This is a genomic window from Virgibacillus sp. LDC1, from assembly GCF_025792345.1.
Classification (GTDB): domain Bacteria; phylum Bacillota; class Bacilli; order Paenibacillales; family Paenibacillaceae; genus Paenibacillus_AQ; species Paenibacillus_AQ lautus.
Genome location: NZ_JAOXLZ010000005.1, coordinates 173014 through 288356, shown reverse-complemented (window position 1 = coordinate 288356; position 115343 = coordinate 173014). Strand labels below are relative to the sequence as shown.

At 47.8% G+C, this 115343-nt stretch carries 108 protein-coding genes, 2 pseudogenes and 1 riboswitch (1 of these 111 running past the window's edge); of the genes and pseudogenes, 31 read left to right on the top strand and 79 right to left on the bottom strand.

What is annotated here, in order from left to right:
- Positions 1-211: 211 nt before the first annotated feature.
- The 9 genes from OHJ21_RS25960 to tenA all read right to left on the bottom strand — a co-directional run bounded on the left by OHJ21_RS25960 (position 212) and on the right by tenA (position 10395).
- Positions 212-382, bottom strand: coding sequence for a hypothetical protein (locus OHJ21_RS25960; RefSeq protein ID WP_165789753.1), 171 nt, complete (start codon positions 380-382; stop codon positions 212-214).
- Positions 383-406: 24 nt separating this feature from the next.
- A complete protein-coding gene (locus OHJ21_RS25955; protein WP_486021559.1) occupies positions 407-1036 on the bottom strand; it encodes a TetR/AcrR family transcriptional regulator in 630 nt (209 codons plus the stop codon).
- 146 nt (positions 1037-1182) lie between these two features.
- Positions 1183-2349 (bottom strand): dicarboxylate/amino acid:cation symporter, encoded by a 1167-nt coding sequence (locus OHJ21_RS25950; RefSeq protein ID WP_326116129.1) that lies wholly within the window; start codon positions 2347-2349, stop codon positions 1183-1185.
- A gap of 312 nt (positions 2350-2661) precedes the next feature.
- Positions 2662-4680: a fructose-specific PTS transporter subunit EIIC gene (locus OHJ21_RS25945; RefSeq protein WP_486021558.1), complete on the bottom strand. Its 2019-nt coding sequence runs from the start codon at positions 4678-4680 to the stop codon at positions 2662-2664.
- Positions 4681-4925: 245 nt separating this feature from the next.
- Positions 4926-6878 carry a BglG family transcription antiterminator gene (locus OHJ21_RS25940; RefSeq protein WP_486021557.1) on the bottom strand — a complete coding sequence of 651 codons (1953 nt, stop codon included), beginning with the start codon at positions 6876-6878 and terminating at the stop codon, positions 4926-4928.
- A 242-nt stretch (positions 6879-7120) separates the two neighbouring features.
- The gene (gene thiE, locus OHJ21_RS25935) at positions 7121-7801 is read right to left on the bottom strand and encodes a thiamine phosphate synthase (RefSeq protein ID WP_486021556.1); all 681 of its coding nucleotides are present in this window, start codon (positions 7799-7801) and stop codon (positions 7121-7123) included.
- Positions 7798-8814: a bifunctional hydroxymethylpyrimidine kinase/phosphomethylpyrimidine kinase gene (gene thiD, locus OHJ21_RS25930; RefSeq protein ID WP_486021555.1), complete on the bottom strand. Its 1017-nt coding sequence runs from the start codon at positions 8812-8814 to the stop codon at positions 7798-7800. Before thiD ends, thiE begins: the two co-directional genes overlap by 4 nt.
- Positions 8811-9653, bottom strand: coding sequence for a hydroxyethylthiazole kinase (gene thiM, locus OHJ21_RS25925; protein WP_486021554.1), 843 nt, complete (start codon positions 9651-9653; stop codon positions 8811-8813). The genes thiD and thiM overlap by 4 nt, the downstream gene beginning before the upstream one ends.
- Before the next feature lie 55 nt (positions 9654-9708).
- Positions 9709-10395 (bottom strand): thiaminase II, encoded by a 687-nt coding sequence (tenA, locus tag OHJ21_RS25920; RefSeq protein WP_486021553.1) that lies wholly within the window; start codon positions 10393-10395, stop codon positions 9709-9711.
- Positions 10396-10536: 141 nt separating this feature from the next.
- A riboswitch (TPP riboswitch) is annotated at positions 10537-10640 on the bottom strand.
- A gap of 261 nt (positions 10641-10901) precedes the next feature.
- On the opposite strand from tenA, the gene OHJ21_RS25915 reads away from it, so the two are divergent.
- From OHJ21_RS25915 to OHJ21_RS25900, 4 genes are all read left to right on the top strand, one after another.
- A complete protein-coding gene (locus OHJ21_RS25915) occupies positions 10902-11402 on the top strand; it encodes a VOC family protein (RefSeq protein WP_486021552.1) in 501 nt (166 codons plus the stop codon).
- Between the two features lie 298 nt (positions 11403-11700).
- Entirely contained in the window at positions 11701-11901 is a 201-nt protein-coding gene (locus tag OHJ21_RS25910) for a hypothetical protein (RefSeq protein WP_486021551.1), read from the top strand.
- Between the two features lie 459 nt (positions 11902-12360).
- Complete coding sequence (locus OHJ21_RS25905) at positions 12361-12615, top strand: hypothetical protein (RefSeq protein WP_133120360.1); 255 nt, start codon at positions 12361-12363, stop codon at positions 12613-12615.
- Between the two features lie 94 nt (positions 12616-12709).
- Positions 12710-13030 carry a hypothetical protein gene (locus tag OHJ21_RS25900; protein WP_486021550.1) on the top strand — a complete coding sequence of 107 codons (321 nt, stop codon included), beginning with the start codon at positions 12710-12712 and terminating at the stop codon, positions 13028-13030.
- A gap of 54 nt (positions 13031-13084) precedes the next feature.
- Here OHJ21_RS25900 and OHJ21_RS25895 read toward each other — a convergent pair whose 3' ends face one another.
- Positions 13085-14107 carry an ABC transporter substrate-binding protein gene (locus OHJ21_RS25895; protein WP_100540481.1) on the bottom strand — a complete coding sequence of 341 codons (1023 nt, stop codon included), beginning with the start codon at positions 14105-14107 and terminating at the stop codon, positions 13085-13087.
- Between the two features lie 197 nt (positions 14108-14304).
- Here OHJ21_RS25895 and OHJ21_RS25890 point away from each other — a divergent pair, with 197 nt between their 5' ends.
- From OHJ21_RS25890 to OHJ21_RS25880, 3 genes are read left to right on the top strand one after another with little or no spacing between them, the layout of a single operon-like run.
- Positions 14305-15288: a FecCD family ABC transporter permease gene (locus tag OHJ21_RS25890; RefSeq protein WP_326115854.1), complete on the top strand. Its 984-nt coding sequence runs from the start codon at positions 14305-14307 to the stop codon at positions 15286-15288.
- A complete protein-coding gene (locus OHJ21_RS25885; RefSeq protein ID WP_100540479.1) occupies positions 15285-16331 on the top strand; it encodes a FecCD family ABC transporter permease in 1047 nt (348 codons plus the stop codon). The genes OHJ21_RS25890 and OHJ21_RS25885 overlap by 4 nt, the downstream gene beginning before the upstream one ends.
- A 20-nt stretch (positions 16332-16351) precedes the next feature.
- Complete coding sequence (locus OHJ21_RS25880) at positions 16352-17227, top strand: ABC transporter ATP-binding protein (RefSeq protein ID WP_100540478.1); 876 nt, start codon at positions 16352-16354, stop codon at positions 17225-17227.
- A gap of 332 nt (positions 17228-17559) precedes the next feature.
- Here the strand turns inward: OHJ21_RS25880 and OHJ21_RS25875 are convergent, their stop codons facing one another.
- Entirely contained in the window at positions 17560-17742 is a 183-nt protein-coding gene (locus OHJ21_RS25875) for a hypothetical protein (protein ID WP_100540477.1), read from the bottom strand.
- A 177-nt stretch (positions 17743-17919) separates the two neighbouring features.
- Here OHJ21_RS25875 and OHJ21_RS25870 point away from each other — a divergent pair, with 177 nt between their 5' ends.
- Complete coding sequence (locus tag OHJ21_RS25870; protein ID WP_100540476.1) at positions 17920-18408, top strand: hypothetical protein; 489 nt, start codon at positions 17920-17922, stop codon at positions 18406-18408.
- 97 nt (positions 18409-18505) lie between these two features.
- Here the strand turns inward: OHJ21_RS25870 and OHJ21_RS25865 are convergent, their stop codons facing one another.
- The 15 genes from OHJ21_RS25865 to OHJ21_RS25795 form a co-directional block, all read right to left on the bottom strand.
- The gene (locus OHJ21_RS25865; RefSeq protein WP_100540475.1) at positions 18506-19084 is read right to left on the bottom strand and encodes a YecA family protein; all 579 of its coding nucleotides are present in this window, start codon (positions 19082-19084) and stop codon (positions 18506-18508) included.
- A gap of 333 nt (positions 19085-19417) precedes the next feature.
- Positions 19418-19966: an SGNH/GDSL hydrolase family protein gene (locus OHJ21_RS25860; RefSeq protein WP_486021549.1), complete on the bottom strand. Its 549-nt coding sequence runs from the start codon at positions 19964-19966 to the stop codon at positions 19418-19420.
- 117 nt (positions 19967-20083) lie between these two features.
- On the bottom strand, positions 20084-21400 hold the full coding sequence (locus OHJ21_RS25855) for an ABC transporter substrate-binding protein (RefSeq protein WP_486021548.1): 1317 nt from the start codon (positions 21398-21400) through the stop codon (positions 20084-20086).
- 294 nt (positions 21401-21694) lie between these two features.
- Entirely contained in the window at positions 21695-22651 is a 957-nt protein-coding gene (locus OHJ21_RS25850) for a glycoside hydrolase family 113 (RefSeq protein WP_100540472.1), read from the bottom strand.
- Between the two features lie 36 nt (positions 22652-22687).
- Positions 22688-23518: a carbohydrate ABC transporter permease gene (locus OHJ21_RS25845; protein ID WP_486021547.1), complete on the bottom strand. Its 831-nt coding sequence runs from the start codon at positions 23516-23518 to the stop codon at positions 22688-22690.
- Positions 23515-24399, bottom strand: coding sequence for a carbohydrate ABC transporter permease (locus OHJ21_RS25840; RefSeq protein WP_100540470.1), 885 nt, complete (start codon positions 24397-24399; stop codon positions 23515-23517). Before OHJ21_RS25840 ends, OHJ21_RS25845 begins: the two co-directional genes overlap by 4 nt.
- 114 nt (positions 24400-24513) lie before the next feature.
- A complete protein-coding gene (locus OHJ21_RS25835; protein WP_326117322.1) occupies positions 24514-26019 on the bottom strand; it encodes a response regulator transcription factor in 1506 nt (501 codons plus the stop codon).
- Complete coding sequence (locus tag OHJ21_RS25830; protein ID WP_486021691.1) at positions 25994-27883, bottom strand: sensor histidine kinase; 1890 nt, start codon at positions 27881-27883, stop codon at positions 25994-25996. The genes OHJ21_RS25835 and OHJ21_RS25830 overlap by 26 nt, the downstream gene beginning before the upstream one ends.
- A 7-nt stretch (positions 27884-27890) precedes the next feature.
- A complete protein-coding gene (locus tag OHJ21_RS25825; RefSeq protein WP_486021546.1) occupies positions 27891-28949 on the bottom strand; it encodes a LacI family DNA-binding transcriptional regulator in 1059 nt (352 codons plus the stop codon).
- A gap of 233 nt (positions 28950-29182) precedes the next feature.
- Positions 29183-30316 carry an SGNH/GDSL hydrolase family protein gene (locus OHJ21_RS25820; RefSeq protein ID WP_486021545.1) on the bottom strand — a complete coding sequence of 378 codons (1134 nt, stop codon included), beginning with the start codon at positions 30314-30316 and terminating at the stop codon, positions 29183-29185.
- Between the two features lie 124 nt (positions 30317-30440).
- On the bottom strand, positions 30441-31856 hold the full coding sequence (locus OHJ21_RS25815; RefSeq protein WP_076322754.1) for a radical SAM protein: 1416 nt from the start codon (positions 31854-31856) through the stop codon (positions 30441-30443).
- A 17-nt stretch (positions 31857-31873) separates the two neighbouring features.
- Positions 31874-32662, bottom strand: a complete 789-nt coding sequence (locus OHJ21_RS25810; protein WP_486021544.1) for a prolipoprotein diacylglyceryl transferase family protein — start codon at positions 32660-32662, stop codon at positions 31874-31876.
- Positions 32663-32727: 65 nt separating this feature from the next.
- Positions 32728-32991 (bottom strand): B-box zinc finger protein, encoded by a 264-nt coding sequence (locus OHJ21_RS25805; RefSeq protein ID WP_326117326.1) that lies wholly within the window; start codon positions 32989-32991, stop codon positions 32728-32730.
- Positions 32992-33584: 593 nt separating this feature from the next.
- Complete coding sequence (locus OHJ21_RS25800; RefSeq protein WP_486021543.1) at positions 33585-34721, bottom strand: alpha/beta hydrolase; 1137 nt, start codon at positions 34719-34721, stop codon at positions 33585-33587.
- Between the two features lie 112 nt (positions 34722-34833).
- Positions 34834-35493: a TetR/AcrR family transcriptional regulator gene (locus tag OHJ21_RS25795; protein WP_394058803.1), complete on the bottom strand. Its 660-nt coding sequence runs from the start codon at positions 35491-35493 to the stop codon at positions 34834-34836.
- Between the two features lie 166 nt (positions 35494-35659).
- On the opposite strand from OHJ21_RS25795, the pseudogene OHJ21_RS25790 reads away from it, so the two are divergent.
- Positions 35660-35898: pseudogene (locus tag OHJ21_RS25790) on the top strand (recombinase family protein); the annotation flags it as partial.
- Here the strand turns inward: OHJ21_RS25790 and OHJ21_RS25785 are convergent.
- The 7 genes from OHJ21_RS25785 to OHJ21_RS25755 form a co-directional block, all read right to left on the bottom strand.
- Positions 35850-36101, bottom strand: a complete 252-nt coding sequence (locus tag OHJ21_RS25785) for an RNA polymerase sigma factor (protein WP_394058805.1) — start codon at positions 36099-36101, stop codon at positions 35850-35852. The pseudogene OHJ21_RS25790 and the gene OHJ21_RS25785 overlap by 49 nt on opposite strands.
- A 35-nt stretch (positions 36102-36136) precedes the next feature.
- Positions 36137-36259 (bottom strand): hypothetical protein, encoded by a 123-nt coding sequence (locus OHJ21_RS25780; RefSeq protein ID WP_394058807.1) that lies wholly within the window; start codon positions 36257-36259, stop codon positions 36137-36139.
- Positions 36253-36432, bottom strand: a complete 180-nt coding sequence (locus tag OHJ21_RS25775) for a sigma factor (protein ID WP_394058809.1) — start codon at positions 36430-36432, stop codon at positions 36253-36255. Before OHJ21_RS25775 ends, OHJ21_RS25780 begins: the two co-directional genes overlap by 7 nt.
- On the bottom strand, positions 36433-37038 hold the full coding sequence (locus OHJ21_RS25770) for a DUF2087 domain-containing protein (RefSeq protein WP_326117329.1): 606 nt from the start codon (positions 37036-37038) through the stop codon (positions 36433-36435).
- Positions 37039-37243: 205 nt separating this feature from the next.
- Positions 37244-37432 carry a hypothetical protein gene (locus OHJ21_RS25765; protein WP_100540461.1) on the bottom strand — a complete coding sequence of 63 codons (189 nt, stop codon included), beginning with the start codon at positions 37430-37432 and terminating at the stop codon, positions 37244-37246.
- Between the two features lie 234 nt (positions 37433-37666).
- A complete protein-coding gene (locus OHJ21_RS25760; protein ID WP_326117330.1) occupies positions 37667-38113 on the bottom strand; it encodes an NUDIX hydrolase in 447 nt (148 codons plus the stop codon).
- Between the two features lie 45 nt (positions 38114-38158).
- Positions 38159-38590 carry an NUDIX hydrolase gene (locus OHJ21_RS25755; protein ID WP_100540460.1) on the bottom strand — a complete coding sequence of 144 codons (432 nt, stop codon included), beginning with the start codon at positions 38588-38590 and terminating at the stop codon, positions 38159-38161.
- A gap of 128 nt (positions 38591-38718) precedes the next feature.
- Between OHJ21_RS25755 and OHJ21_RS25750 the strand changes: the two genes are divergently transcribed.
- Positions 38719-39960 (top strand): MFS transporter, encoded by a 1242-nt coding sequence (locus OHJ21_RS25750; RefSeq protein ID WP_486021542.1) that lies wholly within the window; start codon positions 38719-38721, stop codon positions 39958-39960.
- Between the two features lie 81 nt (positions 39961-40041).
- Here OHJ21_RS25750 and OHJ21_RS25745 read toward each other — a convergent pair whose 3' ends face one another.
- On the bottom strand, positions 40042-40287 hold the full coding sequence (locus OHJ21_RS25745; RefSeq protein ID WP_100540458.1) for a PepSY domain-containing protein: 246 nt from the start codon (positions 40285-40287) through the stop codon (positions 40042-40044).
- A gap of 199 nt (positions 40288-40486) precedes the next feature.
- On the opposite strand from OHJ21_RS25745, the gene OHJ21_RS25740 reads away from it, so the two are divergent.
- Positions 40487-41218, top strand: coding sequence for a class I SAM-dependent DNA methyltransferase (locus tag OHJ21_RS25740; protein ID WP_486021541.1), 732 nt, complete (start codon positions 40487-40489; stop codon positions 41216-41218).
- An 84-nt stretch (positions 41219-41302) separates the two neighbouring features.
- On the opposite strand, the gene OHJ21_RS25735 is transcribed toward OHJ21_RS25740, so the two are convergent.
- From OHJ21_RS25735 to OHJ21_RS25715, 5 genes are all read right to left on the bottom strand, one after another.
- Positions 41303-42775 (bottom strand): DEAD/DEAH box helicase, encoded by a 1473-nt coding sequence (locus tag OHJ21_RS25735; protein WP_326115885.1) that lies wholly within the window; start codon positions 42773-42775, stop codon positions 41303-41305.
- Positions 42776-42930: 155 nt separating this feature from the next.
- Complete coding sequence (locus tag OHJ21_RS25730) at positions 42931-43806, bottom strand: radical SAM/SPASM domain-containing protein (protein ID WP_100540837.1); 876 nt, start codon at positions 43804-43806, stop codon at positions 42931-42933.
- 289 nt (positions 43807-44095) lie between these two features.
- Positions 44096-45541, bottom strand: a complete 1446-nt coding sequence (locus tag OHJ21_RS25725; RefSeq protein ID WP_486021540.1) for a M56 family metallopeptidase — start codon at positions 45539-45541, stop codon at positions 44096-44098.
- 8 nt (positions 45542-45549) lie between these two features.
- Positions 45550-45924: a BlaI/MecI/CopY family transcriptional regulator gene (locus OHJ21_RS25720; RefSeq protein ID WP_100540454.1), complete on the bottom strand. Its 375-nt coding sequence runs from the start codon at positions 45922-45924 to the stop codon at positions 45550-45552.
- A gap of 264 nt (positions 45925-46188) precedes the next feature.
- Positions 46189-46416 (bottom strand): hypothetical protein, encoded by a 228-nt coding sequence (locus tag OHJ21_RS25715; RefSeq protein ID WP_100540453.1) that lies wholly within the window; start codon positions 46414-46416, stop codon positions 46189-46191.
- A gap of 246 nt (positions 46417-46662) precedes the next feature.
- Here OHJ21_RS25715 and OHJ21_RS25710 point away from each other — a divergent pair, with 246 nt between their 5' ends.
- The 5 genes from OHJ21_RS25710 (at position 46663) to OHJ21_RS25690 (ending at position 53093) form a co-directional block, all read left to right on the top strand.
- A complete protein-coding gene (locus OHJ21_RS25710; RefSeq protein WP_486021539.1) occupies positions 46663-47685 on the top strand; it encodes an ABC transporter substrate-binding protein in 1023 nt (340 codons plus the stop codon).
- Between the two features lie 22 nt (positions 47686-47707).
- Positions 47708-48820 (top strand): ABC transporter ATP-binding protein, encoded by a 1113-nt coding sequence (locus OHJ21_RS25705; protein ID WP_486021538.1) that lies wholly within the window; start codon positions 47708-47710, stop codon positions 48818-48820.
- A complete protein-coding gene (locus tag OHJ21_RS25700) occupies positions 48817-50472 on the top strand; it encodes an ABC transporter permease (protein WP_486021537.1) in 1656 nt (551 codons plus the stop codon). Before OHJ21_RS25705 ends, OHJ21_RS25700 begins: the two co-directional genes overlap by 4 nt.
- A gap of 139 nt (positions 50473-50611) precedes the next feature.
- Positions 50612-52312, top strand: coding sequence for a sensor histidine kinase (locus tag OHJ21_RS25695; RefSeq protein ID WP_486021536.1), 1701 nt, complete (start codon positions 50612-50614; stop codon positions 52310-52312).
- The gene (locus OHJ21_RS25690; protein WP_326115894.1) at positions 52305-53093 is read left to right on the top strand and encodes a response regulator transcription factor; all 789 of its coding nucleotides are present in this window, start codon (positions 52305-52307) and stop codon (positions 53091-53093) included. The genes OHJ21_RS25695 and OHJ21_RS25690 overlap by 8 nt, the downstream gene beginning before the upstream one ends.
- Positions 53094-53185: 92 nt before the next feature.
- Here OHJ21_RS25690 and OHJ21_RS25685 read toward each other — a convergent pair whose 3' ends face one another.
- From OHJ21_RS25685 to OHJ21_RS25650, 8 genes are all read right to left on the bottom strand, one after another.
- On the bottom strand, positions 53186-53746 hold the full coding sequence (locus OHJ21_RS25685) for a delta-aminolevulinic acid dehydratase (protein ID WP_326117341.1): 561 nt from the start codon (positions 53744-53746) through the stop codon (positions 53186-53188).
- Between the two features lie 95 nt (positions 53747-53841).
- Positions 53842-54699 (bottom strand): hypothetical protein, encoded by an 858-nt coding sequence (locus tag OHJ21_RS25680; RefSeq protein ID WP_486021535.1) that lies wholly within the window; start codon positions 54697-54699, stop codon positions 53842-53844.
- A 201-nt stretch (positions 54700-54900) separates the two neighbouring features.
- Positions 54901-55851 carry a carbamate kinase gene (locus tag OHJ21_RS25675; protein WP_100540446.1) on the bottom strand — a complete coding sequence of 317 codons (951 nt, stop codon included), beginning with the start codon at positions 55849-55851 and terminating at the stop codon, positions 54901-54903.
- A gap of 163 nt (positions 55852-56014) precedes the next feature.
- Positions 56015-57382: an ankyrin repeat domain-containing protein gene (locus OHJ21_RS25670; RefSeq protein WP_486021534.1), complete on the bottom strand. Its 1368-nt coding sequence runs from the start codon at positions 57380-57382 to the stop codon at positions 56015-56017.
- 60 nt (positions 57383-57442) lie between these two features.
- Positions 57443-58984 (bottom strand): xanthine permease, encoded by a 1542-nt coding sequence (locus OHJ21_RS25665; protein ID WP_100540444.1) that lies wholly within the window; start codon positions 58982-58984, stop codon positions 57443-57445.
- A gap of 272 nt (positions 58985-59256) precedes the next feature.
- On the bottom strand, positions 59257-60687 hold the full coding sequence (locus OHJ21_RS25660; protein ID WP_394058839.1) for a YlbE family protein: 1431 nt from the start codon (positions 60685-60687) through the stop codon (positions 59257-59259).
- Between the two features lies 1 nt (position 60688).
- On the bottom strand, positions 60689-62233 hold the full coding sequence (fdrA, locus tag OHJ21_RS25655; protein ID WP_486021533.1) for an acyl-CoA synthetase FdrA: 1545 nt from the start codon (positions 62231-62233) through the stop codon (positions 60689-60691).
- Between the two features lie 3 nt (positions 62234-62236).
- Entirely contained in the window at positions 62237-63076 is an 840-nt protein-coding gene (locus OHJ21_RS25650; protein ID WP_486021532.1) for an oxamate carbamoyltransferase subunit AllH family protein, read from the bottom strand.
- Positions 63077-63522: 446 nt separating this feature from the next.
- Here OHJ21_RS25650 and OHJ21_RS25645 point away from each other — a divergent pair, with 446 nt between their 5' ends.
- A complete protein-coding gene (locus tag OHJ21_RS25645; protein ID WP_486021531.1) occupies positions 63523-65217 on the top strand; it encodes a PucR family transcriptional regulator in 1695 nt (564 codons plus the stop codon).
- A 202-nt stretch (positions 65218-65419) separates the two neighbouring features.
- On the opposite strand, the gene OHJ21_RS25640 is transcribed toward OHJ21_RS25645, so the two are convergent.
- The 12 genes from OHJ21_RS25640 to OHJ21_RS25585 form a co-directional block, all read right to left on the bottom strand.
- Positions 65420-65923, bottom strand: coding sequence for a DNA polymerase III (locus OHJ21_RS25640; protein ID WP_394058846.1), 504 nt, complete (start codon positions 65921-65923; stop codon positions 65420-65422).
- A gap of 24 nt (positions 65924-65947) precedes the next feature.
- Complete coding sequence (locus OHJ21_RS25635) at positions 65948-67003, bottom strand: WXG100 family type VII secretion target (RefSeq protein ID WP_486021530.1); 1056 nt, start codon at positions 67001-67003, stop codon at positions 65948-65950.
- 225 nt (positions 67004-67228) lie between these two features.
- Positions 67229-69307 (bottom strand): bacterio-opsin activator, encoded by a 2079-nt coding sequence (locus OHJ21_RS25630; protein ID WP_486021529.1) that lies wholly within the window; start codon positions 69305-69307, stop codon positions 67229-67231.
- A gap of 174 nt (positions 69308-69481) precedes the next feature.
- Positions 69482-72826 (bottom strand): S-layer homology domain-containing protein, encoded by a 3345-nt coding sequence (locus OHJ21_RS25625; RefSeq protein ID WP_486021528.1) that lies wholly within the window; start codon positions 72824-72826, stop codon positions 69482-69484.
- 284 nt (positions 72827-73110) lie between these two features.
- Positions 73111-74058 (bottom strand): hypothetical protein, encoded by a 948-nt coding sequence (locus OHJ21_RS25620; protein ID WP_486021527.1) that lies wholly within the window; start codon positions 74056-74058, stop codon positions 73111-73113.
- Positions 74059-74224: 166 nt separating this feature from the next.
- Positions 74225-74740 (bottom strand): DUF4241 domain-containing protein, encoded by a 516-nt coding sequence (locus tag OHJ21_RS25615; RefSeq protein ID WP_486021526.1) that lies wholly within the window; start codon positions 74738-74740, stop codon positions 74225-74227.
- 349 nt (positions 74741-75089) lie between these two features.
- Positions 75090-75842, bottom strand: coding sequence for a superoxide dismutase family protein (locus tag OHJ21_RS25610; RefSeq protein ID WP_486021525.1), 753 nt, complete (start codon positions 75840-75842; stop codon positions 75090-75092).
- Between the two features lie 171 nt (positions 75843-76013).
- Positions 76014-76454 (bottom strand): YhfM domain-containing protein, encoded by a 441-nt coding sequence (locus tag OHJ21_RS25605; protein WP_486021524.1) that lies wholly within the window; start codon positions 76452-76454, stop codon positions 76014-76016.
- Positions 76455-76485: 31 nt separating this feature from the next.
- Positions 76486-77337, bottom strand: coding sequence for a P-loop NTPase family protein (locus OHJ21_RS25600; RefSeq protein WP_100540433.1), 852 nt, complete (start codon positions 77335-77337; stop codon positions 76486-76488).
- Between the two features lie 237 nt (positions 77338-77574).
- Positions 77575-78066, bottom strand: a complete 492-nt coding sequence (locus tag OHJ21_RS25595) for a C40 family peptidase (RefSeq protein ID WP_100540432.1) — start codon at positions 78064-78066, stop codon at positions 77575-77577.
- Between the two features lie 47 nt (positions 78067-78113).
- Positions 78114-78560, bottom strand: a complete 447-nt coding sequence (locus tag OHJ21_RS25590) for a glycosyltransferase family protein (protein ID WP_486021523.1) — start codon at positions 78558-78560, stop codon at positions 78114-78116.
- 50 nt (positions 78561-78610) lie between these two features.
- On the bottom strand, positions 78611-78775 hold the full coding sequence (locus OHJ21_RS25585; RefSeq protein WP_486021522.1) for a polysaccharide deacetylase family protein: 165 nt from the start codon (positions 78773-78775) through the stop codon (positions 78611-78613).
- Between the two features lie 199 nt (positions 78776-78974).
- On the opposite strand from OHJ21_RS25585, the gene guaD reads away from it, so the two are divergent.
- The 3 genes from guaD (at position 78975) to OHJ21_RS25570 (ending at position 82098) form a co-directional block, all read left to right on the top strand.
- Positions 78975-80339, top strand: a complete 1365-nt coding sequence (gene guaD, locus OHJ21_RS25580; RefSeq protein ID WP_486021521.1) for a guanine deaminase — start codon at positions 78975-78977, stop codon at positions 80337-80339.
- Between the two features lie 57 nt (positions 80340-80396).
- Positions 80397-81749, top strand: coding sequence for a uracil-xanthine permease family protein (locus OHJ21_RS25575; RefSeq protein ID WP_486021520.1), 1353 nt, complete (start codon positions 80397-80399; stop codon positions 81747-81749).
- Positions 81750-81984: 235 nt separating this feature from the next.
- Positions 81985-82098 (top strand): putative holin-like toxin, encoded by a 114-nt coding sequence (locus OHJ21_RS25570; protein WP_237566302.1) that lies wholly within the window; start codon positions 81985-81987, stop codon positions 82096-82098.
- A 234-nt stretch (positions 82099-82332) separates the two neighbouring features.
- On the opposite strand, the gene OHJ21_RS25565 is transcribed toward OHJ21_RS25570, so the two are convergent.
- Positions 82333-83070 (bottom strand): SMI1/KNR4 family protein, encoded by a 738-nt coding sequence (locus OHJ21_RS25565; RefSeq protein ID WP_486021519.1) that lies wholly within the window; start codon positions 83068-83070, stop codon positions 82333-82335.
- A gap of 66 nt (positions 83071-83136) precedes the next feature.
- Complete coding sequence (locus tag OHJ21_RS25560) at positions 83137-83268, bottom strand: hypothetical protein (RefSeq protein WP_486021518.1); 132 nt, start codon at positions 83266-83268, stop codon at positions 83137-83139.
- A gap of 439 nt (positions 83269-83707) precedes the next feature.
- On the opposite strand from OHJ21_RS25560, the gene OHJ21_RS25555 reads away from it, so the two are divergent.
- The 7 genes from OHJ21_RS25555 (at position 83708) to OHJ21_RS25525 (ending at position 90117) form a co-directional block, all read left to right on the top strand.
- Positions 83708-84487, top strand: coding sequence for an ABC transporter permease subunit (locus OHJ21_RS25555; RefSeq protein WP_486021689.1), 780 nt, complete (start codon positions 83708-83710; stop codon positions 84485-84487).
- 13 nt (positions 84488-84500) lie between these two features.
- A complete protein-coding gene (locus tag OHJ21_RS25550; protein WP_486021517.1) occupies positions 84501-85298 on the top strand; it encodes an ATP-binding cassette domain-containing protein in 798 nt (265 codons plus the stop codon).
- Positions 85299-85412: 114 nt separating this feature from the next.
- Positions 85413-86429 (top strand): ABC transporter substrate-binding protein, encoded by a 1017-nt coding sequence (locus tag OHJ21_RS25545; RefSeq protein ID WP_486021516.1) that lies wholly within the window; start codon positions 85413-85415, stop codon positions 86427-86429.
- Positions 86426-87325 carry an ABC transporter substrate-binding protein gene (locus OHJ21_RS25540; protein WP_486021515.1) on the top strand — a complete coding sequence of 300 codons (900 nt, stop codon included), beginning with the start codon at positions 86426-86428 and terminating at the stop codon, positions 87323-87325. Before OHJ21_RS25545 ends, OHJ21_RS25540 begins: the two co-directional genes overlap by 4 nt.
- Position 87326: 1 nt before the next feature.
- On the top strand, positions 87327-88469 hold the full coding sequence (locus OHJ21_RS25535; protein WP_486021514.1) for an LLM class flavin-dependent oxidoreductase: 1143 nt from the start codon (positions 87327-87329) through the stop codon (positions 88467-88469).
- Between the two features lie 27 nt (positions 88470-88496).
- Positions 88497-89483, top strand: coding sequence for an ABC transporter substrate-binding protein (locus OHJ21_RS25530; RefSeq protein WP_486021513.1), 987 nt, complete (start codon positions 88497-88499; stop codon positions 89481-89483).
- A gap of 229 nt (positions 89484-89712) precedes the next feature.
- Positions 89713-90117, top strand: a complete 405-nt coding sequence (locus OHJ21_RS25525) for a hypothetical protein (RefSeq protein WP_486021512.1) — start codon at positions 89713-89715, stop codon at positions 90115-90117.
- A gap of 66 nt (positions 90118-90183) precedes the next feature.
- On the opposite strand, the gene OHJ21_RS25520 is transcribed toward OHJ21_RS25525, so the two are convergent.
- The 7 genes and pseudogenes from OHJ21_RS25520 to OHJ21_RS25490 all read right to left on the bottom strand — a co-directional run bounded on the left by OHJ21_RS25520 (position 90184) and on the right by OHJ21_RS25490 (position 97163).
- The gene (locus OHJ21_RS25520; protein WP_486021511.1) at positions 90184-90342 is read right to left on the bottom strand and encodes a hypothetical protein; all 159 of its coding nucleotides are present in this window, start codon (positions 90340-90342) and stop codon (positions 90184-90186) included.
- A gap of 805 nt (positions 90343-91147) precedes the next feature.
- On the bottom strand, positions 91148-92071 hold the full coding sequence (locus tag OHJ21_RS25515) for a DUF6973 domain-containing protein (RefSeq protein WP_486021510.1): 924 nt from the start codon (positions 92069-92071) through the stop codon (positions 91148-91150).
- Positions 92072-92563: 492 nt separating this feature from the next.
- Positions 92564-92737 carry a hypothetical protein gene (locus OHJ21_RS25510; protein WP_486021509.1) on the bottom strand — a complete coding sequence of 58 codons (174 nt, stop codon included), beginning with the start codon at positions 92735-92737 and terminating at the stop codon, positions 92564-92566.
- 457 nt (positions 92738-93194) lie between these two features.
- Positions 93195-93495, bottom strand: a pseudogene (locus OHJ21_RS25505) (type II toxin-antitoxin system PemK/MazF family toxin).
- A 286-nt stretch (positions 93496-93781) separates the two neighbouring features.
- Complete coding sequence (cdiI, locus tag OHJ21_RS25500; RefSeq protein ID WP_486021508.1) at positions 93782-94150, bottom strand: ribonuclease toxin immunity protein CdiI; 369 nt, start codon at positions 94148-94150, stop codon at positions 93782-93784.
- Positions 94151-94164: 14 nt separating this feature from the next.
- Entirely contained in the window at positions 94165-95592 is a 1428-nt protein-coding gene (locus OHJ21_RS25495) for a WXG100 family type VII secretion target (RefSeq protein WP_486021507.1), read from the bottom strand.
- Between the two features lie 1076 nt (positions 95593-96668).
- On the bottom strand, positions 96669-97163 hold the full coding sequence (locus OHJ21_RS25490; protein ID WP_486021506.1) for a hypothetical protein: 495 nt from the start codon (positions 97161-97163) through the stop codon (positions 96669-96671).
- 202 nt (positions 97164-97365) lie between these two features.
- On the opposite strand from OHJ21_RS25490, the gene OHJ21_RS25485 reads away from it, so the two are divergent.
- The gene (locus OHJ21_RS25485; RefSeq protein WP_077569634.1) at positions 97366-97707 is read left to right on the top strand and encodes a helix-turn-helix domain-containing protein; all 342 of its coding nucleotides are present in this window, start codon (positions 97366-97368) and stop codon (positions 97705-97707) included.
- 343 nt (positions 97708-98050) lie between these two features.
- Here OHJ21_RS25485 and OHJ21_RS25480 read toward each other — a convergent pair whose 3' ends face one another.
- The 11 genes from OHJ21_RS25480 to OHJ21_RS25430 form a co-directional block, all read right to left on the bottom strand.
- Positions 98051-98194: a hypothetical protein gene (locus tag OHJ21_RS25480; protein ID WP_486021505.1), complete on the bottom strand. Its 144-nt coding sequence runs from the start codon at positions 98192-98194 to the stop codon at positions 98051-98053.
- Positions 98195-98455: 261 nt separating this feature from the next.
- A complete protein-coding gene (locus OHJ21_RS25475) occupies positions 98456-101605 on the bottom strand; it encodes a type I restriction endonuclease subunit R (RefSeq protein WP_486021504.1) in 3150 nt (1049 codons plus the stop codon).
- Positions 101602-102822: a restriction endonuclease subunit S gene (locus tag OHJ21_RS25470; protein WP_486021503.1), complete on the bottom strand. Its 1221-nt coding sequence runs from the start codon at positions 102820-102822 to the stop codon at positions 101602-101604. Before OHJ21_RS25470 ends, OHJ21_RS25475 begins: the two co-directional genes overlap by 4 nt.
- On the bottom strand, positions 102806-104377 hold the full coding sequence (locus OHJ21_RS25465) for a type I restriction-modification system subunit M (RefSeq protein WP_486021502.1): 1572 nt from the start codon (positions 104375-104377) through the stop codon (positions 102806-102808). The genes OHJ21_RS25470 and OHJ21_RS25465 overlap by 17 nt, the downstream gene beginning before the upstream one ends.
- 730 nt (positions 104378-105107) lie before the next feature.
- Positions 105108-105245, bottom strand: a complete 138-nt coding sequence (locus OHJ21_RS25460; protein ID WP_486021501.1) for a helix-turn-helix domain-containing protein — start codon at positions 105243-105245, stop codon at positions 105108-105110.
- A gap of 397 nt (positions 105246-105642) precedes the next feature.
- Positions 105643-106128 (bottom strand): TIR domain-containing protein, encoded by a 486-nt coding sequence (locus OHJ21_RS25455; RefSeq protein WP_486021500.1) that lies wholly within the window; start codon positions 106126-106128, stop codon positions 105643-105645.
- Positions 106128-107606, bottom strand: a complete 1479-nt coding sequence (locus OHJ21_RS25450; protein WP_486021499.1) for an SIR2 family protein — start codon at positions 107604-107606, stop codon at positions 106128-106130. The genes OHJ21_RS25455 and OHJ21_RS25450 overlap by 1 nt, the downstream gene beginning before the upstream one ends.
- Positions 107607-107620: 14 nt before the next feature.
- Positions 107621-108175 carry a toll/interleukin-1 receptor domain-containing protein gene (locus tag OHJ21_RS25445; protein ID WP_486021498.1) on the bottom strand — a complete coding sequence of 185 codons (555 nt, stop codon included), beginning with the start codon at positions 108173-108175 and terminating at the stop codon, positions 107621-107623.
- A gap of 1047 nt (positions 108176-109222) precedes the next feature.
- Positions 109223-109621 (bottom strand): hypothetical protein, encoded by a 399-nt coding sequence (locus tag OHJ21_RS25440; protein ID WP_486021497.1) that lies wholly within the window; start codon positions 109619-109621, stop codon positions 109223-109225.
- Positions 109584-110966: a DEAD/DEAH box helicase family protein gene (locus OHJ21_RS25435; protein WP_486021496.1), complete on the bottom strand. Its 1383-nt coding sequence runs from the start codon at positions 110964-110966 to the stop codon at positions 109584-109586. Before OHJ21_RS25435 ends, OHJ21_RS25440 begins: the two co-directional genes overlap by 38 nt.
- The gene (locus OHJ21_RS25430) at positions 110947-111276 is read right to left on the bottom strand and encodes a nucleoside triphosphate pyrophosphohydrolase (RefSeq protein WP_486021495.1); all 330 of its coding nucleotides are present in this window, start codon (positions 111274-111276) and stop codon (positions 110947-110949) included. Before OHJ21_RS25430 ends, OHJ21_RS25435 begins: the two co-directional genes overlap by 20 nt.
- Before the next feature lie 225 nt (positions 111277-111501).
- Here OHJ21_RS25430 and OHJ21_RS25425 point away from each other — a divergent pair, with 225 nt between their 5' ends.
- The 3 genes from OHJ21_RS25425 to OHJ21_RS25415 all read left to right on the top strand — a co-directional run.
- Positions 111502-111900 carry a (deoxy)nucleoside triphosphate pyrophosphohydrolase gene (locus OHJ21_RS25425; RefSeq protein WP_486021494.1) on the top strand — a complete coding sequence of 133 codons (399 nt, stop codon included), beginning with the start codon at positions 111502-111504 and terminating at the stop codon, positions 111898-111900.
- Position 111901: 1 nt separating this feature from the next.
- Entirely contained in the window at positions 111902-114790 is a 2889-nt protein-coding gene (locus OHJ21_RS25420) for a DEAD/DEAH box helicase (RefSeq protein WP_486021493.1), read from the top strand.
- 518 nt (positions 114791-115308) lie between these two features.
- A protein-coding gene (locus tag OHJ21_RS25415) for a hypothetical protein (protein ID WP_486021492.1) crosses the window boundary here: on the top strand, positions 115309-115343 show its beginning. 91 nt of this gene lie beyond the right edge of the window; only the first 35 of its 126 coding nucleotides appear in the window; its start codon is at positions 115309-115311; its stop codon lies off the right edge, out of view.

Genomic DNA, 115343 nt, shown 5'->3' with positions numbered 1-115343 from the left:
AGGTTCCAAGGTCCTCTTTATGTGGAGTAACAACTCCGTCGAAAATTCCCTAACCCTGCATAGATCTGCAAAAGCATGCAAAAAAGAGTGCCGCTTCAGCCGACACTCGGTAGTCTTGCGCACTGTACGTTAACCTGTAGGTGTTCCCTAACTCTCCCATCAAAATCGTTCACGAGCCTATTCTATTATATTCTTCTGATTTTCCTCCTTCTTATTTCCGAAGCAGATTAAAAATCGCCTCCAGCCGTATGCTGTGATTGCATGACTCGCAGGAATAGTTCCCTTTCCGGTTTTCCTTGAAATTTTTATATCCTATGCTTCCTTCGTACAGCCGAAATGTCTTCTTGCAGCAAAAGCATTCCACCTCATAATAAATCAACATGCTCTCTCCTCCTTGGGAGCGTTCTTATTTGCGCGTGGCGTGATCAAAGATCGTAATCAGCTCCTGTACATAAGCCTTTACGTGAAGATCGGGGTTTCTCATCAATTCCAGGCTGAATCCATCGATGGCATGCCGGATAGAGAGAGCCATGACTCGGGAAGATAAGGGGGTGAATTCACGAAAGGTTCCTTCCTTCGCCCCTGCATGCAGAATCGCCTCAATCGGTTGAAACACACCTTCATCCGTATCCGCCGAAAACCGAGGCTTCCCCTCCTTCGTCCTCATGCCCGTCACGATCTCCACAACGGCAAAAACCATCTTCCGATGATCCGCGATAAACTCCACATTCGCTTCAATATACTTCTTGAGCCTGTTTTTCGGAGATGCTTCGTCACGCAGGATGGGCTGCACAAAGGACTCATAGGCGATATAATACTCCGTCACCACCTGCTCCAGGAGCTCATCCTTCCCGGCAAAATGATAGGAAATCACCCCTTTGCTAACGTTGGCACGCTTGGCGATTTGACCTATCGAAGCTTGGGCATAACCGACCTCGGCAATGGTTTCGATCGCACATGCCACGATCTGCGCACGGCGGGCCTTCTCAATAAACGACATTTCCTTCTGGTCATTCGTTTTATTTTTAGTATTCATGGTTACATTTTAGTACGATTGTACAGAAAAAATCAATAAGAAGCCTGCCCATCTTTTCGGAAATGGGCAGGCTTCTGCCTGAACTCATATAGATTGCTGGATCCTGACCGTCCGCGATGCAAAGTAGTAAGCCGCGCTTACATGATTTACGCAGGCTCAGATTTGCTCACGCGATCCGTGATCACGGCGATAGCTCCATCTCCGGTTACATTACAAGCCGTTCCGAAGCTGTCTTGCGCAATATAGAGGGCGATCATAAGCGACGTCAGTGTCGTATCGAAGCCCAGCATGGACTCCAGCAATCCGAGTGCTGCCATAACGGCGCCTCCGGGAACTCCGGGAGCAGCAACCATCGTAATGCCCAGCATCAGAATGAATGGGAACATCATGCCGATGGAAGTCGGCATCCCTGTCAGCAGCATGACGGCCATCGAGCAGCTTACCAGTGTAATCGTGCTGCCGGATAGATGTATGGTTGCGCACAGAGGGATGACAAAATCAGCGACCTTCCCACTAACTCCGTTCAGCTTGGTTTGGCGCAGCGTAACCGGAATGGCAGCGGCAGAAGACTGCGTGCCTATCGCCGTAAAATAAGCTGGCAGCATGTTCTTCAGCATGGCAAACGGATTCTTGTGTGCGACTTGACCCGCAACCAGGTATTGTATAATCAGGAACAGCACATGCAGGACAATGATCATAATGAATACTTTGGCGAATACCGACAGGATCATGGTCACTTGCCCGCCATAGGTTAAGTTGGCAAACACGCAGAGGATATGATACGGCAGCAGCGGAATGATGATCGAGGCGATCAGTTTCTCAACAATCTCCCGGAAATCCACCATGACCTTCTGCAAGGCTTGTCCCTGGATTACAGCCGCTCCCAGCCCCAGCGTAAAGGCAAGCAGCAGAGCAGTCATCACCCCGAATACAGGCGGCATGTCAACTTTAAAAAAGGGTTCCAGCAGCGCCTCTTCCGGATTGGTGTAGGAATTAACCAGACCACCAACCTCCAACATATATGGATACAATAGTGTCGCTGCCAAGAACGCCAACAGCCCCGCGATAATGGTGGAGAGATAAGCAAGGCCCGTGGTCACGCCTAGCAGGCGACCGGCTCCTCTCCCCAGCTCCCCGATGCCGGGAGCAATGAACCCAATGATAATTAAAGGTATGGCAAAACCAAGGAAGTTTCCAAACAACCCGCTAAAGGTAGCTAATCCGGCAACCAGCCATGCCGGTGAGAACGATCCGATCGCAATTCCTAGCGCAATGGCAATAAGGATTTTCGGCAGTAAGCCGAGTTTTTTCATGTTCATGCTGCTATCACCCACAGATGTTATTTTCGTTTAGTGTCCACTCCAAACGGACGAAATTCCATTGGACACGGAATGAACAAACTTTATCATATTTTGGATATCATTGTCATTATGCAAAATATGACAACGAAACTTCACCAGTAATAGATCAGATGAGAGGCATGGGCATCAAATAAATCATGGAAAAGCGATATGCCTACTCCGGTTCAAGCACGCGCAAAATTGAAGCCAGCCCCGCTCATTTCTGTGCGGGGCTGGCTTCATTGGAGTGGCTTCATATACAACCCTGTCACTCAGCGTCTAGAATTAATGCACCTGATCCAGCAATTGATAGGCTTCTTCCTTCGTTGTCACCGCCAAGAGCGCTTCTCTGAAATCATCATCCATCAGCTTGCGGGACAACATTTGCAGCACTTTCAAATGTGCATTCTGTTTACTATTACGCGGCACGGCAATCATGAAGATCAGTTTGGCATCGCTCCCGTCCAGACTCTTCCAGTCGACACCATCCTGCTGGATACCAAAGACCACGCTTGGTTTCAGGACAGCATCCGATTTACCGTGAGGAATCGCAATATTCATGCCGATGCCTGTGGAGCTTTCTTGTTCCCTAGCTAATATGGCCTGTTTAAAATCTCCGTCAGCTCTTACCGCACCATTCCGCTCCAATACACTGATCATTTCGTCGATAACAGCATCCTGTGTCGTTCCGACCAGATTCAGATTAATGAGATCCGGTGTTACAATATCAGTCAATTTCTCAACTCGGATAGCAGGTGTTTCCGTTGCTGTACCGTTATTGATCACGGTTGAAGCCACTTCGGTTAAGTCCGCAGCTATGGGTGCAGCTGCGTTAACTGCCAACTCTTCACCTGCTCCGGCAGGATTTTCTATCGCTTCGGCTCCTTCTCCAACAACTGCCGGAGTCTCAGCTGCAACCTCTTTCTTGAGCAGGCTCACCATGATAACCGATACGGCTGCGCCGACCATGACAGCGAGGAAGAACATCAACACATGATCCACGGCACCGAGCACGGCTACAATCGGACCGCCATGGGCTACGCTGTCACCGACACTGCCCAACATGGCAATCACTGAACCCGTCATGGAACCGACCATGATACTCGGAATGACGCGTAGAGGATCTTGTGCCGCGAATGGAATCGCTCCTTCGGTAATACCGAACAATCCCATCGTAAATGTTGCTTTTCCAGCTTCACGTTCCGCAGGTGTAAACTTCCTTTTGTTCATCATGGCCGCCAGTCCCATGGCAATCGGAGGAACACAGATGGCAACGGCAATTTGGCCCATAATCACATAATTCCCTTCACCGATCATGGCCGAGCCGAACAGGAACGCAACCTTATTCACGGGACCACCCATGTCAAAAGATATCATCGCGCCCAGAATAAGCGCCAACAGAATCGAACTTGTGCCCTGCATTCCCGCGAGCCAGACGGTTAACGCTTCAAACAGATCCGCAACCGGAGCACCAATCACAAAGACGAAGATTAACCCTACAACTAGTGACGCCAGTACCGGGATAACAATAATGGGCATAATCGGCTGCAGCGACCGAGGAACCTTGATCCTTTTAATAGCAAGTGCAACATAACCTGCCAGGAAACCGGCAATAATCCCCCCGATGAATCCAGCTCCCGCTTCACTTCCATAAAAGCTGCCGTTCGCAGCAATGAACCCACCGACCATACCTGGTGCAAGACCCGGCCTGTCCGCAATACTCATTGCGATAAATCCGGCAAGGATCGGAACCATGAAAGTAAACGCAGCCGCACCGATACTCTCAATCGTTTTCCAGATCGAACCCTCCGGAATAACCAGCCCACCCGGCGTTTTCACGCCGCCCATCGTCAGTGCGATTGCGATGAGCAGTCCACCGATCACGATAAACGGCACCATATAGGATACACCGTTCATCAAGTGACGGTAGATCGGATTTTGTTTAGGTTTGTTCTCTCCTGTCATATCTTCAGCCGACTTGGACTGTGCCTGATAGACGGGCACATCCCCTTTTATCATCCGTTGGATCAGCTCTTCCGGACGACGGATGCCATCCTGCACACCAACCACAAGCAGTTTTTTACCGACAAACCGGTCCTTCACCACCGTCTTATCCGCTGCGATAATAATGCCATCGGCTTCACGGATATCCTGCTCCGTGAATTGATTCTCCACGCCAATGGAGCCTTGGGTCTCGATCTTCAACTCAACGCCCAGCTTCGCGCCTGCCTTCTGCAGATTCTCAGCAGCCATATACGTATGTGCAATTCCGTTAGGACATGAAGTAATCGCTAATATTTTCATGATCGTCATTCTCCTTTGCTGTCATGTTCCCGCTTACATTTATAGTGTACACGCTGAAAACGCTGTTATCGGATGAACTTTTTACCGGAACTTCCGGAAAAACAGGTTTATTTCGCAATAAAATATCCCCACAAAGTGGACCTATGCTACGATGCTTATTCCAAATACTTTGCGGGAACCCCCAAAAAAATGTAAAAAGCAGGACGTATACGTCCTGCTTCATCATCAGGTTTCTACTACGAATTTTACCCTTTTAACGCATTCAGCAATCGCATCACGTCCGTCTCCTTAGACAACGCACGGACCAATGCCGGCTGCTCACTGATCCGTGACAATTCCCTGAACAGCTGCCTCATCTCTTCCCGCTCATCGTGCTTAACCGCGAGCAAGAACACAAGCTCTACCTTCTCGGCTCCCCAGGTAATCGGCTGCTTCAATGTAACAACAACGATACAGGACTGTTTAATCCACTCCGAGCTGCCATGAGGGATGGCAATGCCACCCCCAATCGTCGTAGCAGACATATTCTCACGAACCAGCACACTTTCCGTGTACCCAGCCTCGACATACCCCTTGTCCTCCAGCATTTGCGCAAACTTGGCGATTAACTGTTCTGGACGCTCTACCTCCTGCTGAGGAAAGACGAGAAAAGGTGTCGTATATTTCAAAAAGACCGATTCCTCAGTCGCCCTGCTGTCCGGCTCATCGAGCCCCCGGATCGCTTGCTCCAGCTTCCGCTCGTCACTGGCCTCGAGCAGAGGGGAAACGAGGATATAAGGTGATTTTAGCTCGGGCAGATCAACAGTTGTAATGACAAGATCCACCTCATGAGCTGCCAGATAATCATCAACTTCCGCTTTGGACATCGTTGTCTCTACATGCACGGACGGGAATCTCCGCTCCACCTTCGCGAGAAGCAATTGGGACATCCCGACGCCCATGTGACACACAATAATGACCTTTTGAGGATGGCTTTCATTCTGGTGAAGCCGTTCCACAGACGCCTGAAAGTGCAGCGTCAAATATGCGGCCTCTTCTTCGGGAAAGTGCAGATGGAGCGCTCCCCCTACCTCTTCCAATGCCATGATGACCCGATCGAACATATAGGGATACATCTTTTTGATCTCAGCCAGCATCGGATTGGACACAGCCAGACCATAATGAAGACGGTGCATGGTTGTGTACAAATGCACTTTCAACCCGTTCAATAATACCTGGTCCTTGGAGAAAGGGATCATATTCAGCTCCGACATCCGCCGAATCAATTGCTCAACCAATTGGGACAGCAGTGGATGACTGTCTGCTAGATCGCTCCGCCGGGCGCCTCCATCCTCCTGCGTGTATCGGAACTTCCCGCCAAGCAGGTGCAGGGTTAGATAAGCGGTTTCTTCCTTGGAAAAAGGGACAGCGAACAGTTTTTGCAGCTTCTTCAAAAAGTCTATCGCCCATGCAAATTCCGCTTTGTTCTCCAAAAAGGCTATGTCCTGCCCAGAGAGCGAAATCGGCTGTCCCAGCTTGGTCCGTTTGACCATGAGCAGAATATGCAGCATCAGGCTTTCAAAGGTTTCATCGGTGAAGCGAAGCTGATGCTGCTTTTGCAACGCCTTCAACTCATTGAATACGGTTGCAATCTCGTGCGGTTCATACTGGTTACGCATCATCTGTCCCGTCAACTCCGGACGGTTGATCAATTGGTTCAACCGCGCCAGCGCCATCCGTTTGTTCTTCTCCGAGCCCTCAATCATGAAGCCTACACGCTGCTTCGTCATTAAGCTCAGATCAAAGCTGCGCAGCCAGCCCTCAATCTTTTCCATATCCCGACGGATAATCGCCTTGTTCACGTAAAACGGTGAAGCCAGCTTCTGCAGGGTTACGGGCTTCGCGTTCATTAAGAGCCGATATGCCAGGTGCAGCACCCTTTCCTCATCAGATTCATCCTCGGTGGTACTCTCGTTGGAATACAAGCGGTGGAATAAATCAGCCTGATCCGCTTCTCCGATCTCCAGATAGATACCAAGTCCCGGCCTTTTCACCAAATGGCCACTGGAGTGCTTAACTATATATTCTTCAATCACCTTCAGATCGTTTCGGATCGTCTTCTCCGAGCACTCGGTCTGATCCGCCAGATCCTGAACGAGCCACAGCCGGTTCGGTTCCATTAACAAATTGCGAAATATCTCTTTTTGCCTATTATTCATTCCGATCTCCTATTCAACTTATTTGGAGAGCTCACTCATCGTGGAGCAGGTACATTGTCCTACGTATATCATATCCGGGTCTTTATGGCAATCTGATCTAGGATGTTACACGAGAATGGATGAAAAGAATGGCATGTTGACGGAAAAGCTGAGCCTATACAGTAATTTAAAATCTGACGTAAGCAAAACAAGAGTGCCGCAGAAGCTTCGGCACCCTTGTTCATAATCCGCATATAATCCTCCTACATCTCAAGTAATTCGTTGGTTGCACGGCGTATCTTTCCTATAAAAGCCTCCACAGCCTCCCGAGCCGACTCTGCTCCCGTCACGGCGGAGATCACCGCGACGCCATCTGCACCCGCTCCCATGACTTCCTCCACGCGCTCCACGGTAATCCCGCCAATCCCAACGATTGGCAGATCGATTCCAGCTTTGCGCAGTTCACGGAGAATCGCTGGGCCTTGCACAGCCTTAGCGTCATCCTTCGAGCGGGTCGGATAGATTGGTCCGATGCCAAGATAATCGGCACCGTGGAGAATGGCGCGTCTCGCCTCCTCCACGGTATGGGCGGAGACACCCAGAATCCGGTTGCCGATCCGCTCCCGTACGGAAGCCGCGCATTCGTCGTCCTGGCCGATGTGCACACCGTCGGCGTTCAGCTTCAGCGCCAGCTCCACATCGTCATTGACGATGAAGGGTACGCCCGCTTGGCGGCACTGATTCTGGATCCGGCGAGCCAGCTGGACCATCGGCTCCCCAACAAGCGCGCCATGTCCCTTCTCGCGGAACTGGACCATGGTCGCGCCGCCAGCCAGTGCCTTCTGCACAATTCGGCTTGGCTCTTCGATACAGTTCACGCTGCCGAGTACGAGGTACATCCGTAGATGCTGCCTCATCATTTCGGGTGTCACTCTCCCCGTCATCGCAGCACCTCCTGACGGCGGCGACGATACGCCCAATGATTCGTGGGGCCGTGTCCTTGCCCCAGGTTTAAGCCGTCTTCAATGGCCGCTTGGATGAAAGAGCGTCCGCTCTGAATGGCATCGAATGCGCTCAAGCCTTTGGCCAAGCCTGCGGTGATGGCGGCAGAGAAAGTGCACCCGGTACCATGCGTATGAACGGTATGAACTCGTTTGCCGTATAATTCCGTGAAGGCCATACCATCGTATACAAGGTCCATGACGGGAGGACTGCAGGGATTTCCGAATCTGTCGCCATTCTTGATAATTGGGGAGCGTCCCTCACTTAACTCCCCGTTATGGCTGGCAGTTCTCGTTTGGCCAGACGTTAATTCGGACCTAGGCAACTCTTCCTGCTGCGTATCCGCCATTATATCTGGTTCCCTGTCTCTTTGGTGATCCGCATCTTCATGACCGACAAGCATCCCCTCATCATGGCCGCCCTTGATCACAACGATCTTGGGCCCCAGAGCATGAATACGCCTCGCTGCTTCCTTCCGATCTTCCATTGTGCGGATACGCATCCCCGCCAATACTTCGGCCTCCGGTATGTTGGGGGTGACAATCAAGGCCAGCGGCAGCAAATCTTCTCTTAAAGCCTGCACCGCTTCGCTTTGCAGCAGCTCCGCTCCGCCTTTGGCAATCATTACAGGATCGACAACGACCTTCTCCCAGCCAAAAGCCCGAATCCGGTCAGCAACCAGGCGAATGATCTCGGCGTTGAACAGCATGCCCGTCTTCAATGCATCTACTCCAAGGTCCGAGCCTACCGCTTCCATCTGCTCGGCGGCTGCTTCGGGGGGCAGTGGATATACGCCGTGAACCCCCAAGGTATTCTGCACCGTGATCGCCGTAATCGCCGACATGCCGTATACGCCGAGCTCTTGGAAGGTTTTCAGATCGGCCTGAATGCCGGCGCCTCCGCCGCTATCGGACCCGGCAATCGTCAGTGCCCGGGGCACGCGAGTCTTGCTCATCGTGTGCCACCTGCAGCGGTCGCTTCTGCTTCCCGGACAGCCGCATATCCTTCCAGCGAGTCTGGATGGAGCTTTGCCAGCTCATCCAGGAAAGCGATCTGGAAGCTCCCCGGTCCCTGGTCTGCCGTGCGCTCTGCGGCTTTTGCCGCCGCGGCCCCGTAGAAGGCCAGTCCCGCCGTACCCGCAAGCAGCAGGTTTGCCTCCACTGCGGCAAAGGCACCCAGCACCGAGGTCAGCAGGCACCCTGCGCCGGTGGCCTTCGTGAGCAGCGGGTCACCGCCAGTAATGATACGCACTTCACTTCCATCGGTAATTACGTCCTCTTCACCGGTAATGGCCACGATCGTGCCTAATTCGCGTGCAGCCCGCACAGCCAGCTCGGCATGATTGCTGCCTGCGCTGATGCCAGCGTCTACGCCTTTGATCTCGCGGGCCTCCCCAACAAGGTGAGCGACTTCAGCCGCGTTTCCACGCACAAGCGAAACCTTCACCTCGCTCAGAATCCGCAAGGCCGACTCCGTCCGAAAACGGGTCGCGCCCGCACCGACCGGATCCAGCAGGACCGGGACGCCATGGGCATTGGCCGATTGCCCCGCTATTATCATCGCATCCACCAGCTCGCGGTTCAGCGTGCCGATGTTCAATACGAGTGCGCCCGCGATGGCGGCCATATCCGCCACTTCCTCGGGCGCGTAAGCCATGACCGGCGACGCGCCCAGCGCGTACAAGCCGTTCGCCGTAAAATTCGTAACCACCACGTTTGTCATATTGTGAACGAGGGGGCTCGTCTGCTGTACCTTCGTTAAAAGCGCCGAAACCTCTTTTTCCCATGCATGCATATGAATCAGCCTCTCTTATCTATAATGGAATTTATGTGCTTGATACAGTTTCTCCTTACAGCACCGCAGCCTGCAGCTGCACCGGCCATTCCTCCTGCTTATATGCCATATCCCAGAACATATACTCCAGTTGGCAGCTCAGCATGAAATGCTCCGTCATCCGTTCCCGCTCGGCTGCCGTCGCACGCTCTGCCCATTCATCGACACGGTTGCAGAACTTGGCTGTCGCGTCTTCCCCCCGGTTGCCGTAGAAATAAATCCAGTCATAGAATGGATGGGACGCATCCGGCTTCACTTCATCCAGCAGCCTGCGACCAATCTCCAGGTACGTCCACGGGCAAGGAAGGAGTACCGCCATAATCTCGCCCAGACTGCCCTCATGCGCCACCGTCAGCATATGACGGATATAATGATGCGCGGACGGAGCAAGCGGATACCCCTGAAGCTCTTCATAGGTCACCCCGGCTGCTGCGCAAAAATTCTGATGCGGGTGCACCTCGCTGTGCAGGATGAACGAAATCTGTTCGTTAAAGGTCGCGATCTCTTCCCTGCTGGTCGATTTAGATATGGCGATACCGTAAATCCGCATGTAGGCATTCAAATACTCAAAATCCTGTTTTACATAGTGAATCAACTGCTCCCGCTCCAGATTCCCCTGGGCAATGCCTTTTACGAAGGGATGATCGAAGATTGCTTGAAAAATACCTTCCGCCTGCTGACGGAGCTCTTGCGTGAAACTCATTTTTGTCCCCACCTCCAACATATTGAAGAGCAGGAAGTCCGTAAGTCACGAGTTTCCAGGCAACGCTAAAAAGCCGCCCCCGAAAACTGGAGCGGCTTCGTCAACAAGCCCGAGTGCGCCAAAAAACGCACCGAGACCTCATATACGAAGGCTCCACTTTCCTACGCTAGTACGAACTAGATCAGGTTCAAAGGGTCCAAGATACGCTCTTGTCTCAGCCGCTAACGGCTCCCCTAGTGGACTTCCTATTCTTTTGTCTAATACTGTACATAGGTTTGTGGGTCGTGTCAAACGTGAACCGTCCGCGGACGGAACTCCACGCTTGAAACCTTTTCATGACCGGGTGATCATAATGTTCTACGGTGGCGGTGGTTATTTTGCTAAATTAAATAGCCGTATGCCCAAAACTTGTTTTGGGAACACTGACGCTCGGTTGTCATATATGCCCCCGCATAATGAGTACATCAGAGCTCAAATAAATGAAGTTTAAGGGAGCGAGCGTATTTATGACGAACCCATCGAAAGCGGTTAAACCCATTCCGGATGGCTACACCTCCGTGACACCGTGGATCATCTCAAGAAACTCCGCAGCGCTGATCGAATTCCTGCAGCAGGCTTTTCAAGCCGAAGAGTTAGCCCGCGTCTATGTTGGCGATGGTATCATCGGCCATGCCGAGGTGCGAATCGGAGATGCCGTCGTGATGATGTTTGACGCGAAGCCGGAATGGCCGGATAGCCCGGCATACCTCCGTTTATATGTTGAGGATTGCGATGCCGTCTACCAACAAGCGCTGGCCGCAGGAGCCGTCTCGGTCACGGAGCCAACAAGCTTGTTCTTCGGTGACCGGGTGGGACGGGTACGGGACCCGTTCGGCAACTTATGGTGGATTCAGACGCGAATGGAGGACCTCACTTCTGAGGAAATGGAACGACGAGCCCAAGACCCGGAATACATCCAGGCGATGGCCTATGTTGCCGGAGCGGACATTGTGGTGAAGATTTCGTAAAAAGGTGGAAGCGAAGCAAAAGCGTCATTACAGGGAGGGCACGGATGGATTCGTGGATGGATTCGGTGTCCAGGGGATGCTTGGATGGCTACCAACCAAAACGATGTAGAACCGCATGATTTTAAGTAGCTATGGTTTAGTGGTAGAAAACGGGGGAACTCAGAGTAGATAGCTGAGGCCACTGCTGGTCGTGGTGCTACTGCTGGCCTTGGTGCTACTGCTGGTCTTGGTGCTACTGCTGATCTTGGTGCTACTGCTGATCTTGGTGCTAGTGCTGATCTTGGTGCTACTGCTGATCTTGGTGCTACTACTCATCTTGGTGCTAGTCCTGATCTTGGTGCTACTGCTGATCTTGGTGCTAGTGCTGATCTTGGTGCTAGTGCTGATCTTGGTGCTACTACTGATCTTGGTGCTAGTGCTGATCTTGTTGCTAGTGCTCGAGGGCAAGCGGACTGAGGATACGTTATTTAGCCAAATCGGGGTTATTTTCGAGAGCTAGCGGACACCAGATACGTTATTCATAGAATATGATGGCAAATAGGCACCTTATTGCGGTAATAAGGGATCCTGTGTCCGTTAGATTTAAGAGTTGGGAGCGAATTAAGAAAATAAGGGATCTGGAGTCCGTAAACAGGTGGTCTTTTTGCTACTACTCATCTTGGTGCGACTACTCATCTTGGTGCTAGTGCTGGTCTTTTTGCTACTGCTCATCTTGGTGCGACTACTCATCTTGGTGCGACTGCTGGCCTTGTTGGCTAGTGCTCGAGGGCAAGCGGACTGAGGATACGTTATTTAGCCGAATGGGTGTTATTTTTGAGAGCTAGCGGACACCAGATACGTTATTCATAGAATATGATGGCAAATAGGCACCTTATTGCGGTGATAAGGGATCCTGAGTCCGTTAGATTTAGAATTGGGTGCGAATTAAGAAAATAAGGGAACTGGAGTCCGTTAACAGGTGATCTTTTTGCTGCTGCTCATCTTGGTGCTGCTGCTCGTTTGCTACTACTATCTTGGTGCTAGTGCTGGCCTTGTTGCTACTAGTCATCTTGTTGCGACTGCTAATCTTGGTGCGACTACTCATCTTGGTTCTAGCGCTCGTTTGCTACTACTCATCTTGGTTCGACTGCTGGCCTTGTTGCTACTGCTCGAGGGCGGCAAGCGGACTGAGGATACGTTATTTAGCCGAATGGGTGTTATTTTCGAGAGCTAACGGACACCAGATACGTTATTTATAGAATATGATGGCAAATAGGCACCTTATTGCGGTAATAAGGGATCCTGAGTCCGTTAGATTTAACAATTGGGTGCGAATTAAGAAAATAAGGGAACTGGAGTCCGTTAACAGGTCAGGGGTAGCGGCAAGAAGCAGGGGGAGTTGGTTATGCTGTGCTGGCGTACAGTGTGGCATGCAGTTACATACCAGCGACACAGCGATGCTACCGTGCAGATATGCTGCCAACGCAGCCGTACCGGCGACGCAGCGATGCTACCGTGCAGCTATGCTGCCAACGCAGCCGTACCGGCTACACAGCGATGCTACCTTGCAGCTATGCTGGCGACGCGGCGGTACTGGCGACCCGGCGATGCACAAAAAAGGAGTCATCCCTCAAGATCTCAGATCTTGAGGGGTGACTCCTTTTTTAGCTTTTTCCTATGCAGCATTCGTTTTCATTCATTCATTACTGAATGCCGTAAAACTCCTGCAGCTGGTCAATCATCAGATTCGCTGCCAGGATGCCGCCTGCTGTATTCCAGATGGCATCATCCACTTTGTGGGCTTGGCCGTTCTTGACGACGTTCAGGTTTTTCCACAGCGGATCGTTGATCCATTCCTGCTCGGTTTGGTTGGCACCGCCATCCCCGGTTTCATAAGTGAAGTAGAACAGTCTGTCGGCATCTGCCTCAGGCAAACGTTCCTTCGTAATCTCGTCAACGAAATCGTCCTTGGCGTTCTTGGTCATGTCGTTGCGGGCGATACCGATTTTCTCGAAAATGACGCCCGAGAACGTATTGGTATGGTACACGCGCGTCTTGCCTGCCATGAAACGGACCACGGAGACGGTCTCATCCAGCTTGCTTCCGGCCTTTTCTTTGAAATCCTGAATCCGCTTGTCGTATGCAGCCAGGAGCTCTTCGCCTTCAGATGCCTTGTTCAGTGCCTTGGCATACAGCTCAAAATTGGTCTGCCACTCGCCGCGAAGATCCTCGGCAAAAACAGTCGGCGCGATCGCCTTCAATTGCTCATATACTTTCTCCTGACGCATTTTGTTGCCAATAATCAGATCCGGCTGCAGGCCGGCGATTAGCTCGATGTTCGGCTGGCTCTCTTCCCCTACAACGGTAACGCCTTCCATCTGGTCTTTAATATGCGGATACCATGGGTCGCCTGTCCAGGATCTAACGGCACCTACAGGCTTCACGCCCAATGCGAGAAGGGCCTCTGTTCCTTCGTTCGTGAGAACCACCACTTTTTGAGGCGTTCCCTTGATCGTTTCCGTACCCATCGCATGCGTAACTTCATACGATTCGCTTGCTGCGCTTTCATTGTTACCACCTGCAGCATTCGTTGTGTCGCCGCCGGTACTGTTTGCGTTTTCTTTCGCTGGGCTTGCTCCGCACCCGGCAAGGATCACGATCATGATGAGAGCCAGCAAGCTAAACTTGAGGCCTCTCGTTGATTTATTTGCCATTCCTTTTCCCATACCTATCTAAATCCCCCTTGTGTCATATCCCTCTACTTGAAAATCATTATCAATCACTGATTCAAAACTATAAAGGGTTTTATGAAAAATATCAAGATATTTATGAGAATGATTATCAAGATCATTGACAGATGGGGTCCCTTCACCTAAAATTCATATGAACTTAATTATTCATGGACTTAAGAAAGTGAGCATATATGCGCGTATTCGGACTATTCATATCGCTATTGGCGCTGGCTGCTGCCGTTATGTGCAGCATCGCATTCGGAGTAACAAACATACCTCTTCATCAGGTATGGGAATCGTTCACTCACTTCAACGGGAGCAACGAGCATCTGATCATTCTCACAGCAAGACTGCCCCGGGCGCTCATTGCGCTTGCCGTAGGAGCAAGCCTGGCTGTTGCGGGCGCGCTCATGCAGGTTATCACCCGCAATCCGATTGCATCCCCCAGCACGCTGGGCGTGAACTCCGGTGCGGCCTTCTTCATTATTATGTCGGCGGGTTGGCTGGGCATAAGCGGACTCCAATCCCTTACCTGGGTCGCGCTGATCGGGGCCGCGGTAAGCGGCGGTATCGTGTTTTTCCTGGGCAGCATCGGCAGGGACGGCATGACGCCGGTAAAAATCACCCTCGCGGGTGCCTCCATAGCCGCCTTCTTCCATTCCTTGACACAGGGATTAATGCTCTCCGACGGCAAAATGTTCGATCAGGTCCTGGTATGGCTGGTCGGCTCGGTAGCCGGACGCGATTTGAACCAACTTGCAGCCGTGTGGCCGTACATGACCGTTGGCATGCTGGCTGCACTCCTGCTGGGCCGTCATCTGAACGCCCTCTCCATGGGAGACGACATCGCCCAGAGCCTTGGGCAAAAAACAGCCCTCATTAAGCTGTTAGCGGCAGCGGCCGTTATTTTGCTGGCCGGAGGTTCCGTTGCCGCTGCGGGACCCATCGCATTTGTCGGAATCATCATCCCGCATATCGTTCGGTATTTAATAGGAAATGATTATCGCTGGATTCTGCCTTACAGCGCGGTGCTTGGCGCACTTCTGCTGGTGACGGCCGATCTCGGCTCCCGATACATTGCCATGCCGAAGGAAGTCCCGGTCGGCGTGATGACTGCAATCATCGGCGTGCCGTTCTTCGTGTACATAGCCAGGAAAGGAAGACGAGCACAATGAGTAAACACCGCATATTCCGCTCCAGGAACGCTAAAGTATCGTTTATGCTGGAGAGAAGAACACTATGGGTATGCCTGATCCTATTCGTGCTTTGCATCGCCGCCATGATTCTTAGCACAGGAACGGGAAGCCAGTTTGTTTCGCCGCTTCATGTCATTAAAGCATTGTTCGGCGATGCTCCGCCCATGGAGCAGGTCATCGTCATGCAGCTAAGGCTGCCCCGAATTATCATCGCCGTGCTGATCGGAGCCGCTCTCGCGGTGGCGGGGGCTATTCTGCAGGGCGTCATCCGCAACCCCCTGGCCTCCCCCGATGTCATTGGCATAACGGAGGGAGCATCGCTAGGAGCCGTTCTCTTCATCTTCATATTCACAGGCACCGTATCGATCCATTGGATGCCGCTATTCGCCATCCTTGGTGCTTTTTTCATTACCGGACTGCTGTATGTGCTTGCGTGGAAGAATGGCGTATCGCCGCTACGGCTCGTCTTGATCGGGATCGGGGTATCAGCCGCCATCAAATCGATCTCCTACATGCTGATCATATCCGGTCCGCTGCAGTTGGCCGACCGCTCCCTTACCTTCATGGCAGGCAGCATTTACGGCATGTCCTGGGATAAGGATGTATTGACCCTGCTGCCTTGGGTAGCTGTACTGCTACCGCTTACCTGGCTGCAGGCCCGGAATGTGAACATCCAAGCCTTGGGAGACGACGTTGCAAGCAGCACCGGCGCCCAGGTTCAGAAACAGCGGCTGATCCTGATCGGACTCAGCGTCGCCCTGGCCGGAGCAGCCATCTCGATCGGCGGCGCCATCGCCTTCATCGGTCTGATGGCACCGCATATGGCCCGCAGGCTGGTGGGTCCATCTTTCGGGAGCGTCCTGCCGGTCAGCGCACTGATCGGTGCGATTCTGCTCCTTGTCGCGGACTTGGTAGCTCGGACGGCATTTCTGCCGCGCGACGTTCCGGCAGGTGTATTCACCGCCGCGATCGGCGCGCCGTTCTTCCTCTACTTGCTGTATCGTAACCGCAATCGATTCTAGAACCGAAAGGAGCTGGCGTCATGAATACGCTGGAAGCAAAGGGATTGGGTCTGTCCTATGGGGGAGACTTTATATTCGAAAATCTGGATTTAACCGTGCCTATAGGTAAAATCACCGTGTTTATCGGCAGCAACGGCTGCGGCAAGTCCACTTTGCTGCGCTCCATGGCCAGGCTGCTGAAACCGCAGCGCGGCTCGGTTGTATTGAACGGAGCCGACATCGCAAGCTTGTCCACCAAAGACGTGGCGCGTAAGCTCGCCATTTTGCCTCAAGGACCAACTGCTCCGGAAGGGCTGACGGTGATGCAGCTGGTGAAGCAAGGGCGCTATCCCTACCAGAGCTGGCTGCGTCAATGGTCACGCGAGGATGAGGAAGCAGTCACGGCGGCCCTGACATCCACGGGTTTGACCGAACTGGCTGACCGTACGGTTGACTCGCTATCCGGCGGCCAGCGCCAGCGGGCTTGGATCGCGATGACGCTGGCACAAGAGACGCCGCTCATTCTGCTCGATGAACCGACCACCTATCTGGATTTGACGCACCAGATCGAAGTACTGGATCTGCTGTATGAATTAAATGTTCAAGAACAACGGACCATCGTCATGGTGCTGCATGATATCAATCTGGCCTGCCGTTATGCCGATCATATCGTCGCCATTCGCGACGGGAGCATCAAGGCAGAGGGCAAACCGGGAGATATTATCGATTCCGAGCTGATGCAGACCGTGTTCCAGCTGCCGTGTGAGATCATTCCGGACCCACTGTACGGGACCCCGATGTGCGTCCCGCGCGGGAAGGGCATGCGTCGGCCTTCAGCCGTCAAGCTGGAATCGGCGGAACCCAAACCCAAACAACCAACAACGCCGACTCCAGCCCCAGAACTGGCACCGGTGTAGTATAAAGCGCAATTAAGCCGACTCCCTTTCGCATTCAAGCGGCAGGAGCCGGCCTTTTTGATTTAGGCGTTTCTTAACAGTATGGAGCTATGATCTAAAACAGGTTTCACAAAAACATGATACGAGGGGCAGCCGGGATGGCAGAGACAAACGAGTAAGCGTATCTGCTTTAACCCGTCCATCATTTTTGAAAACAAATGCCGACGCGAATAGAAAGACATAAAAATATGCAAAAAAAAACGCCCCCATGGCGGAAGGCGGTCCCTGTATTCAAACGTAACGATCACCATGCTTCTACTGCTGTTGCTCACGACTGCTCCGCTATCGATTCATCATGACCATTTACCTAGGCGCAGGTCTCTTTTTCTCTGACGATGCGGGAGTCCTTTGAACAGCTTGGATTTTTCACGTTTCCGTTGTTCCAACAGGTTCTTTACCCCTCGCATCAATATCCGGTACCTCATCTCATCCTCATGGCCGAACTTGCGCATTTCGTCAAAATACTCGTCTGTCATCCTATCACTCCAGCTGTATAAGTCTATAGAACTAGAGTATAGGACCGAACTATACAATTTCTAAACAAAACCGGTAACAGGCTAGGCCGATGGCGTTCTATGGGTGTAAAGCGAGAATTTCGGTTTCCCATTGATTGACAAGTATCATACAATGAACAGCAAAGGAGGATATCGCTCATGTGGAGTACATGGAAGCTGAACCGGCCGGTCTGGGCAGGCATCGCCTCAGGCATTCTCCTCGGGCTGTTCCTTAAAATGATCGAGCACATCACCTCGGTGAAGGTCTATACGCTGCTGCTGAACGTTGATTACGTACCTGTCCTGAAGGAACTGAAGCTCTCCGAACCTATCGAGCTTGCGCTGCATCTCGTCATCTCCGTCCTGCTGAGTATCGCTCTGGCCGTCTTTCTGGAGCAGAAGAATTGGCCTCGCGGGCGAAGTTTATCCTGGGTCTCCCTGGTCTGTATGGTCGTAGGACTTGTCCTGTATCCGACTACGGTCTTGTCCGTTCGCACACCGGAGCTGTCCGACTTCGCTGCCCTTCTATTCTGGCTGGCAGGTCATCTGCTATACGGCATTGCATTAGGCTGGCTGCTGACAAGTTCACGTGGAATCTCTGCCAAGATCGGGAAAGCAGTCATGCGAAAACGCCGATTTATGGATTAACGCAAAATGACCGCTCCACTTGAATAGGAGCGGTCACAGCTATGAAACCGAATGCGCACATGCCGCACTCTGTTATGGATCCTTCACTTTGGCGATGTTAGCGTCCCAGGGACAGGTCCTGGTCCACCTCGCTATCGGATTCCTCATCCTCGACGTTCGCGTCGTCACCGGATGCCGCTACGCCATCCATGAAATCTTGGATCTGACCGCTGTTGCGGGTCAACGTAGCAACGGAAACCTCATGCTTCTTCGCGATATCGGACTTCGTTGTTGAAATGTTAAGCGATGAAGTTACTATATATTCTAACGCACTTGCATATCCGCCCTGTTTGCGGTACTTCGGATTGGCTTCTCTGGAGAAACTGTTCCAGACCATCAGGAGGCTGAACACTTGAAACAGCTGCTGATCATCCTGCAGCTCATAATCCCGGCAGATCTGAGGAAACACAGACTCCGCAAGCTCACGATGCTCATCAGCGTTCCAGTCCATCCATCCCAGCTTGTCGTTAATCATCTGCCGCAATTGATCGACCTGTAGCTTAGGCTCTGCTGCTCTCGCACCAGGGAACTGGATGACTTTACCGTATACCGTGCGTTCATCTCTTTCAAGACAACATCTTTTGTACTTTTTCCCGCTTCCGCAGTGACATAGATCGTTTCTTCCTAGCTTTTTCATTTCCTAGCTCCTATTTGAATGATTTCTTCTATTATACATGGAAAATATGAAAATGCGCACCTCAAGCCTGTAGACCCTTAAGGCATGCCGGCCTTCCGCGTCATAACACTCTCTTACAGGGGGGGCTTCCGATAAGAAGGTGTCCAGGCAAGCTAGATAGCAAAAAAGCGCGGGTCCCTTCTATGAAAGCCGCGCCCCTTCATATTATTCTATAATATCGTCATAACGCAAGTAGGATGTAACAAATTTGTTAGAACCTATAATAGACTTATGCCATTTTTGGTAAAGATTCCATAGATTCGCGCCTTAAGGCTCATTGGCCTGGCCCAAACGTCACAGATAGCGACCGAGCATCCCCACCACCGAGTCGGCGCACATCCGGTATCCTTCCTCGTTCAAGTGAAGGTGGTCATCCGACAAATAACCGCTCAGATCCTCTTTGACCCTGGCGTTCAGATCATGAATCGTAATGCCCATTGGCACAAGCGCCTCCATCGCTGCCTGATTGTAGGCATCAATCTCTTCATTGCTTCTGCCCTCGGATTCCGGATGCACCGGCGTCGTCGTGGCAAATACGATATGCGTATCTGTCCGCTGCAGCTCGTGGGCAATCCGCTTCAAATTGTTTACATAATCGGTGATCGGCGTCAGCGTTTCGACCATCGGAGCCTCGTGGTGCACATCCCACAGTCCATTGTTCCAATGGACGATATCAGGCGTCCCCAGCTCTTTCATCCAGAGATTGACGCCCCACAGCGTATAAAACGAAAAGCGCCCGTTCTCCCCCGGTGCCACAACTTCTGCAAGGCCAGCCAGCCTTTCCCTAACGTAAGGCTCATATCCCTCCCGGATGGAATCGCCCAGCAACAAAATCCTCTTCATGTATCCGCCTCCTCTTCAATCCATATTATAGAGTAATAAAGTAAAACAGTCTTACCCTGATCATCCAGAGTAAGACTGCAAGAACAGCACGAGACGGAGCCCGTTATATCCCCCGGACTAGTATCCCAGTGCGGTTTTGGCTTCTTTCCACTTTGCATTCAGCTTGTCGAACGCTGCCTGCAGGTCGTCAGCCACGATATATTCCTGAACATAATCGCCGGTGCCGATGCCGATTTGCGCTTTATTGGCGATTTCGTTAAACTTCGGATCGGTCGCTTCGCTCTCGATCAACGTAGGATTAAACGATTGGAATTCGGCAAGCTGCGGGATGGAGGACTCTGCCGACTTGATGATCGGCATGAAGCCGGAATCCTCCACATAGCCGGATTCCTTCACGAAGAAATCGACCCAAGCAGTGGCAAGCTCTTTATTCTTGCTGTCTTTGCTGACAGCGATGAAGTAATCCGAACCGAGCGGTGCGTTGTACTTGCCGCTGTTATCATACGGGAGCGGGAAGAAGCCGATATCCTCCGAAGCTGCTCCTGCACCGATCACCTGCGGGATTACCCAGTTGCCCAGAAAGTACATCGCCGCTTTGCCGGCAGCCACTTCGCCCTTCGAAATCTCCCAGTTGTTCGTGTACAGGTCTTTCTCTACCCATTCGTTCTGCACGAAGGTGCGTCCGATATTCGCAAGGATCCCCCAAGCATTATCCACCTGGAACGGCGCCTCCTCGGTTACCTGCTTCGAGGCGAACTGCGGATCCCCGTTCACGTACCATGCCGAATTATCCGCCCAGTTGCCCATGGTCCATTGGGCCCCGAAGTTCATGTACAGCGGAATGATGTCCGCCGCTTTCAGTTTCTCCGCAGCCGCGTAGAGCTCATCCAGCGTGGCTGGTACTTTATCGACGCCTGCGGCCTCGAATGCTTTCTTGTTATATACGATCCCTTGCGTATTCACACCCGTAGAGATTCCGTAGCGTTTCCCTTCGAATAGGGTATTGTCCGCAAAATAGACATCCTCGAACATCGCATCCGGCAGCGGCTCAAAATATTTACTGTACTCCGAGGTGGCAAGACCGGTCGGAATCATCAGCACGTCGCCGGCTTCACCCGTGGTCAGACGGACCTGAATATCCGTCGCATAGTTCGTCAATCCTTCGAATTCAATTTCGGCCTTCGAATATTTCGCTTTAAAGGCTTCCACGTATTTGTCCAGCGTGCCGTCATTCACCAGGTCGGTGCGGTGCGTCAGCACCTTCAGCTTGCCGCCAAGCTCCGCTTCGCCGGATGCCTCGGTTGGCTCGCTGCCTGCGTTATTGCTCGGCGGCGTCTCGGTACCTGCGTTATTTGTTTTATTCCCTCCGCAGGCGGCCAAAATGGATGATACGGTTAAGAGCAGAAGCAGTGCCATCGTGAATCTTTTTTTCATTTCGTCTTCCCCCTGTACGTTGAATGTGTTGCGCTTCCTGCATCCTCATGAAGCGTTTACTGATATCGCTTACATTTCAAATGATAATCGCTAACACGCCCAAAACAAATGAAGTGTTTTTGTTTTTATTGTCATAAATTATGCTAACACATCATTTTCTTGTTAGGCTCCAGAAAATCTCCCCTCTATAGCAAAATCGCACCGTGCGTTAAGCAGCATGCGGTGCGATGCTAAACCTCTATTCTAACTGTTCAGATACCGGGCTTAACCTGAGATAGCCCAACGGATTCCAATTTAAACCCGGATTCCGGCAGCATAATAATTCCTCACCGTCTCTCCGGCCTGCTTGCCGTACATACAATAATCATCATTCAGAGACGCTTCCTCCCCGCTGTACAGCCGTGCCGGCCAATCCCACAGCATATACCCCTGCATCCACTCTCGCTTGGCGCAGGCCGCGAACATCGCTTCATAATACCGCCGCTGTTCCTCCTCCGACGGGCCGCCGGGCAGCGACCAATCATTCGGGCGGGCTGCAGAGCCCTCGCGGCTTGGACAGCCGGCTTCCATGAAGAAGAACGGCTTGTTCCATCGGCGGACCGTGGCTTCGATCCGATCCAGCTGCTCCTCCCACTGGTCGATCGGATAATAGCCGCTGGAGGAGATGATATCTACCGCATCCCACCAGCGCACGCGCTCCTCCTGATATTTATCGCAGTTATACGTCACCAGCCCGCCATAGACGCTACGGACATCCGCAATGAGAGCTCGCCACTCCGCATCACGCTTGTCGGCCTGTACCATCTCGCAGCCCACGCACAGCATCTCGCAATGCTCTTCCTCTGCAATTTCAGCATAATGGCGAATGAATTCCCCATAGGAGCGAAACCATTCGGCCCAGCTCGGCTCACCCGGAACCTCCTCGTCGAAGAAGGTAATGTGGGCCCGCCACGTTCCGTTCCCTACATTAACAACTGGCTTCAAGCACACCTTGAGGCCCATGCTCTTCGCCTTGCGGATGGCCCATCGCACCTCATCATCCGTCACCGTCGGTTCCTCCCGGAACGGAATCTCCGTCGACTGCGGCGTTGACTGCACGGCAGACAGCGCAATGGCCACCCAATTCACGTTCATCTCTGCCATGCGTTCCATGGAGAACGCAGCTTCAGGCCCCGTCCAGGATCCCCGCACGCCGGTCCATCCCCATGTCATGCCGCATACTTTTTCCGTCCACGTGTTCGTCGAGTTCATATATCGAGTCTCCTCTTCTTCATCGTCTAGTGTTCGTTATTTGACTGCTCCGTTCGTAACGCCCGCAAAAATATACCGCTGCATAAACAGGAACAACACGACCGTCGGAATGAAGATAATCAGAATGCCTGCCGAGATCACATTCAGCTGCGCCGCGTTCGGACCGATGAAGGAATAGATTGCGGTAGATACCACCTTCAGGTCCTGGCTTGGCATATACAGATACGGCGTGTAAAAATCGTTGTAAATCGAGATGCTCTTCAGAATGACCAAGGTGGCCGTAGCCGGTGCAAGCAGCGGGAAGATGATGGAACGGTAGATTTTGAACAGGGACGCTCCTTCCAGCATGGCGCTCTCATCCAGATCCCGCGGGATGCTGTTCACGAATTGCAGATAGATGACGATCTGAAGCACATCGGCTCCCAGGTACAGCAGAATCGGCGCAAACATCGTGTTGTAGGCCCCCAGGCTCTGGATGACGCTGAAGGTAGCTACCTGCGTCGTGACCATCGGGATGACCTGGGCGACCAGGTACATGCCCATGATCGCTTTTTTCATCTTGAACTCAAACCGTCCGACCGCATAAGCGACCATGGTGCCAAACAGGATATTGCCGACCACCGAAATGACCAATACGATCAGGATATTGCGAAAGCCGAGCCCCAGATCCCCGATATCGATCACCCGCTTGAAGTTATCGAAGTTCAAGATATTGTCGGGCAAGTTAAGGCCGGATTGATAATACTCGACCTGGGTTTTGAACGCTCCCACGAAGATCGAGTAAATCGGAAAGAACACCACAAACAAAGCGACAACCAGCGTGAAATAGTTAAATATCGTAAAGCCGATCGAGCGTTCCCTTCTCATGATTGCTTCTCCTCCCTGAACAGCAGCTTCCGCTGGATGACAATGAACAGCAGCACGATAATCAGCAGCACAACCGCCATCGCCGAGGCCAGCCCGAAGTTCTGATACTTAAACGCCGTATCCACCGTCTTGATGACAAAGGTCGACGTATCGTTAGCCCCGAGCAGCATCACAAACGGAATATCAAACGCTTCGAGTGCGCCCGTCAAGGTAAGGATGAGCATTAACTCCAGCACGCCCCGTATGCTAGGCAAGGTGATATAACGGAACTTCTGCCAGCCCGATGCCCCGTCGATGGAGGCCGCTTCGTACAGGTCGCCCGGTATCGACTGCAGCGCCCCGATAAAGATGACCATGTTCAGCCCCATGTACTTCCACATCGAGATGAACGCCAGGGCAAAATTCACGATCCCCTTATCGCCCAGCCAGCTCTGCTGCCAGGACTCGAGTCCCAGCGCGCCGAGCAGCGTATTCAGTGAGCCGTATTCCATGTGGTATACGTTCTTGAACATGATGACCGTGGCTACGCTGTGCAGCACGTACGGCAGGAACAAAGCGACCCGGAAGCCGTTCCTCCCCTTCAGCTTGCTCGTCAGAATGACGGCAAAATAGAGGGCAAACACGACCTGGATGAGTCCCCCGATCAGATAATACAGATTGTTCTTCAGTGAACTGAACACTTCGGGCTTCGTAAAAATCTCAACGTAATTGTCAAAGCCGATAAAGTTCATATCCCAGCCGAGACCCGACCAGTCCGTCAAGCTGTAATACAACAGCGATAGCGCCGGATAATACGAGAAGGTCAGGGACAAGAGTACTGGAATGGCAAGGAAACCGAACAGAATAAGATAGCGCTGCGTTTTATAACTGAAATTGAACACGTTCCCTTCCTCGCTTTCTGGATGAAATGGTACCGTTTTCAATCATTATAAAAGACAGCGCCGCGAAAAATAATAGACTTTGTTTGGTTTTATTGTCCTCAATTTAGATAACAGTCACCTAACAAAATCGCGGTACTCCTTCGGCGTTTTCCCCGTCATTTTTTTGAACACTTTATTAAAATAAGCCGGGTCCGGGTAGCCCACGCGCTCGCCAACCATGTATGTTTTGAGCCCGTGATCCTCCTTCAGCAGCCGCTTGGCATGCTCGATTCGCACGGCGATGCAGTAGTCGGTAATCGTCTCGCCCGTTTCGGTCTTGAACAGCTTGCTCAAGTAGCTCGGGGTCAAATAGACCAGATCGGCGAGGTGCTGAAGCTCCAGTTCCTCGGTATAATGCTGCTGAATATAACCCTTGATCGTCTCCACGGCCCGATGCTCACCCTTCCCTTGATCCAGAAGCCCGGCGGCCTGCTCAACAGCGCGCTTCAGCCTCCCCGCGAACGAACGCCAATTCTCGCTGTTCCCCGGTTCCAGGTTCCAATCCACATCTCCTGCGTCAATGCCGCGCTGCTTCATCTCTTCCGCCACATGCGACTCCAGGGTCAGGCAGGCCTCTTTCAGCTCGGCCCAGCCGGGCCGCAGGGAAGCCAACTCATCCAGCCAGGAGTCCACCGCGGCCGACAAGCGTGTATACTCACCGGCACGCAGTGCCGGGAGCAGCTGTTTATCCAGCGAACGGACAAGCCGGTAGCGCTCTTCCTTCTGAACCGGCGGTCTGCCTTCGCCTCCTGAGCAGCGCCGTTCGTCGCTGTACCAAGCCTGCTCCAGCACGCTAGCGGCTTCCATATAGGCTTGCGGCAGCCATCGGCTTCCGCTGAACACGCCGCTGATGCCGAGTTTCGCCGAAGTCCCCGCGGGAAGCTGCTGCAGCAGCATGGCCGCCCATTCTCTCGCCATATTCGCATGGCTGGACTCCGCAATGGACACCAGGATCGCCTGCCTTCCTCCTTCCCAGCCGATAATTTTCCGCTCCGCCCCCCAAGCCGACGTCCACGCAAGCAGTCTCTCTTCCGCCATCTCCGGGAACGTGCGAAGGAGGAGCACGGCGTAATATCCGTGGAACAGCGCCTGCTGATCCAGCCGGTTGCAGACTTCCTCGAACAGATGCTCCGGCATGGTTCGCTGATCCGTGCCTAACAGGAAGCTGACCAGATCATCTGACTCCAGCTTGCGCTCGTTCTGCTCGCCCTTAACCAGCTCATCGACGTTCTCCAGCATGCGCAGCAGCTCTTTCATATTGACCGGTTTAAGCAAATATTCCAGGGCTCCCTGCCGCATGGCGGTCCGTGCATATTCGAAATCGTTGTAACCGCTGAGCACGGCGAATTTGGTATGGCTGGCCATCTGCTTGATATTCGCCATCAGTTGGAGCCCGCTCATTTGCGGCATTTTGATATCGGTAATGACCAGGTCAGGCTGGAGCTCATGCCATTGATCCAGCAGCTCCTGTCCGCTTGCAAACGTCCCCACGACGCGGTATTGCTCGCCTGCATCCCGTATCAGCTTGCCAAGTCCCAGCCTGATCCGTTCCTCATCATCCACCACGGCGATGTTCAGCATTCGCAAGTCCTCCTGTTCTCGGTTCTTCTACATGTTCCGCGGGAAAGGTAATCCGAACGGTAGTGCCCTGCCCTTCCTCGCTGTCTACGGAAAGGCCGTAAGGCCTGCCGTATCGGAGTTGAAGTCTCTCATGCACATTTCGCAGCCCGACTCCCCGGCCGTCCGTTCCTTGAGGCTGCGCCTGATCCAATATGCGGCGCAGCTTGGCAAGCGCTTCTGCCGACATGCCCAGCCCGTCATCCGTAACGGTAAAAACATGGTTCATGCCGTCCATGGCATAGGTAATGGTCAGATGCAGCAAGGGTTTGTTCTCGTCAAAGCCGTGATTGACGGCGTTCTCGATGATCGGCTGAAACAGCAGCTTCATCACCCGAATGGAATTAGCTGCCGAATCATTCGGCAATGTCAACACGAACCGCTCACCGTACCGGTAATTGAGCAGCTCGATGTAGGCTTTGACATGCTCCCACTCGTGCCTCACCTCTACGACCTCGCTGCCGGCATGAATGCTGTAACGGAGCTGCTGCCCTAACAGCTGAACCATATCCCCTACTTCATGATCGTTGTGAAGGACGGCCGTCATCCGAATCGTCTCCAGCGTATTGTAAATAAAATGCGGATTGATCTGGTGCTGAAGACGCTCCAGCTCCGCCTCCTTCTTCCGCTTCTCCATTGTGTAAATATCGTCGATGAGCTGTTTGATGCGTGCCATCATCCGGTTGAACGAGACCCCGATCAGCGAGGCTTCGTCACGCCTTCGGACCGGGAACACCACATCCAGCTTGCCGGTCTGCACCTGCTTCATCAGATGGACGATAGATCGCAGCGGTCTTGTCAGCGCATAGATCAGAATAAGAGAAATGATGAGCGCAAAGCTGGTAACGCCGACAGCCGCCGCAATCGTAATCTTGCGGGTCTTAAGCGCATCCTGCATCAGCTGCCGCTCCGGCACCGTAATCAGGATCAGCCAGCCGGTCTGCTCCGATTTCCAGTAAACAACAAGCTGCTGCTCGCCGTCGACCTCAAGACGAAAGCTTCCTTCGTGACCGGTGGCCTGGGCAAGCGCGGCATTGTCGGTCATGCTGCGGGACAAATATTTCTTCTCGCTGTCATAAATCACGGTGCCGTTGTCATCCAGGATGAAGGTGGTGCCGTGGGTGGTCTCCTCCAGATCGGTGACGATGTTCTCAATGACGCCGATGTTGGCATCCACCACAATGGTGCCGATGGAATGGTACGATTTATCGATAATGTCGCGGACAACCGTGAACATATACTGCTTGCTGCCGGCGGACACGGCGATCTCCTGCGTGCTGACCAGCACGGGTCGTCCGCCGGCCTCCGTGGCGAGCCTGCGCCAGTTGTCATAATACTGCTGCAGATTCGAGCGGTTGCCTCCGCTTTTGACCACGTAATACGGGTTGCCGTAAAGATCGAACAAGTACACGTTACTCGTGCCTTCCTTGATGTTGTTCATGAAATAGATGCTCCGCTCGACCTTGCGCGTAATCTGGAGCTTCAGCTCACTCTCGTTCAGGCTTGCCGGTTCCTTTGATTCCCCTTCGGCCTGGTAGTAGCGGTTCGACATCTCAAGCCCTGACTGAATTTCATTGAGGTACGAGGGAATGATCGAAATTTTCATCATATCGGTGACGTAATCGTCCAGCTTGCCCATCATTTTGCTCGACAGCTGGGACACGTAGGCGACCGTATTGTTCTCGATGGTGGCCGTATAGCGTTCTGCCGCAAAATACGTGATGAGTCCGATCGGCAGGATAATCAGAAACAGAAAGACCACAAACAGCTTCCGGTCCAAGCGTCCGGCCGGCCGCTCCTTCCATAGACGGGTGATGTAGACGCGCATATTCACATCACTCGACCTTCTTGGCATAAGCCGTGGATTCGCGAAGCATAAAGTCGCCGGCAAGCAGTATTTTTTCCAGCGGACTGTCCGGCTGCTCCACTCGTCTCATCAGCATCTCCACTGCCCTGCGTCCGAACGCCTCCTTGTTGACGTGAATGGTACTCAGAGACGGGGCCGCAAAAGCCGCATCCTCAATGTTGTCAAAGCCAGTAACCGAGCAGTCTGCGGGCACCTTGGTGCCCAGCTTGCCGAGCACCGTCATGACGCAGATGGCAATGGAGTCGTTCGCGCACACAAAGGCCGTCGGCAGCTCATCCATCCGGCTTATAATCATCTCCAGCGCATCCGTCATTTCGGAGCGGTTGTCCCCTTCAAAGCTAAGCAGCTCCTCATTCTGATCCAGCGGTAAGCCCTGCTCGCCGAGAACGGAGCGGTACCCTTGATAACGATCCGTGAAGCTGCGCGAGAACCGGATGTTGCCCACGAACTGGAGCCTTCGATGTCCGCACCCCGTCAGATAATTGGTTACCCGTCTCATGCACTCCACATTGTTCATGAACAGGGAGTCCGACGGAATCAGCGGATCTTCATGATCGATCAAGACGAAGGGGATATCCAGGCTGCGGATTTCGAGCAGCAGCTGTGACGAGATGAATCCGACGCCGATGATGCCTCTCACCCCGCTCGGATTAATCAGATTCGCAAAGCTGTCCTTAAATTGGTCGGTCACGATGACCATCCCCGTCTCCCTCAGCTCAAGCCCACTTGTGATGCCATCGATAATTCGCCCCCAATACAGGGAATCCCGCGTCTGGTAACGGACATTCGGCACAAGCACGATGACGGTCTCCTTTGCGGCTTGGCTGCCATCGGCGTTGGTTTCGCTCTTCTTGCCTCCGGCCTTCGGCGACTTGTTGGCAAAATAGCCGAGCTGGGTCGCGACGTTCACGATTTTCTCCCGGGTCTCCAAACTGACGCCGGATTTACCTGAAAGCGCTTTAGAAACTGCGAATTTTGAAAGGCCGAGATGATCGGCAATTTGCTGCATCGTGACTTTTCCAGCCATAACCTGCACACATCCTTTAGCGTAATCGGTTCGTTATTCGTTATAGTCATTAGCTATTTGTTATCATAACACCCCATTTATTAGGCAAACAATCAAAAGTTTTGAATTAGACGACGGCACAGACAAAAGCCCGTTCCAGCCAGGAACGGGCCCTTTAACGATTCAGCTTATGAACGTTTCATTGCGCTAATGTGACTTCCCCCATACGCTAACATTTGAACCTGTTAGCTGCCTTATCGCCCTGCTGCAGATGCACCATCGCCAATCACTTGCCTGAGCACAGGCTCAAGCCGGTCCGCCATCAGCTTGAAGCCGAGGTCCGTCGGATGAACCCCGTCAACCGTCGTTTCCCCGGGATCATCACCTAACCAATCCGATCCATCGACAAACGTTAGGTTATGATCTCCCGCCTCGGTCAGCTGCCGGATAAGATCCATCTGGAACTTCTTCCGCGCAAGCCGCCCTTCGAGAATCTCCGGCTTGAACGACTCGGCTCCATGGCGGATGCGGGATATCAGGATAATGGGAACCTCCGGATGAACCTTGCGGTAAGTCTCGATAAATAGAGGCAAGGTCTGTCGATAAGACTCAGTGCTCCCGGCGTTACCCTCGTAATCAATGACGAGACATGCGGGTTCCGGAATTTGAGCGGCCAGCACCGCAAGCTCCGACTCCCCTTTTCCGTTGCCGGAGAAACCCAAATTGATAAACTCCAGATGACACCTGCGGCTTAAGATGTTTGTATACGACATGCCGGGCCGTGACGCGCATCCGCCTTGCGTAATGGATGTTCCGTATACAATCACTTTTTTGGAAGAATCATAGGATTCCGGTGCCCAAACCTCGGCCCCTGGTTCAAGTCCAATCCATATCTCTTCGACGCCCTGGTACAAGGGCATATTCAGGAGGAACGACCGTGCCTCGCTTGTCCCGGAATCAAAGATGCTGCTCTCATACTCCACCTGGCCAGCCTGAAAACGAGCCGTTCCCGCATGCAGCCAATGGCCGGGGCCGCCGATATACGCATCCACGCCGCACTCCCCCGTTGGGGGCATGTGGTACATACCGGATCCAGCGGTCAGACGCACGCGGACCGACACGCTCCGCGAATTCGAGCGAAAGCGGATCTGACCGCCCGATGTGCAGTTCGCTAACGCATCCACCTCAGGTCGGATGTAAACATCCGATACCGAAGGCAGTCTGCGATATATGCGTTCTGTATGGAACCAGCCAAATCCGGATACCTGAAACGGCCCCCTCTGGGGGGAATACCATATCCGTTCGTCCGCTCCATGGTTCTCGATCTTCATGTTCTGATCCAACTGATAAGGGGATACCTTCTCAGGTTCAGGAACATTGTTCTGCACAATTCTCGCCTCCCTATGTAGTTAGGAATGAATAGGAATCCAAAGCGCTTATCTTCTTCTCAAGTGTTATATCGCCTCATCCGCTCCGGTTTCGGAGCCATTGAGCCATAATATCAGAGCCTTCCTACCGGTCCCATGCGGTGGCAACCTCTTCCTTCAGCTCCTTCAGCAGCTCTTCCTTGTCGTCTCGGTAGAACATGTTGTAGGTGTCAAACGGGATCATTCGTCCGTCGGGATGCATGATGTGGACGCAGGATTTCTTGACGGAACGGACGTCGAAGTTATGGGCGTCCAGGAACTGCATGATAATGACCCGGAAGACGTTGTCATAGGTAATCTGCTCCGGCACGGCCGCCAGCGGCAGACAGCAGAGCAGGCTCTTCAGGGAAAGCGCAGAGGATTGCGGCGAATGGCCGGTCGACAGCAGCTCAAACATTTTGCCTCGGATCACCGGATCCTGCTCAAACACAATCGTGTTGCTGTCGCCCTCGAGCAGGATTTCCGGGTCGATCATCCGTGTCAACGGCAGCACTTCCCCGCCCAGCTTCAAGGCGTAGCCCATGGCCAGGCAATCCGGGTGGCAAGGAACCGGCAGAATGTCCGCATCCGTAAATACCTCGGACTGGTCGATAATCATCCGCCGCACTTCGCTCACGGTCAACCGGTCGGTTGCCGGATCATACCCCTCCAGCCGGCCCGCAGCCTGTATCGGCTGAATGGTGACGCCGCGCACCGCTTTTTGCTGAAGTCCATACTGAATGATATCGCCGATTTCGCCGTCATTGAGGCCTTTCTTCAGCGTGACGACCAGTGTCGTGGAGATATTGAACTCATTCAGGTGATCGATGGCTTGCTGGCGGATGCGCCGCAGATCGGCCCCTCTCAGCTCCTTCAGCACATGAGCCTCAAAGCTGTCGAATTGCAGGTAAATTTCGAATCCTGGCATGTACTCGGCCAGCCTCCGCGCAAAATCGCGGTCCTGGGCAATGCGGATGCCGTTTGTGTTCACCATAATATGCTTGATCGGACGGCTCTTGCACATGTCCAGGATGTCAAAGAAATCCGGATGCGTCGTCGGCTCACCACCGCTGATCTGCACGATGTCAGGCTCCCCCTCGTTCTCCACGATCCGGTCGAGCATGAATTCGATCTGCGTTAGCGACCGGTACGAGGTACGATGCGGCGACGATTCCGCGAAGCAGATCGGACACTGCAGATTACAGTGGTCCGTGATCTCCAGCAGCGTGAGGCAGCTGTGCTGCTCATGGTCCGGACAGAGCCCGCAGTCATAAGGACAGCCGTAACGGATCGGCGTATTCCAGACAAGCGGCATTTCGGACGGCTTGATAAACTTTCGCGTCTGATGGTAATAATCGGCCTCTGTGGCGATCAGCACTTTTTCCGGACCGTGAACGAGGCATCTTTTGAGCATATAGATCATGCCATTCTCCTCGATGATCTTGGCTTCCACTTTGCGGTAACAGGTCGTGCATATGCTATTCGTCAGTTCATGATACAGATAAGGCCGGTTTTTTGGCATAATCAAGACTCCTTTGGTCAACTTGGAAGATGGGAACCCGGCATGAAGCGGCGAAGCCGGTTTCTGCCGCCGATCAGCCATGCATAATAGATGAGGCCCGCGATGCAGGCTAATTGGATATTGTTCAGTCCCAGGTAAGGATGCGGCGTCGGTTTGATCCAGTCGATCACCAGGCGGAACAGCAGATACCCGGCCATAAACCATTGAAACATCCGCCCGGACACGTAGCCCTCGCGAGTGGATCTGCCGCGGCTTTGGCGGTACAGCGGAAGCAGCAGCAAGGCCAGCACGATCAGGAACAGGATCTCATACAGCTGAGTCGGATGGCGATAAACCCCGTCGCCAAAATCCACGCCTGTGAACCAGGTCGTCGGCGTGCCATAGGTATGGTCATCCAGGCCGGTCAGAAAACAGCCAACCCGTCCGAGTCCCAGGCCCAGCATCAGCGGGTAAACAAAATCGTCACCCGTGGAATGCTTCCATCCCACCAAGCGCTTTGTCAGCTCGACGCCGATCAATCCGCCCAGAAGACCGCCGACAATCGTCTTGCCTCCCCATAGCAGGTGGAATTGGCGCAGCTGTTCCCAAGTGGCAGCCGGATCCTCCAGCCAAAATAGCAGCTTGGAGCCAATGGCCGCGCCGGCGATGATTCCAGCCAGAATCTGCAGGCTCATCAGCTTGGTCATGCCGCTCGGCCTGCGGGTCCATAAATACACGCGGAAGCCGATAAAGTAAGCCAGCGATTCAAACAACACATGTGGATGAATCCGCCAGGAACCCAGGTACAAATAAACAGGAAACTCCATCTGTCCACTCCTTGAAATAATAACTGAATTGAAAATTGCGCTTGTCGGAACTAGGAACACGTGCGTTAATAAGAAAACAGTATGGCTCCGCAGATCGTCAGCAGCAGCAGCGCAAGACCGCCCAAGATAGCCAGTATGGAGACGATTACGGTCACCCATACGTTCCTAGGCCGTCCCGGCATGCCGGGAACGGGGTTCATCTCACCGCAGCGATAGCGGCAGCGGCCCGTCTCCGGATTATGGCATTCCTCGCATACCGGCTTTCCGCAGCGCGTGCACTGAGCGACGGCCTCCCTCTCGGGATGGTTCATGCAGCGGTAGACTTCCATCCAATCACCTCACTTGGCATTTAACCCTTATATTCCCTATTGTAAACGTTGCCGGGGAATTAAACTACCAGATTCGTTATGACCGTTGTCCACTGATCATGTGGAGTTTCAGTCACCTCAACTGGAGCTGTCAAACTGCGAATTCGCGTTAACAACATAAAAAGGCAAGCCATCTGCCTCATTCGAGCCAGTGCTTGCCTATCCATTCCAGTGTTCTATCCGTCAGCTCGTGGGTGCATCCTGCCAAACATTAAACTTGTTGCCGTCGAGATCCTTGAATTTGAACTGCAATCCGCAGAAACCGTGATCAACCAGCGGCTCGACCATAAGCGACTTTTATTCTGTCAACGATTACAACCTATCCCCGCGCCGAGTAGTGGACTATATTGAACAGCACTGCAAGGACTCTGTACCGTGAGCAGTGGTATGTTAAAACTTTTATCGAACAGAAATTTTCATAATATTTCGGCTGACGGCAATCAGGTAGCGAAGTATGAAAAGACATAGTCATGGCAGGTTTCAATATGAATATTTTTAAAGTGTCTGTACGGCTAGCTCTTTGATATGCGTTTATCAGCAACCTCTCGGTTATGTCACTTGTTGCTGGTCTTCTTGATCAAGTCCACGCCATCGTATGCCAGACTTTCCACACTTACAGCCTTCTGCAGTAAGTAATGATCAAAAAAGTTCTTCGTATAGTCTGTAACAAGATTTCGCATCTCCATAGCATCCCGTTCGCCTCTGAGTTCCTCATTAACACTGGTAAACACGATGTCGCAGTAATCTAAATGCGCAGCACGATCAACAGAGAAATAATAGGTTTCCATGCTATTGTTAGCGCCAATTATCGCATTCATGTTATAGTTAGGTTCACAAAACAGCAGCAAGAAGGGTTTCTTAAGGTCGCTGCCCTGAAGGCCGAACGCACCGCTATCCAAGCCAATCCCGCAGGCGAACCGGTCGTCGTCCCGGCAAACAATCGCCGTCGTAGGCCCTCCATAAGAATGTCCGACTATGCCCATGCCGATGTCAAGCAGCAGTCTGCCCTTAAAGATGGAATTCAGCTCTCCAGAGTCCAGTTTGTAAAGATAATCGGCTGCATACCTTACATCTTCTGCCTGTAATTCACTATACTCTGTTACCTTGGCAAGTATCGGCAGTGTAAGCACGTTACGGCACATCTCAATGGCAGTTTCATCGTCAGGCCGCATCTCCATCTTACCAGCCAACGCCAGCATCTCCGGATCTTCGGAAAACGCCAAAATGACATCCGAAAAATCCTTTGATACATTAAACAGGCGCCCATCTTTACGCTTATACATCGTGCTATTCTGATGGCCGATGCTTACCACAACATATCCCATGCTTGCCAAGTCTGTGCAGATCACTGTACCCCATTCTGGAGAACCGCCCCCGCCGCAAACATAGAATAACACCGGATAGCGCTTTTCCTTCCCGGAGAGAGCAAGGTCGTCGTAACACTGGGTCTTGATATCTATAGAGAAAACATCCTTCAACGCAGTGAGAAGTGGCTGCTCATTAAACATCTCGTAGACTTCAGGAAACATGTACGTTGATGTAGCCTTACCTTCGCTGCTGTCGGACGGATAGTACACAAACGCCGTCAGTTCTCTTTTTGAGTGATCTGATGCCGTGTACTCAAAATCCATCTGGGTTCGACCGACAGTATAGCCGCCAATTGGTTCTGGAAATGCGTCATAAGTTTTCATTTACTTGTTCCCCCTTAATTAATAAAAGTGGCGAATATGAAATACATACGCTGCGCCATGAGCACTTTTCAAAACGGTGAAACTATTACATCCTAGCTTCAGTGAATCATATCTACTCCCTGGCTTTCTTGATATCGCTAACCATTTCAGAATATTTATGATCTTCAAGCAGCCCGTGACCCATAAAATCAGCAAAGTACTTGCTAATCTTAAATTGCAGCTTAGAGTCCTTAATACCGAATTCCCTAAAAAACATGACTAAATTAAACTGCATTGACTCAAACATAAAAGAAATCAGGTCGTCGTCAATATCAGGTCGGAGATATCCATCAACCCTCATTCGGCGTAAAATGTCCTTGATCAAGGGGAACGACTCGCCCTTTAACACATTTAGATATATTTTAAGTAGAATGTTCTCGGGAATGTGTAAGAGTGTTTCAGTGAGTTTGATTTCCAACTCATTCAGTGGCTCGGTCACAATGCCATTAACGTTACCTAATAAGCCAGTAAGGAAAAATCGGAAAAGGGAATCTTCATGACTGTTATTGAAATACGCAGCTCTTTTCTGGGTCACATTACGTATTAAGAGACAATAAAGGTCATCTTTGTCTTCAAAATACCGATAAAATGTTCCGGGGTGCATGGACAAACTATCCAAAACCATCTTCATAGTTATATCCTCGTAAAGATTATCAACAAAAAGATGCATAGCGTTATTAGATATCTCCTCGCGCCTTGCTTCATCTAAACGATAGAACGAATTTTTTGGCATAGATTACTCCTTAATGTGAAGTGTGAACTCATTCACACCATACCGATAATCCATTCACATGTCAAGTCGTATTGAAATATTAATATCCATATAAAAGATTAAAACCATTGCATAGAACATTATCCTTCCTAAGAGATAAGTTAATGGAGTTGTTTCGTTTTTTTATATGACCTTTGGTTGTGAGAGAATTTGTAGATAAAGGGAGTGGAGTTAAAAAGAAAAGGGATGGATTAACTGAGGCATTAGATTTTGTTCGAAGCGGAGACACAATCGTTGTTTGGCGATTATCGACTTGGAAGAAACATGCAGGAACTTATAAGTGTTGTTAATGATCTGAATGAAAAAGGGATTAGTTTTTATAGACTGCAGGAAAATATTACGATGGATAAAAAAATTCCACTGGGGGTATGGAAATAATGCTCGAAGTCACGGGCAAGATGCTGCTTTAAGACTTCTCTGGCACGTCGTATTCGGCTTTCAACCGCAGATACCGACATGTTAAGGAACTGTCCGATCTCTTTCATGGACCACTCGCTTAAGTAGTGCAGCACGACAACGGATTTACTCTTCTCCTCCAATTCTTGCAAGGCCCCCCCAGACGGAATCATGGATCACATATTGTTCCAGCCAGGGCGTGATAATGTCAGATGATGGAGCCGTTTCGTGCAGCGGGAGCTTTCGCTTGCTTCTTTTTGGCAAAATCGAGGCTGGTCCGGTGCGCAATCGCATATAGCCAGCTGCCAAGCTTGGCAGGATCGTTCAGCATATGCAAAACGCCTCCTGTACGGCATCCTGAGCCTCGTGGAAGTCCCCCAGTACACTGTATGCAACGGATAGCAGGGGGTTGGAATACTGATTGACAATCATCCGATAAGCTTCAAAATCCCCCGCTTTAGCATCTTCTATCCGTTGTTGGGATAGCAGTGAATCCTCCTTCATTTAGGATAGATCCTCCCACCGTGCCCACATCTCTTGCGGATTGAGCTCATACACCCCGTTGTCCCTGAACATGAAATGGTGCATGATGAACTCCCGGCGAAGAGTCGCAAAGTCCTCATGGTAACCCTGAATAAACTCGTTGATTTCCTTCTCGGTGTACTTCCGTCCCTTCTCCAGCCGGGATACCAAATGCGTAAGCACGATAAGTTTCTTCTTCAGCTGGGCAGGGATGCTCTTCAGCTTTCCTTCGGAAGTGAAAAAATTGTTCACAACAGCGTCCCTCGTCCGCTGATCTTCTTCCTCCAAGCGCTCCGGAACGCCCTCGGGCCTCACTCTTTGGTAGATTAGATTTTCCGTAGCAGTTGCACTATTTTTGATGAAATAATGGTTTAACGAGAAATAGATCGTGTTCTTATCCCTGCGCTCTTTGATCAGGCTCGCTTCCCGCAGCTTCGCTGCATGGTGCGTGATCGTTGCCGGCGTGACACCGATCTTCTCGGCCAAAACCTGTCCGTTCAATTCGCCTTCGGCTAGCAGGATCAGCATTTTAATTCGCGTCGGATCTGCAAGCGCCTTATGATAACTAACTACCTTATCCAATTGCATGGATATGTTCACTCCCTACACAATTTGACGAACATCTAATTTGCGATTCGTTAAATTAGATATTATCCCATCTGAAATTCAAAGTAAACCTCCTCAATCTCACGCACATGAAATAGCCCGCTCCATTTTCGTAAGGAGCGGGCTGCTGCATGACTATCGTTACTCAAGTTTCGTACTCACATGCAGATAACCGACGAACCGCGTCTTACACGACAGCTGCGTCGACTCTGGACTGATCGGCATTCTGGCATCTCTTGCATACCTTCATCGCCGTGCCGTCCGACTTGTTGGCGACGTAGAGGAGCTTGATGCGAGACGTGCTGCATACCGGGCATGTGCCGCGGCCACGCGATGGCATGTTCCAGAGTGCGCGGCCCCGTTTTGTTTTGGCCATGTTTCATATCCCCTTTATTTCATAATCTCTCTAATATTGTTGCGAACCCATCACACAGCTCGTCCAAAATGCGATTTCCCTTTGTTAAACGAATCGCAGGAAATACAGCCTGATATCTGTGCAACTCCATTATAGAGGACGGCCTGCCGCCAAATATAGGGAATAAATGCTTATGAATTCTTTTTTACATAGGTGGCTTCAAGCCTTCACGCGGTCATGAAACCAGCTCCTCCTTTATAATCCAATATTACGCTTGAGGCCTTGATAGCTTCCTGACTCCGGAAATCCTCGCTTAACGATCGTCGTAAACTTCTCGGAGAACCCATGGCTCGCTAAATCTGCGATGGGGACCAGGACCACATCGCCGATAGGATTGAGATCGAACTCGTTCGACGGAAGTCGGATTTCACCCTCCAAACGTTCCAGCAAAAAAGTAATATGTAACAGTGAGGGCGTTGAATCCGGTTTATCGCATAGATATAGAAGTTTCTTCACTTTTGTGATTAGCCCGGTTTCCTCTTCCATTTCTCGAACCATGGCTTCTTCCAGGGTTTCCCCCTGCTCTACCCTTCCTCCGGGCAGCGACCAGCCACGTTCTGACGAAACACTCTGTTTGACCAGCAAAATACGTTCGTCTTCAATCAGGATTCCGGTCACTCTGACCTGCAACAGATTGCTCATTACCACACCGCCAATTCGTTGAATTCTTCTTTCCATGAAAAATACTTAGGTTAGCTTGCGCCGTGCCTCCTCCGCTCTTTGCACACTCTCCTTCGTCCAAGGCGGTGCCTTGGGGTGATTCATGATCTCGGACAGCGTCATCCACTGTACCGACTCGACCTCGTCCGGACTCTTGCTGTAAGGCGTCCCCTTATCATACTCGCACAGGAACACCATGTTGATGACAGGACGGTCATCGTCCGTTACAAAAGAAGAGCTGTAGACATACGTGACGTTCTCCTTCACCTCGACGCCAACTTCTTCGTAAAGCTCCCGCTTCACCGTGCGCTCCAAAATATCCAGTGTGTGCCCCTCCCTGTCGACTTTGCCTCCGGCTAACGATAGTGTTCCGCCCGCATGCTCTTCCTTCATGCTCCGCGTAATCATCAGCCACTGCCCGTCCTTGCAGACGGCCCCTTCTACGTTGACGATAAACATGACACCCCTCCTCCAACAACCTTTAATCTTACTTTACACGATCCTGGTGGCGGTTGACCATTGACTCTTACCTTACAGGAGGCCGCAAAATAGGTTCCAGCATTGATTCTGTAAGGAGGAATATCATCATGCCAAGCTCCATCCGTTTGCTCCACAACGGCTTCGTCCGAGCGATCCTGATTTCCAATGTATGCTCCCAGCTCGGAATATGGATCCGAAATTTTGCCGTCCTGCTGTATGTCATGGACATGACAGGCGGGAATGCTTTTGCCATTTCCATGATTTCCGTCGCCGAATATGGACCCATCTTTCTGTTTTCGTTCATTGGGGGTGTATTTGCCGACCGTTGGCGTCCTAAAGCAACCATCGTCTGGTGCGAGATACTCAGTGCCTGCTCCGTCTTCATCGTGTTTCTGATGCTGGAATCCGGCTCGTGGGGCGCTGTATTCTTCGCAACCTTATGCTCTTCCATCCTGTCGCAGTTTGCCCAGCCCTCGGGCATGAAGCTGTTCAAAATCCATGTGCGGGACGAAGATGCTTCCATTGGCATGTCGCTGCTGCAAACGCTGTTCTCTCTCTTCATGATCATCGGTCCGATTCTGGGCACATGGGTGTTTCAGCAATGGGGCATATCGGCTGCCCTCGTGTTAACGAGCGGATGGTTCATGTTATCTGCCCTAGCTATGCTGCTTGTGCCTAAAGACCAAGAGGCATCTATGAACACTGCAACAGCAGTTCCCTCCATTCTTCAAGATATGACCGCCGGCATTCGTTATGTTGTATTCAAAAGAGATTTGCTGCGGCTAAGCCTCTGCTTCATGGTTGTGGGTCTTGGGGTGGGACTGATCTCCCCGCTCAGCGTGTTTCTGGTGACCGAACGCTTAGGCTTGTCCGCTCAGGACTTGCAGTGGATTACCATCCCTTACGGTGTCGGCGAAATCCTGGGTGGGATCGTAACGTTTATGCTCGCTTCCCGAATCGCTCCCGGTCGGTTACTGATGTTGGGTTTAATCGTGAACGGCGCAGGCATTCTCCTGCTGGGTCTGTCGACAATCCTCTGGCTGACCATGCTCTCGCAATTCCTGATTGCGCTGCTGCAGCCGGCTATTTTTATCGGGAACCATACCTTGGTCATGCAGCAAACGGAACAAGCCTACATCGGTCGGGTCACCGGAGTCCGTACGCCGCTCATGACCGGAGCCATGCTGATCACAATGGGATGCTCCGGCCTATTGAAGCAGGCTATGTCACTAACCTACGTATACGCTTTGGCTGGTGCATGTTTTCTCGCTGGATTCTTGATGATTCTTCCACTTCTTCGTCATGGGAATCACATGATATCTGGAGGTGGCGAAGCAACCGAAACTTAACCTCCTGCACAGATCAAAAACCGAGCGAAACGCGGGTTTCTCCACGTCTCACTCGGTTATTTGCTTTTTCCTAATGGCGCCTTAATCCGCGTCGTCTTCTTCCTCAACCTTTAGGATTCTTCCCGATTTCGCGAGAATTTCAACTTCAAACAATCTGTTGTCGGATGTCAGAATAAATATTTCATAGACCAACACGCCATGCTCCAAATCCATATCGACATGAACGATTTGACCCGGCACACGGGCAAGTGCTATTTCTTGAGCTTGCTGCATGGAGACTCTCTGCCTGGTCATCGGCCCTGGTACATGATAGTAATTACCGTACATTCGAAAAGTAACCTCCTCAATGAAAAAGTCCGCTCATGTACCATATGAGAGGAGCTGCTCCTTGGTGCCTATTGACGTGCCTTCTTGATTCATATCGGCACGGTTATTTATATTTTAATCGCGGTCTGGGTATTATTCCGGGAGGAACGATCCGTTATAATGAACCATAAGGCAGGATGATTCCTAGAAAGAGGTGCTTATGAGCTATCACGGATCCGATTTTTATGACAACGACGCGAACTTCGAGAAGTACATGGAGCGGCGGCAAGGGCTGGAGAACGCCAACGATACATTGGAGAAACCCGTCATCTGGCAGCTGCTGGGGAATATCTCGGATCGGCATGTATTGGACCTGGGGTGCGGCGATGCTGGCTTTGGCGTGGAAATGCTCAACAAAGGCTGTGCTGCGTATGTGGGGATTGAAGGCTCTCGTAATATGGTGGAAGCCGCCTCAAGCAACCTGACCGATTACAACAACGGAACCGTTGTGCATACGAGGATTGAGGACTTTGCATATCCCCGCGATTCCTATGATCTGGTGCTCTCCAGGCTCGCCATTCATTATCTGCAGGATATCGAGCGCGTCTTTCAATGCATTCATCAGAGCTTGAAGCCGAGCGGCAGGTTTGTCTTCTCCGTCGAGCATCCCGTCATTACCTCCACGCTTCAGCCGTCTGGCACACGAACGAACTGGGTCGTGGACCATTACTTCAGCGAAGGCTACCGGGAACAACAATGGCTCGGCGGCACCGTTCATAAGTACCATCGAACCGTGGAGGATTACTTCCGGGCGATGCAGGAAGCCGGCTTTACCGTGGAACACCTAAGGGAATCCAGACCTGTGCGAGAACATTTCTTAAACGAAGAAACCTATGAGCGCAGGAGCAGAATCCCACTGTTTCTGTTTCTGGCGGGGAGAAAGAGCGCATAACTCCCATTCCATTCCGAAAAAAAAGCACCCTTCCACTTCATAAGTGGGAAAGGGTGCTTTCTGCGTCACTATCGTTATTTCTGCTTACGAGGATCTGCCGGTCTTGCTTCCTTTATTAAATCCCTCGGGCTTGCGCTTACGGGCTTGGCCATCCATAGGTTTCTGAGCAGCTTCCGATTTGAATTTACGTGCCATCTCTGAATACGGATTACTGACGGCTTCCGCCTTCGGCTTACGTGCCGAATTCGTGCTCGAATGACGAGCTGCACCTGATTTCGGCTTACGAGCCGTGTCGGTCTTTGGCTTACGGGTGGTATCGGCCTTCGGTTTAGCCGATCTAACCGCTGCTGACTTGGCTTTGCCGGATTTGGCCGAGCCCGATTTCGGCGATCGGTCTACCTTAGCGGCTCTTAAGGAGCCTGACATCGGGAAGGCATGGTCCTTCACTTCGGGAATGGACTTTCCGATTAACTTCTCGATATCCCGGAGAAAAGGCACCTCGTCCACTTCGCAGAACGATATCGCCGTTCCGCTCAGTCCTGCCCGCCCCGTCCGGCCAATCCGGTGAACGTACGTCTCGGGAATGTTCGGTAGGTTGAAGTTAATGACATGCGACAGCTCGTCGATATCAATGCCTCTAGCGGCAATATCCGTCGCGACCAGGACGCGGGTCGCCCCGCTTTTGAAATTGTTGAGCGCCGTCTGGCGGCTGGTTTGCGATTTGTCGCCGTGAATGGCCTGAGCCGTAATATTCACCTTGTTCAGACCGCGCGCAACCCGGTCAGCTCCCCGCTTCGTACGGGTAAAGACCAGGGCCGACACGATGGACGGGTCCTTCATCAGTTCATTCAACTGCTGCTGCTTATTCCCGGTTTCCAGCAGGTACACCGATTGCTCGATCCGTTCGGCCGTAGAGGAGACCGGCGTGATCTCGACTTTTACGGGATTGTGCAGCAAGGTTTGGACAAGCTGAGTAATTTCCGCAGGCATCGTGGCCGAGAAGAACAGCGTTTGTTTTTTGCTCGGCATTTTGGCGATAATACGCTTCACGTCATGGATAAAGCCCATATCGAGCATGCGGTCGGCCTCATCCAGCACCAAAATCTCCACATGCTGCAAATCGACGTGCTTCTGATTCATAAGGTCCAGCAGTCTGCCTGGCGTAGCAATGAGGATGTCCGCTCCTTGCTGAAGCGCCCGTTCCTGCGTCTTCTGCGAAACGCCGCCGACAATCGCGGTCGAACGCAGCTTCGTGAACTGGCTGTAGGCTTTGACGTTATCCGAAATTTGCAGGGCGAGCTCCCGGGTAGGCGACAATACCAGGGCGCGAATGCGGCGCCCCATGCCTGGTTTAGGGGGTTGCTGATTCAACAGCTGGATCATCGGTACCGAAAAAGCGGCGGTCTTCCCTGTTCCGGTCTGCGCGCAGCCCAGCAAATCTCTGCCGGCCAACACAGCCGGGATCGCCTGAGCCTGAATAGGCGTTGGCGTCTTGTAATTCTCCTTCGCCAAAGCCTTGAGAATCACGGGGGATATATTTAAATCTTGAAATGTCATGGGGTCTCCTTTAAGGTAAATACCTATATTGTCTCATCACGTAACATGGGGCATCTCATGATCGAGTCTCCACAAGCCGTTCCTTTACGTCATAACATATAAGGATACCATACATCGGTATAAAAAAAGAAGCGGAATTTTTCTCCGCCTCTTGTTTAAGCCCCAAACCGCTGCCGATACCCGCATTTTCTGCATAATTCCTCAACGGCTTCCCGACGTGAAAATCCGTCCACCAGGTTGTTCGCTCGCTCCCCATCGACGATGTCCGAGAAGGACTTCTGATGAATATTGCCCAAATTGATGACCCCTTCCCCGTCCAGACAGCACGGGACAACCGTCCCGTCTACGAGAATGGCCGCCTGGCTGCGAAGCGCATGGCAGAAGCCTTTGCCTTCATCCTCCGGCGCTGTTAGACTTGGCCACTGGAACTCATAATCCTGGTTCAGATAGACATGGTCGGCAACCTTCACGCCACCGCCGGGTTCAACCTTTTCCTCGATTCGGTAGTCCAGATTGAATTCCTGCTCCAAAATTTCGAGTGTCTGGCGGTTACGGCTCTTCTCCAGGTTCGTTTGGTTGTCCTGCGTCAGATTCCACAAACGGAACGAAAAGATGACTTTATGCTCCTCCGCGGCACGAACAAAGGAGAGTATCTCCCGCAAATATCCCTCACGATTGGTTGAACCAACATGTCCGTCGAAGCTGTGGAGCGAGAAGTTCATCTGTCTCAAGGCTGGCTTGCCCAGCAGCTTATGCCGGTTCTTCGCGATCAACGTACCGTTGGTCGTGATATTGACCTTGAACCCCTTTTCATGGCTAATATCCAGCAGCTCATCAATCTTCGGATGGAGCAGCGGCTCTCCCTTCACATGCAGATAAATGTAACTTGTGTGCGGCTTGATCTCATCCAATCTTTTCGCGAAATCTTCCACTTTAATGAAGTTGGCCTTACGCTCTGTCGGCGGGCAGAACGTGCAGGCGAGATTACAAATACTCGTGATTTCTATGTAAACTTTCTTAAACGTCTTCAAGATGTTATCCCCAATCCCATGTCTATGATCGTATGACGATTTGCCAGCTTGGTCGCTTGCCGATCCTACATATCGTACCATAGGCGGGCTTTTACAGCTACAACTACAAATGCGATCTGGTGCCATTCTGTATAAAACGAAAGAAGAGGGAGCACCCTCTTCTTTCGTTTTTTCTAATTAACGTTCATCGTTTATGTTGAATTCGTCACTCTTGAGCATCAAACCATCTTTTTGACGGTTTCTTATTTATCAAAATCATACTCAGCTAGTTCTTCAAGCGTCATGGATCTTATCGTAATGGAAGTACCCGGGGGGTCTCGTTTGGCTGAGACTTCCTAGAGCCCTCGTCTACAGGACGAGTTTCTTTCGGATCATCTACAACATCGTCTCCTTCATTCTCAACAACAGCTACAGGACGAGATTCCGTTGGATAATCCACAACACTGCTTCCATTCTCAGCTACAGCTGCAGGACGAGTTTCTTTCGGATCATCTACAACATCGCTTCCGTCATTCTCCACGACAGCTACAGGACGAGCTTCCGTTGGATAAGTTACAACATTGCTTCCTTCATTCTCAACTACAGGTGCAGGACGAGTTTCTTCTGGCTGAGTTTCAACATAACTTTCTTCATTCTCAACCACTGTCTCAGAAGGTACCGCTTTAGGGACCGCTTCTGTTGGTCGAGCTTCAGCATGACTCTCCTCATTCCCAATGACTCTGGGCGTATTGTTAGAAGCCCATGCCGCTGCTGATGTGCTAATTACAGTAACTAAGAACACTGCTGCTATCGTGAGATACAATGCTTTCTTTTTTTGTTTCTTTACATTAAGCATCATCATTAATCTCCTTTTTAATTGTTTGCCGTCACCGGATAAGGAAGCGCAAAATTGCACGGGTAAATTCCTCGATCCTGCTACGACGCTTAAAATCGTCTCCCCATACCGTTTTCGCTCGGCATGGGACATCTCTTTTACGACCTCTTCATCACAAGACAGCTCACTCCATACGTGAATGTCCTTGCGAAGAATGTGTACCAAGGGGTTAAACCAATGTAAGGCACTTGCTCCAAGCGTAAACGCTTTGACCCATAAATCTTTCCGTTTCAGATGGATCAACTCATGACGGATCACCATGTCCACGTTAACGGTATTCTCGATAGGGAGATAAATGGCGGGTTTCCGCAGGCCGACAAGAACAGGAGTCCGAATGATGGAGCTGTAGAAAAGCCGGACGTTGCTTTTCATACCAAGGGCTTCCTTGATGAAAGGGAGCTGTTTGGCAGCTTCGCTGCTTATCGGCACAGTGGTACGCGTATGTTCTAGTTTCTTTAAAAACCTGCGGTAACAATACATCTGCCATCCAGCAAAAGTTATAGCACCGGTCGCCCATAAGACAATGAGGGGAAGGGCTACGTTTGCTGAAATGGTCTGTTCTGGGATGAACTGCTCCGGATGAGTCGCTAGATATGGACCGGGCAGCGCATGTTGCACAGTTGAAGGCAACTCGTTCACGATGGGGACGGTTGCTGTTCCATCGAATATAAAAAACGGTGAAATCGAGTGAATACCAAGAACTACGGGCAAAAGATAAAAGCCTACGGCCATTATGCTAATTCCATAGCGCCACTTTGTAGGAACGGCATGGATCGATACGATCCGCAGTACAAGAATGCAGGCTACGACGGCACTTCCAGCAACGGTAAGGGTAAACAGCCATTCGAGAATAGTATTCATAAGCCCCCCTACTTTTGCGAAAACCATTGCTTCAGCTCTGCAATATCTTCATCTGATAGCTTTTCACCGTCATACAATGCTGAAATTAGGTTTTTGACCGAGCCTTGATATAATCCGTCCAGGACGTGCTGCGCTTCCAAAAGCTTATAATCTTCAGGCGAAATGCGAGGCATATATTGATTTGTCCGTCCATGCCTCGTAGCCGAAAGTGCCCCTTTATCCACTAAACGCGATAGGAAGGTGGAAATGGTCTGCGCTTTCCACTCTCTTCCTCTTCGGGCAAACAGACCTAGCAGTTCGGTGGATGTGACAGGCGGTGTACACTCCCAAATCACCTCCATTAGCTCCATTTCAGTATCCGATAATTTTTGAACCTGGTTCACGGTGAACACCTCTTTACGTCGTTATGCGTCCATAACGAACTTAATCACTACACGATGTAGTGATTAAAACTTACTACATCGTGTAGTGGTAAGTCAAGCGAAGATAAGTTTAAATTTACTACTACATAGAACTAATACGTAAAAATTAAAGAACCGCGCGGGAGCGCGGTTCTTTATCTAAACATGCAGCTTCAAATTATCGAGGGCGTCGGATTCCCCGGGTCCTCTTATTTGTACTCGTACAGATGGTAGTGTTAACGCCGTTTATTTTGAATCGTTGTCGTCATTTTCCACAGTCTCGCCTGCTTTGTTTCCCAATGCTGCGCCTGCGATACCACCAGCAATCGTACCGATTGGACCCAGAATGGAACCTACAGCAGCACCCACGACGCCACCACCCGCGGTTCCTAAAGCTTCTCCAGCGTCAACACCCATGTTGGTCGTGTCGCGATCAGAATCAACCTTTTGATTACGATCATTTTTATTAGCCATCCATCTCACTCCCTCGACATTGTGATAGGAACAGCTCCTTCTTGCCAGTCGTTGTTCCAGACCATATCTTGCCCTAACCGATCTAAGATAATTCTATAAAATATACCTATTCAGGTCCTGTCTACTCCAAATTAGGTTGCGAATTTTAGACGATGTTTGCGGATTATGGGATTATGTAAACGGTACCAAGCTTGCTACAATGAACATGCAATTACGAAATGAACTTTTGTTCAAGGGGGATTATACATGAAAAAGCTGTCGATTTTACTGTTAACCTGCGTGTTGATCATAGGGGTGCTGAGCGGTTGCGCAAGCAGCGATTCCGATTCGGGATCGTCGAATAAGCTCGTCATCTACAGTCCGAACAGCGAGGAAATTATCAAAACCATCATTCCAATGTTCGAGAAGCAGACCGGGATTACGGTTGAGCTTGTAACGGCTGGGACCGGCGAAATTATTAAGCGCTTACAGTCCGAGAAGCAGAACCCATACGCTGACGTGATGTTCGGTGGTTCTATGGCGGGTTTCCGTGAAAATGAAGCTTTATACGAGCCTTACGTATCACCTGAAGACAAGAACTTAATGGAAGGCCACCGCAATACGTCGGGCTTCGCTACCCCTTATATCTCGGATGGCAGCGTGCTGCTCGTGAACAAAAACCTGATCGGCGACATCAAAATCGAAGGCTATGCGGATTTGCTGAACCCGCAGCTCAAAGGGAAGATTGCTTCCGCTGACCCGGCAAGCTCAAGCTCTGCTTTCGCACAGTTAACCAATATGCTGAAAGCGATGGGCGGCGATTATGAGAACGAACAAGGCTGGAACTACGTCGGTCAACTGATCGAGAACCTGGACGGCAAAATCGCGAGCGGTTCCGGTGCCGTTCACAAAAGCGTGGCGGACGGTGAATATGTAGTCGGCCTTACCTACGAAGACCCTTCCAGCACCTATGTAAAGAACGGCGCTCCGGTAGAAATCGTATATCCGAAAGAAGGCGCCGTATTCCTGGATGCGGGATCCGCCATTATCAAAGATGCGCCGCATATGGACAATGCCAAAAAATTCATCGACTTCATTCTGTCCCAAGAAGCACAGGATGCGTTCGGAACGCAATTAACGAACCGTCCGCTTCGCCAAGACACAAAGCTTGGAGACCATATGAAGCCTTACGAAGAAATCCACATGATTGATGAAGACACGGACTATGTAAGCCAGCATAAATCCGAGATCGTTGAGCGTTATGTCGATTTATTCACTAGCGTTAAATAAACTATAGAATCAGGTGACAACCATGAGCGTAACCATAACCATTCAAGACTTAATCAAAAAATACGGTGACACAACCGTCATTCCCGAGCTGTCCCTGGAGATCAAGAAGGGTGAATTCTTCACCCTTCTCGGGCCTTCCGGGTGCGGCAAGACCACACTGCTGCGCATGATCGCCGGCTTCAACAGCATTGAAGGCGGAACCATTCATTTTAACGATCGCGTCATTAACCAGGTGGAACCGGGCAAGCGGAATATCGGGATGGTCTTTCAGAGCTATGCGATCTTCCCTCACTTAACCGTCAATGGAAACATCGCGTTCGGACTGGAGAATCGAAAGTTATCCAAGGCGGAGATTAATGCCAAGGTGGATGACATCCTAAAGGTCGTTCAGATTGAGCCCTATAAAGATCGCATGCCGAAGAACCTGTCAGGCGGCCAACAGCAGCGCGTTGCGCTAGCCAGAGCGATCGTGATCCGGCCGGATGTCCTGCTGATGGATGAGCCTCTATCCAACCTGGATGCCAAGCTTCGGGTCGACATGCGTAACGCAATTAAAGACATTCAGAGAGAAGTCGGGATTACCACCGTCTACGTCACGCACGATCAGGAGGAAGCCATGGCGGTATCCGACCGCATTGCGGTCATGAAATCCGGCGTGATTCAGCATCTCGGAACGCCACAGGAGATTTACCAGCGCCCTGCGAACGTATTCGTTGCGACCTTTATCGGACGTACCAACATTATCATGGGCAAATTAACGAAATCGGCAGACAGCAGCTATGCCCTGCAGTTCGGTTCAGGCTATTCGGAAGAACTGTCAAACATTCAAGTTCCGAATGCATTTGCTCAGGCTTCCGCTCTGAACGTTCAAATCTCGGTTCGGCCGGAAGAGTTCATTCTGACCGAGGACCAAACCGGCATGAAAGCAACGATTGTACACAGCGTATTTTTGGGGCAAAACACCCATTATTTTGTGGACTTGGCGTCCGGTCAACGCGTGGAGATTACGCAGGAATCGAAAACGTCACATATCCTTGAACCTGGTCAAGTCATCTATCTCAAGGCGAAAAAAGAGAAGATTAATGTTTATGATGCAACAGGTGAACTGAACTATACAAGGGGCGCTCGGCTATGAGAGAGACGCGCAAACGATTTGATGTCTGGACCAACATTTCGTTACTGATCTTTGTGTTCTACATTCTTTTTCTGGCCCTGCCTTTGTTTACGATGCTGTTCAAGAGTGTGTACAACGGTACGACAGGCGATTTTTCCCTCGCCTATTTCACGAAGTTTTTCAGTAAGCCCTACTATTTAAACGCCCTATTCAACAGCGTGAAAGTCACCGTCAGCGTAACCTTGCTTGCCGCCATTATCGCAACGCCGCTGGCGTACATCATGGCAACGGTGAAGATTAAAGGCAGTTCGGCTATTCGGGTCATGATTCTGATCTCCTCGATGTCGGCTCCTTTCATTGGCGCTTACTCCTGGATCCTGCTGATGGGCAGAAGCGGCGTCATTACCAAATTCGTTAGCAGCACATTCGGCATTACGATGCCGGATATCTACGGATTTACAGGGATATTAGTGGTCTTGACCTTGCAGATGGTCCCTCTGATTTTCATGTATGTATCAGGTGCACTGAAGAATATGGATCAATCGCTGATGGAAGCTGCCGAGAGCATGGGTTATACAGGCTTTGGCAAAATGCGCAAAGTGCTCCTCCCGCTCATTACGCCAACCTTGCTGGCAGGCGGACTGCTCGTCTTCATGCGCGCGCTTGCCGATTTTGGTACGCCGATGCTGATCGGCGAGGGATACAAGACCGTTCCTGTACTGATCTTTAACGAGTTCATCAGTGAGGTCGGCGGCGATGACGGCTTTGCAGCGGCGATCAGCGTCATTGTCGTTCTCTTCGCCACAACGATATTCCTGCTGCAAAAATTCGTAGCCAATCGTAAATCCTTTACGATGAGTGCACTGCATCCCATTGAAACCAAGAAGAAAAAAGGGATCGGCAATATCGCGGCTCATGCCGTTATCTATCTGTATACGCTAATCGCGCTGCTGCCGCAGCTCTACGTCATCTATACTTCATTCCTGAAATCCAACGGCAGAATTTTCGTCGAAGGCTTCTCACTCCAAAGCTATCGGGATGCCTTCAGTAATATTGGCGGGGTCATTCTGAACACGTTCTTCTTGGCCATCGTGTCGCTGGTCGCCATTATCCTGTTAGCGATACTGATTGCTTACGTAACCGTTCGAAGAAAGAATGCGCTAACCAATACGCTGGATATCTTCACGATGTTCCCGTATATCGTCCCGGGCTCCATTCTGGGGATTGCTCTCTTGATCACGTTCAACAACAAGCCGCTGGCCTTAAGCGGAACGGCCGTCATCATGATCATCTCATTTGTCATCCGGCGCCTGCCATATACGATTCGATCCAGCGCAGCCATCCTGCATCAGATTAACGATGGGATCGAGGAAGCAGCCATCAGTCTGGGGGCCTCCCAGATGAAGACGTTCTTCAAGATTACGCTTCCGATGATGCTGGCAGGCGTAGTCTCCGGCGCGATCCTAAGCTGGATTACCATCATTACCGAATTAAGCACCTCGATCATTCTGTATACAGGCAAGACCAAGACCGTAACGGTTGCCATATACACCGAGGTCATTCGCGGGAACTACGGCGTGGCGGCAGCCCTATCCACAATTCTTACCGTCATTACGGTGGTGTCACTGCTTGTCTTCCTGAAGCTCTCTGGACAAAAGGAAGTTTCCATGTAAATGTAATGAAATCATAAAGTAGACTACATCCAAGTCGGCACCTGCAGCACGAAGGCCGGCTTGGATGTATTTGGATGATCTGCGGCTACCGCCAGTCGGTATAATAGGATCGAGGGGCTTATCGCAGATGGAGGGCAGCATGAAACCTACACATTATCGCAACTTCAAGGAATCAACCCGTCATTTATTTCGCATCTATACGATGATCCCGTTCTCCATCTTAATCGTATTGTTTTTGGCGTTCACGATTATTAATGGCAGAATGAACCTAACCCAAAAAACGACCGAAGCTGCCCAGTCCATCAGTCAGTCCATATCCGGCGTTTATCAGCAGTACTACGAGGAGATTAATCGGATGGCCGTCTCTCCTACCGTGATCGATTATGTAAGCTCGCATTTGGGCAGCGAACAAGTGTACTCCGCATTTTATGATTTCAACAACCAGCAGAAGGTCAAGAGCATTTTTCATATCGTCAATACGGATGGGGTCTTCCTGGCAAGCTCTGCCCCGGCGGATTCACTGTATTCCAATTTTGCCTTCGGCAATCTCATTCATCGAATTGATCAGCGGCCCGGCGACACGCTTACCGAAATGAACAGCTTTCGTTATTCGCATGATCGCGATACGAGTTACACGTTTGGCAAGGCCATACTTAAGGACAAGCGGACGATAGGCTATATCATCTATCAGCTGTACGAATCGGACATTCAGAAGGTGATTTTCAAACAAAATAATGAGATCGCCATGATCACCGATGAACATAATACCATCATTGCCACGACCAGCAATGTGACCAAAGGCGTTCTCAACAAATTCAGCCCGAAGGTCGATAACAAGGGACATGTTCTGCTGAACGAAGGCAAATATTATATGTATGCCAAGCGAATCCCTGACACGCCGATTCAAGTCATTACGCTGAATTCCTATAAATCGGAGCAATACACCTACTATACGGTTTCTTTCTTTGTCCTCGCGGCCAGCCTTCTGCTGTGGGTCTTGATCCAGTTCCTGGCGAACAAAATGTCGACCCGAAATTCCGAATCGATCGATAAATTAATTCATGCCTTGGCCCAGCTGCGCGAAGGAAACTTCAATGGCTATGTCGACATTCAGACGAACGACGAGTTTCAAATTCTCGGCGATGAGTACAATGTGATGCTGGATCGGTTGAAGGAATTGATCGAGAAAAATAAAGAGCTGTCGGAGCTCCGCACGATTATTGAGGTAAAGCAGCTGCAATCGCAGTTCCATCCGCATTTTATTTTTAATGTCCTTGAAACCCTGCGCTATGCTATTAAGATTGACGCGAATCAAGCCCAGGACATCGTGCTGATTCTCTCCCGCTTGCTTCGATACAGCATCGGACATGATCGCAATGTCCAGCTGAAGAATGACATGAATTATGTACGGGATTACCTGAAGCTGCAGCAAATTCGGTTCAATGATCGGCTGGAATATCGGATTACCGTAGCGGAGGAAACGCTGGATGTATACGTCCCCAAGCTTCTGCTGCAGCCGATTATCGAAAACGCTATCAAATATGGATATGAGAATCAAAGTGATGTGCTGATTGAGATCAACATCTACACATCAACCGGCAAGCTCATTCTGGAAGTTCGCGACAACGGGCAAGGCATGAGTGAGCAGACCCTGCAGGAAGTGAATCAGATTCTGCAAAGTCAGACGAATACGACGCAGCATATCGGTCTGTACAACGTTCATCGTCGTTTAGTGCTTTTATATGGCGAAGAATCCGGCATTCACATTGACAGCGCGCAAGGAAAAGGTACCTGCGTGGCACTTACAATTCCTTACGAATGGAGTGAATATCATGTTTAAAGTACTGCTGGTCGAAGATGAAGATATGATTCGCAGGGGGATACGGTTCAGCATCGATTGGCTTCAATACGATTGCATCGTCATTGAAGAAGGACTGAACGGGCAGGATGGCTACGAGAAGATCTGCGAGCTGAAGCCGGATATCGTCATTACCGACATCACCATGCCGATCAAGGACGGCATTTCAATGATTCGGGAAGGTTTGCAGGAGCATACCTTCAGCAGCATCATTATCTCCGGTTATAATGAATTCCACCTTGCGAAGCAGGCACTCCAGTTAGGCGTCACCGAGTTCCTGGTGAAGCCCTTAGAGGATGAGCAGCTGGTAGCGGCACTCGAATCAGCCAAAGCCAAAGTGGATTTAATCCGCAAATATGAAGTGATCTCGAATCATCCGCAGGAAAAGGAAGAGATTCTAAACAGCAAATTTCTGGAGAAGGAAACCAAGACCTCCAAATACGTGGCCAAAATGATCGCATATGTACAGGAGAACTATGCCAAGAAGATCAGCATTCATGACCTCGTGGAGGAGATCGGCTTAAGCGCCTATTACCTGAACCAGAAATTCAAGGCAGAGACCAGCTACACCTTCAACGAGTTTCTCAATCGCTATCGCATTCAGAAATCGATCGATTTACTGAAGTCAGGCGATAACAAAGTCTATACCATCGCGCAGGATATCGGATTTAGCGACTACAAGTATTTTATAAGCATCTTCAAAAAGTACGCCCATGTCACGCCGAGTCAGTATCAGGAATATTTCGAGGAGAAGAATGGATAGATTAGGGTAATCTAGATACTAGAGGTACTCTATCGCACTTATATATTTGCACACACCCCTGCTAGGCTTGAGCAGGGGTGTAGAATCTTTATCTATGATTCCTGTCGTTCATACAGCCGGTACATGGATAGCTCACCACGCATTGCCACCGCTTGCGCAAAGGCTTCCTTCACGTCCCGTCCCTGCTGAACGATCTCATAGAACAGCCGGAGAACGAACATCAGCGCATCGTTGCCTTCCGGATAGTCATCCGGCCCGATATACATCCTGCAGCCCTTCTCCAGGAAGGCGTCGGCCAGTGCCGGATCCCCCAGCGAGCAGCCGTTCGCGATCACCGTCTTCCCGTCCAGCTTCGCATAACGCTTAATTTCGGCAGGCCCGAAGCCGCCCTTCGGCTCATCCTCCTCGTATACCTCTTCGCCGAGCTCCGGCATGATCAAGCTGCCTTCATCCCCATGAAAGTTCAACAAGATCATATCGGTGCCTTCATATATATCATCCCCTGACAAAACGGAGATCAGATCATTCGGCCTTCCGATCCAATATGTAAAAACGCGTACCCCGAAATACTCCAGAGCCGCTCTTACGGCTTGGCTCTCCATATCGCAATCCGGTCCGACGACCAGAGCGACCTGCATAACCGGCTTACTCACTACTGTATCAACTCCTGACAATTACATAGATTTGGAATTGGAGCCCCATTCTATTATTGCCGGCAACATTTCCTTTTTCAACCAGGCGCGGTTCATCATACTTTTCTCCATATCATCCACCATTGTTTATCATACGAATCGACTTCGATCTCTTCCAGACCTAGATTCGCTTCGCTGATCCAGCTTCTAGCCAGTTGTATATAGTCGTTGTGAAATTCGGAGGAATACCCCATTTCATCATATCCGGCATAGGTAATGTTATCGAATATCATGTATCCTCCGCTTTTTAACTGCTTACAGCTTGTGTCTATGATTTGGATAAACGCCTGATACGCTGCATCTTTTAGCGTACCTTTGCGATGATACTCCATCACAGCTTGCAGCATTTGAGGTTCGATTGACCACCAATCCTGATTTTCGGTATCTATGCCCTCGCGGTTGGCGATAATGGTCTGAATGATATCATTAATGGCATGATGAAAAGCGACAACGTCAAAAGAGGACTCTGGATAATATAAACCGATATTGGCGGCATCGTCCCCAACAACCCGTATGTTGACGTCCATTCCTTTCGTTTTCTCCTGAAAATTTCGTGTCAGGTCCCTGTTGAGGTTGGCCGTCACATAGGACCCCGCTTCATGGGAATAGGCGTCTACAGCCTTTGGAATGTAAATGACATCGCCTGCGCCGACTTCCAAAAGACTTATAGCACGGGGCATATGCAGCTCCATGAAGAGATTCTGCCAAGATGCTGAATAATACAGTTGAAGATATTCGAATACCTTTAGCTTGGATATGCTTATCGGCACTGCTAGTGTGTCTTTCAATTTGTTTTCCAATTGGACTGCGTTCATCTGTTCCAATTCAGAAATCATGTCCTGCGAAAAGTCACGTTTTAGGATATCGTTAAACAAGCCGGCACTCGTTTTCTCTGCTAGCGTCTGCATATTCATCAGCGTATCCCTCTCTTCTTATGGTTTCTAGAGTATATTCGAATATATGGTGTTTTTTCCTCTTTTTAATTATTTGAAAGCGTAATTTATTAATATAAACGCAAAGAACCCGAGAGAGGCACTTTTTTCAAAGTATCCCTCTCTCGGGTCTTCGTTCTAAAAACGTGGATATGGCGGTTCATTAGCCAACCGCTTGCGCCATTAACTCACAATATGAGTGCCGGCCTGTTTCCTGATGGCATCGCTTAAGCTTTCCGGGTTCGTAATGATAACTCTGCGTCCCGGCTTCTTTAGAAAATTGAGACTCGCCTCAATTTTGGGGAGCATGCTGCCTTTTGGAAAATGCCCCTCTTTCACATACTGTTTAATCTCGTCAACGGTGACTTCTTCGAGCGCCTTCTGATCCGGCGTACCGAAATTCACGAATACTTGGGGCACGCCCGTTGTGATAATCAGCGTTTCCGCATCCACCTGTTCTGCCAATAAACTTGTGGCAAAATCCTTATCGATCACCGCATCGATGCCTTCGTAGGTATGCTCCTTCGTCTTGATGACGGGAATGCCTCCTCCGCCGACGGCTATCACGATACAGCCGGACTCGATCAGCGAACGGATGGCATCCTTCTCGACAATATCAATGGGCGCAGGCGAAGGAACAACCCTTCGATATCCCCGGCCCGAATCCTCAATCATCACCCACTCAGGATGCTCGCGCTTCAATTCCTCGGCTTGTTCCAGGGTGAAGAAGGAACCCACCGGTTTCGAAGGCTCGCGGAAGTTATGGTCGGCTTCGCTGACCTCAACCTGCGTGATGATGGTTGCTACCTTTTTCGTGATGCGGCGGTGGATGAATTCATTCGTTAACGCCTGCTGAATTTGGTAGCCGATGCCACCCTGCGTATCCGCCACGCAGTTCACGAGCGGAACAGCATTCATGCCGATGACCTCGGAAGCCACCTCGCTCCTTCTCAGCTCGAAGCCTACCTGCGGCCCGTTTCCGTGCGTAACGACCACGTTGACGCCGGCTTGCACCATATCCGCAATGTTGGCTGCAATTTCGCATACCGCTTCGTACTGATCCTTAATCGACTCGCGACCCTTATCCTTCACTAACGAATTTCCGCCAATGGCTACAACTACAAATTTATTCATGACAATCCTCCTGGTCGTTCAGCCGATTGCTCCAGCTGCGTGATCCTCTATGACGAGCCGTAAGGCGCGGGGACATAACAAGCTATAGCGTTTAGTATCCAATTCATCCCTATCGTGCCCGAGGCTGTGGAAAATTCCGAAAAGAGGCATTGATTCTGCAGAATTATTTTCGTGCGGCAGCCGTTGCTTTTTCTTTCAATCCTTCGGCTCTGCCATGGTTCGGATGAACCGTAAGCACACGTTCTATAAGCGCCATGGCCTCCTCCGTCCGTTTAAGCTCCAGCAGGCTGCAAACCTTCTCACAGTAATAATCCGCATGATCCGGACCGTATTCGATTGCCTGGTCAATCTGCTCCATCGCCGCCTCATAGTTACCAAGCAAATTTAAGGATTGGCCCTTATGGTAATGATATAGCGCATTGGTGCGATCATGCATGATTGCATGATCTATCGCATCGGCAGCCTCTTGGTGTTTACCGAGCGATCTCAGGCTGTTCGCCTTGTGAAATGAGAAATCATAACGCCAAGGCTGCTGGGCTAACAGCAGATCCATCACGATGACGGCTTCCTCGTGCCTGCCCAATTCTCTTAAATAATTGGATTTATGATAGCGGTAGAACGTTTCCTCCGGCTTCCGCTCAATCGCTTTATCATATTCGGCAATGGCTTCTTCAGGACGCTTCATCATCCGATAAGCATTGGCGGTATAGAAATAGAAGTCGAGATCGCCGAGATCAAGCGACAGCGCTTGATGATAAGCTGCCAGAGCCTCGTCATAACGTCCTAATTCTCCGGAAAAATAGCCCTTGTAGTAGTAGAGGTCGGCAGGATTCCCCTCTTCCCCCAGCGCGTTGTCTATGATCGAGATGGCTTCCTCATATTTCTCTTCCCTAGCCAGCTCTTTCGCTCTTTGGATGCTGCCTGGGAAACTTACGCCTTGTTTGTTGAGAATCTTGATTACCTTATGCTGCTTCATCTCTACAGCATGCTGGAGGGAAGACTTTCCGTCACGATCCTTCAAATGCACGTCGGCCCCTGCTTCAACCAAAAGCTGAATGATATCAGAGTACAGCCGCCCCCCGTTCCCGAGAATAACCGCCTCCAACAGCGCAGACCATCCCAGATTATTCACATGATTAACGGCAACGCCTGCTTCCAAGCAAATCTGAACGGTTCTTAAATATCCCTTTTCGCTTGAAGGCAGCAGCGTTGTTCCCCCAAACCGGTTCACGCTTGTGATATCCGCTCCTCCGTGAATAGTCATCCGCAGGATTTCATGAAAACCGTTAGCTCCTGCACACAGATATGGGGTTAACATGGTGATGTCTCTTGCATTCACGTCACTGCCGGCTTCGATTAGCTTTTGGGCAAGGGAGACATGGTTTTTCTGTGTTGCAGCCATTAGAGCCGTCCGGCCCTGGCTGTCCTTGTGATGAACATCGGCACCACGCTCCAATAACTGCTCAACCGCAGCCAAGTCTCCCCGGTCGCATGCCAGAATGAGTTCGTCATTCATTGCTTCCGCATTCATCGAGTGACCTCCTCATTTTATGGTTTCAATCCTTATTTTGCGGACCTGCATATTCCGCTATTATTCTGACTGCAGTTGGTTTGCCGGATCGCGTAGATCGGAAAAATGCTTATAAACAAACAGTGCCGCAACCATCAGGTATGCGTATACGAACGGCATCAGTGTTTCTTGGGCAAATCCCACCGTAGGCGCATGGATAATGCCGAACAGGGATAGGACGGCTGCGATGACCGCGAACACGGCAGCCCGCAGCGGCTTATTCAGGATGGCGAAGATGGCAATTGAGCCCCAGATCAAACTGCTGAGCGGTGCGCCGTTCCCCAGATGATTCAGACCGTTATAATAAACGCCTTTGCTTAACAACAAATCGATGCCAACCTTGGAAGCCGTCGTCTCAGCGGCGTTAAAGATGTTATTGGCAAGCGTTAAAGCCCAGTTGGCGATCCAAGGGAATAAAGTGATGAAGATAACGGGCACTTCATTCTTAGGCGTCTCACGGACAACCTGATTGGCCGTGACCACGCCGACATAGACCAGGATCGGTACAATCGCGACAACCGGAATGATGGACAGGAGCAACGCTCCAATTCCAAAGAGCGAGATGATTAACATGGCAAAGCCGGATGCAATCGTATACCCAAGGCCTGCGCCGATGGATTTCCAACCGGCGTGCCCAATGTACACGGTAACCGGGAACGGGTTGCCTGTGAATGCGCCGATACTGGAAGCCACACCGTTCGTCAGCATGACGTTCCGGGTATTGTAAGGATCTCCGGCCGCATGCGCACTCTCGATATTTTCCAAGTCAAAAATATAGTTGGCGAGACCCAGAGGAATAGCCGATGCCAGGTACGGCAGCGCATGAGGGATTCCTTGGAACAGGCTTGTAATGTGAACTTCAGGCGGATTAAAGCCCAGTGTAGACAACGCCGTCGTAATCGCTTCTGGATTTTGCAATCCGAATACCCAAGCCAGGACGGTACCGGCAATTAGGAGCAGAAAACCGGTCGGGATTTTTTTGAATATTGGAGATTTACCAAACCAGTTGATAAAGATGATAACCAGTACGATAAAAGCGACAATCGGTGTTTCGAATGATTGCAGCATCGGGTTCATGGCAAGCAGCAGCAATCCAAGGCCGGACAAACAGGACAAGAGAACGGTTCTTGGAATTACTTTTCGGAGCAAATCGCCCAAGAAGGAACCCACAACCAGGATCATGGCTTCGAAGAAGCACCATACCAGACCGATCTGCAGCGCAAACGTTGCATCATTGGTCTGTCGGAATACCGGAATCAGCACCAGAAAAGTAACGGTAAATATCGATGGGGCGCTCGGACCTGACGGCAGTGCGGTTATGTCACTGCGGCCCGTTTTCTTTGCCAGCCTATATCCAAACCAACCGTAAGCCATGCTTGCGATAAAGATAGCGAATCCGAAGGCAGGGACTACTCTTCCGTAGACCATATCTTCCGGAAAACCTACAACAAAAATCAAAAGTGAAATCATGGTCAGCAGATTGGTTAGATTATTGGCAAGCAAGCCGAAGAACGCAGCCCAATCTCCTTTTTTCCATAACATTTTCATGAGTACCTGATCCATATAAATGCCTCCTTAGATCATTACACTTATAGTGCGTGTTCAAAAAGGTCGGTTTTCAGCACCGAGAAGATTGGATAAAGCTAGGGACTGAGGAGCGGAGCGTACGTTTTGGGTACGTGAGCACCGGAAGGACTGGCTGAATTCAAGATTCGATGCCGAACCAGCTTCCCGATTTGCCTCGTGATCAAAAGCGGACTTTTTGAACAACCTCTTATAGAACTAGCACTTCAGGTACCCTTCAGGCATTAACGCAAGCCTGAAGGGGCACCATTCTATGACTGCGTGCGCTGGCTAAGAGCTAGTAACGCCTGTTCAAAACAATCCACCGGAGGATGCGTGATACCCGCTCCAATCATTCCGACTCCCGGGTCTTTATGCGCGATGGCCGTGTTGATGACAGGCATGATGCCGGTTTGGACCACTTTGCGAATATCAATGCCCGTTGGAATGCCGCTGAAGTTCAATAAAGGAATCGTGACGTTCGGATTTTCCGTGGTCGTAATCTCCTTCATCTTGACTGAATAATTCATGGCTTCATCCACGGTTCCGCCGACAAGCGCCACAATCGCCGGAGCGGTTGCCATCGCAAATCCGCCGATACCGTAGGTTTCCGTGATCGCGCTGTCGCCAATATCAAGGCCTGAATCCTCCGGCTTATAACCTGCGAACATGGGACCAACCACCTTTTGCGCGGGTCCGGTGAACCAGGTATTGCCTGGCATGCCGCTGACGCGAATGCCGAATTCGACGCCGTTGCGGGCCATGGTGGTCACGATGGTGCTGTATTCAATCCCATGCGCCGCATCCAGTGCGCATTTACAGAGCGCCATCCAGGTCGGGCCGGAGAAGTAATCGCTGCTTGCCACAAAATCAAAGACCTCAATTTGCTGCTCGGTAGGGAAGTCCGTCCGCAGAATCAACGGCGTTAACGCTTGGATTAACAGCGTCGTGCCGGCATTGTTGCGGTTATGGCATTCATCTCCCATATGAAGCGCCTGCGACAACATGAGGCGAAGGTCGATGCCATTCTCGGAGAACTTCATGGCATCCCGGAGCATCGGGCCCAGCACGTCTCGCATCCAGTTCAGACGGGCGATGACCGTTTCGTCATTGGCGCCCATCCGCAGGATTTTGGACAGCTGCTCGCTCAGATTTGTGTACGCGATATTGCCGTATGTCCGGTTCTCCACGATGTGCATGAACATGGAGGCTGAGGTTACCCCGGCCATCGAGCCTACGCAGTTATGCTCATGGCATGGCGAGAACGTGATTTCCCCCGATGCCGCAAGTTCCGCCGCTTCATCCAGATTGCTGGCCAAGCCTTCGAAAACCAGTGCACCCGTCACCGCGCCCTTCATCGGACCGCTCATTCGCTCCCACGTAATAGGCGGACCTGCGTGCAGGATCGTCTTTTTGGTCATGCCCGGCACGACATGAATCGCCTGATCGAAACCGATCAATACCGGCTGGGAGTTGATGATCCGCTCCACGGCCAGCTTATTCGCCGCTTCGATTTTCTCCTGAACGTCCGGCTGATCCAGCTTGTCAAGCAGTGCGATCACTTCTGGCTTGCCGCCGCCCGGCGGTTTCCACTCCAGGTGGGAGACCTTCCCTTTTTGTTTCAAAATATCGTCTTTAAACATTTCCAGACCCACATTGAGTACATGAAGCTCGCTGTTAAACAGCTCGTTGATTCTGCTCATGTCATACTCCTTTCTCGACGAAGCCTCTGGCAAGAAGCCCTGTATTCGTACTGCTGCTGGCATAAGTAACTCCCGCAGATACCAGTTTATTTAACTGGTCTTCTACAGACGGCGTATCGAGATCCGTTCCCAGTACATAGCCGATAATCTCCAGATGCCTTCCTTCTTGTTCGGCCGCCTGCTTGGCTTCCACAATCGCCGGGAGCATGACCCCGACCGGATCCTCGTGCGCTCCATATCCAAGAACGAAATCCATTACGATAACGCCAACCGACGGATCTTTAGCTTCCTGCTTGAATCTGGCAATCCGGGAAGAAGGATCGATCATCGGGTGAGGCTTGCCGTTGGTGAACTCGTCATCTCCAAAATCGATAAACGTGTGGCCCTGGCTCACATGGATATCCTGCAGGCGATACTTCGGATCCTTCGGAATGTTGCTGTACACATCCTCGTATTGCTCCATCGCCAGGTACATGGCTTCGTCGCACAGCGTTCCGCCGCAGAACAATCCACGGATGTATTTTTGCTCCGGCGTCAGCTTGGCCTTGATCTCCTCGATGAGAGGCAGGTTCAGCGGATGCTTATCGATGGTACTCTCGTCTACGCCTGACAGGATAACGGCTTTCAACGCCGCTTCTTTCGTTGTTTTGGCAAAATGTCCGCCGGCGTTCACGACCGCTTCTTCCGTTCCGCCGATAAAACACACCACGACAGGCTTGCTCATGTTCTTGATCTCGGCAAGCACCTTCTCCTCCACGCTCTTGGCCGGCGGCTTCGAGATCAGGACAATGACCTTGGTTGCTTCGTCTTGGTTAAGCGCCCTCATGCCGTCCATCATCATCATCCCGCCAACCCGTTCGCTTAAATCGCGTCCACCCGTGCCGATCAGCTGGGAGATTCCGCCGCCAAAATCATGAACCCGAACGCTGACCTCCTGGCTTCCCGTGCCGGATGCGCCAACGATCCCGATGCTTCCTGGTCGCACTTGATTCGCAAAGCACAGCCCCACGCCTCCGATGATGGCCGTGCCGCAGTCCGGTCCCATCATGAGCAAACCACGCTCATGCGCCATATTCTTGAGCTCGATCTCCTCTTCCACGCTGACATTATCGCTGAACAGCATGACGTGGAGATCATTCTCCAGTGCCTTTCTGGCTTCTCTGGCTGCGAACAGTCCGTTTACAGAAATGACGGCCAGCTTGGCTGAAGGAAGATTTCTCGCGGCTGAGTCGATCGTCGGGAACGTGAGTTCACTGTTTCCTGCCTCGCTTCCCTTGCTGTTAAATAGGGCTTCGACGCCTTCGTAAGCGCTTTCCACGAATTCCTCAGAGACCGCTTTAATGACGATCATCAGATCGCTTCCCTTGGCTTCCTCCAGCTCCGGGGTCATGAGACCGACATTGGCCAGTACTTCCTTGTTCATCTGCGTTCCCATTGCGATAAAGGCCTGATCCACGCCTTCCAATTGATTCGCTTTGGTTGACAGTGACATCAATGAAACGGAATCAAAGTACGTATTCTTTTTAATCACAACTTTAGTCGACATGCTTTACCTCCCATTTCTTTCTATGCTAAGCTTCAAGCCGTTCACGAGCCCGAGCGCGATATCCGTTCCTGATGTAGAACCGATATCGAGTACCCTGGATAAGCTAGGTATAACTTCAGTCTTACTGCCATGGATCATATGGTGCATGAACTCTCCAATGGATTCCCTTACCTGGCCGCTTGCGGCTTTCTTTAAAGCCATATAGCTAATCGGATTGCTCCTATCAGCCGCTGCTGCCACAACTTGCTCGCACACATGGCGGATCTGGAACAGCGGACCCTCCGTTAGATTCATAACGGTAAACAATCCGACCAAGAAATCGTCGCCCGACGGAGTCAGACCCGGACCCAAGCCTATTAGTTGAATTGCATAATGAGTGGCAAGACTGACCTCGCCTTTGGATAGCGCTTCAAGAAGTCCCGTCGAGCGCTCCCTCAGCAACCTCTCCATTTCCTGATCAATAGAGTTTACGGTCTCAGCCGATCGCTTCATCCCACCGGCCTTGCCGTGAATCTCAATAAATGAAGCCGCTGCAGCTGCATTGCTCCTTAGGACTCCCTCGTCATCCGCATATGACGGAAGCTTGCTCCTCCATACGCGGACGTCCCGCAGCGTAAGGACCAACGCCTTCCCGACGTATAGTCGATCGTGCTCCGCATAGACCCGGTCTCCAACGACCAGCCCCCGATTGGAAAAGCTGCCCATGTCCGTGATCAGCGTATTCGGAGCATTGTCCATCTGACGATTGGCAATCGTGTATAATTCATCGTTCGTCCGGCATTGCAGGTTCACTGTTCGGTCAAAAATACTGTGTACGTACCCATCCCATTTCAAGCTGCTCATGTCTTGAAGAAACTCCGCGTCGCACGAGATGGCGGCGCTTACAATAGAAACGGACTCCGTCTTCGCTATCTTCCCGTAACTTCCCGTTTTATCGCCTCCTTCACTAACGAATGGGCAGGTAACGCCCTGCGTCAGGCTATCCCTTTGAATGCTTCATTCACCTTGAAACCGCCATGCATTCGGTTGTAGATAAAGGAATTTAAATGCTATACTGAATTCAAATTCAGCCGGTATATAAACGTAGAACATATAACAGGTGAATAGCTTTCCACGGTCAAAAGGATATTTTGTGAATTATATCACAGTTAAAGTTACAAACCGCTCCTGACACCCTTATTGTAATCCAGGGAGATGCTCCGGTCATTGTACAGCGAAACTAAAAACATGCCGTATTCGCTGTGCACATTGCACAATGAAGATCGAAAAACAAAGGTGGGTGTTAAAGAATGCTAACCATCAGGGACATCCTTCAGATCCAAGCGATCGAGGGCATTAAGCTCGTTGCAGGCACAGCAGGAATCGATCACCAAATATCCATTGTGAACATTATTGAAAATCCGGATGTATTCGATTGGCTGGCTTCGAATGAGCTGCTCTTATCCACCGGATATATTTTTAAAGATAGCGAGGAGCTGCAGAATCGGGTCATTCATGAATTGGCCGCGAACAATTGCGCGGGACTGTGCATCAAAATGAAACGCTATTTTGACCGAATTCCGCAAAACATGATCGATCTGTCGAACAAGTATGGGCTTCCGCTGCTGGAGCTCCCTTTTGAATACACGCTGTCCAAGGTGATCGCGATCATTAATGAGAAGACCAATGCCGATTATGACGCTCTGAATCGCAGATCGCTCGATCTGCATAATGCGCTGTTCAAAATCCCGCTGGAAGGGGGCGGCATCGAACAAATTTCAGCGGAGCTAGCCGACATCGTCCATAATCCGATCCTGATTCTTGATCGGGATTGGAATTTGCTCTGCTATACAGATCATCCGGATAATAAGACGCCGCTGCATGAGTTCTTGTCCCTCCAGAAGAACAGGCCCATCTTTCCGTCCGGGTTTACCGAGGCGATCCCGACATACGTAAGCGAAATCAAGAAATCGATCCAGCGCGACTACGATCACAAGCATCAAACCTTTAAATGCCGCATCATGCCGATCTCGGTGTCCAGCCATGTGTACGGATACATCGTCATCTTCCAAACCGTTCGCAAGCTGACCGAAGTCGATAATTTGGCGTTAGAGCACGGCTCTACCATTCTGGCCCTCGATCGCATGAAGGCGAAAGAGCTGGAGGAAGCCAAGCTCAAAATCCGGCATGATTTCTTTGACGACCTGTTGTCCGGCAGCATCACCTCGACCGAGACGCTGCATTCGCAGTCGGATTTGCATGGGCTGAATATCAACTATACCTATTACTGCATGGTTGTCCATATCGAACCGACCTTGCTGGACAACTACAAGGACATCGTGTACCGCAAATACGAGCTGGAGCATATGGTGAAGAAGTGCGTCAATTTGATCCACGGCTTGTCCAGCAAAGCCAACGGGGAGCTTACCTGTTACTACCGAAGCCAGCAGATCATCATATTAGTCGGGAAGAACGAGCATAAACCTCCGGTTACGGTCCATGAAACAAAGGCCTTCGCGAATGAACTGGTCGAGCTATTGACCCGAGAAATGAAGAAAACACAGTTTCTAATCGGCATCGGCAGCCAGTATAAAACGTTCTCTTCCCTGCATCGAAGTTTCTTCGAAGCCCAGGAAGCCATGCGATTGATGCAGCGATTCAAAGACATTCGGATCATATCTCATTTTGAAGATTACGCCGTCTATCATTTTCTCGATTCCAATATCAAGCCTGCCGAGATGGAGGAGTTCTTCCACAACACACTTGGCGTCATCCATCACCATGACCAAACGTTCAACACCAGCTTCATCTCCACGCTGGAATACTATTTCATGCACAACCAGAACGTGACGGAAGCGGCCAAGGCGATGTTCATCCACCGCAACACCTTTATCTATCGCATCGACAAAATCAAAGAGCTGCTGAATTCCAGCTTAAAAAACGCAGACGAGCTATTCCAGATTCAATTGGCGCTCACGCTTTATCGGCTGCTGAATAAAGGGTAGTCTACGACAAAAAGACGTGATAGGAAGGATCGCCCCGGGCGATCATTTCCATGTCACGTCTTTTTTTTGGGGGTAGTTTCTTCACCAACTATAAATGAGCAATCGAATAAATATAATTATTTGAGTTTTACCCTCACTCTTCAAATTCCCTTAGAAAAATAAACATTGAAAAGCATAAGCCAGTCCAAGGCTCAAAAATTTATTATTCACAGACTTGAATAATCTCTTTAGGAATGGAGTCAAAGACTAATACTTCCGGCTTTGAATATGGTTTCGTTGCATTGTATTGTTCGAGTGTCATCAGACTCCCCCAATACAAGTTTATCCAATATTCAATACTTTCACCTGTATCAAAATTCAGTGCTTCTTCATCGGTATCCTTCAAATCCTCATAAAATGCTTGATCGTATATAGAAAGAGAAATATCACCATCAAAGACTAGGATCCTATTCGTAAACACCGGGAAACAAAAAGATTTAGTAAAACGACTAACCAGATCTACTCCGATTGCTTCGTTGAAGTTAACCCAATCTGGTGTATTCAAAGGTCTGAACCGTTCTGTAATCTCAAGATTTACCCTACCACCGTTGCTATATCTGTTGTTTGATTTAGTCATAAAGTTAATACCGACTGACATAATCTCTTGCATTGAAACATGGTGTTCATGACCTTCAGATAAGTAAGCATGATACAACAAGTCATTCATATTTTATTTTTACACCACCCAAATTTATTTTCTTGGAAAGTAAGGGAAATGGGAACTCCTCGTAGGGTCATCCAAGTTTTCAAATACTCTATGGCTTCCTGTTACCGTGTCAGGAGTACTAATGTTACCGTCAAACTCTTTATAATACTTGGTTATTCTTTGAGAGTTAGGGTTATTAGGATTCGGCCAGTTTGAATATGCTTTATCAGGATTAGTCATGGTTTCTTGCCTTAATCCCTCTACATCAACATCTTGACCATATTGTGTACGATTAGGGGTTGAGGGCTTGCTTGGATCAAACATGTGCTTTTCAGAGTGCGGGTTAACAAAATCATTTGGATTACTTCCTCCACCCGGTTTTGTTGGGACTGGAGATTGTTCCGTTCCCCCCTGCCCGGTCCCCCCATCCCCACCCGAATCATGCTTCAGGTGTGGGTGAGTCTTCACACCAAAGCGGCGTCCGACCAAGCCGGCGATCGTCATGGCTGCTTGCTGTCCGGCAAAATTGAACGCACCGCCCGACGCCTCGACGTCTGCGGCGAATTTCTCCTGGGTGTCGGCATCAAAGATCATTTTGCCTCCCCAAACCGCCGTGTCGACGACCTCTTCGACCGCCCCGATGGTCATGTTATAGGCCATATCCTTAGCGGTGTCAAGCGGATCTTCTACTAAGGAGGTCGCCGTATCCTTTACCGAATTGGCCACGGTCTTGGCACCGGTCTGCAGCCCCTGCCAGAAGTCCCCCGCATGGTCCCAGAACGTTTTGGGTTCATTAGCAGCGCTCGCTGCAGCTGCCGTGAGCATGAGATCTTCATGCATATCGGCTGAAATAAACCGAAAGGCAATGGTTTTCAACTCCTGGCCGATGATCCGCAGATGTTCAATCGTTTTATTCATTTCGCCGTGGGCGTGCTGAAAATCTTCAAAAAACCGCGAACGGGTCGTTCCTTCCCACGAAGACATCATATACGTAATCTGCTGGTCCAGCCGATTCTTGGTCGTTTCCAGCTCTTCCGCTGACCTGGCGGCTTCCTCCGATACCCGAATCAATACCTCGGGCGGAACCAGTATTCTAGGCATTTGCATCCTCTCCAATATTTCATTGGACCTTATTGTACCTATCTTCTAGGATATGGAAAAGGTTCCAGAGTCCTTCATATCAAAGGCATTAGAGTTTACAAGCTGGAAGATTGGGGCCTTTCATGTAAGAAACGCACCTCCTACAGAGATGCGTTTTTCCGCTGGGAATCCTATGCAGGAGCCCGCATAAACGGGCTATTTGATCCTATATCTTATCTAATGTGCTCAGAACTCTGACCTCACCAAATCGCTTAGCACAAAAGCCAGATGCTTTTCTGCCAAACGCGTATGGCGGTAAAAGGTGGCTCTGCTCATATGGAAGGAGGCTGCGAGCTGGCTTTTGTTCCGGTCCTTGCGCAGATAACTTGCGATTAGAATTTCCTTCTCCAATAGCGTCAAAGGTTCCATCGAACGTGCGTCAGCCAGAATCCCTTGGATGATGTCCCTCACCTGCATCCCGTCCCAACCCAATCGCCGAACGATAGGGAGTACCTCCAGCTTGTCCGGGTCGAACAGCCGTTCCAGCATTTGCTTCATTACGCTTCTATCAATGGTCGGGGGAAACTCATCCTCCCGTTGATATGTCGGTTGACCTGCTGCTGTCTCCGTTTGCCGGATGATCCGCTGAATCCACTGATCAAAGGTTGTTTGCCTAAAATCAAGCTCCCATGTCGTCAATTCGATGCCCTTAGATCCCGTCGCTTTCCCGCATGCTTTGAATCCCAGAATCGACAATAAAGAATTCAACTGCGGATCCCCCGCCGCCAAAATCCCCCGCAGACCGCCAGTCATATGAACCAGCCATTGCTGCATCAGCAAAGCCCCCAACTCTTCGGGACGATACAAATTCTGTTCGGAATTTACCGCGGATAACAGCACGAATATCGTATCGGCTGCCTCCGGAGGAAGCCGATGCAGCGAAGAAGCCTCTTCTCCCAGCATCCCCCTACACCCAGGCGCATATCGTTCCAACAATGGCAAACTCAAGGCATGCAGCCATACGCCTGCGCAAAACGCCAGCGGCTTCCCTTTTTCATCCCGCACGATAAAGATTCCCTCAGGAAAATGAGCTGCAAGCTCCTCCAGCAAAACCGGACAATCGGCAGGTTCAACCAGTTCAGACTGCCAGTCGGAACCGAGAATAGACGCCTTCAAAAAACGCTGCAAATACGGCAGATCCTCCTGCCCGAACGGTTTCTGTTCGCCGGGCTTTAGGCTTGATGCGAAATTGGCATACGCATGGGCCGGGGGAAGAAATTCGCGGTACAGCTCCAAAATGTGGGCGCTCAGGCGCATCTGCATCCGTTGATCGACCGAATGGAATCGTTCCGCCAGCAGAACGAACGCCTGATGGCGAACCGCTTCGAATTGTTCGGGGTTTCTGCGAGCGAAGTCATCCCGTAACATTCGAGCGACGACCTGGTGCAGCAATACCCCATCCACCGTATCCCGTACAAACGAAAGTGCCCTCAGATGATAATAGTCCGCCCCTTCCAAGGGTGCGTCCAACAACCGGTTCAGCAGCTTCTCGTCGGCTGCAGGCAGAAGCGACAAAACCGTCAGCGCACGGTACACGCCGGGAGAAGCCGCTTCCCGCAAAAATTCGGCGCTCAATACAGCAGGAACCTCTCGCCATACATCCCACTGTTCCGCAGATTCGGAAAGCAGCAGATCCACGGTCAAAGCAAGCGACAACGGATGGCCTTCCGTCTTCTCGGCAATAACCCTTTGCATTTCCACACCCAAGCCGCTGCCGCCTAAATAATCGTAGACCTCTTCTCGCGTAAACAGCCGCAAAGGGAAGCTATGCAATTGGGATTTCCATTCCGGATTCGTCTGCCACTTGAGCGGCAATCCATTGCGTGAGGCACATACGATCAACACGCGGGCAGACTTTAACTCAGGGAGAAAGCTGGAGAACAGCCACCCTTCCAGCTGTGCGATCTCTTCACCATTGTCGATGAACAGCACGGTACGCTGCAACTGAAGCTCGTTAACGATGTATGGCAGCAGCGCGTTTTCCGGAGCCCTGGTTCTGCCGTATTCGGTTGCCAGACTCATCTCCAGACTCGCAAGAAAAGCGCCCGACGTCGTTAAGCCCCCTTGCCCGTCCAGCCAAAGAGAACGCACCGAGGACTGCCTTGCCGTGCGGGCCATCTGAAGCAGCAGCGTTGTTTTGCCAATACCGCCAATCCCTGATATTGAAAAAATGGATGTCTGCGCCCGGGAATCCGCCAGCCAATCCGTGAAACTCTTCATTTCCCGATCCAAACCGATGATGCGATGTTTTGAAATCTTCTCCATTCGTTACATCCTCACTCCATCCGCTTCTCGCCCGTTGAATCTTACAACTAATAAACCTGCTATTTTTTTATACTATACTATGTTTCGAGTCTACGAATAGGCTCCATTACGGAATAAACGCAAAAAACGCGCACATTCTCGGTTAGAATGTACGCGTCAGCTGTTCAGCTGCAATTAATTAATGAAATTCAAATAGTGCAGCATTCGGTTTAAGAGAACCGTGCTTTGGGCGCGCGTGGCAAACGCCTGCGGAGCGAACGCAGCATTCCCGACGCCTTCGATCACGCCTGCGGCCAGCAGCTCGGCAGCCGGTCCCTTGGCCCACCCGGATACCTGGGCATGGTCCGCGAAGCGTTCCAATGCGGAGGCATCCGGCGGTGGAAGCTCGCCGGCATATCGAACGGTTCTGCCCAGCATAACCGCCACCTGCTCTCTCGTGACCCTAGCGTCCGGTCGGAACGAACCGTCAGCGTAACCTTCAATCAAGCCGGCCGCGGATGCGGCGCCTATCGCACCGGCATACCAGGCTTCTTTTGACCCCACGTCCGAATAGGAAGAAAGCTGCGGCTTCTCGGCCAGTCCGAGTGCACGCACGAGCATCGCGACGAACTCGGCGCGGGTTACCGTACGGTTAGGATCAAACGTGCCGTCAGCCGATCCGTTCACGATCAGCTTGTTCGCCATCCGCTCGATGTCGCTTTGCGCCCAATGTCCCTGGATATCCTCGAAGGTTCGGTTGGAGCGAACCGCGGTGAACACACCGTTATATGCGCAATAAAAAGTCGCTGTCTCCCCTTCAAAAACGGAAGGGACGAAGCGCGGCTTCCCTGCGCCGTCTACCCATACGACGGTGGAACGGTCGGGTTCTGTCGCAGCGTTCATTGAGAATGCCCTCTTCAAATACGTGCCTTCCGCTTCAATTCTTACTTCGCCGTCGCTGTATAACTCAAAGCTCGTCGGCTCCGCCAGCATGTCATACCCTTGGCGGGTCAATTCCTCATCCAGCTCGCGGCTTGCGGAATCCGTCATTTTCGCAATAACGACCGTTACCGTCACTCGGTTCGGGAGGTCACTTAGCACGTGCAGCGGAACGCGGTAGCTTGCCCCGATTACCCCAATTCGAATCGCTGCATTCGGCTTCGCCGCAAGGAGAACCTGCAGTGCTTCAACAGGAAGATCGACCTTCACCACCGGATCCTCATTGTCGATGTCGATGACGATATCGTCCTCGCTAGCGACCCATGACCGAACCATCTCGGAGCCCGGTATCACTCTCAGAACGGTGCGTCCGTCATGCTCCTGCTCTTTTTTGGTGGTTACCCGAACTTGTTTGCCGTTGATCGTTACGACCGTCCTTGGGTCCGGTGTAGGGATAGGGGGAGGAACAGGAGGAACCCAGCTATAGGATGGGGATTCCGGTTCTGAGGTATTGGCAGCTCTCAAATCGATGCGTCCTACGTCGACCGTCTCCCCAGCTAACACATTTACGGTTGTCGCGTAATCGTTATACGTTGCTGCCGTCACTGTGAGTGCATGGCGGCCTGCCGCTACGTTATTCAGCGCAAATCTCCCCTCGGCGTCGGTCGTATCCTTCGTACCGCCCACCGATACCGCCGCACCGGCCAGCGGTGTGTTACCTGTACCGTAGACTGCGCCGATCACGGTCCCCGCAGCCGCTGGAGCCGACTGAACCGTCACTGCTGCGGTGGCCGTGAACCCTCCGTCGGCGGTTGTCACCGTAACGACCGCCGTACCTTCCGCGATCGGCGTCACCTCACCGCTCTGATCCACCTGAGCGACGGCTGAATCGCTGGAGTTCCAGGATACCGTCTGGTTCGTCGCATTCGCCGGCGCAAGTACGGCTGTCAGCTTCTGTGAAGCACCTCCTGCCGTAAGGGACAATGCTGTCTGATCCAGCGTCACTCCCGTCACGCGGACTTGGTCTCGAATATGGACGGCTTCCACCTGTACGCTGCTCCATGCCTGAATGCGCTGCAGTGTATCAAACTCAAACACCTGAAGATATTGACCCGGAATGGGATCCACAATGTCCGCTCCTAACGAGTAGGAGACCGCTTCGCTAGGCAGCGCATCCCCCAATAAGGGGCGTATACCGGCATCCGGCCCGAGTAGATAAGCAAACGTATGCCCCGGATCGCCTGAAACAGCCATCACGCTTGTCGAACCGTTCACTCTGCCTGGACTAATATCAAGCTCGTTGATGTCCGGTGCTGATTCATCCACGTACAGGGTCAGCACCTCACTAACGGTGTTCTGGCCCGCATCCGTCGCCGAAACCATCACCGGGAACGTGCCGCTCACCGTAGCGCTGCCTTCAATCGTGCCATAGGCAGTCATCGTTAGGCCATTGGGAAGCCCAGAGGCACTCCAAGTCAGCCCTCCCCTTGAACCATCGAAAGCGTCAATCGCGCTCGAATAAGGATCTTCCTTGACCGCCCGCGGCAGATCGGTTGTCAAGATGACGGGACGCAAAAAAGGATAACCTCCATTAACACCGGCATCGACGGCCCACGTATTCGCAAAATCCCAGCCGCCATAATTGGAGGCAGTCTTCATCTCGTTGGTGGTTAGGCCTGTGAGATGCGGCGCCCCCAATGTATCCCCGCTACCAACGCCGATGGCTTGAGCCGATGCAACGTTATCGTAATACGAAGCGTTGATCGATGCATACGTCATGATTCCGATAAAGCCGCCAACTGTGTAATAGGTGACGCTTCCGGATTGCATGACTGCAGTCGAAGAATAGCTATTATCGATCGTTCCGTATATCAATTGTCCGGCCAATCCGCCCCCAAAGAAATAGTGATCGCCCGCCGTGTTCGTGACCGTTCCGGTGGCATACGACTCAATGATGCTGCCTGCTCCCTGAGAACCGGCCAGCCCGCCGGCATACTGATTGGAGGCATTGCCGCTCTTAACGGCAGCGGATGAAGAGGAACGAAGAATGGTCGAATCGCCATAGGCCGTCCCGACCAACCCGCCTGCTACGCTCACGCCCCCAGTACCCGTATTACCGCTTGTAACCGTGCCCTGTGAATGCGAGTTGATGATGCTGCCGCCCATCAGATGTCCCACCAAACCGCCGGCATAGCTGCCGCCGTTGACTTGTGCGGAAATGCTTAGATTACGGATGGTCCCCGATACGCGGCCGAAGAAGCCGACATACTGTAGAGCTCCTCCATCGATGGTGAGACCTTCGATCCGATGTCCCCTTCCGTCGAAAATACCGCTGAAGACGGTCGCTTCATCGGCTATGGGCAACCAATCGTACCCGGTCATATCGATGTCGTCGGTCAATCGGATCTTCCGATCCAGGTAAGATGCTTGATTCCGATTGATATAAGCCAGTTCTTCTGCGGTCTTGACCCACACCCAACCGTCCGCTTCGGCCGGGACCGAGTCGTTTCCGGCCCGGACCACTGGCAGAGCGGAAGTCAAGGGAGCAAGCACCATCGAAAAAATGAGCGTTACTGCCAGCATGATGGACATTTTTTTCATAAACAGGTTTCTCCTTTGCATCAGTACAATCATCGATGAGTCATAGAAACACGACGTGATCTGATAAAATTCAACAACTTCAATTAAGTGTAATATAACAATGGAATAAAGACTGTCTCAATTTTGTTTCAAGTTCAAGGAGGCATGTTATAACAGAAAAACCGAGCGAATACAGGGAGCGGCCCTGAGTTTTCGCTCGGCTAAGATATTGCTTGAGGTTCCATTGCTTTTACGATGATTCCGCAACATCCATCAAACAAATTTGTAGGCGGAGCCTTTAAAAGTTACACCGCTTTCACATAACGAAACCCCTGTGCAGCAAACGCCCCCGTAGTTGGAAGTACGATTTTTTTATTATCTTCGCTGAAAGAGCCTCCTTCTGCATCAATGCGAGAGTAATGTCTCATGATTACATATCCATGGTTGCAGTTTGGGCAGACACCTATATTAATGCCGTAGGTTTCTTGAAGATCATGGGCTTCATCGTTTTTGAAAATATCATATCGATTGACGATGTCTATAAAAGCGTTGAAATTATCGGATTGGATTTCTTGAACAAGAACATCGTGGAGCTCAGTGACTCTCTCAAAGGTGAGCTCTCCCAGCTTGTGTTCTGTCACATACGCTCGTTTGCATGCCGTACAGTGCAGCGTGCCCTGCTGGGAGAACCAGCCTGGAAATGTGCTACCCAACAGGAATCCAACAAGGCTCAAACTCCAACTGAACCAGTTGGAACCTGAGGATGAATTCATTTCAATGACCTCGCCGCCACGGTGTATGAAGCTTGTTTCGCCAGTCTTCAGTTTAAAGGCAAGGTAATTGGGAAACGTGAGGACATTATCCTGCTCATCGGTGTAGTTGCGGATAGGTTCCCCTTTAAACTGATGATTGATCGTATGTTCTTCAGTTACATACGTTGTTTGATATTCACCATATTGAATCAAGAAAAAGGTGATGAACGCCATGAGAAATGAAACCACATAATGTTGCCTGGACGGCTTATAGCCTCTGCTTACGATTCGCCAAGTATAAACCGACGTTGAAATCATACCCAAGGCAATCGCACCCAAAGGAAGAACAAACAAGATGGAATACGAATATAACTCGAAGTCCGTCAGACTCAATATGCCGAGGGCAATGACTACCGACAATAACATTCCGAACAGACCGATTAGGTATGCAGGTAGAGCCTTCTTGGCGTGCTGCTCACTCTTGTTAATCCTAAAACTCATGGAATCACCTTCGATTTAAAGTGGATTCCCTATTTATTCGCTAACCTTCCTGTAACTCCTCTAAGAGCTGCTCCGCCTCCTCTGTTCATTCAGTAAAACAGCCACAAAAGGGTTACCTTCCATGGCTGTTTGCACTTGCTCTTATTCAGTTTCCTATAGCACTCGACTACTTCTTAATAAACACAATTTTTACGCCAACCACCTGATCCTGCTCATTCACAGCCTTATACACGCCGTATGCACCATCGCCCATACCGGTTCGAGATACGACGCCTCCATCCAGAACGCCCGCTTCTTCCCCGCTCTCGGTGATGTCGCAGCACGCGTAATACCATTCCGTATCCGTATCCGAGGTGTCCGATGTCGCATCCGAGTCAGGAATCCGGTACTTTTGAATATCAAAAATCCCAACCTGCCCGCTATCCACCCCAGCTACAAATGGACACTTGATCCACTCCAGGAATGCCCCCTGTTCAGCTGCCGAACGATGGTAAGCCGTTAGCTTAGCGTTGGCTTCGCCCCAGTCCGGGATCTCCACCTTCTCCACTTCCCCTACCCAGGTTCCATTCAATACGGCTTCCAACACACCCATGATAATAATGTTCGTATCCAATTCATAACAAGGATCCGCGACAACCAATTGCCCGGAATTCACTTCAAAATCGCCCAGTTGAATGATCAATGAAGATACCTCCAATAACTCCGTATGATGGTTCTATTTTAGCACGTATGATGCGGAGAGTTTAAATGGGGTTCCTGCCTCTAATTTGACATGCCCCGAATCTTACTGCAAAGCTTCCGCAAGGATGACTTCCTTCGTGTGCTCCGTCTGGCTTAAGATGTTCGACTCGATGTATATCTTGATTTCGATTATAGAAGAACCGCTCCAGTATAACCGAAACGAAGGAGCGGTTTGTAAACAGTAATGGACGATTAGTAGTGAATCAATAAAAAAACGCACCTCCTAAAGAGATGCGTTTTTCACTGGATTTCATATGCTGCAAACCACATGTTACCTGGAGCTAGTCAGGTTACTCCGGGATATTCCCCCCGGCCACACGGTCGCCGGAATTGCCCGATGGATCGGTTACGCCGTCATCTTCGCCGGCATGAATGATCAGCGAACGTCCCAGCACCGAGTTCGGCTGGTTCTTTTCAAGAGTTCCATGCTGAATGATCATCTCCGCTTCCGCGTTACCGTCTGCGCCTACGACCAGGTTCGGCATGTCGCCGACATGGCTTCCTTGCGGATTCTCAAGGCCATGATGCTTGTCGGTTGGATTAAAGTGCCCTCCGGCAGATTTAAAATCTCCACCTTGGATCACATTCTCATGTACATGGAATCCGTGCTTGCCGGGTGTGAGGCCCGATGCGGTGATCTTTACCTTCACCCCGTCATTGATCTGTTCCAAGGTAGCGGAACCAACAGACTCGCCCGTCGCATTGTACAGCTTGACCACAGGAAGTCCCAATGAGATCGTCCTGGAAGCTTGTTCCCAATACACCGGTTGGCCAACCAGATCAGAAACCATGCGAACAGGCACATAGGTCGTGCCGTTGTGAATAATGGAATCCGGGGCCGCCGTCCCTTGGTTCATAAATTGGCCGGCAGGTGTCGAATGGTCCTTGCCGTTGACGTAGTAGCTTATTTTAGACGTCGTGTGTTTAATCGCTTCTAAGGTTCCTTCGGGATTCGCAGCCGCCAGCGAAAATCCTGAAAACAGCATGGCTCCAGCAAGAAACGCTCCGGCCATATGTTTCAACTTGTAGTTCTTCTTGTTCACTTCATCGCCTCCTGATGATGGTATCCATTCATCTCCCAATACCCTGATTTTATACATCTCAACCGTCATATTATGGGATTTGGGGCTTTCGGCGTTAATCATTGATTCCCAAGACAGGTATAGGGATCGAATAACCTACTAAAAAGAGAAAGATTCACTCCGCTAACTGCGTTAGCGCCCCTCTTGCAAGATGAGTTCTCTCATCAGATCAGAATGTTGGGCCGAGGCCACATATACAGCTTCCTCCCCATCTTTGAAACCGTAGCTGAACACACTTTCCTCTCCCTCTTCCCCTAGCCACAGCTTGATGGCATGAATTGGAGATTGCTGGGCATAGATGACCATCACATCGTAATCCGGGGCCGTTCGTTTGGCAGCATCCGCCTGCTTGCGAGCAGTACGGATCGCTTCCTCAAATACCCTTACAGCCTTCGTATCCTTGAAAGACAGCAGTGTATCCCCGTTCATCTCGTCCCACGACTCAAATGCCGAAATCCGGATTTCGACGACCTCTTCGTCCAGAAGCTGCATCGTTTCCCAACCGGGGCCCTTATCGCAGCCTGTTAATAGAGCCGTCATATAGAGCAGCATGATCGTTAAAAAGTGCCTCATCAAATCGTCCTTCCTTATACTCAAAATCCTGTTAATGGATAACCCCATGCAGCTTCAGCTTGTCCATCAACATGGTGTTGTACGTCTCATGGTCATAATGGGAGTTGTTGATTCGCTCTTTATTCAGTCCGAGCCTGTCCAAGATCCTGTACTCCAGCTCGCGCCGAGCTTCCAATACTTGCAGAGTCCCTTCGACGCCGTCTAGACCGTGATGTTTGCCGTAGCCCTGTCCAGTGTAGTAATGGGCGAACCCTGAATACCAAGTCTCCGGGCGTTCCCGAATGGCCTTGCGGAAAGCGTATTCCAGGTCGTTCTGCTCAATGTAGAACAGTAGGGGATTTAGCGGAAGGATCGCTTTTTCCAGCCCCAGCACGTAGTCCGTCACTTGGTCTTCCGGCTCATCGTGCTTCACCATGCCGACGGTCACCGGGTTCTGAATGAAGCAGCACTCAAAAATCATGACAACAGGTTCATGCAACGCCTGCTCCGCAAATGCCTCCCACCGTTCGGTGATGAGTCTCCTATTGAGGTCCAGCGGAAGCTCGTAAATATCCTGCCTGGACAAGGAATGATATAGGTCATCCGGAAAAGAGGTACCGTATTCGTTCTTCAGCTTCTGGTAGGGCAGGAGATACCAGCTGCCTTTTTTGGCGGCCCGTTCGATCCATATTTCTTTAAAGGAGCCTGCGGCTTGCAGCAGCCGCCCGAATTCCTCTTCAGCCAAACACGCCGTTCCCTCATAATCTGCCGGATGGTCAACATCCCCTTCCATTACAAGTCGGGCTTCGATGTTTCGTTCGGTTAAAATATCATAAATCATACGGGATGTCGTCGATTTACCGAATCCCGGCAGACCCTCGACCATGATCAATTTTGTCTTCATTTCAAATCCCCTTCAAATCTCTAAAATGATTGCAGCTTCAAGTTATTCTGTGGAGGCCAGCTGATATCCTCTTCTAGAAGGATCGACCTTCTAATCTTCGTGTAAAGGACGATCTAACAAAAGAAACTGGCGTCAATATGATTGACGTCAGTTCCTCGTTAAAAGTCGATTTGGGATTCCTTATAGAAGATCCGTCCGAGTGCTGCCTTGTTCCCTTTAGACTAAGAGCCTGATATTCTACTTTTTGGTTATCCCCATTTTATCCTCAACGCAATCTGGAATTCTCCTCGCGAAGAGGTAATAATCGATCCACCGCTTGCTTTTGGATTCATTAATAATCTCGGTTAATTTAGATACGGTTACTCCCTCTTCCTTGCATGAATGAAGCATTTTGTTATTCCCCAGGTAGATAGCAATATGAGCCACCCTCTTTGTCCCTTTTCTCCTGTAACGCCATCGATTCGTAAAAAACAACAAGTCTCCTCGTTGCAGCTCCTTTTTTTCTACCTTCTTACCAAGCAGACTTTGCTGGCGGGAGGTACGGGGGAGAGGTATGCAAAAATGACTATGCAGATATTGAACAAATGAACTACAGTCAAATTCATCAGTCTGAAAAGGTTTTGCTCCCAAACGATAAGGTGTTGAAAGATATTTATACCCTTTCTTTATGATCATTTCTCTTTTATTTTTGATGTGCAATTTTGACTTTGACTTGGCTTGTAATTTCACTGTATTTCACTCTCCCGAAGAGTTAAGCCGGGGATCATGGCTTCTTTTTAGTCGTCCGCTGTTATAATGCCTTTGCGCTTGAGGACTTGTATAATCTCCTGCGCTCTATGCTTATACATATACTTTCTGACCGTTATCTGGCCTTGGTGTTGAATGGCTTTTCTTTCAGCAGGATGGTTCAAATAATAGTGAATGACTCTTTTCATCTCTTCTTTGTTCCCGGCAGTAACCAGGTCTTTTCCGGGTGTAAAATAACGCCTTACCGCAGGTGTATCACTCGTTAGCATAAATTTCCACCGAAAGCGCGAATGATCCGGCTCTTCGCGATATAGCTTCGGATAAGCATTCGCGATGAGAGCAATCTCCGAACGGTATTTGTGCTGTTTTTCTTGAATGGAGTTATTCGTTGGGAAAGCCCTCAGATCCACCTGGGATGGCTTTCTAAAAATAAGATGCGAACATTCCCTGTTCCCTTCGTCCATAGACTTATCCATAGATTATGCACTCATGTTCGGGAATGTCACTTATGGAACAAGTGATTCGTTTAACGATACTGCAACAGAGACATCAAGTAATAAATCTTACAAGAGTGGAGACGGGATATCTGTTGTGGAAACTGCCGCAGCGAGACCTTAGTCCATAGAGGATGGTTGTAGGAGTGATTGCCAATCGCATGACCTTCGTTATGAATTCTTACACCAACCAGCATCTGAAATAGTTGCCCTTGAGCGCCTGAGATTCCATCCTCTGAATGATTTAATGAAGGCGGGAGTTATGTTGGAGACTGTTGAGTAAGGATGAATGATCGCTATCCCCCCCATCTATTCGCCTTTAAACTATGGACATCTCTTTTTCCACGGACTATAATGACAAAAGCGCTCCAAAAAACGAACATTAAGGCGGTAAACATGAGTAAATATATGTTATTATTTCAAGGGACTTCTTTTTCAAGCAAATCTCCCAAAGAAATTCAAGTATTGAGAGACTATCTTTATTGCATCAATGGAGACGGCATGATTGAGCGAGTCGTAGCGCCGGAAGACGCCGACTACCAATCCCTGCTGGATACATATCAAGGCACCGACAGCTTTCATCGTTTAGAGGAAGGACAGTATTTCTTGCCCGGTTTTGTCGACTTGCATGTTCATGCGCCGCAATGGGCTCAATCCGGAACCGCATTGGACATTCCGCTCTATGATTGGTTGAATACCTATACCTTCCCGCTGGAATCGAAATTTTCCGATCTGGAGTTTGCGCAAAAGGTTTACGACGATGTCGTAAGCACCCTGCTGGCCAATGGAACAACGACGGCCCTTTATTTTGCCACGGTGCATAAAGAAGCCAGCTTGTTGTTAGCCCAAATCTGTGCAAGCAAAGGCCAGCGCGGACTTGTCGGAAAGGTCGTCATGGACGATCCCGAGCAGAATCCGGGTTACTACCGCGATGCGAACACATCCACAGCGCTGGCGGATACAGAGGAATTTATTATCGCTGTACAGGAACTGGCCAAGACCACAAAACAAGGCGTGTATCCCGTCGTCACCCCACGCTTCATTCCAAGCTGTACCGATGAAGGGTTGAAGGGTTTAGGCGAGCTGGCAGCTAAATACGATACATATGTGCAATCCCACTGCAGCGAAAGCGATTGGGCGCATGGTTATGTGAAAGATCGATTCCAGAAAAATGATGCGTTTGCCTTGCATGATTTTGGCCTGCTGCGTGATAAATCGGTGATGGCTCATTGTAATTTCCTTGATGACCAGGATGCTGAATTATTCGCTGACACCGGCACCGCGATCGCGCATTGCCCAATATCCAACGCGTATTTTGCCAACAGCGTCATCCCGGTCGCTCGCTTCCATGCCAAAAATGTGGAGATCGGTTTAGGCTCGGATCTATCCGGCGGCTTCTCGCCCAGTCTCTTCGATAACATAAGACAAGCCGTGATGTCTTCCAGGATGCTGGAAGATGGCGTGAACACCTCCCTTCCTGCGGAAAATCGTGGCGTACCTAAGTCGCGCATTACGATTCATGAGGCATTCTATCTGGCTACGGCCGGAGGCGGTGAAAGTCTGAGCCTGCCGATCGGTCGCATTCAAGAAAACTACGCATGGGATGTGCAGGTGATCGATACGAGACTTCCATCTGCGAAGCTGCCGATTTTTGATGAGTTTGAAGACGCACAAGATATTTTTCAGAAAATCATGTATCTGGCACGGCCTGAGCATATCCGCGAGGTGTGGGTACAAGGGGAAAAGGTTCATACGCGTTAAGAAAGATAGAGGTTGTTCAAAAAGCAATTCATCCTAACATTCGAGGTGTCCAGCGGAGTGAAAACACAAGCAGAAGAGCTAAATGACGCGCAAACAAAATCACAGCATTTAACGGTTCCTCCCGACGGTAAGATTTCATTCGGAAAATCCGCCATTCTCGGTTTACAGCATGTCGTCGCGATGGACGTCTATGTCGTCCCTTTCCTGATTGCCATGTTAATCGGCTTGGCGCCCAATCAGTCCAGCGCATTGATTCAATCCACGTTTATTGCGGCCGGGCTAGCCACGATCGTGCAAACGTATTTCTGTATGAAGCTGCCGATGGCGCAGGGTCCTTCCTATGTTCCACTCGGCGCGATTGTCGCCATTTATGCCGCCAGCGGCGGCGGGGAGATGGGTTGGAGTTCCGTGCTGGGCGCGAGCTTGATTGGCGCGATCCTCGTGATTATTTTAGGATATACGGGAGTTTTCAATAAAATCGTTACATCCTTCATCCCGCCCATTGTCGGAGGCACGATCATCTTCATCGTCGGTCTGTCGTTATTGCCTGTTGCTATTCGAGACAATATCTACGGCGCCACGGACGCTACCATCAATCAAAACGTGCTGCTGGCCCTAATCTCAGCGGCTGCACTCATCCTGTTCGTAATCCTGGGCTCTTTGTTCCGGACGAGAGGCGCGATATTCCGAGTTACGTCCGTGATGGTCGCATTAATTATCGGATGTATCTCGGCCAACTTTATGGGTGTGCTGAATTTCAGCGCTGTTGCAAACGCCAAGTGGTTCAGCATGCCGCAGATTCCGTTTAAGGATTTTGGCTTCTCGTTCGACTTCTCGGCGATCATCACCATGATCATTATTTATCTCGTACTGCTGGCAGAAACCACAGGTACATGGTTTGCCATCAGTAACGTCATTGATAAACCGTTAACGGATAAGAACATTAACCGCGGGGTGATTGGAGAAGGGATTAGCTGCCTGATTGCTTCAGGACTCGGCTCCACGCCGGTTACCGGCTATTCCACCAATGCAGGCATTATCTCCATCACAGGCGTAGCCAGTCGTAGAGTCTTTCTAGCGGTTGGCGGATGGTTTGTCCTCTTCGGGTGCTCCGGCAAATTGGCCGCGCTGATCTCCTCGATCCCAACCGCGGTCATCGGCGGCGTATTCGCTATTGTCTGCGGCATCATCTCGATTAACGGGATCCAGGTCATGAAGAACGAAAAAATCGGCGAAAAAGAAATGTACATTATCGCTATCCCAATGATTTTGACGTTAGCGTTAGTGCTTATTCCTAAAGATTTCTTGTATACCTTGCCAACGTTCGTGCAATATTTGCTCGGCTCACCGATTCTGGCTGCTTCGCTTGCAGCAATCTTGCTGAATAAATTGCTGCCGAGTGCAAAGTAGGTTGTAGAGCAAGGTATTGGAGTTGTATGTAAGGTTAAATGGGGCTGCCCTCAAAGAGACTACGTTTGTCGTAGGCTTTGGGGGTGGCTTTTTTGTAAGGGTAATACGGTTATAACCAGCTTTCGGAACCAGCCCATAAGATAGGCGCTCTTCTATTATTATGGTATAATTAACCATAACAACAGAATGGCTAATATGGGCGGTCGGCTAGTCTCCCGGAAGGGAGGTGATGCCTGTGGAGGTTAAGGATGCTCTGACATTAATGATCCAATTCGGTTCGCTGCTTGTCACGCTGGTCGGATTGGTCGTAACCATTGTCTTAGCATTGAACCAAAACAAAAAGAAATAGGCCGCCCGTAGATGGGATAACGACCTATTTCTAGTCCCTATAACTGCCTACCGCCCTTAAAAGCGGCTGTTGTTAGGAGTGAGGGTGTTAGCAGCATCCTCACTTCACTTTATTATATACATATTGTACCATAATATTACCCAGTATTGTAAACACAGAAAAGTCCAAGTAATCCAAAAAAATATAAGAGAAAGCCCTTAGGTACATCCACTTCCTACTTGCTTCCTCAATCCATCACTCTTCTGACAGATTCGTTCGAAAAGTAGGCAAATTGTTTGCTTTCCCCATCTCCCTCAGCAACTTCTCCAAACTAGCTTGCTCAAAGGACGCCAGGTATACAGCCAACAGTTCATCCGTCTCCTCTTCGGATACGTCGATTTCAGACACGATCAGCACATCGTCCTTCACGTAGATTTTCCACGCATTCAGTTCTGACCCTTCCTCAATCTCATGCTCCGACTCCTCTAGATGCATATATCTGCGATAGTCGGACAAGCTCCACAAACTCTCATCAAAAATGGCCCAATACGGCAGCCGATCCTCAACGCCTAACTGAACAAGTGCCTTGCCAGTGAGAAAGCGTTGAAGCGACCGATTTTCCAGCTGCCAGTCGGGAGAGTTCCACGCGCACAAATAGACCGGTGGATCTTCCTGCTCCAAATCCCGAATTCGGATCCCGCAATATATTACGGATTCCTCCACTTGATAGAAAACCAGAAACGCCTTATCTGTCGTAAAAAACGTGTCATCGGGAATGAACAAACCCTGCAGAGGTAGCGGTTCATATTGGTTATTGCACCCTTGGGTGATATGCGGGGAATGTCCCAAAACCTTAAAATAATCCCGCAGGACAGTCGGTAACGGAAAGCCCAGGCTCTGTTCCTTGGCCTGAATATCCGCCTCCGGAATGCCGTGTGCCTCCTTGTGATGCTCTCCCAATACATGGAGAAGTTCTTCGATAGTTACTTTCATTTAGTTGGGTCAACCTCCTCGACGTAAACATCTTTTAAATAAGCTTCCGCTCCTAAGCAGTAACAATCAAGAATTTATAAAGTCTGATGCTGAAACCTTTTTCCAGCCTTCAAGTCCTATTAAATTTAGTATCCATTCCTTTTCGGAAGCATCAAATTTGTCGATATCCTTTTTAAGACTCCCTTCAAATTCCTTCATGTAATGCTCCTTACTCGTATCCGTAACGTACATGTAATTGACAGCTTGAATGGTATCAAAATGGATTCTTCTATTCGCTCCTGATTTCTTGGCGAACAGGAAGTTATGATGGACGCAACAAGAACAACATACAACAAGACTATTTTTTTGTTAATATGAAACACTCCTATAAATCTTCATCAAGTAAGTATTTTCCGTAATGAGAGAGAATTCATAGTGTACCATATTTTAACATAACTTCTTCAATGAACTCACATAATTCAGGTTGACGAAACTAAAATGGAGAAGTATAATCAAATCCATATTAAACTTATAGGAATTATTAATCATTAAATGATACCGACCATTCAAATGGAGGTCACAGCCTCAGCAGATACTGCTGGAGTTGTGGCCTTTTATTTTTACCATCCTATTATTGAAAGCTAGGTGAGTTGAAGTGATAAGAAAGTTCCTTTCCAATCCATTGATCGGAAAATGTTTGCCTTGGGTTCTCCCCATCTTACTAATCGTCCTGTGGTCCATATTATCCAATCTTGATGTGATATCGAGAAAAATACTCCCCCTGCCTCAAGACGTTTTATTTTCTTTCAGGGAGCTGCTGTTGTCAGGAGAATTAATCGAACACATCTCCATCAGCTTTCAAAGAGCGTTCATTGGTTTCTTAATCGGCGGGGGGATCGGTCTTGTACTGGGCTTTATGAACGGCTTATCATCCATCGCTGAAAAATTGTTAGATACGACGATTCAAATGATACGCAATGTTCCTCATCTAGCGATGATTCCACTAGTCGTTCTATGGTTTGGCATTGGCGAGGAGTCGAAAATATTTTTGGTCGCGATCGGCGTGTTATTCCCGGTCTACATCAATACCCTGCACGGCATCCGCTCCGTGGACAACGGATTGATCGAAATGGGCAGCGTATACGGGCTGCGCTCCGCTTCGCTCTTTTGGAGAATCGTTCTGCCTGGCGCACTGCCTTCCATTCTAGTCGGACTACGCTACGCTTTAGGCATCATGTGGTTGACCCTAATCGTATCCGAAACGATCGCTACGAATTCGGGCATCGGCTTTCTGGCCATGAACGCAAGAGAATACATGCAAACCGATATCATTCTGCTTACCATTTTGCTTTATGCCTTATTTGGAAAGCTGGCCGATTCCATCGCTAAGCTCTTAGAGAAGCGCTTTTTACAATGGAACCCGAATTATCAAAACTAAGCTCTGAAAGGATGTGTCGACCCTGAATTCCTCTACCCATGGTGTGCACCTTCATATTGCAAGATTACAGAAAAGTTTTGGCGAACAATCTGTGCTTCGAGGCATTGAGCTAGAAGTGAAGCCAGGAGAGTTCATTGCCGTTATCGGGCGAAGCGGCTGCGGGAAAAGCACGTTATTACGCGTGATCGCCGGATTGGAACCATCCACGTCGGGAGACATATGGATCAATGACCATCCGGTTCAGCAAGTACATCCCGAAACTCGGATGATGTTTCAAGATGCGAGGCTGTTGCCTTGGAATAAGGTCATCGATAATGTTGCGATCGGACTTCGAAAAGAAGACCGTCATAAAGCCGAAGCCGCTTTAGAACAGGTTGGGCTGAGTACACGGGCCAATGAATGGCCGTCCGTGCTGTCCGGCGGTCAGAAACAACGAGTCGCCTTAGCAAGAGCACTCGCCAGCCAGCCAAAATTATTGCTGCTCGATGAACCTTTAGGAGCGCTGGATGCATTGACCCGCATTGAAATGCAGCAATTAATCGAATCGCTGTGGCAGCAGCAGCAATTCACGACCGTCTTGATTACGCACGATGTCGAAGAGGCTGTCGTCTTGGCCGACCGCGTGGTGCTCATTGAAGAAGGTCGGATCGCGATGGATCGAGCCGTCCCTTTCCCGCGCCCCCGTCAACGGGGAAATGCCGAAGTGGCGGCATTTATCGATCACATCCTGAAACGGGTCATGGGCATAACCGAAATGGCAAGCCGACATGAAGCAGAAGACCTCCCCTATCCCTTAAAGAAAGGGTCATAGGTTCTAACACCATCCCGCTTGGGATGGCCATTCGATAACCATTTCTTGAAGGAGGTGGATCACAAGCGAGTGATGACCGGACGTGAAACCGAAAAAAGAAAGGAGCCCTGAAGCATGCCTAACATCGATAACCCGCAAGAAATCGTGAAGGAAATTAGGATTACACGCTGCCCGGTTCCGACAGCAGCCAGTTTGGCCCTTGACCTAGGGCTTCTTCAACAGGAGCTTGAAAAGTCCGGATGTACGGCGGCGGAACTAACAAGAGACGCCAATCACGCTTTGCCTCATGCGCATTTTAATCACACCTTGCCTTTCCTGGTGCGGGAAGGAGGAAACATTCCGGCTTTATGGGCCCGCTCTACCGGGAGCGATACGCGGCTGATCGGACTAAGCTGGGTCGATGAATATCAAGCGATCCTTACCCTTCCCGACTCGGATATTCAGGGGCCTGGCGATTTGCGCGGAAAAAGAATCGGAATTCCTCGCCATCGTTATTTAGAGATTGATTTTCGAGCGGCCCAAGCGCTTCGCGGTTTTCATAATGCGCTCTCCCTTGCAAATCTTACGCTGGATGATGTCAACATCGTTCATCTTGAGGCGATTCCTGAAGGAAGAAGGGATTCATGGAATACCGAGATCGAGGCGTTGCAGCGACGCGAGATCGATGCTGTTTTTGTCAAAGGAGCCACCGGGCTTGAGGCCGCTCGTACGGTTGCTGTGAAGGAAGTGATCGAGCTCGGGTTCCATCCGGATCCGCTGGTGCGAGTCAACAATGGCGTGCCCCGAACCGTGACGGTCGATACGGCCTTGACGGAACAGGAGCATATCGTGGAACAGATTCTCACTTCTCTGCTTCGTGCCGCCGATTGGTCCAAAGATCATCCCGATGATTTCATTCGGGTCGTTACAAAAGAAACCGGCGCTTCATCCGAATATGTAGCCTCCGCTTATCGTAATATTTCGCTTCGACCGGCACTACGCGAAGACTATTTAACGGCGCTTGATGCCCAGAGCAGATTCCTGTTCGAACATGGTTTTCTCCCGAATCCCGTGAACGTATGGGACTGGAGCCTTCCAGAACCGTTAGCCGCGGCTGAACAAAACATTGCCAAAGGAGTGTCCCTCACATGACTCAAAGTAAAGCAGACGTAACCATCGGCGTTCATCCCAATAATCATTCGTTATTCGTATTGCGCCGCTTAGGCTTTTTAGAAGAGATTCTTAAAGACCATAACGCATCCGTTGCTTGGGTCGATTACACCGATGGAGCGAAGACGCCTCTACGTATCGCCTCCGGAGAAATCGACTTTGGAGGTACTGGGTCTACGCCGCCGTTAACCGCGCAGGCTTCGGATATCGATATTGTGTACGTTGCGGTATCGAATCCTCGTACAGCTAGCGGAGCTTTGGTCGTTCGCAAAGCAACGCCGGTGCAATCCGTTGCAGATTTGAAAGGGTTGCGCATTGCGCTTTCCGAAGGGTCATGGCATACGAGTTTTCTAGCAACCGCCCTAGATAAAGAAGACCTTCTTTATGATGATGTCGTTCGAGTTGATATAGGCAATGAGGGGGCGAACGCATTGCTGGCCGGGAAAGTGGAGGCTTGGGTCGGCAACGACCCGCAGCTGACGGAGCTGCATAACAAAGGACTCATTCGTACGCTGGTGCCGCTTGACTCCCATATCTCTCATCGTTCCGTATGGTTTGCCAGCCGAGATTTTGCGACGAATCGGCCGCAATTGCTCAAGGCCGTTGTCGAAGCTCTGCAGCTGGCCGAAGGTTGGATTCAAGAAAATACGCGTGAAGCGGCAGAGCTTTTTGCACGGGATTTGCCCCATTGGCCTTCCGTGGATTCATGGGAAGCGGCACTACGGCGGAGGCCTTGGGGGCTGCAGCCGATTACCGAAGAATTCATAACTGAACAGCAGCGGGTTGCCGATCTGTTAGCACGACAGCACATTTTGCCTAAGAAAATTGTCGTTTCAGATGCCGTTTTGCCTGTACCCGTAGAAATTGGAGGAGAATAACGTGGCTGCACATAAAGACAACGTTGAAGTGTATTGGTATTTAACGGCACCGGATGGCCGCAGCCCTTGGTCAACGGAGGGCGCTCGCAAAATCGATTTACCTTACCTAAGGCAGATTGCCTCGGCTGTAGACCAATTAGGGTTTACCGGCGCATTGCTGGCAACGGGCCCGCATGATACGTGGGTGCTTGGATCATCCCTCATATCCAGCACGAACAACATGCGGTTTCTCATCGCTGTTCATCCACCGTTGATTTCACCCGTGCTGGCCGCGAAAATGGCACAAACCTTCGATGATTTTTCCGGAGGACGCGTATTATTAAACATCGTGAACGGAAACACGGCGCAAATGCGCGCCTATGGTTCAACGCTTGGGCATGATGAACGCTATGCCTACACGGATGAATGGATTCAGGTGTGGAAACAAGCCGTGGCCGGGGAAAACCTGGATTTCCATGGCAAGTATATTACCGCCGAAGGCAAAGCCTTACAACTCTCTTCCACGCAGAAGCCAACGCCGCCTCTCTGGTTTGGCGGATCGTCTCAAGCAGCTCATGTCACGGCAGCCAAGCATATCGATACGTATCTGAGCTGGGGGGAAACGCCACCGCAAATCGCAGAGAAGATCAAAGATCTTCAAGCATTAGCTGCTGAGCAAGGGCGTACCATGCGATATGGCATCCGGCTATATCTGATCGTTCGCGATACGGATGAAGAAGCTTGGCAAGAAGCGGATCGGCTGCTCAAGACGATGGATCCGCAAACCGTGGAGAACATGCAAACCATCCTTCGAAATAGCGATTCGGTGGGGCAGCAGCGCATGCTTCGCAATCACAACGGCCAAATTCCCAAAGACGCTCGGGAGCTTGAAATTTATCCGGATTTGTGGGCCGGGATGAGTCTGGTAAGACCAGGTCCGGGCACAACGATCGTTGGCAGTCCGGCAACCGTTCTGGCGCGTTTGAAAGAGTATCAAGATGCTGGCATTTCAACCTTTATATTCTCCGGTGTTCCACTGCTCGAAGAAGCTTACCGTGTAGGAGAATACATCCTGCCCCATCTACGCATTGATCAACAAGCGGTAACCACGCCGATGCAAGAAGAACAGGAGAAGGTTTTCAATTGGGCTCATCAGATCCACTAAATGATCAGGCAAAAAGGGAAGTGTCCTATGCGAAAAATAAGCTTACATGTACTATTCATATTTCTGTTAGTTACGTTATCGGCTTGTGGTAAAGCCGGTCAAGCGAACGAAGCCAATGCTGAGGATGAAGCGGTACCTGTTCGTCTAGGCATACTGCGCAGTGCTCAGCCATTAAGTTTATCCAAAGAAGACGGGCCCCTGTATAAAAGGCTTGAAGCAGCCGGAGCGAAAATTGAAAAAACCGGCGGTTTTGCCGCCATGTCTCCGGCGATCGAGGCGTTAAACGCCGGTTCGATCGATATTACGATCGGCTCGATTACGGCCGCAATTAGCGCTCTTGTAGGTGGATCGTCCGAATTCACCATTTTTACGAAGCAGCCAGGCGATCAGCAGAATCAAGGCATTGTAGCCAAGCCTGAAGCGGGCATTAAGGGTCCTTCCGACCTTCGAGGTAAAAAGATCGCCGTCAACCGTGGCGGCACGGGCGAATACCTACTTTATAAAGCGCTGGAGAAAGGCGGACTCGATGCAAGCGAAGTCGAAATTGTCTATCTTCCGCCAACGGAAGCAGGGCCCGCCTTTGAAAGCGGGCAAGTCGACGCTTGGGCGACATGGGGTTCGTTCACCGCCGTGGCACTCGTCGACTTCGGTGCAGAGCTGGTCATTTCCGCAGGCGACATCGAATCCGACAATGATACGGTGTATATTGTGCGAAAGGGCTTCTTGAAGGAGCATCCTGAACTCGTTCATGAACTATTTGAAGGGTTGAATGAAGAGTCCGCGCTTCTATCCGACGACGTCGATCACACCGTCCAATTAATTCAGGACATCCAAGGCGTCTCCGAACCTGTCGCTCGTCAGCAGCTGGAAGGCTCTTTATACCCTTTTGATCCGATTGATGACACCGTCCGCCAACGTTGGCAAGCGGTTGCCGATTATATGTTTGAGAAAGGGATTATTCCGAATGAAGTGGATGTCCTGTCCAATACGGTGGATGTGAGGACGTTGAAGTGAAAGCCGTTGAGAAAGAGATCTAAGAAGATCTAAGAATTCAGCAAAATGATTCTTGTGGTACAATCTCTTGAGGGCACCAAGTCTATTAAGACTTTGGTGTCCTCTTTTTTTGTTTTTACGATTGTCTTAGCATTGAACCGAACAAAAAGAAATAGGCCGCTTATCAAAGCTCTAATAAAACTCTTTATTAAGTAGGAGTGTTCTCTTCAAAAAGGAAGGGGGTCTTATTTTGAAAAAGAATGAGGATATAAATCGTCGTTTTATCACGTATATGGCCAATCTTATTTACTACAACTCTATTAATTATGCCAACAAGAGACGAATGAAGGACAACCGATTTCCTCTGATGCTAGACAACAATGAAAATCAAGAGTCAGCATTATTTACAGTTTACGATTCAGAATCTATACCACCACCAAATTTAAAAGATCGCATTACAGTTCATCTACAAAAGGTCTCAATTCAGCTACTTCTTTTACTGATTGATTCAAGTGGTCCACCAGCAGATCCTTTGATATATGCAGCGTTACCTCGTCATCAAATTGGCCGAACTCAAACAAAACCAATAAATCCTGAAAAAACTGATCTAACCCCGCATGCGTGTCATTTGAGCAGCCACCACGAAATCATTTAATTTATTGTGACTCAACATTAAACTTCATCTCCTTTGATAGATCCATCTTTTTTTAGGGAAAAAATCTTAGTCAATCAGGTAAGATACGTCAGAAACCTTGCTATTAACTCCATCTTTAACTGCCTGAGTGATTTCATTTTCTGAATAGCCCTCAGTTATCAGCTTACTTTTCAGCTTCAATGCAATCTCCTTCTGATCCTTGTCTAGTAATTGTGCAATATACATACAAATCATCTCCTGTAACTGATTTCCCCCTACTTAACATCCGTCTTCGGGGGCCGGTCTAGCCAAGCGGCGATGAGCGTTCTTTTGATTTTGGTTTGATGAGCAGTTTTCCGTCTGCCGGTTAAGCGTTGGCGTATGTAGTTTTCAAAGAGCAAACATCCGTGTGTCGTAGCCGTCATAGGGCCCTTACCGCGCAGGTATCCGTAGTGCAGGGGTTTGCCGTAGGGATGGCCTTCTCGAATGAGAATAGCCACCCTTGCATGAAGGATAGCTGCGTGGTTTGCTATGATCAACGGATACGACTCACGCCCCGGATGTGCCTGAAAAAAACGTAAGGAGCCATGAGCGGCTGCTATTGGAAGCATCCTGTGAATCAAGGGGGTGCTTCTTACATCTTAGAATATGGGATGCTTTTAGGAAGGTGGCGAGTCTTATGAACTGTACCTCTTGTCAAGGCAGGTTAACAAGGTATTGAAAACAAAAGGGACTTGAACAAAAGTTCAAGTCCCTTAAAATTAGGCATTATAAACTATAATAAATGATCTTACTAAATTGTAGAACGCTACAGTAAGGATCGCTACTACCAAAAGAAGAAGTGACCCTTTTATTATAGCACTGGTTTGATTTTTCTTTAGACCATTTTTAATTTGTTTGACACTAAACCAAACCGTATAGATCCCTATAAATGAAAAGAAGATTATTCCTATAATAATACCTATCATTTTGTGTTCCTCCTATGCTAACCTCCATCCATATACTAACAAAATTCAAAAGGAAGCACCGTAAAGAGCTCCCTTTTGAAAAATTATTTGAATGCATTCCATGCAGTCGTTCGAATGCTGGACGTAACGTTAGAAGGATAGCCAATCAAAACTTTGTGAGTCAAGTGTGCTGCAATGAAAGCATCGGATACATGGTTATAGTTGCTGAGGGCATATTGTCTTCCTTTAGAGTTATTTATTAAATCCATAACACTTGAGTTATCGAAATTAGAGTTAAATACTGAGCTACTTGCTCGGGCTTTATCACGAACATCGTAGGCTTGTAATAAGCCATATCCAATTTTATCATCAAGGCTACCAGGGTAATTAACAGCCTTTTTTGCACCAATTAACGCTAACTCATGGTTATCACCTATTAATCTGGCTTTGTTAGCATTCATATCTTTCGTATTAAAATAATTCCATGCAAAATGTCTATAAGCATCAGCAGGGTTATCCCAAGTAACTGAATATCCCATTAATCTAGCATACTCTGTTCCAATATCACGAGCTTCGTTTGCGTTATCAAAAGCAACTGCTATATCTCCATATGTCAGTTGTCCTGATGTTGAGTTCATTACACCTTCAATACCTTTAGAAAGATCACTTTCTTGATATTGTAGAGGAGATATAACTCCAGAATTACCTTCAAGAGACTCAACATAAGATCTTATACCACTATTAATCTCTCTCATTTTCGTTAATTCATCTTCTGTTAGCTCCTCGAATGCTTTCCCTGCCACACTGTCATAGAACAACTGAGCATCAATTTGTATAGGATCTATTCCTAAGGAGTACTTTTCTTTATTCGGTTCGTTATCCTGGTTAACTACCACTTCTACCGCTGCATTAATCTTTTGCTGTTGTTCACTAACTGTAGCTGCAGTTTCATTTGCAAATGCGAAAGATGGCAATGAGATTGACATTACAACAGTTAGTACTGACAAAAATTTGGCTTTTTTCTTCAAAATCTTCACTCTCCCTTTGTTTGTATGTAATTATTGTTTACTGAAGACAAAGTAGCTCATCTTCTTCATTTTTATAACACGATTAATAAAGAGAAAGTTCGGTTTTTTTAATAAAAAAATATAAAAAAAGTTATTTTATGTAATTTTTTATATAATGATTTGACGTACTTTAATGCCATTGAATTGATAGATCAATAGAACATATGTCTCAATATCATGTTTGGTACATATGCGAGAGTTTATGATTCTTTTTTATTTTGGTAATATTAAGATAATAAGAAACAAAATTGTAAGTAGTAGTTGTCTAAATAAAATGATTCGATTCAAAAGGTTAGCGGCCTGTTTACGGTGGTTCTTTTCGTTATGTATGAGGCATATTCCGTCCGGTGGAGTAGAACGACCTACTTATATTGATTCTGTCATTCTCCATACTAGGTCTCTGAAAAGAAACTAGATATAAAGCTAATAGTCCACCCCAAGTGTTGGTCACTCTTAAGCGTTAAAATAGTCACTTACGATTTTATCTAGTTTTTCATTTTCCTTTTCATTTTCATTTTCATTTTCAGATAAATATTCGATAAAAAAATTATTAACATAATCATTTTTAAATTCACTCAAATACAAAAATGCTGTTTCTACATTTTGAGTAAACATACGTTTATTCATTTCCTTATGTGATAATCTAATAATCTCTTCAATAAAGTTACTATCCTTTGTTTCTGTATATTATCTAGTTCATCTTGATTATCTCCCTTTATTATTTTGCCTATTTCTTCTCTGCTCATTTCTAATTTGTATATATCTTTTTTTGCACTCCGAAAATCATCTACTGAAGTACCTGCTTCATCATATAGCATTAAACAAACTTGTCATAACTAATAAGATTATGAATTATCCTATACTTATTTTCTGATATTTCTTTTTCGAAATAATTAGGATTTTTATCTGAACTGATTTCAAAATACTTTTGCATTATACGGAATTACACTTTCGTAATCATCTTGATTTAACATAATATACAGTCTTTCATAAGCATCTGCTATGAACTCACCTTCATAAACTGTATATATTTTATTTATAGTTAAATTAGGCTTATTGCTATTTTCTATACACTTTACTCGCATTATCTCACCTCATTTTCGTAGTGAATAAAATTTTCATCTTGGCGAGATTGCCAAACAAGGCTCTTAATTTGATCAGACAGGATAACCCCTTCAATCGGTAAATCCTGTGGAATAACCCCCTCAAATGGGTAACCTTTAGCCTTGGAAGTAACAGGACAAGGCTAAGCCGACTTTTCCATTGTATTGCGCAGGTGAGAGGACAAGGGTTGGGCGTTTTCCCGACTGCTCATGGCCAGATTGGGGATTAAACTGAAGCCATACCAAGTCGCCGCGATCAGGAATGTAATTTTCTATTACCATGACTCACGTCCTTGCGGATCACCCGTTTGAACCTCGGAATGGATATTATCAGGCGGTTATAGGCCGATGAAAAGGCTGAACAAACCAAAGAGCAGTTTCGGGAACGGACTTGGATAATCGTTATTTGTATCAGGTTATGAAGGGAATCGATATCATCTTGAGGTGGTTCAGCTTCCCGACTCATTCGGCATTAGGTGAGAGCTGACACAAGGGTATAAGAAAACCACAATACGGACGGATAGCTCGCATTGTGGCTTGGCAGGTTTTTACGATCTTTTTATTCAAGTTATATACCTAATCTGTTTTTTATTTTTTCTAATGAAGTATTAATCTTATTTTTATCTTCTGGGTGCTCGTCAAGATGTTTTGCACTAAATATAATTAAATAGTTATAAAATTCATCATACTCAATTACTGCCATTACATCTTCGTCATAAGCTGGGGGCTCTCCTATAAAGCACACTTTCTTATCTCCAATGTAGTACTCCTCCTCTGGCTCATGATAGGATGAAAATTGTACCTCTAGTGGACCTGATCCATAGCCATGTCTCTCAATATCCCCAAAATATTCCAAAGCCCTTAGGAAATCAATAACCCAGAAATAAGATTCCACCAGTTTGTCAATTTCGTCTTTTTCTGTAAGTATTCTATACATTTCTTTTGTCTCCTTTAGTCCTTATAATCAAAAGTAGGATAAAAATTCTTTATTTTTCCGTTTTCATCTACAAATCCTATAAACTTCAAACCATCTAGTTCGCCTTTAACTATTCCGTTTTTTTCATTTTCGGCCTGTATCTGTGGTTCTAATGCTGCTTTCCCCCATTTATACATTTTTTCGTTAGAGATAATATTTGGATCATAAACTGTTTTAGGGTCATTTACTCTCTTTCCTACCACATTGCCTTCCGGGTCCTTTATCGGTTCAAAAATACTTTTATCTTTTTCAGTTCGTTGTAAGGATGGTATTTGATACTCTACCTCATATATCCCCTCAATGGGGTGTTTCTTCGGTTCACCTATAATATAATCTTTTTCCACACTCAGTCCGTACTGCCTTGCATCTTCTTGCAGGGCAGTATAAAAATTATCCATATTGTGACCACCAGATATTCCTGGTCTGCCACCTCTCTTTAACCCATCGACGTTTACTAAGTGATGGTATGGCCTTTGTAATTTTTCAGCATCACTGACCTGTTCACTTATTTCATTTCTAGGAGCATCTCCCGTTCCCTCATTCCCCGACTTCTTACCGTCAACATCATCGCCACGCTCGCCACCATCACTGCTACCATTACCGCCACTATTTCCGCCACCAAGATCATCATGTTTCTTATTCAGCGGGCCTCTACCCCTAATTCCAGCACGGTTGAGGATAGCCTCTCCAAGGATCAAAGCCGCCCCCTGTCCCAAATATTTGGACCAACCGCCTGCTGAATCGACTTCTGCCTTTACGTCTTCGGCTATTTTCTCGCGGTACTCATCGCTAAAAAGCATTCTGCCCGCCCATACCATCGTACCGTGAATATCCTCGACCGTCCCGATGGTTGCATTATAGAGCATCTCTTTCCCGGTTCCAAGCGGATCTTCGTACAAGGATATCGCCGTATCCTTTAACGAGTTCCCTAACTGGGTTGCCCCGATCTTTACGCCCTCCCATAGTTCCCCCGCTTCTTGCTTCACGGTGTCCCATGCCTTCCCGGCTTCCTGCTGCACCGAATTCCAGGCTTCCTCCGCTTTTCTCCCGGCATCCTCTACGGCACTATGGCCTGCGGGTCCCCTCATCATAGGGTACGCTCCCAGCACATGCCCAGCAATATGGATCGGTTGTACCCGCTCATCTGCTGACTTAAATCGTTGGGCAATCCCTCTCAGCTCCAGACTTGTACGCTGGATATGCTCCGTGGTCAGTATCATCTCCCGATGCGCCTGCTTAAAATCCGCATAAAAACGGGATCTGGTCGTACCTTCCCAGCCAGACTCCAGCATATGGATGTTCTGGTTCAGCATGTGTATATTCGCTTCCAGTTGTTCATGCGCCCTGGAGCATTGCACTGCAACGTGCAGCAACATCTCCGGTGTGACCAAAATTCTACTCATAACAACCTCTCCATCTTGCTTTCGGGATTAAATCCGATCTCCGATCATAGTTAACTTAAATATTTTACTTCATTAGAATTATATGGAAAAGGTTCTCGAGGCCTTGCTATGTCACTTTATAACTAGGATCTTTTTCTCAGTTATTAGCGGGACTTTATTACGAGCGGGATTTTCAATAATATGACCATTATGATAGGAGTTGTAGGATGAAGGGAGTCACGGAACATGACATACCGGAAAAAGGGGGGGAATAGATGGATTAAATTATCCTTCATTATTCTCCCCTGCTTGCTTGCACTGAATATGTTTAGAAAAGAATTATTTGTACTTGTCTTAGGTCCTATATTTTAAAACGGAGTGGTATGATTGGTAAGGCAATTCTAGCAGGCTGGATATTTGGAGAAGGAGCTCATCCGCTCTCTTGATCAGGTTCATTAGATGTGTAGGCTTCATTTTACTGATTAAAGAGCTCTCCTGTGACAAAAAGGATAAAGATTGTATAAATATCAACGACTCGGCATTCATCCCGGAGCCTTCGGGGAAAATCCGTAGCATATCTTCTAGTAAAATGTCTGACGTAGGCTGTCTTCCCTCCTCCTTTATATATAGGGCATTTAACATGGATTTTAACGCCCTGTTGCATAATAATAAACTGACGTAAAGCAGATTTCTATCCAAGAAATGCATGGATAATTTCATGTATTCTTGTGAGCAGTTGGCATGAAGGGGAATCACATTCCGGTAAAAAAACAATTCCCGCTCCTCCCCGAAGAATCAGATCAACCTCGTTGGCACCCGTTCCACCCATACGATCAACAGAATCCCCTTGAACTTTTTTGTAATTAACTCCATCAGTCTTTCAAATCCGCCTCCAGATAAAATAAGAATATTTGCTGTAATATAATCTTCATTTATCAATTTTCTAGAAATTTCAATAGCAGTGTGCTGTGTTTTGGTACTTTTTGAAGCCGTTGAACTTCGAGATGAGGTTTCGCTGATTGTCCCCAGATTTCCTCTGGGCTCACGTGTTACAAGATCCTTTTTATCATTAAGAATTGCACCTGAGAGGATTCATCTCATTTAGAAAATATGGATTGATACTCTCCTGAGCTAGAGGTTGCAATTCTTCGTGATAAGTTAGCTAGTACATCGTCCACTCTCCTTAACAACCTCCGAAGATGAGCTGTTTGGATTTTTTGAAGGAAGGCAGTATCTTTGAAACTTGCTAGAAAATGAATGGAATAAATAAACATGACAGTATCCAAATCAAGGCCTGACTCCCTACCAGTAAGCTGAACTACGTCATTCAGGGACAGTGAATGAGGAGGAGTAGTCAAATTTTTATCTTTTATATACATCGCCATCAGCATGGATTCCAATGCTCGATCACCTAGCACAATGCAAATATGAGCTGAGGATTGGTGTGTAAAACGAAATGCCGAATTCATATAAATCTGTGAGCGTTCATGTAGCCTATCAATGATTCTAGCTTGAGTAGATCCGCTTCTCTGTAATTTTGAGGTCTTCATCACATCTTTGTCAGTATTCTTGGAGGTTGAATGATTCTCCACTTACGTTCAACTCCCGCTTGATTATTGTACGACTCATATTGAAAACATTGCCCCGGATGTTATGAATTCATGGATAGTGGGAATACTTATATTTATCATTATACAACAAATTAATATTTATAAGTATTGTTTTCGATATTCAAACGCTAGTGTATTGCTATTGAGATATTATCTACACTTTTTAGTAGTGAGGTGTGGAATAATGACGGATAAAGAGATCCTTCTACGAATAGGTGCTCGTTTACGTGACTTAAGAAAAGAAAAAGGATTAACGCAAGAAGCTCTAGGAGAAAAAGGTGGGTTTCATTTTTCATATATCGGACAAATCGAGCGGGGAGAAAAAAACGTTGCTCTGTTAAATCTTGCAAAAATTGCTGAAGCATTAGAGGTAGAAATATCGCAACTCTTCATCTATCCCAATGTTGAAAGTAACGAAGAATCACAATCTGATCTTCAAGAAATAATGCATATGCTCGAACACCAAAATCCTCAGCAAATCGCTATGGCAAAGAATGTACTTAAAGCGATTTTTAACCATAAGTAAATATCATACATAGTAAAATGGCTGATTGGAAATCCAGTCAGCCTCATATGAAAATATGGCAGCGGATTAGCATACCTTCTCAGTGTAAAGCTACGCTTGGGAACCGATGCTTCACCGTCTCATAAGAGCTTGGCCGGAAATATTGCCCTTGAGACCGTTCTGCCTTCCGACCAAGGTTGATTTACTACTCCCCCCCACAAACGTCTCTGCTCATACAAAATACTCATGCTATTTATGATACAGTTCACCGTAATGGGGCTATATCAACGAAATTATTAGCCACTTCAACTTTGATAGCTAAAAAATGGATTATTCAATATTTTCAATTGAATGATCCACTTTTCTATTTATCTTCAGTATTCAGATCCTCAATCTCCATTAATTCATCATTTTCATCTTCTACTTCTATCAATTCTGCCTGTTCTTGGTCTATATCTTTTTCAATTCTTATAAGTTCAGTTTCTACTCTTCTTTTTTTCCTCGCCAAGCCTCTTTAGAAATCAACTATAAACTGTGGTAACTACTAACCTCTTGCAATCTTTTCCCTATATCATTCGACTACAGTGGGAATTAAAATAATGAATATATATTGAAACTGTGTTATGTAATATATCACCAATATATCTACCTAGAAAGCGTCCTGATAATAGTTTATGGGGACTTTCACCGTAAGCACTCTGTTACTCTGGGTATTTCATAAGCGCTAGATAGTCAAGCCCCCCACCAAATAAACACGGAAGTACAAAAGTTAATCCACTCTATACTTCTTAAAATTCTCTGCTTGTTCAAAAATCTCTTTAAATATTTCATCTTTAGGAACTGGTGGATATCCATTATCAGCAAGTGTTAAAATCAAATCTACTTTCAATTCTGCCTTGATGTCTTCACGGTGCGACCAATCAGTGTATCTAGCTTTGTCGTCAATGATTTTTTTAATCTCTTGCGAGAGTTTCAGCAGTTTATCGTGTGCGTATTCAAATTTATATTTCTCGGCAATCGCCTTCAAAATATCGTAAAAGGCTTTTTCCTCAAAATCAATTCCAAGGTCTTTAAATGAGTTTCGTTCTCTTACAAGTTCTTCAAACAAATCTGCAAACCGGTCCGCGACATCCTCCAATACATCACTTTGCATTGCTTGAAAGTCTTTTCTTTCATTGTAAACGTCAATCAGTTTCTTTAATCTTTTTGAAAAATCTACACCTTGAATTCTATTGGTTTTCTTAAACTCCTCAATGGCCTTGGCTAAGAGCTTTTGTAAGAGCTTGATCTTAGTGTTTGGTAATTTGATCTTATCAATTTTCGCCAAGTACTCATCACTGAATATATCCACATTATTATTAGGATCATTTTTATCGAGTTTAAATATTTCTTCTATACCTTCACTAATCAATGCTTCCTGTATCATCTGTCTTACTTTCTCATTCATCTGAGAGGTATCAGGGGCTTCTCCTACAGTAAGTTTATGAATGATAGATTTGATAGCAAAATAGAAGTGGATGTGGTCTCTCTCAGATTGGTTAATATCTTCACTTGAGCAACATAAGTTATATGCGGAACGAAGTTTCTTAACAATTGCCATAAATCTCTTTTCTACTTCCTCTGTTTGCTGTGCAAATTCTGCTGCTCGATTTAAGCAATGTAATTGTTGTAATGGAGTTCCCTTAAAATAAGCGGAACTATCAAACTTGTGGAACAGCCTCGCCAGCAAATCTAATTGGTCTTTTACAATAACAACAGCCTTGTCAGTGCCATCAAAGTTTTCACCATTTACTACACCATATTTTTTTAACGCCACATTCATATTACTCTTAATGCCAATATAATCTACCACCAAACCATTCTCTTTCCCTTCATATACACGGTTTACTCGCGATATAGTTTGAATTAAGGAATGTTGTTGAATAGGTTTATCTATGTAAATTGTATCTAAGAAAGGTACGTCAAAACCAGTAAGCCACATATCTACTACAATGGCAATTTTGAAGTTTGATTTTTCGTTTTTATATTGCCTGTCTAGTTCTTTTCGATAATCTTTTGTACCCAGTAAATCGTACAACTCTTTGGGGTCATCTTGGTTTCGAGTCATGACCATTTTAATCTTTTCAATTGGCTTTATTTCTTGTCTTTCTTTTTCTGTAAGCTCTACACCTTCATCACATTCCCTGATCTCTGCCCATTGTGGACGCAAGGCAATTATCTGTTTATATAGTTCATAAGCAATCGAACGATTGGAAGCCACAAACATTACTTTACCTTTTACAGTTGCACCTTCTTCAATCCGCTTCTCGTAATGCTCTACAAAATCTTCTGCCACTAATTTTAAACGTTTAGGATCACCAAGAATAACATCCATTTGAGTTACAGCTCTTTTACTTTCATCTATCTGATACTTATTGGCACCAGCTGTTTCGCATACTTTATAATAGTCTTCAATCTCTTGTAGCTTGGTATTATTCAAATTCACTTTGGCAGCTCTGCCTTCATACACAATCCTTACAGTGATCTCGTCATAAACTGACTCTATCATCGTATAAGAATCCTCTACTTCACCAAAAACAACCATTGTGCCATCAATTGGAGTTCCTGTGAAACCTACATAAGTGGCATTAGGTAAAGAATCGTGCAAATGTTTGGCAAAACCATACTTCTTTTCTACACCATATTTAGTAAGTTTTAATTTCTGATCGAGATTGATTTGCGAACGATGGGCTTCGTCCGAAATACAAATTACATTTGTTCTCTCAGTAAGCAGGTCTGTGTCTTCATTAAACTTATGAATAGTAGTTAAGAATACTCCACCGCTCTTTCTGCTTTGCAAATAGGTTTTCAATTCGGCGCGGCTTTCTACACTTACTACTAAGTCATCGCCAATAAAACCCTTAGCGTTGGTAAATTGCCCTGAAAGCTGATCATCAAGATCAGTTCTGTCAGTTATCAGAACAATCGTTGGGCTTTGAAAATGTACACTTCGCATTAAAAGCCTTGTGAGGTAAAGCATTGTAAAGCTCTTACCACAACCTGTTGCCCCAAAGTAAGTACCGCCTTTACCTGTACCGTGTGGTTTCATATTGCGCTTAATGCTTTCAAGTAATTTGTTGGCTGCGTAGTATTGCGGATAGCGTGGAACAATCTTTTCTTCTTTAGTACTTGTATCTGGGAAAAATACAAAGTGGCGAACAACATCGAGTAAACGTTTTTGGTTAAACAAACCTTTTACCATTGTGAAGAGTGAATCTATACCTTCTCTATCCAATGCTTCAATGCCGTCTATTTTACGCCAAGCATAAAAGAAATCATAAGGAGCAAATAGTGAGCCTGATTTGTTATTTACTCCGTCACTGATAACACATAGGGCATTGTATTTAAAAAGCTCTGGAATATCCCTACGGTAGCGAACTGTAAGCTGTGTAAAGGCATCTTTAATGGTAGTGTTTTCTTTGATTGCGCTCTTAAATTCTAGTACTACTAGAGGCAAACCGTTGACATATACAATTCCATCAGGAATGCGTTTTTCGTAACCTTGTATTTCTAATTGGTTGACTATTTTGAATAGATTATTGTCTAAATTTTCAAAATCAATCAATTGAATATATAAGTCTTTCTTACTGCGGTCTTCTCGTTTAAAAACAATACCATCAGAAATCATTTTGATAATTGCTTTATTGCTATTGTACAGAGCAGAAGAAGGCAACACTTCCATTTGACGAATGATGCTATCTATTTCATTTACTGTAATCTCATTATCTAAATATCGATTGTGCAAATATGTTTTTAAATCATCTCGTAGAAGTACATCACTCATTTCCTTGTGAATGTACCTACCATCTTGATGCTGATAGTTTTCAGCTTTAAATAATTCTATTACGGCTTGTTCTAAGGTTACCTCTGTAAATTTCATGTCTGAGTCATCCTTTGTAATAGGATATGAATTAACTTTTTTAAAACTAAGTTTTGCTCACATAATAAAAATATGTTTTCTGTAATTGCTTCTGCGTATTTTTCATACTTATTTGTTAACTCTTTATCTGGCAATAGCAAATTAAAATCGACAATATGAGATACTTTAATACTTGCTTGTACGGATCCAATCTCATAGGAAACCAAATCATTCTTCGAATTTAATAGCAATTGATATATATAGAGACCAATATTTTCTTTACATCTGAATGCAACTATATTTTGTGCTATTGAACCCTTTGTACCCCAAAAAATTTTCATTTCTGCTAAACTACCAACTGTCGAAAAAAGCACATCCTTTTTTGTAGGGTGGCCGCTTCTAAACCAATTATTATAAACATCTTCATCTATATATTTTTCACATTTATCATAGTCAATTATTCTGTCTGTTGATCTAATGGAACCAATTTCGATTAATGGGAAATTGGTTTCCTTTTCTCTGTGTGGTGGTGTTTTCCCTCTATTATCTATAGTTGAAGTAATATTTTTTAGAGAATCAACCTTCCACCCCTTAGGAACTTCCTTATCCAATTTCTTACTAATTTCCATTTCACCACCATTTGATTTGTAGGGTTTACCGTTTTCGTCAGGAAACTCAAAATCAACGAACCATTGTTTATAAATAGTCTGTGCGGTTTCTTCTAATTTTTGAATAAGGCGGTTGTTCAGATTTATTCTATCCACCAACACATTGTATTCTTTTACAATTTCCTTTTGCTTGGTGATGGTTGGAACTGGGAGAATAGTATTGCACATTTCTTCCCAACCAAATATTTCTCTTGCACTACCGTGACTCATAAATCTGGCATATCGGTCAAATTCGGATCTGCGAAACCACATCATTAAATATTCAGGTAACAATTCATTTTCATCAATCACTTCAAAACTTGTGTATGCTTGTGAAATCATCGCTTTTTCATAATCGTTAAGTAAAGCCACAGAAATTTTATCGCCGTTTCTTGATGTTACTGGTCCATAAGCGAACTGTTTCTTTGTTATCAATTTATAAGTTGACATATCAGTGCCAATTGTATTGGCTATTGATGGAATAAACACCTTTTGAATACTTACTCCAAGTAATTTAACATCCTCCAAATTTGTATTACGGTTGTTTACCTCTTTAATATAGTCACCTAACCGTTTATAATTTGATTTCATAACCTAACTCCTTAAATACACATAGTAACTCTTTTTTAGAACTTTCCTCAGCTTTTAATAAATCAGCAAACTCTGATTGCAACGATGTCATCTTTTCATCGAAGTCAATGTTCTCATCTCGGTTAATAAACTCAATATATTTGCTGGGTACTAAGGAAAAATCTTTTATAGCTACTTCTTCCCGCGTAGCGCTGTAACAAAATTCCGCGGTATCCTGGTAGGTATTCTCATAATTACTTTGTTGCCAATTATGGTAAGTAGCTGCTACCTTTTCGATCTCTACATCTGAAAATTGAACGTACTTTTTCTCAAAAGGAACTCCCATTTGTCTTAAATCCATAAAGAGGATTTCATCTGCACGGTTACGATATTTTTTCAGTTTTCCATTTTGCTCAACGGTTCGGGCTTTTTTGTTTTTATTCAGAATCCAAAGTGTAACGCTGATGTCAGTGGTATAAAATAGGTTTCGTGGTAGAATTATAATGGCTTCTACTAAATTGTTTTCAATCAGCTTTCTGCGAATTTTATATTCATCCCCACCACCACTTAATGCACCGTTGGCCAACAAAAATCCTGCTACACCATTCTCAGATAATTTAGAGGCGATATTTAGAATCCAAGCATAGTTGGCGTTTCCAGTAGGGGGCACTTCATAACCTGCCCAACGCGGATCATCTGTCAACTCAGTATCAGCTCTCCATTGCTTTTGGTTAAACGGGGGATTTGCCATTATGAAATCGGCTTTTAAATCCTTGTGCTGATCTTTGAAAAAAGTATCCTCGGCTGTATTGCCAAGGTTGGCAGAAATGCCCCTGATAGCAAGATTCATCTTAGCCAGCTTATAAGTGGTAGAGGTGTACTCCTGCCCATAAATAGAAATATCTTTTGTATTTCCGTGGTGAGCTTCAATAAACTTTACAGACTGAACAAACATACCGCCCGACCCGCAAGCAGGATCATAGATTTTACCTTTATAAGGTTCAAGCAACTCTGTAATAAGGTTTACAATACTTTTAGGGGTATAGAATTCTCCCTTGCCTTTTCCTTCTGCCAGTGCAAACTTACTGAGAAAATATTCATAAACACGCCCCACAATGTCTTGCTGTTTGTCTTTAAGAGTGTCAATATTATTGATTGTATCAATTAAAGAAGCTAGTTTACTTACATCTAGACCTAATCGCGAATAATAGTTATCAGGCAGAGCACCTTTAAGAGATGGATTGTTCTTTTCAAGAGTAAAGAGTGCACTATCAATTTTTAGCGCAATATCTTCTTGTTTTGCATTTTCAATCAAAAAACTCCATCGTGAAATATCGGGCAGGTAAAACACATTTTTCATGGTGTAGAACTCTACCATATCTGTGTACTTTTCTTTTCCTTCGGAAATCAGCTCTTCTCTACGTTCTTCAAATTTATCACTAGCAAATTTCAGAAATATAAGTCCCAATACGACGTGTTTATATTCTGATGGCTCCACTGAGCCACGTAGTTTATTAGCTGAGTCCCAAAGTGTTTCTTCAATACTTTTTTGTTTTGTTTCTTTCTTTTTAGCCATTGTATACTCCTCTTGTCTTCACTAGTGTTACTATTGACCACAGGGGTACAAATAATCTCCGGTTGGTTACAGATCCTCCAATGTAGGTCAACATACCCATGTGTTATTAATAGTTTCAACGAACCATACCTAGAATCCTGTTAATCACTCTTTCTTTTTATATCCCTTACTTAGCCCAAAATTGCTATAGACCTCCTCTAAGGTCTGCATACGGTCGTTCTTCTCGAACAATACTTTAATACTTAAGCCCTACTTGAGCCATTTCCGCGGCGCTTTGCTCAGGTATCGGAATATCCTGAATATCCTTTACATTAAGAATTGGTAATGAAGCACCTTTAAGCAAGGAACGACCAATGGGCTCTCAAAGAATGCTAATAAGAAAAGAGGATCTACCTCAGAGAATGACACGGAGCCCAATAAAGTTAGCCGATAAATATAATGGTCCATTTCCTTCTAGATCAGGTACAACGGTAAATTTCATTGCAATGCCCCTGCCTGTGATTAAAACATCTCCGCTTTGAATTTCAACTTCTTCGCCTTTGATCGGTTGTTTTAATTCAGTAATTTTCTATGGTTCTCAATTTCAACAATCCATCTTTAACTTCCAGTAACTGTATCACTTTAGCTTGAACAGCATCTGTTTCCACACTACTTGCTGTGTGAGACCTCTGTAAATAATAGTATAATCGATACACTCTTCTCATAGTTGGAGCAGTCAATTTGACGCTGCCTATGATTGTTTCCGCATTCTTCTGAGAGGACTCAGCTTGGTAGGACTGCCGAGTTCCATTTCGGCGGAGCTCCTGTTAATGGTAGCAGGGTGTCTGTTCAGTTCCTTGGCAATCGCCCTGGTACTTTTCCCCTGCAATGGAGGATTTCTATCTTGCTGCTAAGATGGGTATAGCTAATGGCGGATTCTCTTTGTGTGAATGTGTGGCGTAGGAACCTTCATTCTAACTAATCCAGTCATGGGCCGTTTTTTATTTATTTCCAGTAGCTGTCCACATTATATTACAATCCGTCATTTTTCTGTGGAACTCAGTCTTAATACTGAAGTTATAATTGATTCCAGTTCCTAATGGAACTTGCAAACCATTTTGGCGGAACTGTATCCACCCTCTATTTGTATCGATAAAACAAGCCTACAAGCTAATGGAAAATTTCAATTGGGAAAAGAAAAAGATAGACTATTAACCAAGCCAATTATAAAAACTTTAAGAGAACAAGTTACTAACAACTTGTTCCCTTAACGTAAAAACCCGATTTTACTTTCCAGCATTCTTAGCGGCTGCTTCAATCCATTTGCCTAAATTTTCTCGGCCGTTATCATTTACCCAATCATAGGTAGGATATATCTCTGAGAAATAGACATTCTTTCCGTTGCGTTCATAATACCAATTATCGAAAGGATTTTTACCCTTAGTATCCGTTCTTCCATTTACATCTTTGACTTGATGTATATAGATACCTAGCAGTCCATTTCCTCTTTTTGCACTTTGTTCAATCTCATAACCAACATACTTTCTTTCAGATGTTTCACTCCCTATTAGTACAACGGTTGTACTTGTACCTTCTAATTGTTTATCAATCCACCTTTTAATTGCCTGATCACCTTTTCTTTTGACTTCTTCCCATTCAGCCTTATCAATAAATCCTGCTTTATCCCCCTTAAATAGGCCGCTATTTCTTACTTGACCTGCTCTCCAAGAATCTCTTTCGAAATGAAAACTAAAAAAAGTTTTTCTAGACATTATTCTCCTCCTCTTATTTCTGTAACTATTTCTCCGACTATATTAATTAGTTGATCAAAATCAATTCCGTCTTCACCTAGTTTATTAAACTTGCCTTTTAATTGTGGAAAATCTGGGTAATATCTATCAAAATCATTTATTATCTTTTCCCATAACTTTCGGCTTGCATATCCAGTTACACCGATAGGGATTACTTTTGCATTTTTATCTACTGCAATATCAAACTCTCTAATAACACCATTTGCGTCTACAACTGTTTCTTCGTCTGATCCTTGCTTCTTACTAAGTTTATTTCCAAACAGAAATATAACTATTCCACATTCACTTATGAGTTGCTGACGGTATTCTTCCCATAATTGGCTAATATCCTTCCCGTTTGTAGCATATTGAGGGAATGGTCTCATAATTAAGTGTTCATTAATATTTCTTGTACCTGATTCCTCCATACCTTCTAATACTCCATTTATAACTGCACTTCCCACCCCTAAACCAAAGCCAGTTGCAACTTTGAATTCTTTTTGATTCAACATTTTACTTATTTTATGAATAAAATCTTCTGCTCTAAGTCCCGATACTTTATAGTCATTAAATACATGTGCACTTCCAGATATGAGAACATTATTTCGGTTATACCTTTCAGTGATAATTTCTAAAATTGATGTTATATCCTCATACTTTTTAACAATTAAGGGCTTAATAGAATAACGTTCTAAATCGGCACATTTTAATTCTTGCCTGATTTTATCGTATTGAAATTGATCTTTCCCCTCTGCATTATTTGGATAATCCTCTTCAGCAACCTCTTTAATAAAATAATAATGGGTACGGGTATGGTCATCTAACAAGATTTTAATTCTGCTCAATATATGCTCTAAGTTAGGGTCCTCAAAACTAAAACCAATAAACAAAAATGTCTTAGAAACAAGATCACCTTTTAAGGCAATAGTGAACATCTGATTGTTTTTTTCATATAACTCATAGTCGTTTTTAATCAAAACAGCCTCGTCTGCCACTTCGACATCACCATGCATTTTATAAACAATGGCATCCCTTTTACTCTTAATTACGGGCAAGTCATTAACTCGCTTTTTAACATCAGGTTTCTTTCCTGCTTGCATTAAGGCTTGCTCAATTAGTTTGTCGTAATTAGTTGTCCAAAAAGTTCGTATAGGCAATTCTGCAATGACTTCATGGTTGCGGTTTATTCTACCAGTTTGACTAAAGTGATTATTTATCAATTCCGTCAAAGGGGTTTTTGTTTTGGAATCGTTATAGATATATTGTGCCAACGATACTAGGTCACTTTCTTTATCTACATTAAGTCCTAGCCTTGAAGCAGGACGTCTCAATAGTTCTTTCCAATTTACAACTCCTGAAGGTATGGATAAACCTGCACCTGCAAAAATTGCAGCATTTCCTTCCTTTAATGCACTAACATACTCATCTATAAAATTATTAATTTCCCTACTAAATACCAAAACAGTTCCTCCTTTTATTCAGAGACCCATTCTCTAAAACTTTTAGATGTTCCGTTTAAATATTTAATATATAACACACCATAATTATCAATAACATAATTGTAGAGTCCTAAGTACTCTTGGCCTTCAAAAGAATCCTTTTGATATGAAGAGTTATTTATTGGGAGTATTGCTACTTTGCCTCTATAACCATCATAGTAACCTAATTCCCACGGCATCCATTTTGAATCTGTAGAGTTATCCGAAGTAGCAAAAAACAAACTCTTACAATTTTTCATTCTATTTCTCAATTGGTTGGCTGTTTGGGCATTTACATTCTCTCTGCTCATTTGTCTATCTTCTATCCAATCTACATAGACCTCATATCCCTTTTCCTCTAATGTATTTTTCAGTCCTAAAATCACATCTGCATCTTGGTAACTATGAGACAGAAAAATATCATAAGTTTTAAATGGATTGTAAGCATTGTAACCCTCATTTAAAATCTTCGATGCCGTTTTCGTATTGTAACTTTTCTGAACTATTGAATTTGCTTTATTAATTAAGTCTCTTCTTGAAAATAAAGCCATTCAATTTCCCCCCTTATCTATGCAAAATTATATAGTTAAATTGTACCATAAAATATATAATTAAACTCAAGAAAAACGAACATGTTTTCGCTTTTTGATATTTCATTATCAATTTGAATTAAAACTAATTAGCGGTTTTGAGATACTATCAATATGAGGAGGCCGAGAAGATTTTTTAAGCGTACCCCTTCCGCTGACATGGCAGAATGGATGATAGCTACTTTCGTCCCATGATCAGTGCGGCTTGCTTTAACCGATCTTCTGTGACTTCATCGGGTATTATATTAGCCAGTTGTTTCTTTATCACAAAAACATCTGAAGTTATTAATTCTCAGTTCGGTTATATTCATGAGATTTAGTCCCTCAATTATTGGGCATTATTTCCTGAAATTACTTTAATTCATTCCAAAAAACGACAAAGTCTATCACACATTAAATTAATAGAGAGCGACATTGTTGATTTTACTAAAAAAACCAAAACCAAAGACTTAGACACTCTTAGTCTCATTATCCAACATTTTCCCTCAACACTTGATCACTTACCTGCACCAAATTTTCGCCCTACTTATGATACGGTTTTCCACATATGAATTTAACAATCCTGCCTATTAGTTGAATAAAGATAGGTCCTCTTTCAGTTAAGGGGGGAAGAGACACCCTCATCACTGAAGGGGTCCCTGCTTCTGCTCTTTACGCTCAAAATGATGGTGCAACCTATATAGGCAAATCTCTTTCGTCCACCTGTGCATAATGGATTGATGCTCAGGCGCAGGTTCCAATCTTAGACTAAACACACCATCTTCGAAGCGAGTCATGCTTCCTTTAGAAGATCCCCATCTTGTCATTGGCATCCGCTCAATTAGCTGGCTAACTCCGGTCTCATTGTATTCCCAGAGGCGTTTCGAATCCTTATCGGAGAAATCGATTCTTCTTCGGTATTCCTTTTCCATTAGGTACCCATGGAAGAATGGCGCTACTTCCTGAGGAGTAACCGATTCTGCCCAATGTTCGGTCCCACGCTCGAGCATATACAGGAGCACGATCATTTTATAACTCTTGGTATGACGGTCTTCTCGACATACGTATCCAAGCCTCATATTGATAATAAATCTCCTCTTCTTCCTTCGTTAAGCATTCGGCCCAGAGGAGAAATCCGATATAAGAACCGAATTCATTCCAATATTCCCAGCTGTTCGAGCTGCCATGAAGGTGAAGCTCCAAATATGTAGGGATTCGACCGAGCTCATTCTTGAGACCTAGGAAAGAACGGTGCAGACGCTCGCGATGCGGCAGTTTCTTACGACTTAATTCATCCAGAAGATTAATAACGGACGTCTCCAAATGGAGTTCACACCCATCCGGCACAGTCGGGATCATCGGTTCCTTTGCCGTTTTCTTCTCTTCACCGTCATAAATCCGCTTGTCGGATCGATGAGCAAAAGCCAATCGTCCGTGTTTGCTTATGCTCGCTCCAGGCATCGTAGATCTTGTCAGCCAGCGACTCTCTCAACTGTGCTGCAGTCAACTGCTCGTCATCATAATGCGTTCCAAGCCACCGGATGGATGAATAATCTGTATCGTCATAGACCCCATAGTATTGGAACGGGGACAACCAGCCGCGACGGATGGCTTCAATGAAATGAATCTGGTAGGCGACGTTGCCATCACAAAGCGCATACACATCCTTCCCATCCATTCGGTCTGGTGTTGCCGTGATGCCCAGTAAAAATTTCGGTTCAAAATACTGGATAACCGATTGGTATGAGTTTGCAGCTGCATGATGGAATTCGTCCACCACGATAAGATCAAACCCGTCAGGTGCGAATGATTCACGATGCTTCTTCATCCCAAGCGTGTAGATTGAAGCAAACACACAATCCGCGTTCCCTTCTTTTTTGACACCGTTATAGATACCGAAAGTTTTGTCCGACATGATGCGCTGGAATGACCGTTTGGCTTGATAGAGAATTTCTTCGCGATGCGCAATGAACAGTACGCGTTGAAAACGCTGTGCAAAAAAGCCTGCTAGATAGGTTTTACCGAGTCCGGTGGCCATAACGACCATGGCTTTGTCATATTCTTCTTCTAACGTTCTCTCTAGAGCGTCAAGAGCATCAATCTGAGCAAAACGTGGATGAATGGTCGCTTGATCGTCTTCAGAAACCTTATCCTCTACAGGATCGCTAGCGTTTTCGGTTCGGTACTCATTCTCCTCCATTTCGGTTATCATTCGAATTAACTCTGGATTTGTACGATGATACGCCCGATACTCCTCTTCATACAGAGAAATGGTGTTGTCATTTAAGGGGAGTGTGGAATCGTGATAGAAGTAGTTCTGCATAAACTTCTCTAATGCGACTTGGAACGTATAAGGCTCGGCCTTTGCATTCATAGCCAGGTTCCACTCCATCCCCATTCTCATGGCGGACATGGAAAAGTTAGAGGAACCGACGATAAGGAGCCCTTCACCGTTTTCGTAGTCAAACAAATAGGCTTTGGGGTGAAAGGAAGTTCCCATACTGCGCCATAACCTTGCCTCCAGCCGAGGATCGATATCACGTAATGCCTGCAAACCTTCCGGCTGCGTAACAAATAAATAATCCCCAGCGAGAACCTTTACCTCGGCTCCCCGTTCAATCGCACCTTTCAAATGGGGCGCCAATAAACGCACTCCCGACTGCATAACGAAGGAAGTCATAATATAGATTCCGGAAGCATTCTGCATCCCGGTGATTAAATCATCTGCTAAGTTTTCCGTAATCAGTTTGACATTAAGCGTTGTCGTCGACATCAATTAGAGACACCCGTTCCTGGAATCCGCCTCGAGCTTCCGCTTTCTTCTCTCTCAAAGCCTCAAGCTCTTCCCATGTTGCTCCATGTACAACAGCCAACGCCCGGATCACCTCAAGCATATCTGCAAGTTCTTCCAACGACTCCTTTGAACTTCCAGCGGCAAAGTATTCCTCCGACTCTTCTTTGAGCTTTATGATCAATTCTTTCTTATACTCTTCCTCATCTAAGATCCGTGTGCGAAATTCTTTGCCTGTAGATTCAATGACTTGGGGAATAAGATCCCGAACTAGCTTATTGTAAACCGGCATAGATTCTCATCCTTTACATGGTTAATTATGTATTCCTATAGTATCATACTAATAGGATAAGGAGCTCTTATTATAGATCTTATGAGCGCCTATGGCATTCATCAAGTATTGCCGACATCCCAAAACAAAATAGAATAAGCTTTTATGCAGAATTCACCAATAACTATTATGCAAAATCAAAATGCTGACATAAACATCAGCCTGCTTAACTGGAGGTAACTTTACATGAAGAAACATATTCACGTCGTTGGAGCTGTAATCATCGAAGAAGGGAAAATTCTCTGTGCCCAGCGTGGAGCTACTAAAACATTGGCTTACAAATGGGAGTTTCCAGGTGGAAAAATCGAAGAAGGCGAAACGCCTCAGGCTGCATTAAAACGTGAGATTGACGAAGAAATGGACTGTGTCATTGAGATTGGGGAAGCGATCGAAACCACCGTATATGAATACGACTTTGGTTATGTTCATCTGACTACTTTCTATTGTCATCTGATAAGCGGGAAACCTACACTGACTGAACATGTGGCCATTTCCTGGTTGTCTCCGCAAGAGCTACTATCTTTGGATTGGGCACCTGCTGATATACCTGCTGTAAAAAAAATCCAAGGAAAGTTGATCAAATAACATGGAAAATCCGATTCAACATTTAAATGATTCCTTAAGCTGGGCATTTATTAACCATCAGCAGGAGTCTCTGGAAAAATATAAGCCTAAGCTTCTAGTAAACAATACGGAGACGAGCCATTATGTGCTTACCCCACTATTAGAAGAACTCGATCGCTGTCAATCCTTTACTTTCTCCGTTGCATTTATAACAGAGAGTGGACTAGCAACGCTCAAGTCTCATCTAGCTGATCTTAAACTACGAGGAATAACTGGTAAAATTCTGACCTCCAATTATCTGAACTTCAACCAGCCTAAAATCTACAAAGAGCTGCTGAAGATCACAAATGTTGAAGTTAGATTGACAGATCTAGGTGGCTTTCATGCCAAAGGATACTTATTTCACCATGTGGGTCATTCCACTATCATTATGGGGAGCTCCAACCTGACAGCTGCCGCACTAAAATCCAACTATGAGTGGAATGTAAAACTAACCTCGTTTAAACACGGTGGACTTTTAGAACAGTTCCAGAGTGAATTTGACAAGGTATGGAGCCATGCTGTCCCACTATCCGATAAATGGATTGATGCGTATCAAATTCTATACGAAGAGGTTCAAAAGGTAAATCGGAAGGCTCATACCGTGCTGCCTCTGATTCCTGAAACTCCTCAGACTGTCTTTAGCCCTATCTCTCCAAATAAAATGCAACAGAACGCGTTAAAGAATCTACAGGATTTACGCAGGTCAGGAGAACATAAAGGCTTGGTCATATCGGCTACGGGGACAGGAAAAACCTATCTATCCGCATTTGACGTCAAGAACTTTGCTCCCAACCGAATGCTATTTATTGTCCACCGGGAACAGATTTTACAAAAGGCCATGCTCGATTATCAGCGTATCATCGGCGGCAATGATAGCGATTACGGTATTTTATCCGGTACAAGCAAAGATCATAATGCCAAATATGTATTCGCTACTGTCCAGACGATTTCCAAAGCCTCTACATTATCAGGGTTTAATCCTGAGGTGTTTGACTATATTTTGATTGACGAAGTCCATAAAGCCGGAGCCAATTCATATCTTAAAATCATCGATTATTTCAAACCTAAATTTCTACTTGGTATGACGGCAACACCAGAACGAACCGATGATTTTAATATCTACGAATTATTCAATTATAATATTGCCTATGAAATTCGACTGCAAGAAGCTTTAGAAGAAGATATGCTATGTCCGTTTCACTATTTTGGAGTTATAGATTTTGAATATAACGGCCAAACGATCGATGATACAGCGATGCTTTCGCAATTAGTTGCGGACGAACGAGTTTCTTACTTGATTGAAAAAATTGAATATTACGGCTATTCCGGAGAAGCGGTAAAAGGCCTGATCTTCTGTAGTCGTAAAGAGGAAGCCTCACAGTTATCTGACATCCTGAATACCAGAGGTTATCGAACGATCGCTTTAACAGGTGATGACAGTCAGGACGAACGTATCCGCTATGTAACTGAACTCGAAGCTGGTAACCTAGACTATATCCTTACGGTGGATATTTTTAATGAGGGGATCGACATCCCTTGTATTAATCAAGTCGTCATGCTCAGACAAACCCAATCGAGTATTGTGTTTGTACAGCAACTAGGACGAGGGCTACGTAAACATTCTGAGAAAGAATTCGTTACTATTATCGATTTTATTGGAAATTATAAGAATAATTATTTGATCCCAGTTGCACTATCTGGAGATAGATCCCAGAACAAAGACAATATCCGCCGTCATATGAAGGATACCAGTTATATAAAAGGCGTCTCAACGATCAACTTCGAAGAGGTAGCAAGACAGCAAATCTTTCGATCGATTAGCAACAGCAATTTAACAGCGCTAAAGATACTTAGAGAAACCTATTTCCAACTTAAAAATCGACTGAATCGAATACCTCGATTAATCGATTTTATAGAGAATGACTCAGTCGATCCGCTTATTTTTGCTGACGAACACGCAAGCTATTATCATTTTTTACATAGAATTAAAGAAAGTGTCCCGCACTTATCCGAACAAGAACAGAATTATATTGTGATGTTATCTGCCGAGATTCTGACCGGGAAGCGTCCGCATGAAATCATACTACTTGAACTACTCTTTACGAAAGAGCATGTATCCTATGATGAGTACATAAAAACTCTTTATGATATAGGATGCTCTACAGATAACGAAACGATGGATTCCGTCAAACGTGTACTGGACATGTCCTTCTTCACCGAACCAACGCGGAAGAAATATGGAGACACCCCGGTGGTCATGTTCACGCAAGAGCAACAATATATGCTTCATTCGTCGATGTTGGGCTCCTTGCAAAGCAACCCTTTTTTCAGGGATATGTTCTCAGATCTTATTCAGACAGCTTCTCGTATAAGTGAGCAATATGCCTATAATGAGCAACTTACGTTGTACAAGAAATATTCCCGGAAGGATTCCTGTAAACTCTTGAACTGGCATAGTGATGAGAGTTCCACGATGTATGGATACAAAACGAAGCATCAGACCTGTCCTATCTTTATAACCTATCACAAACATGAAGGGGTCGATGCAAGTACGAATTACCAAGAGGAATTTATTAGTTCAGAGGTAATGAAGTGGTCGACAAGAAGTAGACGTACGCTTGAATCCGAAGAAGTTAGAACAATTCTTGAGGCTGACAAGCGAAAGATAGACCTTCATATATTCGTGAAAAAGGACGATGCCGAAGGAACGGAATTTTATTATCTCGGTAAAGCGCATCCCGATATCAATAGTGCCGTCCAAGCTTCTATGCTCGATAAGAATGGTGATTCTATCTCTGTCGTGCATATGAATCTGGTATTGGAGCATTCGGTAGAGAGCAAGCTTTATGCGTATTTGACTGAATCTTAAATGAATAGTTGGATGGATCAGGGATATCACCTTATAAATCATAAGAAAAATAATCCCCCCGTTCATGATATAAGGATCAAACACCATTCAAGTTAAGCAACCGGTCGTCGGTAATCAATGGGCGACTGTTGTTTGGTTCCGTTTGAATCCCAATAGAGATATAGGAGTGAACGTGGTTTCGAATGGTCCTTTCAACGATTACCATCGGCAGGTTAAGCCTTCTATATAGATTTAGCATGGCAATGAGCTTAAAGATATTTCGAAGATGATCAAACGGACGGAGAAGACGACCGCCAGATACATCCATAGCTATGAGCGTGAGGGCTCGAGGGTCTTACACAGGGCCTTTCGCCTGGCAAACCTCGCCGGCTTACGGATGAACAGGAAGAGATTCTTGCAGACACCGTTGCTAATAAACGCCCGGTAGATGTGGATATTGAAGCCAAGTATACCTGACGCTCAGCTAGCCATGCTCTTTTTTGAACGGGAATTCGGTGAACGTTACACCGAAAAAATGCATGTCCGTCATGTTGCACCGGCTCGGACTCAGCCA

Excerpts from the sequence above, each read along its gene's own strand:
- OHJ21_RS25960 (WP_165789753.1), bottom strand. The coding sequence starts at position 382 with ATGTTGATTTATTATGAGGTGGAATGCTTTTGCTGCAAGAAGACATTT.
- OHJ21_RS25955 (WP_486021559.1), bottom strand. The coding sequence starts at position 1,036 with ATGAATACTAAAAATAAAACGAATGACCAGAAGGAAATGTCGTTTATT.
- OHJ21_RS25950 (WP_326116129.1), bottom strand. The coding sequence starts at position 2,349 with ATGAAAAAACTCGGCTTACTGCCGAAAATCCTTATTGCCATTGCGCTA.
- OHJ21_RS25945 (WP_486021558.1), bottom strand. The coding sequence starts at position 4,680 with ATGAAAATATTAGCGATTACTTCATGTCCTAACGGAATTGCACATACG.
- OHJ21_RS25940 (WP_486021557.1), bottom strand. The coding sequence starts at position 6,878 with ATGAATAATAGGCAAAAAGAGATATTTCGCAATTTGTTAATGGAACCG.
- thiE (WP_486021556.1), bottom strand. The coding sequence starts at position 7,801 with ATGACGGGGAGAGTGACACCCGAAATGATGAGGCAGCATCTACGGATG.
- thiD (WP_486021555.1), bottom strand. The coding sequence starts at position 8,814 with ATGAGCAAGACTCGCGTGCCCCGGGCACTGACGATTGCCGGGTCCGAT.
- thiM (WP_486021554.1), bottom strand. The coding sequence starts at position 9,653 with ATGCATGCATGGGAAAAAGAGGTTTCGGCGCTTTTAACGAAGGTACAG.
- tenA (WP_486021553.1), bottom strand. The coding sequence starts at position 10,395 with ATGAGTTTCACGCAAGAGCTCCGTCAGCAGGCGGAAGGTATTTTTCAA.
- OHJ21_RS25915 (WP_486021552.1), top strand. The coding sequence starts at position 10,902 with ATGACGAACCCATCGAAAGCGGTTAAACCCATTCCGGATGGCTACACC.
- OHJ21_RS25895 (WP_100540481.1), bottom strand. The coding sequence starts at position 14,107 with ATGGGAAAAGGAATGGCAAATAAATCAACGAGAGGCCTCAAGTTTAGC.
- OHJ21_RS25890 (WP_326115854.1), top strand. The coding sequence starts at position 14,305 with ATGCGCGTATTCGGACTATTCATATCGCTATTGGCGCTGGCTGCTGCC.
- OHJ21_RS25885 (WP_100540479.1), top strand. The coding sequence starts at position 15,285 with ATGAGTAAACACCGCATATTCCGCTCCAGGAACGCTAAAGTATCGTTT.
- OHJ21_RS25880 (WP_100540478.1), top strand. The coding sequence starts at position 16,352 with ATGAATACGCTGGAAGCAAAGGGATTGGGTCTGTCCTATGGGGGAGAC.
- OHJ21_RS25875 (WP_100540477.1), bottom strand. The coding sequence starts at position 17,742 with ATGACAGACGAGTATTTTGACGAAATGCGCAAGTTCGGCCATGAGGAT.
- OHJ21_RS25870 (WP_100540476.1), top strand. The coding sequence starts at position 17,920 with ATGTGGAGTACATGGAAGCTGAACCGGCCGGTCTGGGCAGGCATCGCC.
- OHJ21_RS25865 (WP_100540475.1), bottom strand. The coding sequence starts at position 19,084 with ATGAAAAAGCTAGGAAGAAACGATCTATGTCACTGCGGAAGCGGGAAA.
- OHJ21_RS25860 (WP_486021549.1), bottom strand. The coding sequence starts at position 19,966 with ATGAAGAGGATTTTGTTGCTGGGCGATTCCATCCGGGAGGGATATGAG.
- OHJ21_RS25855 (WP_486021548.1), bottom strand. The coding sequence starts at position 21,400 with ATGAAAAAAAGATTCACGATGGCACTGCTTCTGCTCTTAACCGTATCA.
- OHJ21_RS25850 (WP_100540472.1), bottom strand. The coding sequence starts at position 22,651 with ATGAACTCGACGAACACGTGGACGGAAAAAGTATGCGGCATGACATGG.
- OHJ21_RS25845 (WP_486021547.1), bottom strand. The coding sequence starts at position 23,518 with ATGAGAAGGGAACGCTCGATCGGCTTTACGATATTTAACTATTTCACG.
- OHJ21_RS25835 (WP_326117322.1), bottom strand. The coding sequence starts at position 26,019 with ATGCTGAACATCGCCGTGGTGGATGATGAGGAACGGATCAGGCTGGGA.
- OHJ21_RS25830 (WP_486021691.1), bottom strand. The coding sequence starts at position 27,883 with ATGCGCGTCTACATCACCCGTCTATGGAAGGAGCGGCCGGCCGGACGC.
- OHJ21_RS25825 (WP_486021546.1), bottom strand. The coding sequence starts at position 28,949 with ATGGCTGGAAAAGTCACGATGCAGCAAATTGCCGATCATCTCGGCCTT.
- OHJ21_RS25815 (WP_076322754.1), bottom strand. The coding sequence starts at position 31,856 with ATGCCAAAAAACCGGCCTTATCTGTATCATGAACTGACGAATAGCATA.
- OHJ21_RS25810 (WP_486021544.1), bottom strand. The coding sequence starts at position 32,662 with ATGGAGTTTCCTGTTTATTTGTACCTGGGTTCCTGGCGGATTCATCCA.
- OHJ21_RS25805 (WP_326117326.1), bottom strand. The coding sequence starts at position 32,991 with ATGGAAGTCTACCGCTGCATGAACCATCCCGAGAGGGAGGCCGTCGCT.
- OHJ21_RS25800 (WP_486021543.1), bottom strand. The coding sequence starts at position 34,721 with ATGAAAACTTATGACGCATTTCCAGAACCAATTGGCGGCTATACTGTC.
- OHJ21_RS25795 (WP_394058803.1), bottom strand. The coding sequence starts at position 35,493 with ATGCCAAAAAATTCGTTCTATCGTTTAGATGAAGCAAGGCGCGAGGAG.
- OHJ21_RS25785 (WP_394058805.1), bottom strand. The coding sequence starts at position 36,101 with ATGATTCCGTCTGGGGGGGCCTTGCAAGAATTGGAGGAGAAGAGTAAA.
- OHJ21_RS25780 (WP_394058807.1), bottom strand. The coding sequence starts at position 36,259 with ATGCTGAACGATCCTGCCAAGCTTGGCAGCTGGCTATATGCGATTGCG.
- OHJ21_RS25775 (WP_394058809.1), bottom strand. The coding sequence starts at position 36,432 with ATGAAGGAGGATTCACTGCTATCCCAACAACGGATAGAAGATGCTAAA.
- OHJ21_RS25770 (WP_326117329.1), bottom strand. The coding sequence starts at position 37,038 with ATGCAATTGGATAAGGTAGTTAGTTATCATAAGGCGCTTGCAGATCCG.
- OHJ21_RS25765 (WP_100540461.1), bottom strand. The coding sequence starts at position 37,432 with ATGGCCAAAACAAAACGGGGCCGCGCACTCTGGAACATGCCATCGCGT.
- OHJ21_RS25760 (WP_326117330.1), bottom strand. The coding sequence starts at position 38,113 with ATGAGCAATCTGTTGCAGGTCAGAGTGACCGGAATCCTGATTGAAGAC.
- OHJ21_RS25755 (WP_100540460.1), bottom strand. The coding sequence starts at position 38,590 with ATGTTTATCGTCAACGTAGAAGGGGCCGTCTGCAAGGACGGGCAGTGG.
- OHJ21_RS25750 (WP_486021542.1), top strand. The coding sequence starts at position 38,719 with ATGCCAAGCTCCATCCGTTTGCTCCACAACGGCTTCGTCCGAGCGATC.
- OHJ21_RS25745 (WP_100540458.1), bottom strand. The coding sequence starts at position 40,287 with ATGTACGGTAATTACTATCATGTACCAGGGCCGATGACCAGGCAGAGA.
- OHJ21_RS25740 (WP_486021541.1), top strand. The coding sequence starts at position 40,487 with ATGAGCTATCACGGATCCGATTTTTATGACAACGACGCGAACTTCGAG.
- OHJ21_RS25735 (WP_326115885.1), bottom strand. The coding sequence starts at position 42,775 with ATGACATTTCAAGATTTAAATATATCCCCCGTGATTCTCAAGGCTTTG.
- OHJ21_RS25725 (WP_486021540.1), bottom strand. The coding sequence starts at position 45,541 with ATGAATACTATTCTCGAATGGCTGTTTACCCTTACCGTTGCTGGAAGT.
- OHJ21_RS25715 (WP_100540453.1), bottom strand. The coding sequence starts at position 46,416 with ATGGCTAATAAAAATGATCGTAATCAAAAGGTTGATTCTGATCGCGAC.
- OHJ21_RS25710 (WP_486021539.1), top strand. The coding sequence starts at position 46,663 with ATGAAAAAGCTGTCGATTTTACTGTTAACCTGCGTGTTGATCATAGGG.
- OHJ21_RS25705 (WP_486021538.1), top strand. The coding sequence starts at position 47,708 with ATGAGCGTAACCATAACCATTCAAGACTTAATCAAAAAATACGGTGAC.
- OHJ21_RS25700 (WP_486021537.1), top strand. The coding sequence starts at position 48,817 with ATGAGAGAGACGCGCAAACGATTTGATGTCTGGACCAACATTTCGTTA.
- OHJ21_RS25695 (WP_486021536.1), top strand. The coding sequence starts at position 50,612 with ATGAAACCTACACATTATCGCAACTTCAAGGAATCAACCCGTCATTTA.
- OHJ21_RS25690 (WP_326115894.1), top strand. The coding sequence starts at position 52,305 with ATGTTTAAAGTACTGCTGGTCGAAGATGAAGATATGATTCGCAGGGGG.
- OHJ21_RS25680 (WP_486021535.1), bottom strand. The coding sequence starts at position 54,699 with ATGAATATGCAGACGCTAGCAGAGAAAACGAGTGCCGGCTTGTTTAAC.
- OHJ21_RS25675 (WP_100540446.1), bottom strand. The coding sequence starts at position 55,851 with ATGAATAAATTTGTAGTTGTAGCCATTGGCGGAAATTCGTTAGTGAAG.
- OHJ21_RS25670 (WP_486021534.1), bottom strand. The coding sequence starts at position 57,382 with ATGAATGCGGAAGCAATGAATGACGAACTCATTCTGGCATGCGACCGG.
- OHJ21_RS25665 (WP_100540444.1), bottom strand. The coding sequence starts at position 58,984 with ATGGATCAGGTACTCATGAAAATGTTATGGAAAAAAGGAGATTGGGCT.
- OHJ21_RS25660 (WP_394058839.1), bottom strand. The coding sequence starts at position 60,687 with ATGAGCAGAATCAACGAGCTGTTTAACAGCGAGCTTCATGTACTCAAT.
- fdrA (WP_486021533.1), bottom strand. The coding sequence starts at position 62,233 with ATGTCGACTAAAGTTGTGATTAAAAAGAATACGTACTTTGATTCCGTT.
- OHJ21_RS25650 (WP_486021532.1), bottom strand. The coding sequence starts at position 63,076 with ATGAGCAGCTTGAAATGGGATGGGTACGTACACAGTATTTTTGACCGA.
- OHJ21_RS25645 (WP_486021531.1), top strand. The coding sequence starts at position 63,523 with ATGCTAACCATCAGGGACATCCTTCAGATCCAAGCGATCGAGGGCATT.
- OHJ21_RS25640 (WP_394058846.1), bottom strand. The coding sequence starts at position 65,923 with ATGAATGACTTGTTGTATCATGCTTACTTATCTGAAGGTCATGAACAC.
- OHJ21_RS25635 (WP_486021530.1), bottom strand. The coding sequence starts at position 67,003 with ATGCCTAGAATACTGGTTCCGCCCGAGGTATTGATTCGGGTATCGGAG.
- OHJ21_RS25630 (WP_486021529.1), bottom strand. The coding sequence starts at position 69,307 with ATGGAGAAGATTTCAAAACATCGCATCATCGGTTTGGATCGGGAAATG.
- OHJ21_RS25625 (WP_486021528.1), bottom strand. The coding sequence starts at position 72,826 with ATGAAAAAAATGTCCATCATGCTGGCAGTAACGCTCATTTTTTCGATG.
- OHJ21_RS25620 (WP_486021527.1), bottom strand. The coding sequence starts at position 74,058 with ATGAGTTTTAGGATTAACAAGAGTGAGCAGCACGCCAAGAAGGCTCTA.
- OHJ21_RS25605 (WP_486021524.1), bottom strand. The coding sequence starts at position 76,454 with ATGAGGCACTTTTTAACGATCATGCTGCTCTATATGACGGCTCTATTA.
- OHJ21_RS25600 (WP_100540433.1), bottom strand. The coding sequence starts at position 77,337 with ATGAAGACAAAATTGATCATGGTCGAGGGTCTGCCGGGATTCGGTAAA.
- OHJ21_RS25590 (WP_486021523.1), bottom strand. The coding sequence starts at position 78,560 with ATGGATAAGTCTATGGACGAAGGGAACAGGGAATGTTCGCATCTTATT.
- OHJ21_RS25585 (WP_486021522.1), bottom strand. The coding sequence starts at position 78,775 with ATGCTGGTTGGTGTAAGAATTCATAACGAAGGTCATGCGATTGGCAAT.
- guaD (WP_486021521.1), top strand. The coding sequence starts at position 78,975 with ATGAGTAAATATATGTTATTATTTCAAGGGACTTCTTTTTCAAGCAAA.
- OHJ21_RS25565 (WP_486021519.1), bottom strand. The coding sequence starts at position 83,070 with ATGAAAGTAACTATCGAAGAACTTCTCCATGTATTGGGAGAGCATCAC.
- OHJ21_RS25560 (WP_486021518.1), bottom strand. The coding sequence starts at position 83,268 with ATGAAGGAATTTGAAGGGAGTCTTAAAAAGGATATCGACAAATTTGAT.
- OHJ21_RS25545 (WP_486021516.1), top strand. The coding sequence starts at position 85,413 with ATGCCTAACATCGATAACCCGCAAGAAATCGTGAAGGAAATTAGGATT.
- OHJ21_RS25540 (WP_486021515.1), top strand. The coding sequence starts at position 86,426 with ATGACTCAAAGTAAAGCAGACGTAACCATCGGCGTTCATCCCAATAAT.
- OHJ21_RS25530 (WP_486021513.1), top strand. The coding sequence starts at position 88,497 with ATGCGAAAAATAAGCTTACATGTACTATTCATATTTCTGTTAGTTACG.
- OHJ21_RS25520 (WP_486021511.1), bottom strand. The coding sequence starts at position 90,342 with ATGTATATTGCACAATTACTAGACAAGGATCAGAAGGAGATTGCATTG.
- OHJ21_RS25510 (WP_486021509.1), bottom strand. The coding sequence starts at position 92,737 with ATGAATAAACGTATGTTTACTCAAAATGTAGAAACAGCATTTTTGTAT.
- cdiI (WP_486021508.1), bottom strand. The coding sequence starts at position 94,150 with ATGTATAGAATACTTACAGAAAAAGACGAAATTGACAAACTGGTGGAA.
- OHJ21_RS25495 (WP_486021507.1), bottom strand. The coding sequence starts at position 95,592 with ATGAGTAGAATTTTGGTCACACCGGAGATGTTGCTGCACGTTGCAGTG.
- OHJ21_RS25485 (WP_077569634.1), top strand. The coding sequence starts at position 97,366 with ATGACGGATAAAGAGATCCTTCTACGAATAGGTGCTCGTTTACGTGAC.
- OHJ21_RS25475 (WP_486021504.1), bottom strand. The coding sequence starts at position 101,605 with ATGAAATTTACAGAGGTAACCTTAGAACAAGCCGTAATAGAATTATTT.
- OHJ21_RS25470 (WP_486021503.1), bottom strand. The coding sequence starts at position 102,822 with ATGAAATCAAATTATAAACGGTTAGGTGACTATATTAAAGAGGTAAAC.
- OHJ21_RS25465 (WP_486021502.1), bottom strand. The coding sequence starts at position 104,377 with ATGGCTAAAAAGAAAGAAACAAAACAAAAAAGTATTGAAGAAACACTT.
- OHJ21_RS25455 (WP_486021500.1), bottom strand. The coding sequence starts at position 106,128 with ATGTCTAGAAAAACTTTTTTTAGTTTTCATTTCGAAAGAGATTCTTGG.
- OHJ21_RS25445 (WP_486021498.1), bottom strand. The coding sequence starts at position 108,175 with ATGGCTTTATTTTCAAGAAGAGACTTAATTAATAAAGCAAATTCAATA.
- OHJ21_RS25435 (WP_486021496.1), bottom strand. The coding sequence starts at position 110,966 with ATGTCGACGACAACGCTTAATGTCAAACTGATTACGGAAAACTTAGCA.
- OHJ21_RS25430 (WP_486021495.1), bottom strand. The coding sequence starts at position 111,276 with ATGCCGGTTTACAATAAGCTAGTTCGGGATCTTATTCCCCAAGTCATT.
- OHJ21_RS25425 (WP_486021494.1), top strand. The coding sequence starts at position 111,502 with ATGAAGAAACATATTCACGTCGTTGGAGCTGTAATCATCGAAGAAGGG.
- OHJ21_RS25420 (WP_486021493.1), top strand. The coding sequence starts at position 111,902 with ATGGAAAATCCGATTCAACATTTAAATGATTCCTTAAGCTGGGCATTT.